This window comes from Candidatus Pseudothioglobus sp. uisw_070 (assembly GCF_059512545.2).
In genome coordinates this window covers 115,344-230,686 of the sequence record NZ_CM183456.2, presented here as the reverse complement: position 1 = coordinate 230,686, position 115,343 = coordinate 115,344, and the positions used below count along the sequence as shown (strand labels likewise).

General features: G+C 37.7%; 101 protein-coding genes, 2 tRNA genes, 3 rRNA genes and 1 pseudogene (2 of these 107 cut by a window edge). 24 read left to right on the top strand and 83 right to left on the bottom strand.

Annotation, left to right across the window (positions count from 1 at the left end):
* From AC5YGD_RS01070 to gshA, 8 genes are all read right to left on the bottom strand, one after another.
* On the bottom strand, window positions 1–657 hold the 5' portion of the coding sequence (locus tag AC5YGD_RS01070) for an MBL fold metallo-hydrolase (RefSeq protein ID WP_496141706.1). It extends 288 nt beyond the left edge of the window; the window shows 657 of its 945 coding nt (coding positions 1–657); its start codon is at window positions 655–657; the stop codon falls past the left edge of the window.
* Between the two features lie 107 nt (window positions 658–764).
* Window positions 765–880: ribosomal RNA gene (rrf, locus tag AC5YGD_RS01065) — 5S ribosomal RNA — on the bottom strand.
* Between the two features lie 149 nt (window positions 881–1,029).
* Window positions 1,030–3,919, bottom strand: a 23S ribosomal RNA gene (locus AC5YGD_RS01060).
* 303 nt (window positions 3,920–4,222) lie between these two features.
* Window positions 4,223–4,298: transfer RNA gene (locus AC5YGD_RS01055), tRNA-Ala, on the bottom strand.
* A 30-nt stretch (window positions 4,299–4,328) separates the two neighbouring features.
* Window positions 4,329–4,405: transfer RNA gene (locus AC5YGD_RS01050), tRNA-Ile, on the bottom strand.
* 90 nt (window positions 4,406–4,495) lie between these two features.
* Window positions 4,496–6,036 (bottom strand): 16S ribosomal RNA (locus tag AC5YGD_RS01045).
* The 16S, 23S and 5S rRNA genes sit together here with 2 tRNA genes alongside, the layout of an rRNA operon.
* A gap of 366 nt (window positions 6,037–6,402) precedes the next feature.
* Complete coding sequence (mnmE, locus tag AC5YGD_RS01040; protein ID WP_496141705.1) at window positions 6,403–7,746, bottom strand: tRNA uridine-5-carboxymethylaminomethyl(34) synthesis GTPase MnmE; 1,344 nt, start codon at window positions 7,744–7,746, stop codon at window positions 6,403–6,405.
* Window positions 7,736–9,265 carry a glutamate--cysteine ligase gene (gene gshA, locus AC5YGD_RS01035; protein ID WP_496142381.1) on the bottom strand — a complete coding sequence of 510 codons (1,530 nt, stop codon included), beginning with the start codon at window positions 9,263–9,265 and terminating at the stop codon, window positions 7,736–7,738. The genes mnmE and gshA overlap by 11 nt, the downstream gene beginning before the upstream one ends.
* A gap of 127 nt (window positions 9,266–9,392) precedes the next feature.
* On the opposite strand from gshA, the gene AC5YGD_RS01030 reads away from it, so the two are divergent.
* Window positions 9,393–10,322 (top strand): Nudix family hydrolase, encoded by a 930-nt coding sequence (locus tag AC5YGD_RS01030; RefSeq protein WP_496141704.1) that lies wholly within the window; start codon window positions 9,393–9,395, stop codon window positions 10,320–10,322.
* Here the strand turns inward: AC5YGD_RS01030 and AC5YGD_RS01025 are convergent.
* On the bottom strand, window positions 10,319–10,585 hold the full coding sequence (locus tag AC5YGD_RS01025) for a glutaredoxin family protein (RefSeq protein ID WP_271537209.1): 267 nt from the start codon (window positions 10,583–10,585) through the stop codon (window positions 10,319–10,321). The genes AC5YGD_RS01030 and AC5YGD_RS01025 overlap by 4 nt on opposite strands.
* Before the next feature lie 88 nt (window positions 10,586–10,673).
* Window positions 10,674–11,426, bottom strand: coding sequence for a peroxide stress protein YaaA (gene yaaA, locus AC5YGD_RS01020; RefSeq protein WP_416695737.1), 753 nt, complete (start codon window positions 11,424–11,426; stop codon window positions 10,674–10,676).
* 126 nt (window positions 11,427–11,552) lie between these two features.
* Here yaaA and gltB point away from each other — a divergent pair, with 126 nt between their 5' ends.
* Window positions 11,553–16,070, top strand: coding sequence for a glutamate synthase large subunit (gltB, locus tag AC5YGD_RS01015; protein ID WP_496141702.1), 4,518 nt, complete (start codon window positions 11,553–11,555; stop codon window positions 16,068–16,070).
* Here the strand turns inward: gltB and AC5YGD_RS01010 are convergent.
* Together AC5YGD_RS01010 and folA are read right to left on the bottom strand one after the other, a co-directional pair.
* Complete coding sequence (locus AC5YGD_RS01010) at window positions 16,067–16,249, bottom strand: DUF6726 family protein (protein ID WP_496141701.1); 183 nt, start codon at window positions 16,247–16,249, stop codon at window positions 16,067–16,069. The genes gltB and AC5YGD_RS01010 overlap by 4 nt on opposite strands.
* Window positions 16,246–16,734 carry a type 3 dihydrofolate reductase gene (gene folA, locus AC5YGD_RS01005; protein WP_496141700.1) on the bottom strand — a complete coding sequence of 163 codons (489 nt, stop codon included), beginning with the start codon at window positions 16,732–16,734 and terminating at the stop codon, window positions 16,246–16,248. Before folA ends, AC5YGD_RS01010 begins: the two co-directional genes overlap by 4 nt.
* A gap of 56 nt (window positions 16,735–16,790) precedes the next feature.
* On the opposite strand from folA, the gene AC5YGD_RS01000 reads away from it, so the two are divergent.
* Both AC5YGD_RS01000 and mfd read left to right on the top strand, forming a co-directional pair.
* Window positions 16,791–17,381, top strand: coding sequence for a Maf family nucleotide pyrophosphatase (locus tag AC5YGD_RS01000; RefSeq protein ID WP_496141698.1), 591 nt, complete (start codon window positions 16,791–16,793; stop codon window positions 17,379–17,381).
* Window positions 17,378–20,806 carry a transcription-repair coupling factor gene (mfd, locus tag AC5YGD_RS00995; RefSeq protein ID WP_496141697.1) on the top strand — a complete coding sequence of 1,143 codons (3,429 nt, stop codon included), beginning with the start codon at window positions 17,378–17,380 and terminating at the stop codon, window positions 20,804–20,806. Before AC5YGD_RS01000 ends, mfd begins: the two co-directional genes overlap by 4 nt.
* Window positions 20,807–20,834: 28 nt before the next feature.
* On the opposite strand, the gene AC5YGD_RS00990 is transcribed toward mfd, so the two are convergent.
* The 13 genes from AC5YGD_RS00990 to AC5YGD_RS00930 form a co-directional block, all read right to left on the bottom strand.
* Entirely contained in the window at window positions 20,835–21,416 is a 582-nt protein-coding gene (locus AC5YGD_RS00990) for a hypothetical protein (RefSeq protein ID WP_496141696.1), read from the bottom strand.
* 222 nt (window positions 21,417–21,638) lie between these two features.
* A complete protein-coding gene (locus AC5YGD_RS00985) occupies window positions 21,639–21,923 on the bottom strand; it encodes a hypothetical protein (RefSeq protein WP_496141695.1) in 285 nt (94 codons plus the stop codon).
* Between the two features lie 151 nt (window positions 21,924–22,074).
* Window positions 22,075–23,076, bottom strand: coding sequence for a PfkB family carbohydrate kinase (locus AC5YGD_RS00980; RefSeq protein ID WP_496141694.1), 1,002 nt, complete (start codon window positions 23,074–23,076; stop codon window positions 22,075–22,077).
* Window positions 23,077–23,117: 41 nt separating this feature from the next.
* On the bottom strand, window positions 23,118–24,047 hold the full coding sequence (ispH, locus tag AC5YGD_RS00975) for a 4-hydroxy-3-methylbut-2-enyl diphosphate reductase (protein ID WP_496141693.1): 930 nt from the start codon (window positions 24,045–24,047) through the stop codon (window positions 23,118–23,120).
* A 37-nt stretch (window positions 24,048–24,084) separates the two neighbouring features.
* Window positions 24,085–24,936 (bottom strand): acetyl-CoA carboxylase, carboxyltransferase subunit beta, encoded by an 852-nt coding sequence (accD, locus tag AC5YGD_RS00970; RefSeq protein WP_496141692.1) that lies wholly within the window; start codon window positions 24,934–24,936, stop codon window positions 24,085–24,087.
* Between the two features lie 12 nt (window positions 24,937–24,948).
* Window positions 24,949–25,749 (bottom strand): tryptophan synthase subunit alpha, encoded by an 801-nt coding sequence (gene trpA / locus AC5YGD_RS00965; RefSeq protein WP_496141691.1) that lies wholly within the window; start codon window positions 25,747–25,749, stop codon window positions 24,949–24,951.
* A gap of 76 nt (window positions 25,750–25,825) precedes the next feature.
* On the bottom strand, window positions 25,826–26,875 hold the full coding sequence (gene hemE / locus AC5YGD_RS00960) for a uroporphyrinogen decarboxylase (protein WP_496141690.1): 1,050 nt from the start codon (window positions 26,873–26,875) through the stop codon (window positions 25,826–25,828).
* A gap of 110 nt (window positions 26,876–26,985) precedes the next feature.
* Window positions 26,986–27,198: a 50S ribosomal protein L31 gene (gene rpmE, locus AC5YGD_RS00955; RefSeq protein WP_271537236.1), complete on the bottom strand. Its 213-nt coding sequence runs from the start codon at window positions 27,196–27,198 to the stop codon at window positions 26,986–26,988.
* A 40-nt stretch (window positions 27,199–27,238) separates the two neighbouring features.
* Window positions 27,239–27,466, bottom strand: coding sequence for a BolA family protein (locus tag AC5YGD_RS00950; protein ID WP_416678278.1), 228 nt, complete (start codon window positions 27,464–27,466; stop codon window positions 27,239–27,241).
* Window positions 27,467–27,520: 54 nt separating this feature from the next.
* Window positions 27,521–28,804, bottom strand: coding sequence for an inorganic phosphate transporter (locus AC5YGD_RS00945; protein WP_496141689.1), 1,284 nt, complete (start codon window positions 28,802–28,804; stop codon window positions 27,521–27,523).
* A 12-nt stretch (window positions 28,805–28,816) separates the two neighbouring features.
* Window positions 28,817–29,497, bottom strand: a complete 681-nt coding sequence (locus AC5YGD_RS00940) for a TIGR00153 family protein (protein ID WP_271537243.1) — start codon at window positions 29,495–29,497, stop codon at window positions 28,817–28,819.
* A 91-nt stretch (window positions 29,498–29,588) separates the two neighbouring features.
* A complete protein-coding gene (locus tag AC5YGD_RS00935) occupies window positions 29,589–29,993 on the bottom strand; it encodes an arsenate reductase/protein-tyrosine-phosphatase family protein (protein ID WP_496142380.1) in 405 nt (134 codons plus the stop codon).
* 6 nt (window positions 29,994–29,999) lie between these two features.
* A complete protein-coding gene (locus tag AC5YGD_RS00930; RefSeq protein ID WP_496141688.1) occupies window positions 30,000–30,668 on the bottom strand; it encodes an MIP family channel protein in 669 nt (222 codons plus the stop codon).
* Window positions 30,669–30,739: 71 nt separating this feature from the next.
* Here AC5YGD_RS00930 and glmU point away from each other — a divergent pair, with 71 nt between their 5' ends.
* Genes glmU through AC5YGD_RS00915 form a run of 3 tightly spaced genes read left to right on the top strand, consistent with a single transcriptional unit; the run spans window position 30,740 to window position 34,200 of the window.
* Window positions 30,740–32,119 carry a bifunctional UDP-N-acetylglucosamine diphosphorylase/glucosamine-1-phosphate N-acetyltransferase GlmU gene (glmU, locus tag AC5YGD_RS00925; protein WP_496141687.1) on the top strand — a complete coding sequence of 460 codons (1,380 nt, stop codon included), beginning with the start codon at window positions 30,740–30,742 and terminating at the stop codon, window positions 32,117–32,119.
* 30 nt (window positions 32,120–32,149) lie between these two features.
* A complete protein-coding gene (locus AC5YGD_RS00920) occupies window positions 32,150–33,316 on the top strand; it encodes an MFS transporter (protein ID WP_496141686.1) in 1,167 nt (388 codons plus the stop codon).
* Between the two features lie 50 nt (window positions 33,317–33,366).
* Complete coding sequence (locus AC5YGD_RS00915; RefSeq protein ID WP_502319133.1) at window positions 33,367–34,200, top strand: TauD/TfdA dioxygenase family protein; 834 nt, start codon at window positions 33,367–33,369, stop codon at window positions 34,198–34,200.
* A 3-nt stretch (window positions 34,201–34,203) separates the two neighbouring features.
* On the opposite strand, the gene metC is transcribed toward AC5YGD_RS00915, so the two are convergent.
* The 4 genes from metC to polA all read right to left on the bottom strand — a co-directional run bounded on the left by metC (window position 34,204) and on the right by polA (window position 43,196).
* Window positions 34,204–35,370 (bottom strand): cystathionine beta-lyase, encoded by a 1,167-nt coding sequence (gene metC, locus AC5YGD_RS00910; RefSeq protein WP_496141684.1) that lies wholly within the window; start codon window positions 35,368–35,370, stop codon window positions 34,204–34,206.
* Window positions 35,371–35,451: 81 nt separating this feature from the next.
* Window positions 35,452–38,628 (bottom strand): UvrD-helicase domain-containing protein, encoded by a 3,177-nt coding sequence (locus AC5YGD_RS00905; RefSeq protein WP_496141683.1) that lies wholly within the window; start codon window positions 38,626–38,628, stop codon window positions 35,452–35,454.
* A complete protein-coding gene (gene argS, locus AC5YGD_RS00900; protein WP_496141682.1) occupies window positions 38,625–40,373 on the bottom strand; it encodes an arginine--tRNA ligase in 1,749 nt (582 codons plus the stop codon). Before argS ends, AC5YGD_RS00905 begins: the two co-directional genes overlap by 4 nt.
* A gap of 90 nt (window positions 40,374–40,463) precedes the next feature.
* Window positions 40,464–43,196: a DNA polymerase I gene (gene polA / locus AC5YGD_RS00895; protein WP_496141681.1), complete on the bottom strand. Its 2,733-nt coding sequence runs from the start codon at window positions 43,194–43,196 to the stop codon at window positions 40,464–40,466.
* 112 nt (window positions 43,197–43,308) lie between these two features.
* Here polA and AC5YGD_RS00890 point away from each other — a divergent pair, with 112 nt between their 5' ends.
* Window positions 43,309–44,028 carry an ATP-binding cassette domain-containing protein gene (locus tag AC5YGD_RS00890; RefSeq protein ID WP_496141680.1) on the top strand — a complete coding sequence of 240 codons (720 nt, stop codon included), beginning with the start codon at window positions 43,309–43,311 and terminating at the stop codon, window positions 44,026–44,028.
* A 55-nt stretch (window positions 44,029–44,083) separates the two neighbouring features.
* Complete coding sequence (gene dapD / locus AC5YGD_RS00885) at window positions 44,084–44,899, top strand: 2,3,4,5-tetrahydropyridine-2,6-dicarboxylate N-succinyltransferase (RefSeq protein ID WP_496142378.1); 816 nt, start codon at window positions 44,084–44,086, stop codon at window positions 44,897–44,899.
* A gap of 64 nt (window positions 44,900–44,963) precedes the next feature.
* Here dapD and AC5YGD_RS00880 read toward each other — a convergent pair whose 3' ends face one another.
* The 12 genes from AC5YGD_RS00880 to tkt form a co-directional block, all read right to left on the bottom strand.
* Window positions 44,964–45,182 (bottom strand): hypothetical protein, encoded by a 219-nt coding sequence (locus tag AC5YGD_RS00880; protein ID WP_271537260.1) that lies wholly within the window; start codon window positions 45,180–45,182, stop codon window positions 44,964–44,966.
* Between the two features lie 205 nt (window positions 45,183–45,387).
* A complete protein-coding gene (locus AC5YGD_RS00875; protein WP_271537261.1) occupies window positions 45,388–45,606 on the bottom strand; it encodes a hypothetical protein in 219 nt (72 codons plus the stop codon).
* Between the two features lie 161 nt (window positions 45,607–45,767).
* Entirely contained in the window at window positions 45,768–46,616 is an 849-nt protein-coding gene (gene ubiA / locus AC5YGD_RS00870) for a 4-hydroxybenzoate octaprenyltransferase (protein ID WP_496141678.1), read from the bottom strand.
* Complete coding sequence (locus AC5YGD_RS00865; protein WP_496141677.1) at window positions 46,613–47,536, bottom strand: RluA family pseudouridine synthase; 924 nt, start codon at window positions 47,534–47,536, stop codon at window positions 46,613–46,615. Before AC5YGD_RS00865 ends, ubiA begins: the two co-directional genes overlap by 4 nt.
* Before the next feature lie 4 nt (window positions 47,537–47,540).
* A complete protein-coding gene (locus AC5YGD_RS00860) occupies window positions 47,541–48,311 on the bottom strand; it encodes a YchF/TatD family DNA exonuclease (protein WP_496141676.1) in 771 nt (256 codons plus the stop codon).
* 9 nt (window positions 48,312–48,320) lie between these two features.
* Complete coding sequence (rsmG, locus tag AC5YGD_RS00855) at window positions 48,321–48,932, bottom strand: 16S rRNA (guanine(527)-N(7))-methyltransferase RsmG (RefSeq protein WP_416678236.1); 612 nt, start codon at window positions 48,930–48,932, stop codon at window positions 48,321–48,323.
* Window positions 48,929–50,800, bottom strand: a complete 1,872-nt coding sequence (mnmG, locus tag AC5YGD_RS00850) for a tRNA uridine-5-carboxymethylaminomethyl(34) synthesis enzyme MnmG (protein ID WP_496141675.1) — start codon at window positions 50,798–50,800, stop codon at window positions 48,929–48,931. The genes rsmG and mnmG overlap by 4 nt, the downstream gene beginning before the upstream one ends.
* A gap of 107 nt (window positions 50,801–50,907) precedes the next feature.
* Window positions 50,908–51,969 carry a class I fructose-bisphosphate aldolase gene (locus AC5YGD_RS00845; RefSeq protein ID WP_496141674.1) on the bottom strand — a complete coding sequence of 354 codons (1,062 nt, stop codon included), beginning with the start codon at window positions 51,967–51,969 and terminating at the stop codon, window positions 50,908–50,910.
* 25 nt (window positions 51,970–51,994) lie between these two features.
* On the bottom strand, window positions 51,995–53,443 hold the full coding sequence (pyk, locus tag AC5YGD_RS00840; RefSeq protein WP_496142377.1) for a pyruvate kinase: 1,449 nt from the start codon (window positions 53,441–53,443) through the stop codon (window positions 51,995–51,997).
* On the bottom strand, window positions 53,433–54,608 hold the full coding sequence (locus tag AC5YGD_RS00835) for a phosphoglycerate kinase (RefSeq protein ID WP_496141673.1): 1,176 nt from the start codon (window positions 54,606–54,608) through the stop codon (window positions 53,433–53,435). Before AC5YGD_RS00835 ends, pyk begins: the two co-directional genes overlap by 11 nt.
* A gap of 24 nt (window positions 54,609–54,632) precedes the next feature.
* Entirely contained in the window at window positions 54,633–55,631 is a 999-nt protein-coding gene (gene gap, locus AC5YGD_RS00830) for a type I glyceraldehyde-3-phosphate dehydrogenase (RefSeq protein ID WP_496141672.1), read from the bottom strand.
* Between the two features lie 21 nt (window positions 55,632–55,652).
* Complete coding sequence (gene tkt, locus AC5YGD_RS00825) at window positions 55,653–57,641, bottom strand: transketolase (protein WP_496141671.1); 1,989 nt, start codon at window positions 57,639–57,641, stop codon at window positions 55,653–55,655.
* Window positions 57,642–57,919: 278 nt separating this feature from the next.
* Between tkt and ppsA the strand changes: the two genes are divergently transcribed.
* Complete coding sequence (ppsA, locus tag AC5YGD_RS00820) at window positions 57,920–60,283, top strand: phosphoenolpyruvate synthase (RefSeq protein ID WP_496141670.1); 2,364 nt, start codon at window positions 57,920–57,922, stop codon at window positions 60,281–60,283.
* 9 nt (window positions 60,284–60,292) lie between these two features.
* On the top strand, window positions 60,293–61,105 hold the full coding sequence (gene ppsR / locus AC5YGD_RS00815; RefSeq protein ID WP_496141669.1) for a posphoenolpyruvate synthetase regulatory kinase/phosphorylase PpsR: 813 nt from the start codon (window positions 60,293–60,295) through the stop codon (window positions 61,103–61,105).
* A 44-nt stretch (window positions 61,106–61,149) separates the two neighbouring features.
* Here ppsR and fdhF read toward each other — a convergent pair whose 3' ends face one another.
* The 12 genes from fdhF to AC5YGD_RS00755 all read right to left on the bottom strand — a co-directional run bounded on the left by fdhF (window position 61,150) and on the right by AC5YGD_RS00755 (window position 76,371).
* Window positions 61,150–63,864: a formate dehydrogenase subunit alpha gene (fdhF, locus tag AC5YGD_RS00810; RefSeq protein ID WP_496141668.1), complete on the bottom strand. Its 2,715-nt coding sequence runs from the start codon at window positions 63,862–63,864 to the stop codon at window positions 61,150–61,152.
* A 1-nt stretch (window position 63,865) separates the two neighbouring features.
* On the bottom strand, window positions 63,866–65,506 hold the full coding sequence (locus AC5YGD_RS00805) for an NADH-ubiquinone oxidoreductase-F iron-sulfur binding region domain-containing protein (protein WP_496141667.1): 1,641 nt from the start codon (window positions 65,504–65,506) through the stop codon (window positions 63,866–63,868).
* Between the two features lie 17 nt (window positions 65,507–65,523).
* Window positions 65,524–66,369 carry a formate dehydrogenase accessory sulfurtransferase FdhD gene (gene fdhD, locus AC5YGD_RS00800; RefSeq protein ID WP_496141666.1) on the bottom strand — a complete coding sequence of 282 codons (846 nt, stop codon included), beginning with the start codon at window positions 66,367–66,369 and terminating at the stop codon, window positions 65,524–65,526.
* Between the two features lie 3 nt (window positions 66,370–66,372).
* A complete protein-coding gene (locus AC5YGD_RS00795; RefSeq protein ID WP_496141665.1) occupies window positions 66,373–68,052 on the bottom strand; it encodes a formate--tetrahydrofolate ligase in 1,680 nt (559 codons plus the stop codon).
* A 183-nt stretch (window positions 68,053–68,235) separates the two neighbouring features.
* Window positions 68,236–69,780: a trimethylamine methyltransferase family protein gene (locus AC5YGD_RS00790; RefSeq protein ID WP_496141664.1), complete on the bottom strand. Its 1,545-nt coding sequence runs from the start codon at window positions 69,778–69,780 to the stop codon at window positions 68,236–68,238.
* A gap of 22 nt (window positions 69,781–69,802) precedes the next feature.
* Window positions 69,803–71,776 (bottom strand): ASKHA domain-containing protein, encoded by a 1,974-nt coding sequence (locus AC5YGD_RS00785; RefSeq protein ID WP_496141663.1) that lies wholly within the window; start codon window positions 71,774–71,776, stop codon window positions 69,803–69,805.
* The gene (locus AC5YGD_RS00780; protein WP_496141662.1) at window positions 71,748–72,158 is read right to left on the bottom strand and encodes a GFA family protein; all 411 of its coding nucleotides are present in this window, start codon (window positions 72,156–72,158) and stop codon (window positions 71,748–71,750) included. The genes AC5YGD_RS00785 and AC5YGD_RS00780 overlap by 29 nt, the downstream gene beginning before the upstream one ends.
* A gap of 8 nt (window positions 72,159–72,166) precedes the next feature.
* Complete coding sequence (locus AC5YGD_RS00775; RefSeq protein ID WP_416678211.1) at window positions 72,167–73,063, bottom strand: dihydropteroate synthase; 897 nt, start codon at window positions 73,061–73,063, stop codon at window positions 72,167–72,169.
* Window positions 73,064–73,077: 14 nt separating this feature from the next.
* Window positions 73,078–73,983: a methylenetetrahydrofolate reductase gene (locus tag AC5YGD_RS00770; protein ID WP_496141661.1), complete on the bottom strand. Its 906-nt coding sequence runs from the start codon at window positions 73,981–73,983 to the stop codon at window positions 73,078–73,080.
* Between the two features lie 66 nt (window positions 73,984–74,049).
* Window positions 74,050–74,694: a DUF1638 domain-containing protein gene (locus AC5YGD_RS00765; protein ID WP_496141660.1), complete on the bottom strand. Its 645-nt coding sequence runs from the start codon at window positions 74,692–74,694 to the stop codon at window positions 74,050–74,052.
* Window positions 74,681–75,385 carry a cobalamin-dependent protein gene (locus AC5YGD_RS00760; protein ID WP_496141659.1) on the bottom strand — a complete coding sequence of 235 codons (705 nt, stop codon included), beginning with the start codon at window positions 75,383–75,385 and terminating at the stop codon, window positions 74,681–74,683. The genes AC5YGD_RS00765 and AC5YGD_RS00760 overlap by 14 nt, the downstream gene beginning before the upstream one ends.
* Before the next feature lie 272 nt (window positions 75,386–75,657).
* Window positions 75,658–76,371 (bottom strand): glutamine amidotransferase-related protein, encoded by a 714-nt coding sequence (locus tag AC5YGD_RS00755; RefSeq protein ID WP_496141658.1) that lies wholly within the window; start codon window positions 76,369–76,371, stop codon window positions 75,658–75,660.
* Window positions 76,372–76,482: 111 nt separating this feature from the next.
* Between AC5YGD_RS00755 and AC5YGD_RS00750 the strand changes: the two genes are divergently transcribed.
* Entirely contained in the window at window positions 76,483–77,703 is a 1,221-nt protein-coding gene (locus tag AC5YGD_RS00750) for an MFS transporter (RefSeq protein WP_496142376.1), read from the top strand.
* 5 nt (window positions 77,704–77,708) lie between these two features.
* Here AC5YGD_RS00750 and modC read toward each other — a convergent pair whose 3' ends face one another.
* The 3 genes from modC to modA are packed head-to-tail and all read right to left on the bottom strand — an operon-like array spanning window position 77,709 to window position 80,199.
* The gene (gene modC, locus AC5YGD_RS00745) at window positions 77,709–78,770 is read right to left on the bottom strand and encodes a molybdenum ABC transporter ATP-binding protein (protein WP_496141657.1); all 1,062 of its coding nucleotides are present in this window, start codon (window positions 78,768–78,770) and stop codon (window positions 77,709–77,711) included.
* A complete protein-coding gene (gene modB, locus AC5YGD_RS00740; protein ID WP_496141656.1) occupies window positions 78,767–79,453 on the bottom strand; it encodes a molybdate ABC transporter permease subunit in 687 nt (228 codons plus the stop codon). The genes modC and modB overlap by 4 nt, the downstream gene beginning before the upstream one ends.
* Entirely contained in the window at window positions 79,453–80,199 is a 747-nt protein-coding gene (modA, locus tag AC5YGD_RS00735; protein ID WP_496141655.1) for a molybdate ABC transporter substrate-binding protein, read from the bottom strand. Before modA ends, modB begins: the two co-directional genes overlap by 1 nt.
* A 192-nt stretch (window positions 80,200–80,391) precedes the next feature.
* Between modA and AC5YGD_RS00730 the strand changes: the two genes are divergently transcribed.
* A complete protein-coding gene (locus tag AC5YGD_RS00730) occupies window positions 80,392–80,928 on the top strand; it encodes a tetratricopeptide repeat protein (RefSeq protein ID WP_496141653.1) in 537 nt (178 codons plus the stop codon).
* Between the two features lie 34 nt (window positions 80,929–80,962).
* On the opposite strand, the gene AC5YGD_RS00725 is transcribed toward AC5YGD_RS00730, so the two are convergent.
* The 8 genes from AC5YGD_RS00725 to AC5YGD_RS00690 all read right to left on the bottom strand — a co-directional run bounded on the left by AC5YGD_RS00725 (window position 80,963) and on the right by AC5YGD_RS00690 (window position 90,399).
* Complete coding sequence (locus tag AC5YGD_RS00725) at window positions 80,963–82,000, bottom strand: Gfo/Idh/MocA family oxidoreductase (RefSeq protein WP_496141652.1); 1,038 nt, start codon at window positions 81,998–82,000, stop codon at window positions 80,963–80,965.
* 11 nt (window positions 82,001–82,011) lie between these two features.
* Complete coding sequence (locus AC5YGD_RS00720; protein ID WP_496141651.1) at window positions 82,012–82,866, bottom strand: TIM barrel protein; 855 nt, start codon at window positions 82,864–82,866, stop codon at window positions 82,012–82,014.
* Between the two features lie 12 nt (window positions 82,867–82,878).
* Window positions 82,879–84,033, bottom strand: coding sequence for a Gfo/Idh/MocA family oxidoreductase (locus AC5YGD_RS00715; protein ID WP_496141650.1), 1,155 nt, complete (start codon window positions 84,031–84,033; stop codon window positions 82,879–82,881).
* A 10-nt stretch (window positions 84,034–84,043) separates the two neighbouring features.
* Entirely contained in the window at window positions 84,044–85,138 is a 1,095-nt protein-coding gene (locus AC5YGD_RS00710) for a sn-glycerol-3-phosphate ABC transporter ATP-binding protein UgpC (protein WP_496141649.1), read from the bottom strand.
* 170 nt (window positions 85,139–85,308) lie between these two features.
* Window positions 85,309–86,514, bottom strand: a complete 1,206-nt coding sequence (locus AC5YGD_RS00705; protein WP_416652234.1) for an ABC transporter substrate-binding protein — start codon at window positions 86,512–86,514, stop codon at window positions 85,309–85,311.
* 78 nt (window positions 86,515–86,592) lie between these two features.
* Window positions 86,593–87,477 (bottom strand): carbohydrate ABC transporter permease, encoded by an 885-nt coding sequence (locus tag AC5YGD_RS00700; RefSeq protein WP_271556329.1) that lies wholly within the window; start codon window positions 87,475–87,477, stop codon window positions 86,593–86,595.
* On the bottom strand, window positions 87,474–88,397 hold the full coding sequence (locus AC5YGD_RS00695) for a carbohydrate ABC transporter permease (protein WP_271556330.1): 924 nt from the start codon (window positions 88,395–88,397) through the stop codon (window positions 87,474–87,476). The genes AC5YGD_RS00700 and AC5YGD_RS00695 overlap by 4 nt, the downstream gene beginning before the upstream one ends.
* Window positions 88,398–88,407: 10 nt before the next feature.
* Window positions 88,408–90,399 carry a family 20 glycosylhydrolase gene (locus AC5YGD_RS00690; protein ID WP_496141648.1) on the bottom strand — a complete coding sequence of 664 codons (1,992 nt, stop codon included), beginning with the start codon at window positions 90,397–90,399 and terminating at the stop codon, window positions 88,408–88,410.
* A 337-nt stretch (window positions 90,400–90,736) separates the two neighbouring features.
* Here AC5YGD_RS00690 and AC5YGD_RS00685 point away from each other — a divergent pair, with 337 nt between their 5' ends.
* From AC5YGD_RS00685 to AC5YGD_RS00670, 4 genes are read left to right on the top strand one after another with little or no spacing between them, the layout of a single operon-like run.
* A complete protein-coding gene (locus AC5YGD_RS00685) occupies window positions 90,737–91,489 on the top strand; it encodes a UTRA domain-containing protein (protein WP_496141646.1) in 753 nt (250 codons plus the stop codon).
* Window positions 91,486–92,634 carry an N-acetylglucosamine-6-phosphate deacetylase gene (gene nagA, locus AC5YGD_RS00680; protein WP_416652231.1) on the top strand — a complete coding sequence of 383 codons (1,149 nt, stop codon included), beginning with the start codon at window positions 91,486–91,488 and terminating at the stop codon, window positions 92,632–92,634. Before AC5YGD_RS00685 ends, nagA begins: the two co-directional genes overlap by 4 nt.
* Window positions 92,631–93,410 (top strand): glucosamine-6-phosphate deaminase, encoded by a 780-nt coding sequence (nagB, locus tag AC5YGD_RS00675; RefSeq protein ID WP_496141645.1) that lies wholly within the window; start codon window positions 92,631–92,633, stop codon window positions 93,408–93,410. Before nagA ends, nagB begins: the two co-directional genes overlap by 4 nt.
* Before the next feature lie 50 nt (window positions 93,411–93,460).
* Window positions 93,461–94,171 (top strand): MBL fold metallo-hydrolase, encoded by a 711-nt coding sequence (locus AC5YGD_RS00670; protein ID WP_496141644.1) that lies wholly within the window; start codon window positions 93,461–93,463, stop codon window positions 94,169–94,171.
* A gap of 120 nt (window positions 94,172–94,291) precedes the next feature.
* Here the strand turns inward: AC5YGD_RS00670 and AC5YGD_RS00665 are convergent, their stop codons facing one another.
* From AC5YGD_RS00665 to AC5YGD_RS00655, 3 genes are read right to left on the bottom strand one after another with little or no spacing between them, the layout of a single operon-like run.
* Window positions 94,292–94,453, bottom strand: coding sequence for a hypothetical protein (locus AC5YGD_RS00665; protein ID WP_496141643.1), 162 nt, complete (start codon window positions 94,451–94,453; stop codon window positions 94,292–94,294).
* Window positions 94,450–94,623, bottom strand: coding sequence for a hypothetical protein (locus AC5YGD_RS00660; protein WP_496141642.1), 174 nt, complete (start codon window positions 94,621–94,623; stop codon window positions 94,450–94,452). Before AC5YGD_RS00660 ends, AC5YGD_RS00665 begins: the two co-directional genes overlap by 4 nt.
* Before the next feature lie 25 nt (window positions 94,624–94,648).
* Complete coding sequence (locus AC5YGD_RS00655) at window positions 94,649–95,125, bottom strand: Lrp/AsnC ligand binding domain-containing protein (protein ID WP_496141641.1); 477 nt, start codon at window positions 95,123–95,125, stop codon at window positions 94,649–94,651.
* A gap of 150 nt (window positions 95,126–95,275) precedes the next feature.
* Here AC5YGD_RS00655 and AC5YGD_RS00650 point away from each other — a divergent pair.
* The 3 genes and pseudogenes from AC5YGD_RS00650 to AC5YGD_RS00640 form a co-directional block, all read left to right on the top strand.
* Window positions 95,276–96,436, top strand: a pseudogene (locus AC5YGD_RS00650) (PrnB family protein); the annotation flags it as partial.
* Complete coding sequence (locus tag AC5YGD_RS00645) at window positions 96,434–97,579, top strand: aminotransferase class V-fold PLP-dependent enzyme (protein WP_496142375.1); 1,146 nt, start codon at window positions 96,434–96,436, stop codon at window positions 97,577–97,579. The pseudogene AC5YGD_RS00650 and the gene AC5YGD_RS00645, both read left to right, overlap by 3 nt.
* Window positions 97,580–97,643: 64 nt before the next feature.
* The gene (locus AC5YGD_RS00640) at window positions 97,644–98,030 is read left to right on the top strand and encodes a DUF2721 domain-containing protein (protein WP_416687184.1); all 387 of its coding nucleotides are present in this window, start codon (window positions 97,644–97,646) and stop codon (window positions 98,028–98,030) included.
* On the opposite strand, the gene AC5YGD_RS00635 is transcribed toward AC5YGD_RS00640, so the two are convergent.
* The 3 genes from AC5YGD_RS00635 to AC5YGD_RS00625 are packed head-to-tail and all read right to left on the bottom strand — an operon-like array spanning window position 98,027 to window position 99,950.
* Entirely contained in the window at window positions 98,027–98,335 is a 309-nt protein-coding gene (locus AC5YGD_RS00635; protein ID WP_496141640.1) for a Dabb family protein, read from the bottom strand. The two genes, AC5YGD_RS00640 and AC5YGD_RS00635, sit on opposite strands and share 4 nt — an antisense overlap.
* 18 nt (window positions 98,336–98,353) lie before the next feature.
* Complete coding sequence (locus AC5YGD_RS00630) at window positions 98,354–99,352, bottom strand: arginase family protein (protein ID WP_496141639.1); 999 nt, start codon at window positions 99,350–99,352, stop codon at window positions 98,354–98,356.
* Window positions 99,353–99,380: 28 nt separating this feature from the next.
* Complete coding sequence (locus tag AC5YGD_RS00625; protein ID WP_496141638.1) at window positions 99,381–99,950, bottom strand: hypothetical protein; 570 nt, start codon at window positions 99,948–99,950, stop codon at window positions 99,381–99,383.
* A 126-nt stretch (window positions 99,951–100,076) separates the two neighbouring features.
* Between AC5YGD_RS00625 and AC5YGD_RS00620 the strand changes: the two genes are divergently transcribed.
* Window positions 100,077–100,793, top strand: coding sequence for an SDR family oxidoreductase (locus tag AC5YGD_RS00620; protein ID WP_496141637.1), 717 nt, complete (start codon window positions 100,077–100,079; stop codon window positions 100,791–100,793).
* 19 nt (window positions 100,794–100,812) lie between these two features.
* Here AC5YGD_RS00620 and AC5YGD_RS00615 read toward each other — a convergent pair whose 3' ends face one another.
* The 4 genes from AC5YGD_RS00615 to AC5YGD_RS00600 all read right to left on the bottom strand — a co-directional run bounded on the left by AC5YGD_RS00615 (window position 100,813) and on the right by AC5YGD_RS00600 (window position 103,839).
* Complete coding sequence (locus AC5YGD_RS00615; protein WP_496141636.1) at window positions 100,813–101,538, bottom strand: hypothetical protein; 726 nt, start codon at window positions 101,536–101,538, stop codon at window positions 100,813–100,815.
* A 9-nt stretch (window positions 101,539–101,547) separates the two neighbouring features.
* Complete coding sequence (locus tag AC5YGD_RS00610; RefSeq protein ID WP_496141635.1) at window positions 101,548–101,778, bottom strand: hypothetical protein; 231 nt, start codon at window positions 101,776–101,778, stop codon at window positions 101,548–101,550.
* Between the two features lie 19 nt (window positions 101,779–101,797).
* Window positions 101,798–102,721, bottom strand: a complete 924-nt coding sequence (locus tag AC5YGD_RS00605) for an inverse autotransporter beta domain-containing protein (RefSeq protein ID WP_496141634.1) — start codon at window positions 102,719–102,721, stop codon at window positions 101,798–101,800.
* A gap of 107 nt (window positions 102,722–102,828) precedes the next feature.
* Complete coding sequence (locus tag AC5YGD_RS00600) at window positions 102,829–103,839, bottom strand: Ldh family oxidoreductase (protein ID WP_496141633.1); 1,011 nt, start codon at window positions 103,837–103,839, stop codon at window positions 102,829–102,831.
* Between the two features lie 309 nt (window positions 103,840–104,148).
* Between AC5YGD_RS00600 and AC5YGD_RS00595 the strand changes: the two genes are divergently transcribed.
* On the top strand, window positions 104,149–104,922 hold the full coding sequence (locus AC5YGD_RS00595; protein WP_496141632.1) for a nitrilase-related carbon-nitrogen hydrolase: 774 nt from the start codon (window positions 104,149–104,151) through the stop codon (window positions 104,920–104,922).
* Window positions 104,923–104,928: 6 nt separating this feature from the next.
* Here the strand turns inward: AC5YGD_RS00595 and AC5YGD_RS00590 are convergent, their stop codons facing one another.
* From AC5YGD_RS00590 to AC5YGD_RS00555, 8 genes are all read right to left on the bottom strand, one after another.
* Window positions 104,929–105,621, bottom strand: coding sequence for a glutathione S-transferase family protein (locus AC5YGD_RS00590; protein ID WP_496141631.1), 693 nt, complete (start codon window positions 105,619–105,621; stop codon window positions 104,929–104,931).
* A gap of 28 nt (window positions 105,622–105,649) precedes the next feature.
* Complete coding sequence (locus AC5YGD_RS00585; RefSeq protein WP_496141630.1) at window positions 105,650–106,282, bottom strand: MORN repeat-containing protein; 633 nt, start codon at window positions 106,280–106,282, stop codon at window positions 105,650–105,652.
* On the bottom strand, window positions 106,275–106,469 hold the full coding sequence (locus AC5YGD_RS00580) for a hypothetical protein (protein ID WP_496141629.1): 195 nt from the start codon (window positions 106,467–106,469) through the stop codon (window positions 106,275–106,277). Before AC5YGD_RS00580 ends, AC5YGD_RS00585 begins: the two co-directional genes overlap by 8 nt.
* A gap of 8 nt (window positions 106,470–106,477) precedes the next feature.
* Window positions 106,478–107,569, bottom strand: coding sequence for an oxidoreductase (locus tag AC5YGD_RS00575; RefSeq protein ID WP_496141628.1), 1,092 nt, complete (start codon window positions 107,567–107,569; stop codon window positions 106,478–106,480).
* A gap of 93 nt (window positions 107,570–107,662) precedes the next feature.
* Window positions 107,663–108,790: an alpha/beta hydrolase gene (locus tag AC5YGD_RS00570; RefSeq protein WP_496141627.1), complete on the bottom strand. Its 1,128-nt coding sequence runs from the start codon at window positions 108,788–108,790 to the stop codon at window positions 107,663–107,665.
* Between the two features lie 23 nt (window positions 108,791–108,813).
* Window positions 108,814–109,593: a co-chaperone DjlA gene (gene djlA, locus AC5YGD_RS00565; protein WP_496141626.1), complete on the bottom strand. Its 780-nt coding sequence runs from the start codon at window positions 109,591–109,593 to the stop codon at window positions 108,814–108,816.
* 13 nt (window positions 109,594–109,606) lie between these two features.
* The gene (locus AC5YGD_RS00560; protein ID WP_496141625.1) at window positions 109,607–109,915 is read right to left on the bottom strand and encodes a hypothetical protein; all 309 of its coding nucleotides are present in this window, start codon (window positions 109,913–109,915) and stop codon (window positions 109,607–109,609) included.
* 92 nt (window positions 109,916–110,007) lie between these two features.
* Window positions 110,008–111,417 carry a tetratricopeptide repeat protein gene (locus AC5YGD_RS00555; protein WP_496141624.1) on the bottom strand — a complete coding sequence of 470 codons (1,410 nt, stop codon included), beginning with the start codon at window positions 111,415–111,417 and terminating at the stop codon, window positions 110,008–110,010.
* A gap of 222 nt (window positions 111,418–111,639) precedes the next feature.
* Here AC5YGD_RS00555 and AC5YGD_RS00550 point away from each other — a divergent pair, with 222 nt between their 5' ends.
* Together AC5YGD_RS00550 and AC5YGD_RS00545 are read left to right on the top strand one after the other, a co-directional pair.
* Window positions 111,640–113,430 (top strand): ATP-binding cassette domain-containing protein, encoded by a 1,791-nt coding sequence (locus AC5YGD_RS00550; protein ID WP_496141623.1) that lies wholly within the window; start codon window positions 111,640–111,642, stop codon window positions 113,428–113,430.
* Window positions 113,431–113,434: 4 nt separating this feature from the next.
* On the top strand, window positions 113,435–113,656 hold the full coding sequence (locus tag AC5YGD_RS00545) for a hypothetical protein (protein WP_271541667.1): 222 nt from the start codon (window positions 113,435–113,437) through the stop codon (window positions 113,654–113,656).
* A 277-nt stretch (window positions 113,657–113,933) separates the two neighbouring features.
* Here the strand turns inward: AC5YGD_RS00545 and AC5YGD_RS00540 are convergent, their stop codons facing one another.
* Window positions 113,934–115,343 carry the 3' portion of a hypothetical protein gene (locus tag AC5YGD_RS00540; RefSeq protein WP_496141622.1) on the bottom strand. It continues 837 nt past the right edge of the window, so 1,410 of the gene's 2,247 nt are visible here — the last part of the coding sequence; its start codon lies off the right edge, out of view — the gene reads right to left on this strand; it ends in the stop codon at window positions 113,934–113,936.

The following is a 115,343-nucleotide window of genomic DNA, read 5'->3' as shown; positions in this document are numbered from 1 at the left end:
TATTTTATGTATGCTTTTAATTAATTCCTCTGGATCAAACTGAACTGGGCTTGTGCTTGGGAAAATATATACTTCATCATTATGATCTAAATCACGATAAGAGATGCCAAACGTATCACCAGTAAACATCGATTCTGTTTGCCTATCCCAAATGCAAAAATGATGTCTTGCATGTCCTGGGGTATCAATAAACTTTAACTCTCTTCCATTAAAATCTAAAATAAAATTGTCATCAGCCTCAATAACTCTGCTTGCCTCAATTGGAATAATTTCACCGTACAACTTCTTAAATTTTTGCTCGCCATACACAGCCATAGCTCCAGCTATTAGCTTGGTAGGATCAATCAAGTGTCTCGCCCCGTGAGGATGAACTATTAGAGTCGCATTTGGACATTGCTTCATAAGTCCACCTGCCCCACCTGCATGATCAAGATGGACATGAGTAGGAATTATATAAGCTACATCTACAAAACTTAGGTGGATTTTCTCAAGTGCTTTTTGAACATTAGAAACACTAAAGCTAGTTCCAGTTTCAATGATTGCAACCTTATTATTTTCCTTAATAAGATATATAGCTGCAAAATCGTTACTAAAATAGCCAGAATCAATCACGCTGATTCCACTAGCAATGGTTTTTACTTTAAAGTTATCAGTCATGGGTTACTTGCATAAATCTAGTAATAATGATAGTTTTATTTTACGTGATTAAGAATCAGATAAAAAAATACCCCGCCTTGAAAAGGGTCGGGGTATTTTGAATAAAAGCCTAGCAATGTCCTACTCTCACATGGGGAGACCCCACACTACCATCGGCGCTAAGTGGTTTCACTACTGAGTTCGGGATGGGATCAGGTGGGTCACACTTGCTATTGTCACTAAGCAAACTGCTTACTTGAATTAAGTCTGAACTTATTTCAAGTGAATTAAAAAGTTTTTATACCAAAAAGGTATAACAAAATGGATTAAGTAAAGTTTATAAGGCATATTGCCTGTTGACACAACAACATCTCCAAATATCTTGGGTGTTATATGGTCAAGCCTCACGATCAATTAGTACTAGTTAGCTCAATACATTGCTGCACTTTCACACCTAGCCTATCAACCTCGTAGTCTTCGAGGGATCTTTAGGATTATTAAATAATCAGGGAGACCTAATCTTGGGAGGGGCTTCCCGCTTAGATGCTTTCAGCGGTTATCCTTTCCACACATAGCTACTCGGCAATGCCACTGGCGTGACAACCGAAACACCAGAGGTGTGTCCATTCCGGTCCTCTCGTACTAAGAACAGCTTCCCTCAAGTCTCCAACGCCCACGGTAGATAGGGACCGAACTGTCTCACGACGTTCTAAACCCAGCTCGCGTACCACTTTAAATGGCGAACAGCCATACCCTTGGGACCTGCTTCAGCCCCAGGATGTGATGAGCCGACATCGAGGTGCCAAACACCCCCGTCGATGTGAACTCTTGGGGGGTATCAGCCTGTTATCCCCGGCGTACCTTTTATCCGTTGAGCGATGGTCCTTCCACTCAGAACCACCGGATCACTAAGACCTAGTTTCCTACCTGCTCGACGTGTCAGTCTCGCAGTCAAGCATCCTTTTACCTTTGCGCTCATTGCACGATGTCCGACCGTGCTGAGGATACCTTTGCGCTCCTCCGTTACTCTTTAGGAGGAGACCGCCCCAGTCAAACTACCCACCATGCATTGTCCCCGATCCGGATTACGGACCAAGGTTAGAACCCCAACCATACCAGGGTGGTATTTCAAGGGTGGCTCCACTCTAACTAGCGTTAAAGCTTCAAAGCCTCCCACCTATCCTACACAAGTAGGATCAGAGTTCAATGCAAAGCTGTAGTAAAGGTGCACGGGGTCTTTCCGTCTGGCCGCGGGTATACTGCATCTTAACAGCAATTTCAATTTCACTGAGTCTCGGGTGGAGACAGTGTGGCCGTCGTTACTCCATTCGTGCAGGTCGGAACTTACCCGACAAGGAATTTCGCTACCTTAGGACCGTTATAGTTACGGCCGCCGTTTACTTGGGCTTCGATCAAAAGCTTCGCGCAAGCGCTAACCTCATCAATTAACCTTCAAGCACCGGGCAGGAGTCACACCCTATACGTCCACTTACGTGTTTGCAGAGTGCTGTGTTTTTAATAAACAGTCGCAGCCACCTAGTTTTTTCAGCTCTTCTTTGCTCAATCAGCAAGTGATATCACATAACAAGAGCACACCTTCTCCCGAAGTTACGGTGTCATTTTGCCTAGTTCCTTCACCCGAGTTCTCTCAAGCGCCTTAGAATTCTCATCTCGTCCACCTGTGTCGGTTTGGGGTACGGTTTCATATAACCTGAAGCTTAGAGGATTTTCCTGGAAGCATGGTCTCACTCACTTCGCCCAAAAGAGGGCTCGTTATCACGCCTTGAAATAGAGGTTCCCGGATTTTCCTAAGAACCATTTCTACACGCTTGAACAAGGACAACCATCGCCTTGCTGAGCTAACCTACTCCGTCTTCCCATCGCAGTTATATGAAGTACGGGAATATTAACCCGTTTCCCATCGACTACGCATTTCTGCCTCGCCTTAGGGGCCGACTAACCCTACGCCGATTAACGTTGCGTAGGAAACCTTGGACTTCTGGCGAGGGGGTTTTTCACCCCCTTTATCGTTACTCATGTCAGCATTCGCACTTCTGATACCTCCAGCAAACCTCACAGTTCACCTTCAACGGCTTACAGAACGCTCTCCTACCATCGCAATAAATTGCGATCCGCAGCTTCGGTATATAGTTTAGCCCCGTTAAATCTTCCGCGCAAACCGACTCGACCAGTGAGCTATTACGCACTCTTTAAAGGAATGGCTGCTTCTAAGCCAACCTCCTGGCTGTCTGGGCCTTTTCACATCGTTTCCCACTTAACTATAATTTTGGGACCTTAGCTGACGGTCTGGGTTGTTTCCCTTTCCACTACGGACGTTAGCACCCGCAGTGTGTCTGCCGCGCTCATACTTTCTGGTATTCGGAGTTTGCAATGGTTTACTAAGCCTTGACGACCCGCTAGCCATAACAGTGCTCTACCCCCAGAAGTAATACGCGACGCTCTACCTAAATAGATTTCGGAGAGAACCAGCTATCTCCGGGTTTGTTTGGCCTTTCACCCCTATCCACAGTTCATCCCCTCATTTTTCAACATAAGTGGGTTCGCGCCTCCAGTTAGTTTTACCTAACCTTCACACTGACCATGGATAGATCACCCGGTTTCGGGTCTACTCCCAGCAACTAAACGCCCATTTAAGACTCGGTTTCCCTACGGCTCCCCTAATGGTTAACCTTGCTACTGAGAAGTAAGTCGCTGACCCATTATACAAAAGGTACGCAGTCACAGAACAAGTCTGCTCCCACTGCTTGTATGCATACGATTTCAGGTTCTATTTCACTCCCCTCCCGGGGTTCTTTTCGCCTTTCCCTCACGGTACTTGTTCACTATCGGTCAGTAGAGAGTATTTAGCCTTGGAGGGTGGTCCCCCCATATTCAAACAGCGTTTCACGTGCGCCGCCTTACTCGATTTCACAATTAAAAGATTTTCGTATACGGGACTATCACCCTGTGTCGTTGAACTTTCCAGAACATTCTACTAATCTCAAAATTGCTTAAGGGCTGGTCCCCGTTCGCTCGCCGCTACTAAGGGAATCTCGGTTGATTTCTTTTCCTCTAGGTACTTAGATGTTTCAGTTCCCTAGGTTTGCCTCCTTAACCTATGTATTCAGTTAAGGATAATGATCTTATGATCACTGGGTTTTCCCATTCGGAGATCTCCGGGTTAAAGCTTATTATCAGCTAACCGAAGCTTATCGCAGATTATCACGTCCTTCATCGCCTTCTACTGCCAAGGCATCCGTCGTATGCACTTATTCACTTGACCATATAACCCCAAAGTATCTGGGTTAATGGTTCTTTTTACACCGAGAAGTCACTAACTGCATCTTACGATACAATCGGTGAATTCTATTTTTTCAATGATAGATAAATCTATCAATGAGAATCCATATTTTTTGAAATTGTTGTGTCAATGCAATACACCTTTTACGTTGTATTGTATTTAACAAACTTTACTTCATATCCAAATTGTTAAAGAGCTCCGAACCAAGGAATAAACCAAGGCTTGGTATAAAAACTTAAATAAGACATATAAATAAATCTTATTTAAGTTTTCATTTGAGAAAAATGGTGGAGCTAAGCAGGATCGAACTGCTGACCTCCTGGATGCAAACCAGGCGCTCTCCCAGCTGAGCTATAGCCCCAATAGAAAAACTAATAACCCAGAAAAAATATGGTGGGTCTGGGTGGATTTGAACCACCGACCTCACCCTTATCAGGGGTGCGCTCTAACCAACTGAGCTACAGACCCTTAATATCAATTAAATTGAATTTGGGTTATTGGTCTTTTTCTCTTTCTTTAATATTATCAAACAACTTGTGTGAACACTCGTACATTTCTTAAGGAGGTGATCCAGCCCCACCTTCCGGTAGGGCTACCTTGTTACGACTTTACCCCAGTCATGAATCACACCGTGGTGACCGTCCTCAATAAAGTTAGACTAGCCACTTCTGGTGCAACCCACTCCCATGGTATGACGGGCGGTGTGTACAAGACCCGGGAACGTATTCACCGTAGCATTCTGATCTACGATTACTAGCGATTCCGACTTCATGGAGTCGAGTTGCAGACTCCAATCCGGACTACGAAAAGGTTTCTGAGATTAGCTACACCTCGCGGCTTCGCGGCTCTTTGTCCTTCCCATTGTAGCACGTGTGTAGCCCTGGTCGTAAGGGCCATGATGACTTGACGTCGTCCCCGCCTTCCTCCGGTTTATCACCGGCAGTCTCCTTATAGTTCCCACCATGATGTGCTGGCAAATAAGGATAGGGGTTGCGCTCGTTACGGGACTTAACCCAACATCTCACGACACGAGCTGACGACAGCCATGCAGCACCTGTCACTGAGTTCCCGAAGGCACCAATCTATTTCTAGAAAGTTCTCAGGATGTCAAGACCAGGTAAGGTTCTTCGCGTTGCATCGAATTAAACCACATGCTCCACCGCTTGTGCGGGTCCCCGTCAATTCCTTTGAGTTTTAACCTTGCGGCCGTACTCCCCAGGCGGATAACTTAACGCGTTAGCTTCGCCACTAAGGGGTAAATCCCCCCAACGGCTAGTTATCATCGTTTACGGCGTGGACTACCAGGGTATCTAATCCTGTTTGCTACCCACGCTTTCGTACCTCAGCGTCAGTATTGGTCCAGAAAGTTGCCTTCGCCATTGATGTTCCTTCTGATATCTACGCATTTCACCGCTACACCAGAAATTCCACTTTCCTCTACCATACTCTAGTTGACCAGTTTCAAATGCAGTTCCCAGGTTAAGCCCGGGGCTTTCACATCTGACTTAATAAACCGCCTACGCACGCTTTACGCCCAGTAATTCCGATTAACGCTTGCACCCTCCGTATTACCGCGGCTGCTGGCACGGAGTTAGCCGGTGCTTCTTCTAAAGTTAACGTCAAGGCTAATGGCTATTAACCACTAGCTTTTCTTCACAATTGAAAGTGCTTTACAACCCTCAGGCCTTCTTCACACACGCGGTATTGCTGGATCAGGGTTGCCCCCATTGTCCAATATTCCCCACTGCTGCCTCCCGTAGGAGTTCGGGCCGTGTCTCAGTCCCGATGTGGCTGATCATCCTCTCAGACCAGCTAAAGATCGTCGCCTTGGTAGGCTTTTACCCTACCAACTAGCTAATCTTACGCAGGCTCATCTGATAGCGTGAGGCTCGAAAGTCCCCCACTTTACTACGAATAGATTATGCGGTATTAATCCGAATTTCTTCGGGCTATCCCCCACTATCAGGTAGATTCCTACGCGTTACTCACCCGTCCGCCACTCGACGCCTACTAGCAAGCTAGTATCGTTTCCGTTCGACTTGCATGTGTTAAGCATACCGCCAGCGTTCAATCTGAGCCAGGATCAAACTCTTCAGTTTAATCTTTGACTTTTTAGAACACTTGGCATTTTATAACCAATAGTTCAATTTTTTAAAAAGCTTATCTGCTTTTGTTTTTTATGTGCACTGCACAATTTCTTGCACGAGTGCCCACACAAGTTGCTTGATAAATTTTTAAAGAGCTACCAACTAAAAAAGTTCTTTTTGGCCGGTGAAAGCGGGAAATTATACATGCTCAAATAGTATCGTCAAGTGATATTACGAATATTTATCAAATAAACTTTAATGGGTCTAAATTGATAGGTTAAATCACCTATAAATAGCCATTAAAATCAATAATTTAGAGACTTATTTTGAACTTTCTAACTTCCTTTATTTTTTCTTTCGAAAAGAAATAATTGTACGCTATTTGCCAATACAAAATGAAGAGAAGATTTCACCCAATAGATCATCCGATGAAAACTCTCCAGTAATTTGCCCAAGAGACATACCTGCCTGACGCAAATCCTCTGCTACTAACTCACTCGCCCCTCCCTCTAATTGCTCAAGAGCACTACTTATATATATTAGCGTTTGATCAATCGAGTCAATATGTCTTTTTCGAGCAAGAAAAACTCCTTCACCATCGGAGTTTAAACCGGCAAATTCAACTAGTGTCTTTCTTAGCAAGTCAACTCCATCACCATTCTTGGCTGAAAGACTAACCTCCAATTGGTTGCCTAGCTTTCTAACTTCAGATCTAGTATTTGACAGATCAATCTTATTTCTTATACATATAACTGGTTTATTTTTAACCAAATCAGGCAGTATTGAGAAATCAGGTGAATTGTCTTTTGTATCAAATACTAGTAACACTACATCTGCGTTATTAATTTCAGTATATGCCCTTTTAATACCCTCTTGCTCAATGATATCATCACTGTTATGAAGTCCAGCTGTATCAATAATATGCAGCGGCATTCCATCAATATGAATTGTTTCTTTTAGAACATCTCTAGTAGTTCCAGCAATATCTGTAACAATTGCACTCGGCTGTTTTGTGAGCGCATTAAGCAAGCTTGACTTTCCAGCATTAGGTTTTCCAGCAATTGCAACGTGAAGTCCATCCCTTAAAATTGCCCCTTGATTGGCACTCTCGAGTATATTTTTAAGTAAAACTTTTAAATTTTTAAGTTTAGTTGAGACTTGGTGAGACTCAAGAAAATCTATTTCCTCATCAGAAAAATCAATAGTTGCCTCGACAAAAACTCTTAATGAAGTTAGCTCTGCAAGTAAATGATTAATCTTTTCTGAGAATTCACCCGTTAATGATCTTACAGCGCTCAGGGCAGACTCTTCTGAACTCGATTGAATCAAGTCTTGAACTGCTTCAGCCTGAACCAAGTCAATCTTGCCATTTAGAAAGGCCCTTTTACTAAACTCTCCAGGCTCAGAAAGTCTTGCCCCTAAAAATAAAGCAATTTCTAGAAGCTTTCTCATAACACTCATGCCGCCATGACCCTGGAATTCTACAACATCCTCACCACTATATGAGTTAGGTCCAGGGAAGTATATTGCTACTCCTTTATCAATAGTATTGCCTTCATTGTCATAAAAAGCCCCATAAAAAGCGTGCCTTGGCTTTAACTCCGTTTGTAGTATTTTTTTAGAGATAACTTTAGAAAGTGGGCCTGACACTCTTACAACTCCAATTCCGCTTTGGCCAATGGCAGTTGCTAATGCGCATATAGTATCTATCTTAAGCGTCATCTTCAAAATACTTTTCTAAAAATTGATCAAAATTTATAACATCTTTAGATTCAACTTCTTGTTGCTCTTTTATAGATCTAATTGAATGCTCATCTAATCTAAGGAAATAGTCTTTATCAAAAGCTTTCTCCTGATTTTGTGTTTTATATTTATGACTATATTGGTCAGTGAATTCGAAAAAACCTTTCTCCTGGCGCTGCATTTCATTAAGCATTATTGCTGATGGCGTTAAATCAGGATTTTTAATTCGAATTGAAATACTTTCTACCGATTCTTGATGCGCATCACTTAATAGCTTTGAGCATTGCTTTATTTTCTCAAAAAGACTCTCGCCCCAATCAGTAAGAGTTACTTTCTCACCAACATGCTCAAGAATTAAGTTGGGCTGTCTACCTTGGTGAGCAACCAAGAGAGCATTTGAGTCAATTTCTACTAATTCGGATGATGAAATCGCTGGCGAGTCCTCCAAAAGGCAGAATAATAAGAAGGCTTCTAAAAACTCAATTTGCTCTTTATCAATTCCTACTTCAAGCAAAGGATTAATGTCCAGTGATCGTATTTCAATATAACCTATACCATTATTATTTAGAGCTCTGAGAGGCCTATCATTTCCATATAAAATAGGCTTTGGACGAACAGAAGAGTAGTACTCATTTGCGATTTGAAGGATATTTGTATTAAGCTGCTGGTACTCTCCATTTTTCTTTAAACCAATCTTTTCAAAATCCTCACAGCTAGTTTTCATTGCCGCACGAAGACTGTATATATAATGACATAAGCTATTATAGTTGGCCTTAACTCCTTTCTCATCCTCCTGAGAATTCTGATAACCAATATCGCCCATTCTTAGGGAAGTTGCATAGGGTAAATATAAAGTGTTGTCATCAAATTCTTCTAGGTTATGCTCATGATAGTCATGCATAAATGACTTGCACACTGTTGCAGAAGCTCCAAATAAGTAGGGAATTAGCCAGCCATATCTCAAAACATTCCTAGTGAGTCCCATGTAGTGCACATCCATGAAGCCCTTGGAGTCAGTATCATTTGGTGATATTAATTCACGATAAGACTGCCAAAACTCTAATGAAAATGAATAGTTAAAATGAATTCCAGCAATCGCCTGCATTACGCTGCCATATCGATTAGAGAGGCCGCGCCTATAAACTGTTTTCATCATTCCTAAATTTGAACTACCATAATTCGCAATAGGTATATTGGTTTGACCTCTTAATATACAGGGCATACTGGCAGGCCAAAATCGCTCATTTTCTGGCAAGTGTTGATAAATATAATTGTGGATTGTCGTGAGCTCATCTAGAACTTGATCAGCCCCCTTTAAAGGCTGAGTAACTAATTCAAGTAAAGCCTCACTAAAGTCTGTAGTAATTGCAGGATTTTTTAGAGCAGAGCCTAATCCTTCTGGGTGCGGCGTTTGAGCAATACTTCCATCATCTGAGACGCGTAAACCCTCTTTCTCAATTCCTATAAGGTTGGCTTTAAGGCTATCCTTAAAGGGCATAAGTGATTGGACTTTTTTATCAAGTTTCACTATATAATTTCAAATATTAAAGTCGTTATTTTACCTCGGACTTGTGTTAACGGTGATAATAGAAAATGCATCCATCAAATACCTTAAATTTAAAATCGTGCTTTATAAAAATACCATTATTGAAGTAGTTGTCGGGATAATACACAATAGTAATAATGAGGTATTTATTGCTAAGCGTCAAAAAAATCAATTTATGGCGGGCTATTGGGAGCTTCCTGGCGGAAAAGTAGAGCCAGGAGAAGATCACCTCAGCGCAATCAAAAGAGAACTTTTTGAAGAAACAGGAATTACCGTTAAAGACTGTAAGTTAGTTCAAAAGATTCAGCATATCTATCCTGAAAAAACCATCAATTTATCGGTTTATAGTGTTGATAATTATCTTAGTGAACCATTAGGGTCTGAAGGACAAGAAATTACTTGGAGTAGTGCAGATAAATTCAAAAATTTCAAATTACTTCCAACTATGTGGAGAATTATTCATAAATTTTCACTTCCAAAATTTTATTGGATTACGCCTGATAATCATCAATCTGATATAGTCATTAACGAATGTAAAAAACAGTTAACTAATGGGGTTAAATTTATACAACTAAGAAGTAAGACTCATCTTGATCATACTTACATAAAAAAAATAAACAGGCTCTGTAAAAAAAATCAGGCAAAACTTATCCTAAATGCACCAAACAAAACCTTTAATGAACCTTGTGATGGCTGGCACCTAACGAGTTTGGAGCTAATGTCATTAAAAGAAAGGCCAGTTATTGAAGAAAAACTAATTGGCGCATCAACCCATAACATTGATGAGGCCCTGCACGCAGAGAATATTTCTGCTGATTACATCAGCTTGTCACCAATAGAAAAGACACTGACTCATCCTGACTCTATACCTTTAGGATGGGAAGATGCCTCTGGCATTATTGAAAAGTGTAATTTGCCAGTTTTTTTACTTGGCGGGATGAAGAAAAATCTAGTTGAAAAAGCTTTAAGTATAGGCGCCCAAGGCGTCGCTGGAATTAGAGATATTTAAATGCGTGAACCAGTAATCTCAAAAACTTTATTATGAATATCTTCTTTGCTCATTTGTGCTAATCCATCAGACCCGCCCTTACATAAGAGCTTATCATTTACAAAAATTTGAGGGACAGTTCTAAAGCCAGATTTAACAAAAAAGTCTCGCGCATCTTTGTCTTCTTGAATGTTGAGCGTTTCATATTCAATATCAAGATTATCGAGATAGTTTTTTGCCCTTGTGCAGTAAAAGCAAGAGTGCGAAGTATATACTTTAATCATTAGTAGTTTTTACACAGTAAAAGACTGGAAATAATACCAGTCAAAGGAATCAGAGGCACTTTAAATAGTTTTACAAATATTGTGGGCTTTAGTCTCTGAGATAAACCCAAGAAGAGTCACTAGAAAGTTCTTTATCGAATCTATAACCTTCATCGACAAAATCTTTTAGTCCCTCTGGACTCTTCAATCGATTTCGTATAATGTAATTCACCATCAAGCCTCTTGCGCGCTTTGCATAAATACCTATAACTTTGTATACTTCCCCTTTTTTTTCCTTAAACACAATATCCAAAACATTCGCATTTAGTGTTTTTTTATCTACAGCTTTGAAGTATTCATTGGATGAAAGATTTACTATAAGTTCAGACTCATCCTCATTGAGGACATCACTAATCTCTGTTCCCCAATACTCATAAAGATCCTTGCCTTTAGAGTTAGAAAGCTTAGTTCCCATCTCTAAACGATAAGGTTGTATTAGGTCAAGTGGCCTTATAACGCCATAAAGGCCAGAAAGCATTCGAACACTGTCTTGCGCAAAATTAAGATCATCAGTTGACAAAGCTGGGGCATCAATTCCGTTGTAAACGTCTCCTTTAAAAGCAAGTATTGCTTGCTTTGCATTTTCTCGATTGAACGGCAGTTTAAACTTTTGAAAGCGATCAAAATTCAACTTAGATAATTTCTCACTTAATGACATCAGTTTAGAAATTTGAGATTGGCTTTTCTTTTTTAAAATGCTAACCAGCTCACTGGAGTTATCTAAGTTACGAGTTTGAGAATAAAAATCAACATCACATTGAGAAAAATCTTGCGTTTTTGAAGGTGAAATAATTGCTAACATATTAGTAATAAAATAAAAATATTCTACCTTAATATCCCCACTATAACAATATAAGTAGGCAAATTTGAAGTTTAAAAATCAGCTAAAATAAGGTATTATATATTTTCATTTTTACATTCAGTTTCCATGAAAAATAAACAATTACACCTCCCAAAGGCTCGAGGACTTTACCATCCTAATAATGAGAAGGAGAATTGTGGTGTTGGTTTTATTGCCAACGTCAAGAGTCATTCTTCTCATAAAATTACGAAAGATGCATTAGAAATGCTCTCTCGTATGGACCATCGTGGTGCGTGTGGCTGTGAGGCAAATACTGGTGATGGTGCTGGAATCTTAACCAATATACCTCACGAATTTTTTTCTGAGGAAATTAAAACGCTATTTGGCATTGAAGTGAATGCTGGAAGTTATGGTGTTGGTAATGTTTTTCTACCTCAAGATAATAAAGAAAGTAAACATTGTATTTCAGTCATTGAAAAAGTTATAAAGGACGAAGGGCAAACTTTAATTGGTTGGCGTGATGTTCCTGTTGACTCTGATAAAGCAAATGTAGGAGATACAGCTCGTAACTCACAGCCAGTAATGAAACAACTTATTATTGGTAACTCAGAGAATATCAGTTCAGAGGCTTTTGAAGCGGTTCTTTATATTATTCGAAAAAATGTCTCGAAGATTATTCGGACCGATGAGTCACTTTCTCAAGCATTGCTTTTTTATATTTGTAGTCTTTCTACTAGGGTAATTATTTATAAAGGCATGCTAATGGGCTCGCAGCTATTAGACTTTTATCCAGATCTAAATGATAAGAAATTCAGCACCTATTTAGCAATGGTTCACTCACGCTTCTCAACCAACACATTCCCTTCATGGGATCGTGCACAGCCTTGCAGGTTTATGGCCCATAATGGTGAAATTAATACTCGTCAAGGTAACTTCAACTGGATGAGGGCTCGTGAAGGAGTCTTAGAAAGTGAGATTTTTGGAGATAATTTATCAAAAACGTTACCCATAATTGAAACTGAAGTTTCTGACTCTGGTAGCTTTGATAATGTTCTAGAATTTCTATTAATGAATGGAAGATCTCTTCAGGAAGCGGTATTAATGATGGTTCCAGAAGCTTGGCAAAATGACACAGAAATGAGTCAAGAGAAAAAAGCTTTTTATGAGTATTTCTCAAATGTAATGGAGCCTTGGGATGGTCCAGCGTCTATTGCCTTTACAGATGGAAGGTATATTGGAGCTGTTCTTGATAGAAATGGTCTTCGACCGTCACGTTATTATCTAACGCATGATGATCGTGTGATTATGGCATCTGAAGTAGGTGTTGTAGATGTTGCAACTAATAATGTTAAAACAAAGGGCCGCCTCAGACCTGGAAAAATGTTTCTTGTTGATTTTGAAAAAGGCAGGTTAGTTGATGATGATGAGATTAAAAATAGCTTTGCATCTAAAAACCCTTATGGTGATTGGCTAAAAGAGCAACAAATATCTCTATCTGATTTAAAAACCAATACTAGTGAAAAAGGTTTTTTTCCAGATACACTTATCAACCGCTTACAAGCCTTTGGTTATAGCACTGAAACTCTTAAGTTTATGCTACTGCCTCTTGTAACTGAGCTGAGAGACCCAGTTGGATCAATGGGCAATGACTCGGCACTTGCGTGCCTTTCAGATCAGTCAAGAATAATTTATGACTACTTTAAACAGCTTTTTGCTCAGGTTACTAATCCAGCTATTGACTCAATTCGTGAAGAAGTTGTGATGTCCTTAAGCTGCTCAATTGGCCCTGAAGGAAATTTACTTACTAATAAAGCTGAAAATGCAAACCGATTAATCATTGATCACCCAATTCTAACAAATGAAGAAATATCCTCACTCAAAGAGTGCAATCATCGAGGATGGACAAGTAAAACAATTGATATCACCTATGACATAAACGAAGGCCAGAGCCTAAGTAAAATGCTTGACTCAATTTGCGTACAAAGCACCCAAGCTATTAATGATGGTCATAGCCTTGTCGTATTATCTGATAGAAAAATTGACTCTCAGCGAAATGCTGTAAGCGCACTCCTAGCATCTTCTGCAGTTCACCGGCATTTAGTGGCCACCCATAAGCGAACTCAAGTTGGAATAATTGTTGAAACTGGTGAGGCTAGAGAAGTTCATCACTTCTGCCTATTGACGGGCTTTGGTGCAGATGCTATTAATCCTTACCTAGCTTTTGAAGCCTTATGGCAGGCAAGAAGAGATAACTTAGTAAATCTAGAAAATGATGAGGCTATAGTCAGTGCATATCGTAAGGCAATAGCAAAGGGAATGCTCAAAGTGATGGCTAAAATGGGCATTTCAACACTTGCTTCCTATAAGGGCGCTCAAATCTTTGAGGCTGTTGGTTTATCTGATGAGGTCATGCATAAATGCTTTTTCGAAACGGCGAGTCGCATTAGTGGTGTTGGATTTGACGTCATTCAAACTGAATCTGAACAGCAACATAAAAAAGCATTTCTCTCTAACTCTCTCAATAATCTTGGTCATTATGCTTGGCGAAGTGGTGGTGAAAAACATATGTGGGAGCCAGAAACTATTACAAGCTTGCAGCAGGCTGCTAGAAGTAATGATCAACATGCTTACTGGGAATTTGCTAAAAAATCTAATGAAGAGGGCACTAGAAATTGCACTCTTAGAGGGCTCATGTCATTTAAATCAGGCACCTCAATTGATATTGATAAAGTTGAATCAGCAAAAGAGATTGTCAAAAGATTTGTTACAGGAGCAATGAGCTTGGGCTCAATATCTCCAGAATCCCATGAATCTCTTGCAATTGCTATGAATCAAATAGGTGGTAAATCAAATACTGGTGAGGGTGGAGAAGACCCAAATCGCTGGACTCCAGATGCCAATGGAGACTCTAGGCGAAGCGCGATCAAGCAAGTGGCCTCTGGTCGATTTGGTGTTACCATTGACTACCTAAATAATGCTGATGAACTCCAAATTAAGGTTTCACAGGGCGCCAAACCTGGTGAAGGTGGGGAACTTCCTGGTGGTAAGGTGGATGATTTTATTGCCAAAATACGCTGCTCAACTGCGGGTGTTGGCCTAATTAGCCCACCACCGCATCATGATATTTATTCTATTGAAGATTTATCACAACTTATTTTTGATCTTAAAAGATCTAATCCTGCAGCTCGAATTAGTGTCAAGCTAGTTTCTGAAGTTGGTGTAGGAACTGTTGCTGCAGGAGTAACTAAAGCAAAATCAGATCATATTGTTATTGCTGGACATGATGGTGGAACTGGCGCATCTCCGTTAACCTCAATTAAACATGCAGGACTTCCTTGGGAGCTAGGCGTTGCTGAAACTCACCAAACACTGGTAATGAATGATTTGCGCTCAAGAGTAGTTATTCAAACTGATGGGCAACTAAAGACAGGTAGAGATGTTGCAATAGCTGCATTATTAGGGGCTGAAGAGTTTGGTTTTTCTACAGCACCACTTATAACATTAGGCTGCATTATGATGCGGAAATGCCATCTCAATACTTGTCCAGTTGGCATTGCAACTCAAGACAAAGTCTTACGTAAAAAGTTTACTGGTAAGCCAGAACATGTCGTTAATTACTTGTTTATGGTGGCAGAGGATTTACGGATTATTATGGCGGAACTTGGGTTTAAAAAACTAACTGACATGGTTGGCCGAGTTGATGTGCTTGAGATGAACAAAGCAATAAATCACTGGAAGCAAGACTCAATTGATCTTAGTAAGATATTAACACCTGCTGATAATCAATATAGGAATGCGGGCACCTATCAAACTATAAAACAAGACCATCAACTCAATGAACAACTGGATCATGATTTAATTGCTAAATCAAAAAAGGCTATTGAAGGTAATGGTAAAGTTAAATTTAAATCAAACATTTCTAATGTTGACAGAGCTGTTGGCGCTATGCTTTCCTCACATATTGTCAAAACTAGAAATGGTAATAATCTAAAAGATGGCTCAATAGATATTGATTTTAAAGGCTCTGCTGGTCAGTCTTTTGGTGCCTTTCTTGCAAATGGAGTAACTCTATCAATTGAGGGTGATGCTAACGATTATGTTGGTAAGGGCCTGTCTGGTGGTCGGATTGTTATTTATCCACCAAAAGATTCCACCTACTTAGCGCATAATGAAATTATTGCTGGAAATGTGTGTGGATATGGTGCTACTGGAGGTGAAATGTATTTATCAGGTCAGGTTTCAGAGCGTTTCTGTGTCAGAAACTCTGGACTGATTGCTGTTGTTGAAGGAATTGGCGACCATGGTTGTGAATATATGACAGGTGGGCGCGCAGTAATACTGGGCGAAGTTGGTCGTAACTTTGGCGCCGGGATGAGCGGCGGAATAGCCTTTGTATATAATCCTAACCTAACTCTTAAGGGGAGGTCTAATGAATCTACGATAGACTTTGATCCAATGGATAAAGAATCCACTTCAGAGTTATTTGAATTTATAACCAATCATTTCGAATTGACTGGCTCAAAAATAGCTGAAAAAATACTCAGCAATTGGAATGAAGAAATAACTCATTTTGTCAAAGTAATGCCAAAAGCTTTAAAAGAAGTTCTAGCGGCCAAAAGTAAGCAGTTACTTCAAGCAAGTTAAATAGGTATTGCGTCGATTACATCAGCGCTTGCGCCCAAGACACTATTTACTCCATCGCCAACTATTGGTATTACAGATACAACTGCTCCAGTAACCCTCATAGGAACAGTAACAACTTTAGTAAAAACGCAGCCTGATAGGTACAAAGCTATTAAACCAAATAAAATAATATTTTTCATGATTGCCTCTCTAAGACGAGAAAGTGATAAGCATGCTGATTCGATGCATCAGGAAGATGGGACTCACAGCTAACCTGGTGCCAATCGAACTCATCATATTCTGGAAAATAGATATCCCCATCAAATTTACCTTCAATCTTTGTAATATAAAGTCTACTAACTTGGGGCAATAATTGCTCGCAAAGACTTGCACCCCCAATGATCATTACCTCATCTTCATCTTCAGTGATTGTGAGGACATCATCAATGCTAGATAAAACTTCACAGCCTGTGATTAAAGTTTTTAAATTTCGAGAAATTACAATATTACGACGATTTGGTAAAGGCCTACCAATAGAGTCATATGTTTTTCGACCCATTACAATTGACTTTCCCGTAGTAATTTTTTTAAAATAAGCAAGATCTGCAGGAAGATGCCATGGCAACTTATTGTCTTTACCAATCAGACGATTTTCATCCATTGCGACTACTATTGATAAGCTCATAAATTCTGCCTGATTGAAGTAAAATATTAGAATATTTTACAATTTTTAAACTTCTAGTGTCACTCATTCTAGCCTCATCATCGCCATTTAGAAAAGCTATTTTAGAGAAGCTTCGTATTGACTTTAAAACAGCAGCGCCAAACATTAATGAAAGAAGAAAAAATGGAGAATCTCCTTTTAATTTAGTTAATCGCTTATCTAAAGAAAAGGCTCTAGAGGTAGCCAAATCTCATTCAGGTTTGATTATTGCATCAGATCAGGTAGCTACCCTTGGTAATGGAAATAATGAAGATGATGAAATTTTTACAAAGCCAGGTAGTCATGAGAATGCTTTTTTGCAGCTAAAGAAAAGCTCTGGAAAAACTATTACATTTCTTACTGGATTGGTTCTCTTAAATACTGAAACCTTAAAAATTCAAACTCATGTTGAGCTTTTCAAAGTTACCTTTAAACAACTTTCTGATAATCAAATTTTGTCCTACCTAAATAAAGAAGATGTTCTTAATTGTGCTGGTAGTTTCAAGTCTGAAGGACTAGGAATTGCATTATTTAGTAGTATGGAGGGCAATGACCCTAACAGCCTAATTGGACTGCCAACAATCCAACTTATTAAAATGCTAGCTAAGGAAAATGTTCATATCTTATGAGCATTTTATATTCAGAAGAATTTAAGCCTTTCTCATCTGGCTTAAAAAATTATTGGGGATCTCTCTATGGCTCCTCTGAAGCACTAGCGCTTATTGAATTTGCTGAATCTCAAAAGCAAGTAGTGCTCTATATTGCAAAAGATATTACTCATTATGATGAGGTTAGAAAAGCACTCAATTTTTTTAACACCTCTTTAGAAATATTAGAATTTTCAAGTTGGGAGGTTTTGGCTTTTGACCATTTTTCGCCACATCCAGATATTGTCTCATCGAGGTTAGAGACACTTTCAAAACTGCCCTCCCTTAAGTCTGGCATCGTAATAACAACACTTGAGACGTTATCTCAAAGATTATGTCCAAAAAATTATATTGAAATATATAGCCTTCACCTAAAAACTAATCAAAATCTTGAGATTAAGTCATTTTCTGAAAGTCTTATAAAAATAGGATATCGCAGAGTTACAACTGTAATGGAGCAAGGTGAGTTTTGCATTAAGGGCGCCCTAATTGATTTGTACCCAATGGGAACTAAAAATCCATATCGAATTGACCTATTTGATAATGAGATAGATTCAATCAGATCTTTTGATACATCTTCGCAGAGGTCAATTGAAATTATTAAAGAAATCAAATTACTGCCTGCTCGAGAATTTGCAACAGATAGTGACAGTATTTCAATCTTTAAAGATAACTATTTATCTGAATTTGGAAATACTGATGGATTCATTTATAGCGAAGTTAGTGAAGGACGTTATCCAGGTGGAATAGAATTTTATTTACCTTTATTTTTTAAAAAAACTGAAACTCTATTTGATTATATTTTGGGTGAGCCTGTAATCTTTTATCAAAAAGGACTTAACGAAGCGATGGAGCTTCAAGCTAAAGAATTATTAGAGCGTTTTGAATATTGTAAAGGTTCACTAGAAAGACTCCCTCTAGAAATTAATAAAGTATTTTTAAATACTGAAAGATTTTTCAAAAAACTTTCAGATAAAAAACAAATACAAATACAAAGCTCAAAAATAGAAAAAGAAGAAGGCTATAACTTCTCATCTTCTATCCTACCCCCACTTAAAATAGAAGCTCAAACAAAAAAGCCACTTAATAAGTTAATTAACTTCATTGAAAATTTTGATGGGCAAGTATTAATCGTTTGTGAATCAGAAGGCAGGCAAAGTGTTCTCACTGATCTACTTTCCACTCATCAACTTAAAGTAAACGACTGCTCTCATTGGAGTGACTTTCATAGTCAAAATAATGGGCTCTGCATTACTAATGCAAGCCTGAGTGAAGGCGTTCTTTTTGAGAAGATTGCAATTATTACTGAAAATAATTTGTTTGGAAAAGATGCTGTAAAACAGCGGAGAAGACGAAGAGCAAAACATAAAGATTTTGATGAGGCAATTAAAAGTCTTGTTGAGATCCAATTAGGCGATCCTGTGGTTCATGAGCATTATGGTGTTGGCCGATATTTAGGACTTAAAAGTCGAAGTTTTGATGGTAATCAACAAGATTTTCTGTCACTTGAGTATGCAAATGGCTCAGTACTAATGGTTCCCATTGCAGCGCTTAACCTTATCTCTAGATACTCTGGTGCAAGTTCAGATAATGCCCCCCTTCATAAGCTAGGAAGTCAGCAGTGGACCAAAGCAAAAAGAAAGGCAGCAGAAGCACTTTATGATGTTGCCGCTGAACTATTAGAAATTTATGCAAAGCGTCAATCTCAAAAAGGATTTGCTTATCCAGCGCCAAATGACTCTTATAGCTCTTTTGTATCCAGTTTCCCATTTGAGGAAACACCAGATCAACTAAAAACAATGGATGATGTTCTTTTAGATATGCAATCTGAAAGACCAATGGATAGACTAGTCTGCGGAGATGTTGGGTTTGGTAAAACTGAAATTGCAATGAGAGCTGCTTTTATAGCTGTTGAATCTGGCAAGCAAGTTGCAATTCTTGTTCCTACGACACTTTTAGCTAACCAACATGAACAAACTTTTAATGACCGCTTCTCCAAATTTCCAATTGTAATTAAATCTCTTTCAAGATTTCAAAACACAAAAGAACAAAATGAAATTAAATCTCATCTTAATGATGGAAAGATTGACATTATTATTGGGACTCATAAACTGATCCAAGGAACTATTAAATATCATAACTTAGGTTTGATTATTATTGACGAAGAACATCGATTTGGAGTAAAGCAAAAAGAAGCACTTAAAAAAATCCGCGGTCAAAGTGATATATTGACCATGACTGCAACACCTATTCCTAGATCACTAAACATGGCGTTAGGCTCACTTCGAGAAATGTCAATTATTGCTACTCCTCCAGCTAAAAGAACAGCAATACAGACCTTTGTTGATGAATGGGATAAAGATACTATCAAAGAAGCATGCTCTCGTGAGTTGCATCGAGGTGGGCAAATTTTTGTTGTTCATAACGATATTGATACAATTGATAATATGGCAGAATCTTTGAGCAACCTGATGCCAAATCTAAAAGTTCGAATTGCGCACGGCCAAATGCCAAGCAAAGAGCTTGAGCAAATAATGGCCGATTTTTATCATCAGCGCTTTCAGCTTTTAGTTTGCACTACAATTATTGAAACTGGAATTGATATTCCAAGCGCTAATACAATTATTATCAATAATGCACAAAACTTTGGGCTTGCCCAGCTCCATCAACTTCGAGGCAGGGTTGGCAGATCTCATCATAAGGCATACGCTTATCTTATAATCAAGTCTCACCAGTCAATTACAGCAAATGCAAAAAAACGACTAGATGCCATAGCTTCACTAGAAGAGCTTGGAGCCGGATTTATGCTAGCAAATCATGACCTTGAGATTAGGGGCGCTGGAGATCTTTTGGGAGAAAATCAAAGCGGTAAAATATCAGAAATTGGGTTTAATTTATATCATGACTTATTAAAGCGCACCATTCAAGCAATAAAAAACAATACCAAATTTGATATTAAAGATGCATTAGTTGAAGAAGTTGAAATTAATTCAGGAATTGCTTGCATCATTCCTGATACTTATCTACCAGACGTCCATGAGAGATTAATTCTCTACAAACGAATTGCAAGTGCTGGAAATGATGACGAATTAAAAGATCTAAAAATAGAAATGATTGATCGCTTTGGCCTCCTCCCAGATCAAACTAATAACTTATTTGAATCGACCTCATTAAAAATACAATCGATGGAAATAGGCATTCTTAAGATTAATATCTATGATGAGAAGCTAGAAATTACTTTAAATGAAAAAAATAGCATCGACACATCAAAAATTATTAATTTAATTCAAACGAAACCACAGCAGTTTCAATTAAAAAATCAAAACACTCTAATTTCTAATGAAACTATGGAAGCTGACTTTTCTCGAATTAGAAGCGCAAGTATATTAATAGACAGGCTAGTTTAATGTTTTGTTATTGGTAAAAAATTACAATCTACCGCAATTTATCTTCCTTGGGTATAAGGTGAGGCGCCAAGTATCGTATCCCTGGAACAACCACTAAGGCCGCAAAAAATAAAACAATTAGAGAACCTAAAATATCGCCAATCAAATAATTTTTTATGAAATGAACAGCGTTAATTGACAATTCATCTTTATCATTTAAAGAGATATATGTATAAATAAAAAATTTCATAAGTGTGTTGTAAAGAGCAGTTAATATTGCTAAAAAAAGTAAGTGTTGAAAAACCAACCTGTCGCCATCAAAAAAATTTGATAATTTAAAAAATTTCATACTAGAAATTGCTAATAGAGGTGAGAATGTCCCCACAAGATGCAACCAATTAATGCCATTAATTTCAGAGCTATGAAACCAAATAGATGAAAGTGTTATAGCCAAAAAAGTCGCAATAAAAACTCTAAATCCAAATAAAAGATAGCATAAAGTTACTGCTCCTATGGGGAGCCAAACAATATTGCCAATAATGTGGGCCTGACCATTAATAAATGTTGCTAAAACAATTATTAAAAAAGTAATAGAATTTTGAGATAGAAACTCTGTTAATTTGCTTTGCACTAGATTAATGTCTTATTAACAATAATAGAATTTTCAAGAAAATATTTGTCACTAAGCTCTTTCATAGTTTTATCCAAGTTTAGAGTCTGTAAAAAACTTACATCAGACTTATAAAATCAACCTATGTAATCAAATCAGAATATGATTACTTTGTTAAGCCAACAAAATTATCAAGGGTCGAAGGAAGCCTCTTACTTAGTCTCTTAGAGAGGACTGTGTAATTTAGTTTGCAAATATTAATATCATCTCACGCTTATCAGATGAAGATTGATTTGCACTAACTACACCGTTAGAAGTTAGAAATAAAACTGCGCGTTTTATAGTTGATAATGAATACTTAGAGAAGTATGGATCATTTTTTATTGCAGTAATTGTTACATTAGAATTAGAAGTGATGAAAGAAAAAACCGCTCTTTCGACATCTGAAAACTCACCTAATCCAAATTCTTTTTCACATTCATCTAACGCTTTTCTTAACTGAAATAACCTACTGACTGCTTTTTTCATTTTATGTTCCTCAAGTAACTTAGCCCCTTGACGAAAATTATAGATTAAAATGAGTTATAAGTTACCACTTAATAGAACCAATAACCTAACATCTAATAGTCCAGAATTAAAGCTTCATTTTTTAACTCTAAACCCTTACCTTACTATTTTATTATTGAATATTAAATTGTTGCTTAAGGCTAATATATTCAATCACCCTTATTCTTGGTCCAAATTGACTAACTACCCTCGACGAAGCAGCATTAGCAAACTCAGCAGCCCAAGAAAAGTCCTTACCAAGACCTAGTGCATATAAAAAAGAACCAGCAAACATATCACCAGCACCATTCGTATCAACTGCACTTGCAAGAACACCTGGAGTATGAATCATATTAGTTCCATCAAAAACTAATGACCCGCCTGCACCTCTTGTAATAGCAAAGGTTTTAGCATGTTTCTTTAATTCTTCAGCAGCCGCTTCTACTGTATGCGTTCCAGTAAAACTCCTAGCTTCATCACCATTACAAAAAATTAAATCCACACCGTCGTCACCAATAATTGTTCTTATGTTGTCCGAAAAAACCTCAACAACAAATGGATCAGAAAGACTCAATGAAGTTTTAACCCCGCTCTTCTTAGCATAAATCATAGCATCTCTTGCAACATCTGTTCTTTCATCATCAGTCACAACATAGCCTTCAATATATAGCCATTCTGAAGATGCTAAAGCCCCTTCATCAACTTCGCGATATGAAAGCTCTAGGCTAGCGCCTAAATAAGTATTCATGGTTCGCTCTGCATCCGGACTAATCATTACCAAACATTTACCAGTAACTCCACTAGAAGGATCAACTTGATGAAAATCCACGCCCGCACGATTTAAATCTTTAACAAAAAAAATACCCTCATCATCATTTGCAACTTTGCCAGAAAAGAAAGCTGAGGATCCAAATCTACTTGCCGCTACAACTGAATTGCATGCAGACCCTCCACAGCTCCTTTTAACAGCCACGCTTTGACTAGTCAGCTCATCCATTAAGTATTTTTGTCGTTTTTCGTCAACAAGAGTCATCAATCCTTTGCCAATATCATTTTCACTTAAAAATGAGTCACTGACAATAACTTCAGTATCAACTATTGCAGCGCCAATTCCATAAATACCATATTTTTTCATAAGTTCAAATTCCTACATTTCTATTAATTTAATTAATACTTTTAGACTCTAAGTGCCTCAGGAACTGGAAAATTTACAGACTCCCTAGCACCACTTACTTCAATAATTTCACTACCACCATTCATCATCAGATAAGACACCACTGCCTGAACTAGAACTTCTGGAGCTGATGCGCCAGCTGTAACTCCAATAGAAGTAATACCATTCAGCCAATCATTTTGAATATCAGTTGCTCCATCAATTAAATAAGCAGGCTTCCCTTCATTTTCTGCAATCTCTTTAAGTCGGTTCGAGTTAGAAGAGTTTTTTGAACCAATAACAAGGAGCATTTCTGAATTTTTAATCATAGACTTGACTGAGTCCTGACGATTTTGAGTTGCATAACAAATATCACTTTTTTTAGGTGCTTGAATTTTTGGAAATTTAGCTTTAAGAGAGTCAACAATCTCTTGGGTATCGTCAACCGATAAAGTGGTCTGTGTTGTATAGGAAATGTCCAAATCTTTAGACAACTCTAGATCTTTAATGTCTTTAATTGACTCTACTAAAGTAATGCGGCTAGATGCATTTGACTGTCCTAAGGTTCCCTCAACCTCTGGATGACCGGCATGGCCAATCAAAATAACTTGATGATTTTGTTTTTGCCGCCTGGTGATTTCTTTATGAACTTTCGTTACTAGCGGACAAGTTGCATCATAAATAATATCTGAAATCTCAGCAGCATTTTTTCTTACGGCTTGTGATACTCCGTGCGCACTAAAAATTACAACACTTCCCTTTGGAACTTCATTAATCTCATCAACAAAAATTGCGCCTTTCTTTTTTAGATTACTTACAACAAATTTATTATGAACGACCTCATGACGGACATAAATCGGTGAACCATGTTTTTCAATTGCGCGCTCGACTATCTCGATAGCACGATCAACGCCAGCACAAAAGCCTCGTGGATTAGCCAAAAATATCTTCAAAATTTATCCGATTGATTCATTTAAAAAAATATTAATATTATTTTTTGTAATTGAGGTGAAGTGCGGAGAGGATCTGAAAAACTTTTTGACGTAAGTCTGACCTATGCACTATCATATCAATAGCACCCTTCTCAAGTAAAAATTCACTTCTTTGAAATCCTTCTGGTAACTCTTCTCGAACCGTTTGTTCAACAACTCTAGCTCCTGCAAAACCTATTCTTGCATTGGGCTCAGCAATCTGAATATCGCCTAGCATTGCTAAGCTAGCTGAAACACCCCCCATAGTTGGATCAGTTAAGACTGAGATAAATGGGATTTTATTATCAGCTAATAATTTAACAGCAAGCGAAGTTTTTGACATTTGCATTAGAGAAAAAAGGCCTTCTTGCATTCTAGCGCCGCCACTTGCAGAAAAACAAACAAAAGGATGTCGGTTTTCAATAGCAATATTCGCAGCTCTTACAAATTTTTCACCAACAACTGACCCCATTGATCCGCCCATAAAACTAAAATCAAAAGCTGCAACAACAATTGGCATCCCTTTTAACACTCCAGTTTTAACAACTAACGCATCTTTTTCCTTGGTCTTTTTTTGGGCATCATGATAACGATCTTTGTATTTTTTTTGATCTTTAAACTTAAGTGGATCTACAGACTCAATATTAGCAGCAATCTCAAGTTGCTGCTCAATATCCAGAAATCCCTCTATACGTTTTCTTGCAGATATTCTTAAATGATGGTCACACTTTGGACAAACATAGTGAAGACGCTCAAGTTCCTCTTGATAAAGAACTCGCCTACACTCTGGGCACTTACTCCAAATTCCTTCTGGAATATTTTTTTTGATATTTATGCCAATAGATGGCATAATTTTTTCTAACCAACTCATAGTATTTGTAAATTAATTAATAGCATTTGAGATTTCCTTTGCCAGATTCCCAACCTTAGTAATCATTGTATCTTTGTCACTGGACAATTCTTCAATAATTGAAACTAGCGCACTGCCAACAATTACTGCGTCAGCATTCTCGCCAACTTGTTTCGCAACTTCAGCATTACTTATTCCAAAGCCAACTCCCAGTGGTAATTTAAAATAATTTCTCATTCTTTCTAAGTGATGATTAACCGATGCAACATCGAGATTTCCTGCGCCTGTTACGCCCTTCAATGATACAAAGTATATGTAGCCAGTAGCCATTTCTGCAATATATTGTAAGCGTTCATCTGTCGTTGTTGGAGCGACTAAAAAGATAAGATCAATATCAAGCTTATCGAGCTCTTCCTTAAGATCATGGACCTCTTCTGGAGGCATATCAACAACCAAAATTCCATCTACTCCAGCTTCATGAGCTCTAAGCGCAAATTCTTTATAGCCAAAAACCTCAATTGGATTTGTATAACCCATTAAGACGATGCCAGTTGACTGGTTATGCTCTCTAAACCTCTCAACTATTGCAAAAACATCATGCAAGTTGACGCCGTCTGCAACCGCCCTCTCATGTGATTTTGCAATTACTGGCCCATCAGCCATTGGATCTGAAAAGGGCATTCCTAACTCAATAATATCTGCACCATTATCTGCCAAAGTAAAAACCAATGCCTCTGAGTTATCCAGGCCACTATCACCAGCAGTGATAAATGGAATAAAGGCAGTCTTGTTCTTAGCTTCGAGTTGTTTGAAAATATTTAAGATTCGTGACATGATTATTAATCCTATTTTTTAATTAAATTTTAACATAGACAAAGTTAAACTCAATTTAATGTCCATGTGATTTGGATTATTTAGTTTTGGTAGGGTATGAGTGAACTGCATCCACTAAAACTTTCATACTTTCTGGGTTAACATCAGGAGTAATCCCATGCCCAAGATTAAAAACATGCCCAGTTTTCCCTTTGAATTGGTCAAGAACTTTGAAAGCTTCAGCCTTGATTACATCAGGTGATGCATAAAGCACTGATGGATCAAGATTACCCTGTAATGCTACTTTTGAGCCCACTCTCCTTTCCGCCTCACCAAGCTCAATTGTCCAATCAATACCCACTGCATCGCATCCAGTTGCAGCAATTTGCTCGAGCCATGCAGCGCCGCCTTTAGTGAAAAGTGTCACTGGAATCGTTCTACCTTCATAGCTACGGTGAATCCCATCCACAATTTTTGACATGTATCTTAATGAAAAATTTTCATAACTACCCTTACTTAGAAGCCCACCCCAAGTGTCAAAAATCATTACTGAATCCGCACCAGCTTCAATTTGAGAATTTAGATAGTCTATTACAGTATCAGCCAGAACATCAAGTAGTTGGTGCATGTGCCTTGGGTTTTCATACATCAAGCCCTTTACCTTTGAAAAAGATTTACTAGTTCCGCCCTCAACCATATATGTTGCTAATGTCCATGGACTTCCCGTAAAGCCTATTAATGGAACTCTGCCTTTAAGGTTTTTCTTGATTACAGAAACTGCTTCACTAACGTAATTAAGCTCAGTTCCAACATCTGGCTTGGTTAAGTGTTCAATGCTGCTGAGCGTGTGAAGAGGATTAGTAAATTTTGGCCCCTCTCCCTCAACAAAATGAAGCCCCAACCCCATAGCGTCAGGAATAGTTAATATGTCAGAAAAAAGAATTGCCGCATCAAGATCAAAACGCTCAAGGGGCTGAAGGGTAACTTCACACGCCAGATCACTTGACTTACATAAAGTTAAAAAATCACCAGCTATTTTTCTTGTGGCACGGTACTCTGGCAAGTATCTGCCTGCTTGCCTCATCACCCAAATTGGAGTACGCGATACTTCTTTTTTTAGTAACGCATTAATGTAGTCAAATGCCATTATTTTTTCCCAGTAAAAGGTTGATTATAATCATTGTAGAGATTTATTTTGCTTTGCTTCTGACACAAAAAAAGCCACATTTGTGGCCTTTAGAGTGAATCAATTAATATTTAACGCTTGAATGCGCCGTAACGTGACTTAAATTTCTCAACACGTCCAGCAGTATCCATAATTTTTTGCTTACCTGTATAAAAAGGGTGACAACTTGAACAAACATCAAGATGAAGTTCGTCTTTACCCGAAGTTGAGCGTGTTTCAAATGAATTACCACAACTGCACACAACTTTAATAGTATCGTAAGAAGGATGAATGTCTGTTTGCATAACTTTATATCTTCAAATTTAAAAGAACGTGAATTATATACTATCTCTCTGCAGGGGTAAATGTTTTAACACTTAATGCATGAAGCTCACCGCTCTTTATCTCTTCTTTAACAACCGCTAAAACTGCTCTCTGCCTTTGCAATAAAGATAGCCCTTCAAAAATAGGTGAAACAATTACAGCAGAGCAATTACAACCATCACCCTCCATAGTGACTTCAGATTGCTCTATTCCTAGTTCAAGTTTTTTCTGGACCTCTTCTAAAGTCATAATTAATCTCTACTTATAGTTTTATTATTAAACATTTTACTAAACTTCATTAGATTATGACGAGCCAAAAATACCTTTTAACATAAAGAAAAATAAAATCGACATTATGGCGCCAGCTGGAAGTGTGATAATCCAAGAAAGAAAAATTCGGTTAATAACCCTCAAGTTAAGTGAAGCAAGGCCTCTTGCTATACCCACACCAAGTACAGCTCCCACCAATACCTGCGTAGTAGAGACTGGAAGGCCAGTATAGGAGGCAAAAACAACAGTTGTTGCTGCAGCAAGTTCAGCAGCAAAACCACGACTAGGCGTAAGCTCCGTAATGCTTTTTCCAATTGTCTTCATTACCCTGTAACCAAAAGTTGTCAGACCAAAGACAATGCCTCCTCCTCCTACTAGTAATATCCATGAAGGTAAGACACTCTTAGAGACGATCTGCCCTCCTGATTCAACAATACTATAGACTGCGGCTAAAGGGCCAATTGCGTTTGCAACATCATTTGATCCATGCGCAAATGCCATTGCACACGCAGTTATAATCATTAGTCCACCAAATAATTTCTCCATATTAGCATATGAAAAGTCACTGTCATCTTCGGGATTGATCTTAATACGCCTAATAATAATAGCTGCAAGAATAGCTGCCAATATTCCCACTGCAGTTGCAATCATCATACTGGTAGGTAGATCTTTGCCAAGGTGTTTTAAGGATTCAACATGTTTAAGTCCTTTAAGTAGTGTCACTAAAGAGATAATGAAACCAACAAAAAACACATAAAAAGGGAGGTATTTTTTAGCATTCTCAAGAGGCTTTTCAGTATCGATAATATTACTCTGCAAGCTCTTAAAAATTACAATCGCCAACGTTCCAGCAATAATTGGAGAGATGACCCAACTCGCTATAATTGCATAGACCTTGCCCCAAGCTACAGCATCAACACCAACACCTACAGCACCAAATCCCACAATCGCCCCTACAATAGAGTGCGTTGTCGAAACCGGCCAACCAAGAGAAGATGCAATCAATAGCCAGGTAGCTGCAGCTAAAAGTGAAGCAAGCATTCCGTACACCAGTAATTCTGGGTTAGATACAAATGATCCAGAATCAAGGATGCCCTTTCGAACCGTTGCCGTAACCTCACCACCTGCAAGAACTGCTCCAGCGAACTCAAATATAATTGCAATTACCACTGCTTGTTTAAATGTAATTGCACCAGAACCTACCGATGTTCCCATTGCATTTGCAACATCATTAGCACCAATACCCCAAGCCATAAACAAACCAAAACCAATAGCCAGCATGATAAGAATATCACTATTTTGTACAATAATTTCCATGAAGAGCTCCGGTTATTTAGTTAACATTACTTCAAAACGTGATCCTACCTTTTGGGCAGCATCAGCGGTCTCGCCTAACCACTCAATAGCTCGGTAATAAAACATGACATCTACAGGGGGTAATTCAGATTCGAGCAAAAATAATTTATTACGAATATCATTCTGAGCTACATCAGTATCATGCTCAAGGACATTAATTTTTTTGACCATCTCTGCAACAATTTTACGTTCACGAGAACTAAACGCTGTTTCTAACAACTCATCAAGTTCATTAATCGCTACAAGTGCAGAAGCTGAAGTCTTAATACAAAGATCAGCAAGCTTTATAAAGTCCTCTGCAAACTCTTTAGGAAAAACCATATGACGAGTCATCATCAAGCCCGCAAGGTCTTTAGTAATGTTGGCAATAGAGTCTTGGATTAAGAGAACATCAAGCAAATCTCTTCGTGAGAAAGGCATCATAAAGGTACTAGGCAAGTTCATTCTTAATTTTTTCTTAAGCTTATCAGCCTTTTGCTCTTTATTTCCAATAGAAACTCGAGCTTCTTGCGCCTTGTCCCAGTCCTCAGATTGAGCGGCTTTAGCAAAAACTCCAAACTCTTTGATACAGGAATGAACCTGCTTCATGTGTTTTTGTAAAGGGCTTATTGGCGACTTTCCAAATAAACTAGTAATATTTCCTGATTTAGTCATAACTATTTATCTCCATAAAAAGAATTATTTAGTACCACTTATCACTACCTCTAAAAAAACGAATTTTATATAAAAATTTAAAAAAAAGTAACTAATTTAAAAAATATTTTACCAGTGGAATTAGTTTCTCTTTGACCTGCTTATAACACGTCTCAAATTCTTCAAAACCCATACCATCTGGGTCATCAAAGCCTAAATGAACTATCTCTGTTTTTCCTGGAAATATAGGACAAGTTTGACTTGCATTATCACAAACTGTAATGACCAGGTCAAAATCAATATGCAAGAGTGTCTCCAATCTTTTAGAGTGGTACTCCTCCTTCCATATATTCTTAACTTCTAATATTTTTTTTGCATTCGGATTTACTAAGCCGCTGGCAGATACGCCACTCGAATAAGCTTCAATTCGCTCACCAAGCTCACTATTGATTAGCGCTTCCGCAATAATACTTCTACAGCTATTTCCAGTACACAAAACCAATACTTTTTTCATAATCACTAATTAAGAGTCAGATTGAAAAAGCTTTAAAAATACTTGCGCAGCAATTACAGCACCAATGATAGTCGCTACTATATATATCCATAAGTGCGCATAATTACCGCTCATCACTGCTGGCCCAATACTTCGAGCTGGATTCATACTGCCGCCCGTTATAGGTCCTGCAAACATTGCCTCAAGACCAACCGTTAAGCCAATAGCAAGTCCCGCAAAATCTTTTGTGGCTTTGCCATGAACCGCAGAAGAGCAAATAACAATCATTAATATAAAAGTCAAAATCAATTCAAATCCAAAGGCTTGAGTTACTGAGCCATTGGGAAGAGTCGCGCCAAGATAGCTCACCTCGGACATGGTGACAAAGTTCTCATTAAGTAAAAAATATAGGCTTGCACTGGCAGCTATCGCACCAAAAAGCTGGGCACCAATATATGGAATAACCTTCTTACTGTCAAATTCCCCTATTGACCAAAAAGCTATCGTCACAGCAGGATTAAAATGAGCTCCCGATAAATGGGCAAAGCTATAAATTAGTGCCACTACTACAAAGCCAAATGTGAGCGCTATACCAACATGACCAAGAGATCCAGTAATATCATTAATCATCACAGCGCCAGTTCCAGCGAAGACCAGGATGTAAGCTCCAATTAACTCAGCAAGTAATTTTTTACGCATTTTCACTTAGCTTAATTTCTAAAGTGTAACATTATACAAACTATTTTTTTCTATCTAACACTATACTTTTAATGCTAAACCAATCAACTAATAATGACGTTAATATAATCATTTTAGCTGCCGGCCAAGGCACAAGAATGAACTCAAGTATATCTAAAGTGCTTCATGAAGTAGGTAATAAGACTTTAATTCAGCATGTCATTGATGCGGCGATGCCTTTGGCAAGTTCGATTAACGTAATCATTGGCCATAGCTCAGAATCAGTAAAAAAATCAGTATCAAACAACCTGATTACATGGGTATTACAAAAAGATCAACTTGGAACTGGGCATGCGGTAATGCAGGCAATCCCAAATATTCAAGAAAACTCAATGTGTCTTATTCTATATGGTGATGTCCCTCTAATTCGAACCCAAACATTATTAAAGTTGCTTGAAAAAGCAAATAAAACTGGTTTTTCTCTTTTAACAGTAATTCAGAATGACCCTACAGGTTATGGCCGAATCATAAGAGACTCTTCAAAATCGATTCAATCCATTGTTGAGCAAAATGATGCCAATGATGAAGAACTTGAAATTGATGAAATTAATACGGGCATTATGGCTATTACTGGAGCCTTGTTAATAAAGTACTTAAGCCAGCTTGAGCCAAATAATTCGCAGGGCGAACTATATCTTACTGATATTGTTGAAAAAGCAGCCAAAGATAATGTTACTATTGCTTCATTTATTTGTGAAAATTCAGCAGAAGTAATGGGTATAAATGATAAAAATAACTTAGCCGAGGCTGAAAGGGCTCACCAGTTAAAAAGTGCTGAAGAGCTAATGATCAATGGCCTCACTATTAAAGACCCTAGTCGTTTTGATTGTCGGGGTAATTTAACTTTTGGAAATGACTGTATTATCGATGTAAATGTTGTTTTTGAAGGTGAAGTTAGGTTAGGAAAAAATGTTCTAATTTCGCCAAACTGCATTATAAAAAACTCTAAAATCGGTGATAATGCGCTCATCATGCCAAATTCAATGATTGAAGGCTCTGTTATTGGAAGTCACACTAGTATTGGGCCTTTTGCCCGCATTCGTCCTGAAACTCAAATAGGTAGTCATGCAAAGATTGGCAATTTTGTTGAAGTAAAAAAATCAACAATTGATGACAACTCAAAGGTATCCCATTTAAGTTACATCGGGGATAGTAAAATTGGAAAGGGCGTCAATATTGGTGCTGGCGTAATAACGTGCAATTATGATGGTGTAAATAAAAGTCAAATAACAATTGGAGATGGAGCATTTATAGGCTCAAATAGTCAATTAATTGCCCCAGTATCGATCGGAAAAAATGCAACCATTGGAGCGGGCTCAACTATCACTCAAGATGCACCCGATGATAAGCTTACCTTGAGTCGCAATAAACAATCAACGATGAGCAAATGGAAGCGGCCTCAGAAGAAATAAATTTTTTCTACCTCACAGGATAACTGCTCAATGTTAAATCTTCCTAAAAATGTCTGGATATTAACTGCCTGTTTAGCCCTCTTTATGTCTCTTAGTGTTTTTATGCTATTTGTCGCGGGCATTATTGGAAGCGTTCTTGCACCCTTAAAAAGTTTATCTACCTTGCCAGTTGCAACTATTGTAGTAGGCACTGCTGTAAGTATTATTCCAGCCATACGGCTGATGTCAATTTTTGGTCGCAAGAAAGTTTTTTTGAGCTCTTGCATTTACACAATATTTCTAATCGGCCTGTGTATATTCTCAATCATCAATAAATCATTTTATTTATTTTGTTTTGCATCTTTCTGTTTAGGTGGAACAGTTGCCGTTATGCAGCAATTTAGGTTTGCAGCAATTGAAAGCGTGGAGCCTGAACAAAGACCAAAAGCAACTGCAGTTGTTCTTCTAGGTGGGCTAATTTCTGCTTTTCTTGGCACGGAAATTGCAACTTTGGGCAAAAATTATTTTGATACCGACTTTGTTGGCTCATTCGCCATCCTTTCCCTTTTATTTATTGTTGCGTTTATATTGATGTGCTTCTTTAAACCAGCTGAAAAGTTTAAGCAGCAAATTGATAATTCTAAAAGGTCATTGCTTAAAATTATTAAGCAAGGCTCTTTTATAGTTGCAGTTTGCGCGGCGACAACAGGCTATGTTGTTATGAGCTTTGTAATGACAGCCACGCCGGTCAGTATGCATATAATGGATGGCTATTCACTTCACCACACAAAATCAGTTCTTCAAGCTCACGTTATCGCAATGTTTCTTCCGTCACTATTTACAGCTTATATTGTTAAATATCTAGGGCTTACTCGGATGATGCTCCTTGGCGTTATATTTTTCTTTGCTTCTGTCTTCATTGCATACAGTAGCCATGCTCTTAGCAGTTACTGGTGGTCTTTAGTTTTTCTTGGTCTTGGATGGAACTTCCTATTTATAGGAGGAACAAACCTACTCCCAAGATCCTATAGTGAAAATGAAAAGTTTAAAGTTCAATCAATCAATGATTTTTTAGTTTTTGGCCTTCAGGCTTTTGCAGCACTTTCAGCAGGCTGGTTTGTTTTTAATTTTAGCTGGGAAGTGGTTCTTTTATCAGTCATTCCATTACTATTTTTTCAATTATTTATTCTGTTATGGTGGTTAAAAAATAATAATTAATATTTATTGATTGTTTTGTAATAAAATTCTTTAAAAGTCTATCGGATCGAATGATGTTGAAAGTCACCCCGCTAACTCCTTCAATTGGAGCATTAATCTCAAAAGTTTCACTTAATAAGGATTTAAATAGTGGGACCATTGAGCAAATATACAGCGCACTCATAAAGCATCAAGTTATTTTTTTTAGAGACCAGAACATTTCCCCAGAATCCCATCTGAAATTAGCAGAGAGTCTTGGCGAAATTGATCCAGGTCACCCTGTTTACCCGCATATTGAGGGGCATCAAAGTATTGTATTACTGAAAAATGATGAAAATAATAGGCCAGATACAAATGATTGGCATAAAGATCTTACTTTTAAACCAAACCCTCCTTTTGCAAGTATATTACATGGCGTTAAGGTTCCTAAAGTTGGTGGTGACACGCTATGGGCGAGTATGAGTGCAGCATATGATCAGCTTCCAAATGGATGGAAAGCTCACCTAGAAGAACTTGAAGCAATTCATGATATGGGTACATTTAGAAATGACTTTTACAAAGAAGGTGGTATCGATTCAGTTAATAATGCTCTAAAGAAAGTTGGCTCAGCGGTTCATAAAGTTATTGAGACTCACCCCATTTCAGGCCTCAAATATTTAAATGTAAATCAATCCTTTACTCGCAATATTGTCAATGAAAGTCAAGGTCCAAGTGATCATATACTGCAATTCTTATTTCAGCATATTTCAAAACCTGAATTCCAAGTTAGATTTCACTGGGAAGATAATTCCATTGCTATTTGGGATAATCGAATTACTCAACATTATGCAGTTTTTGACTACTTACCAGAGTTCAGACATATGCAGCGAGTTACAGTTATAAATGATAAGAGGGATAAGTCTTAAATACTATTCAAGTATGCTAAAGCCTTGCTCAAGATCGTCAATTAACTCACTTGAGTCCTCAAGCCCTATACTTAATCGTACTAAATGTTTTCCATCATGCACCCATTCTCCATCTCTCTTATAAGGCCTAGCAGTTAAGAGGCTTTTATAGCCACCCCAACTAAAACCAAGGGCAAATGCTTCAAGTGAATTAGCAAATAATGCAATTTTTTCTGCTGAATATGACTTTTTGAATGTGAAAGCAAACAATCCTGATGCGCCGCTAAAATCTCTCTTCCATAAGTCATGCTGAGGGTGTGACTCAAGACCTGGATGAATTACAGTTTCAACAATATCATTACTCTCAAGCCATCTTGCAACTTCAAAGGCTGTTTTTTGGTGCGCCTCTAGACGTACCTTTAGTGATCTTAGCCCCCTTAAAGCTTGGTAACAATCCTGAGGGTTGGCGTAGTTTTCAACAGTTTCAAAATATTTAGAAAACTCATCCGCATATTTTTGATTTACTGTTACGCAGCCCAATAAGATATCAGAGTGGCCACAAATATACTTGGTAACAGATTGAATCGTGATGTCAATACCGAGATCCAAAGGCTTTAAAAAAAGAGGTGTAGCCCATGAATTATCTAAAATTGATAGTACATTTGCTTTTTTTGCCTCTTTAACAATTGCAGAAATATCTTGTATTTCAAATGTATTAGAGCCAGGAGACTCCAAAAAAATTAATTTTGTTTTATCGTTGATATAGTGCCTGATTTCAGCACCTATATTGGACTCTATATGCGTTATCTTTACATTATATTTTTCAAGAATATTATGGCAAAAGCTTGCAGTAGGACTATAAACATTGTCACACAATAAAACCTCATCCCCACTTTTAGTAAAGGCCATTAGTGTATTTGTAATAGCGCTGATACCAGAGGGAAATGCATAAGAAATATGACCATTTTCAAGCTTACACATCGCTTCTTCAAAGGCTTTTTGAGTAGATAGCCCATGAGTTCCATAGTCAACACCAGGATAATTATGATCCATTGCTAACTGCATATCTTCAAAATGATTAAACAGAACTGTTGAGCCACTCTGCACATCAGGATTAATGGTTCTTATTTTTCTATCACCATATTTCTGAGTGTAATCAATCCATCCAACGATATCATTTTTCTTAGTCATATATTTATAGGTTTAACAAATTGGAAATCATCATAAGTACAATTAAGGAATTTGTCCAGCAATTTTTCAATACAAAAACAATTAAATTATTATTAACTGACTTGCAGCTGGGCAGTAAAGAGCAACCTTTGAAGGGAGTTTAAAAAAATCATCAAGAACCTCTTGATATATTTTGATTTGTTTTTGGTGTGACTGTTTTTGCCGCCCAATAAATGAGCTCATAGATTCACCATCGTTAAGCGATGCCGTCTTGAAATCTATAATCCATAAAGTGTCATCTTCAATAAACAATCGATCAATTATTACTGTTTTACTTGAATTACTATATTCGGCTTCTACTTCAGTAGAGTCTCGATATTTAAATAGCCATTCAAAATCTTTATCACACTTTGTATTGAGAAGTAAAAGAGAGGCAGCTTTAGTATATGACTGAATTAGTTTTGTCGGCAATCCAAACTCCTTAAATCTTGCCTCAATGCTTTCAAATGATGGCTCAAATAAATAATGCTCTAGAAAGTAATGCACTATTGAGCCCAATGCACTTTGATAAATTAGATCAATATTACTGGGCATATTTTTGGATTGCTTAATGTCATTAATGACTCTACTAGAAAGAGTTGAGAGCATCTTATTACGCTGAAGTTTGGGTAAAGAAGTCTCTACTGGAATTGTTACATCTTGAACTGGAATGTCATCGATAGATTGTTGAAAATAATTACTTAAAAATGACAGCAATGAGCCACTGACAGCTCTTCCAGTTTTTGAAACGCTACCTAATAAATGAATCTTATCTTTTGCTCGGCTCATCCCAACATACAGCACTCTCATTAATTCAAAGTGTGCCTGTTGTTTTTGTAAGTACTGCAAATAAAGGTAAGTTTTACTCTCAGAGTCTTCATAAGAAGATTTTAAAGGTGCCAGCAAAATATTATTATTTGAAAACTCTTGAATTTGTATTAAGGGTAGTGAGTCATTTTTTCCTTTTTTACCAAGGCCAGGAATAATTACAGTATCGAACTCTAAGCCTTTAGCCTGATGAATTGTCATTAACTTAACAGAGGCAGACTGGGAGGGTGCATATAAATCTTTAACCATCAATTCAATTGTCTTGATATCTAAACTTTGACTTAGTTCGCAATGATTCAGTAATGAAAGAAATTGAGACCTAATACTTTTTTCTTGCTCATTAAGTTCAATCTCATTACATAGCTGACTTAAGGCATAAGAAAAACGCTCTACAAAAGAGAACTTACCTTCACTATAAATAGCCTCTTCAGTCGCTAGGAATAAATGCCTAGAGCGTAAAATACCATCATCACTCAAATCTTTAACGATATCATCATCTATTAACTGACTAAAAATTGTCTTATCTATTGAATCACTAAAAACTAATAAATCTTCTAACTTTAAGCCGCACCATGGAGCTCTGAGAATAGAAAGCCAAGCTAAACGATCCGCCAAACTAAGCAATGCTCTAGCTAAACTTAGCAAGTCTCTGGTAAAAAGATTAGACCTTAATGGCTCAGTTTTTAAGGCTTCAAAATTAACCCTGCTTTCCTGAAGCAATAATGTAATGGCATTTAAATGAGATCTAGATCTTACAAGGACTGCAATCTCTTGACGTGGATTATTTAAAATAGATTTTTTAATAATACTAACCACCATCTGCGCTTCTTCAGAATCTTGATCTACACTAAACGGGTAAAAAGTGAGCGCATCATTTTGCTCAATATTTGAAGCAGAGCTTGATTCGGAATAATGAATAGCGCCCAACAATAAATTATCTTGGTTTGGAAATATTTGAGAAAAAATCTTATTATTTTGCTCAACAATACTTTTATTTGACCTAAAGTTAGCCCTTAATACTAGAGGCTTAATTTTAAGACTACCTATACCACCTTTCATGACTTCAAGGAAAATTCCAACTTGAGATTCACGAAATTTATAAATTGATTGCATTGGATCGCCCACAAAAAAGATTGACTTTCCATCTCCCTCTTGCCAGCTATCAACAAGCTTTTCAATTAAGCTTAATTGTGAATATGAAGTGTCTTGAAACTCATCAACTAGTAGATGCTTAATTTGATAGTCTAACAATAGCGCAATATCACTTACCTCTTCACGACTATCAAGCACATTAATAGCTTGCATACCAACTTCTGAAAAATCTTGCAAACCTTTTTCTTTAAAAATTACCTTCAACTCTGCAACACTTAACTTTAAGACTAGTGCAATATCATTGATACTTTTACTCGTTGATTCTGGAAAATACGCACTTGGTAAGTTAGATAAACTATTAAGTATTTTTTTGAATTCAACTTCAGAATCAAAACTCTCTAATATTTCTTTAAATATCAGTTTTTCTTCCTTAAGTTCAGCTGGAAATCCAATATTAGCATCAATTTTCTTTCTCCAGTTCCCAGTACTTTTCGTTAAAAGTAACTCAGAAATAGTTTGCCAATCTCTCAAATCTTCGATAGTTGAGCCTGGTAACTTTTTAATCTTAGAAACATCATGCCTGGTACTAACTTCTAATAAATTAAAAAAAGATTTATCAAGTAAACCAGATGCTGCACCTCTCAAGGTTCCAAGATATTCAACAATTAATTCTTGCGCTAGAATTTCTAATAAATTAATATCAAGAGCACCCTCAATATATAGTTTTGGTAGCCACTGCTCTCGCTTTGAGAGCATCTGAACTATGAGCCGATAGAACCTATCAACATGGTTATCAAGGTACAACAAAACAGATGAGATGCTAGCTTGATACTCACTCTCCTCAATTAGTAGAAGGGTATTTTCTGCTGCCTCTTGATAAATTTGCTCATACTCATAAGTATTAATCATTGTTTGAGGTGGGATTAATTGATCAATAGATGGGTACCTTGAGACAATTAAACTTGACAGCGAATCAATAGTAATTATTTTTATTCGAGAGGGGTGATTCAGTAAATTCCAATCTTTCAGACTTGATTGCTCTAACACTTTATTGGCAAGATCAAAGGTTTTGAGCTTGTGTGGCTCTTCAGGTGGGTGCAATCTTGCTCGATTAAGCGAGCTAATTATTCTATGCTTTAACTCATCCACCGCTCTGTTGGTAAATGTCATAACTAAAATATTTTCTGGCACATCTGCAGAGCTAAGTAATTTTAAATAACGTTGAGTTATAAGTTCAGTTTTTCCTGAGCCAGCAGGAGCTTGAACAATGAAAGAATCACCTATATTTAGTGCTTGATCTCTTTGCCTCTGATCATTCACATTGACTCTGGCGAACTAACCCCTAGAATAGTTAGCCCATTAAAGAGAACTTGTTTCGTTGCGTGAATCACTGTCAACCTAGCCTGGGTAAGATCTTGATCATCCAGTATAAAAGGACAGGCATTGTAGTAACTATGAAATTGAGAAGCCAATTCACGTAAATAGTAAGCAAGTTGGTGAGGTTCATACTGCACCGCAGCAGACTCTATGACACCTTTATAACGACTTAGCTCTCTTAAAATTGATTTTTCACTTTCTTCTGATAATAATCCTAAATCAGCATCTTGATAATTAAACACTATGCCCTTTTCTTGCGCTTGCTTAAAAACAGAGTTAATTCGAGCATAGGCATATTGAATATAGAAAACTGGGTTCTCGTTTGTCTTTGATTTGGCAAGGTCTAAATCAAAATCCATATGCTGCTCTGACTTTCTAAGGATATAAAAGAAACGTGCGGCATCATTTCCTACCTCACTTCTTAAATCCTCTAGGGTCACAAAAGACCCGCTTCTAGTTGACATTTGTACTTTTTTTCCGCCTCTATAAAGGTTTGCAAATTGAACCAAAAGGATTTCTAATTTTTTAGGGTTATGATTAAATGCAGCTACAGAAGCCTTAACTCTAGCAATATAACCATGATGGTCAGCTCCCCAAACATTAATTACTTTATCATAGCCTCGCTCAAATTTTTCAAGGTGGTAGGCAATATCTGAAGCAAAATAAGTATGATTTCCATTATCACGGACTACTACACGATCTTTTTCATCTCCATAATCCGTTGTTTTAAACCATAGGGCGCCGTCCTTTTTATAAACATGCTTACTGTCATGAAGTTTTTTAATGCTAGCCTCAGAAAGGCCGTTATCAATCAAAGATTGCTCTGAAAACCACTTTTCAAAGACCACTCCAAAATCAGCTAGATCTTTTTTGATGCCACTTAGAATACTTTCAATACCTACTTTAAAAATAGATTTAAAGCCTTCACCCAATAACTCTTTTGACCTTGAAATTAACTCATCAATATGAGACTCTTTGTTTCCTCCTTCAAGCTCATCTTTGCAGATACCTTCAAAAACTAATGCGGATTCTTTGTGAAAAGCGTCACTATAAGTCTGCATAATATTACTGGCGATATCATTAATGTACTTTCCTTGATAGCCATTATCAGGAAACCTTATTGTTTCTCCGCAGAGCGCTAAATATCGCAAGAAAATGCTTACAGATAAGATGTCCATCTGCCTACCTGCATCATTTACATAGTACTCATTATCAACTTTATAACCAACAGATCTTAGAAGGTTAGAAACAGTTGCCCCATAAGCGGCCCCTCTTCCGTGTCCAACATGAAGAGGTCCTGTTGGATTCGCTGAAACGTACTCCAAAAGAATACTTTGGCCTGCTCCTATATTAGATGTTCCATACCCATCACCACTTTCAATAATTTCATTTATTACGGCAGTACTCGACTTGTCTGACAGAAAGAAGTTAATGAACCCTGGGCCGGCTATTTCTGTTTTTTCAATAAAATCAGCGCCATCTAATTGGTCGATAATAGCTTGCGCCAGCTTCAGTGGGCTGGTTTTAGCCTGCTTTGCCAGCATTAAGGCTATATTTGTTGCATAATCACCATGACTTTTATCTTTGGTGTGATCTAGCCGAACTTTTGATGGCATCTCACTAAGTAATCCTTGATCAATTAAATCATGGATGCATTTAGTAAGTAGGTTTTGCAGTTGCTCTTTCATATAATTAACTCATTATTACTTTTTTGGTTATTAGAGCCTATTTTAATTTAACACATCAATAAGTTGATACTCAAATTCTATACTTAAGGTTTAGTGAGCCTCTTGCCAGTTTGTTCCAATTCCCACATCAACCTCTAATGGAATACTTAACTTCAAAGTATCTGACATCATAGACCTGACAATTTCACCATACTCTTTAGCTTTATCAGCTCGAAGTTCAAATACAAGCTCATCATGAACTTGCATGATCATTTTTACTCCATTATTTTCTCTATCAATCCAGGACTGGATATCGAGCATAGCTTTTTTTATAATATCTGCAGAGGAGCCTTGCATAGGAGCATTAATTGCAGTTCTTAGTGCGTGTTGCTGCAGCATTTTATTTTTCGAATTAATTTGAGGCAAATATAGCCTCCTACCTAAAATTGTTTCTACAAATCCCTGCTCTTTAGCCCTTTCTTTAGTTTCGTCCATAAACCTTAAGACACCAGGATAATTCTCAAAATAACCATCAATATATTGCTTAGCTTCAGTTCTAGAGACATCTATTTGTTTAGCCAAACCAAACGCACTCATACCATAAATTAAGCCAAAGTTTATCGCCTTAGCCTTTCGGCGCTGATCTTTAGTAACATTTGAAAGCTCAGTATCAAAAACTTGAGAGGCTGTTGCACTATGAACATCAACATTATTATTAAAAGCCTCAATTAAGCTCTTATCCTGTGAAATATGCGCCATTATTCTAAGCTCAATTTGAGAATAATCAGCAGCAAGGATTGCATTATCTTTATTTGCAATGAATGCTGATCTAATCTGAGCGCCCCTCTCTGTTCTAATTGGAATATTTTGAAAATTAGGTTTTGAAGAAGAAAGCCTACCAGTTGCAGTTACTGCTTGATGATATGAAGTATGAAGCCTTCCAGTCTTTCTGTTAATTTGTTTTGGTAAGGCCTCTAAATAAGTAGAATTTAGTTTTGTTAAAGTACGATAAGCCATTATTAAATCAACTAACGGGTGATCAAGTAATTTTAGAGCTTCTTCATTTGTTGAAGGCTGGCCCTTTGCTGTTTTCTTTTTTGGCTCTAGGCCAAAACCCTCTTCACTAAATAAAATTTGCTGAATTTGTTTTGGAGACTCAAGATTAAATTCATCGCCAGCAACCTCATATGCTTCAGTCTGAATTTTCATCATTTCAGCTTTAACCTCAATCTGTTGGTTAAAGAGTGAAGTTTCATCAACAAACGCACCATTTCTTTCTAATTTCAACATAATTTTTATTAATGGAATCTCTATGCTTTTATAAAGCAGCATCACTTTAGGATAATCTTGAAGCCTTGATTCCAAGACATTATTTAGCTCATTTGTTACAATGACATCTTCACACGCATAAGGCATTGCTTCACTAATATCAACCTGGTTAAAGGTTAGTTGTTTTTTTCCGCTGCCAGCAACATCTGCATAATGAATTGTTTTGTGCCCCAAATAATGTAACGCTAAATCATCCATATTATGGCGGCTTGCAACTGAATTCAAACAATAAGATTTCAACATAGTGTCGTCAATAATGCCATTTAGACTAATATCAATATTAGCAAGAATATGGGCATCATATTTTAAGTTTTGACCAACTTTGCCAATAGCTTTATTCTCGAGCAAGGGCTTTAAAGATGCCATTACCTTATGTCTAGCCAACTGAACTGGCGCATCTAAGTAGTCATGTGCAACTGGTAAATAATAACTATCTTTCTCAATAAGAAAAACAAGGCCAACAATCTCAGCCTCCATATAGTTAAGACTATTCGTCTCTAAATCAAATACAAAAGATTCACTATTGGACAGCTTAGTAAGCAATCCAGAAAAGTCTTCATCTGTAAGTATTAGATTTTGAGAATATTCTTTAAGAGCAATACTAGAAACAGGGCTGGGAGTTTCATCAGTAACCTGCGCATCATTTTGAGCAATTTTAGGTACAGGCTTTTCACCTAATTGCTTAAGCCACATTGAAAAACCATACTCTCTAAAAAGATCTAGTAACTCCTCTTTGTTTTCTCCGGGCTCATCCAATAAGATATTTAAAGGAAGCTTGACATCAAACTTTAGCTGAACTAATTTATAAGAAAGATCCAATATCTCAAAAGATTCCCTTAGTTTTTCACCAACCTTACCGCCAATCTTTTCTGCATTAGCCTTAACGCCTTCAATGTTTTCATAAAGCTCAAGCCACTTTGACGCAGTTTTTGGTCCAACACTAGGCACTCCAGGTATGTTGTCAGCGGAGTCCCCCGTTAATGCCAGTAAATCTAATATTTGGTTTGGATTAACTCCCATTTTCTCTTTAATTTCTTCCTCACCATAGAGCTTACCTTTCATGTCAAGTTGCTTAATATTGCCTCCGACTAATTGGAAAAGGTCTTTGTCCCCACTAGCAATAATTGTTTCAATGCCTTCTTCACGAGCAAGCTTAGATAACGTCGCAATGACATCATCTGCTTCGACACCCGGCTCGCATAAAAAATGAAAGCCCATTGCCCTAACTATTTTATAAAGGGGTTCAATCTGAACAACTAAATCATCCTCTGCTGGGCTTCTATTGGCTTTGTAGTCAGGAAACATTTCGTGACGAAAATTTGAACCTTTTGCATCAAAAATCATAATAATCTTTGCGTCCTGATACTTCCTTTGTAGATGTTTTATGGCATTTACAACACCAAACATAGCTCCAGTAGGAAAGCCACTTTCATTTGTCAAGTTTTGAGATAGCGTTGAGAAATAGGAGCGAAATAAAAACGCCGAGCCATCTACTAAAATGAGTTGCTGATTCATTCTCAAATTTTACCTCTAAACCAAGTTTTTTTATTGGAAACTACTTGATGAATTTAAACTTTCAAACTTTATATTTTGAGCTCATGCATGAAATGTTAGATAAAATATACTAATGTCAGATGCTCTCATAACTCTAAACAATATTAGCCTTAGTCATAATGGCAAAAATATCCTTGATGATGTCAGCTTTAAACTTCATCCTGGTGAGTTTATTACATTAATAGGTCCTAATGGCGCTGGAAAAAGCTCATTAATTAAGATTCTTTTAGGTGTTATTAAACAAGATTCTGGAGAAATAATACATAGCGATAATTTAAAATTTGGTTATACGCCTCAATCATTTACAGCAAATCCATACATACCTATATCTGTTATTGATTTTTTGACATTAAATCAAAAATTTGATCGTGAGTTCACGCGTCAAACTTGTGAACTTACTGGTATTGAAGATTTACTTAAAATGCCGCTCAAAAATCTTTCAGGTGGTGAATTGCAAAAAGCCTTACTAACTAGAGCGCTTCTAAATAAGCCTAATGTGTTGATTTTAGATGAACCAGCACAAAACCTTGATGTTGATGGACAAATGCAGCTTTATAAATTAATTCAGGATATTCATCAAAAGCAAAACTGTGCTGTACTTATGGTGTCACATGATCTTCATAGAGTAATGAAAGAATCAACTCAAGTTCTGTGCCTTTATCATCATATCTGCTGTGAGGGACTCCCCGAATCCATATTGAAAGATGCTCAATTTAATGACTTGTTTGCTGATCAAATCCATGACTTGATGGCAACTTATGAGCATCATCATAACCACCAGCACGATCATTAGAGAAGTCCAAATGGACTCTAAATGATATAATTAACTTTTTTTTATTATGACAATTATGAAAGATATTATTGAAGCCGCATTTGAAGATCGAGCGCATATCACCCCTGACTCTGCAAGCAATGAAATTAAACAAGCTGTTGATGAGGCAATTCACCTCCTAGACTCAGGAAAAGCTAGAGTTGCAGAGCAAAAAAGTATCGGCAACTGGGAGGTTAATGAATGGCTAAAGAAAGCTGTTTTGCTTTCATTTAGGCTTGCAGATAATGTCCCTATGCAATCTGGCTATACGCAGTACTATGACAAAGTGCCATCCAAGTATGCGAATACCACAGCTGAAGAGTTTCAAGCGTCGGGTGTTAGAGTAGTTCCTCCAGCCACTGCAAGGAGAGGATCATATATAGCCTCAAATACGGTTTTAATGCCATCTTATGTAAATATTGGTGCATATGTTGATTCTGGAACAATGGTCGATACATGGGCAACTGTAGGTTCTTGTGCACAAATTGGCAAAAATGTTCACCTTTCAGGCGGCGTAGGTATTGGTGGGGTGCTTGAACCTTTACAAGCGAGTCCAACAATCATAGAGGATAACTGCTTTATTGGAGCAAGATCAGAAGTAGTTGAAGGTGTTATCGTTGAAGAAGGTGCTGTTATATCAATGGGCGTTTATATTGGCCAATCAACTAAAATCTTTAATAGAATGACGGGTGAAGTATCATATGGACGAATACCTGCAGGATCAGTTGTAGTTTCTGGCAACCTTCCATCAGCAGATGGAAGCTATTCACTTTATTGCGCCGTTATAGTTAAACAGGTTGACGCTAAAACAAGGTCTAAGGTTGGAATTAATGAGCTTCTTCGAGGGATTTAACTCAATCTTTTCCAAATAATAAAAAACCCGCTTAGTGGCGGGTTTTCTATTGAGTTAATATGTATTACTTAGTAAAGATTTTGTACAGCAAACCAACGGCAATTAAACCAACCAAGTTTGCAGCTCCAAGTCCAACAATAATATCCGTAAGTCTAGCGATAATATCGCCAGGTAAGAATGCAGCTTGACTTCCAAAAATTATTTGAACAACAACTGCAAGTGCAATAAAACTTACACCTACTTCAGTTAATTTTTTTACCCATCCAATTACATTATCTAACATACTCTCTCTCCATTTGTTTTAAGACAACCAGATTTCCAGCTGATTGATAAACTTTTTATAGTATCAAAATCACTATGTCAAGTTTTCTAGGTGCGTGATGACTAAAAAATTAGCTTTAGCACAATAAAATTAAGTACTTAATAAAATTTCATTCAAATAATAAAAAACCCGCCTTATGGCGGGTTTTCTATTGAGTTAATACGTATTACTTAGAAAAGATCGTGTACAACAATCCTGCTGTAATTAAACCAACTAAGCCAGCACCACCAAGTGCGCCGATCATATCAGTAAGCCTAGCGACAACATCGCCAGGTAGGAATGAAGCACTTGAACCAAATATTACTTGAACAACAACTGCTAGTGCTACAAGACCCACACCAGCTTCAGTTAATTTTTTTATCCAACCAGTTACATTACTTAACATATTTTCTCTCCATTTGTTTTTAAAATAATCAACATTCTTGCTGATTGATGGACTTTTTATAGTAACAAAAACAGAGTGTCAAGTTTTCTTGATGAAAAAAAGCAAAAAAATAGGCCAAAATGACGTAATTTTGCTCAAATGTTGCAAAAAAACAACAAAACTTATGACTTGATGACTACCGAAAGAAAAATCCCTAAAAATGCAGTCATACCAATGAAATTATTATTAAGAAATGCCTTAAAATATTCTTCTTTTTGGCGTTTTTTCAGTAGAAATTGATGATAAATCATAAAAAATGAAATAATCACCAAAGAAAAGTCATAAATTAATCCTAAATCGAAAACATTGCCAATTAATATAAGCACAATAATTAATAAAATTTGCAACAAAGTGATAATAATTTGATCGTATTTTGCAAAAAGAATTGCTGTTGACTTTACTCCAATCTTTAAATCTTCATCGCGATCAGCCATCGCATAAAAAGTGTCATAAATTAAAGTCCAAACTAGGGTTGCAATAAAAACTAGCCAAGCAGTTAAAGGAACCACTCCAGTTTGAGCGCTAAAAGCCATAGGTACGCTCATTCCAAATGCAGCACCTAAAACTAGTTGCGGTAAATTAGTCCAGCGCTTTGTAAAAGGATATAAAGTTGCCAGAAGAACGGCAATTAAAGACAATTTAATAGTTAAGATATTAGTTTGAAGAACTAAGCCTAATGCAAGGAGTAATAATAGGCCAAACAATACTAGCGCGGAGTTAGATGAAATTTCTCCAGTAGCAAGAGGCCTTTGCTGAGTTCTTACGATGTGCTTATCAATTTTTCGATCTGCAAAATCATTTATAACGCACCCAGCAGTTCTCATTATAAAAACTCCTGAAGTGAAAATGAACAATATATCTAAATCCGGCCATCCATCTGCACTTAGAAATAAAGCCCAATATGTGGGCCATAAAAGTAGTAATGACCCAATAGGCCTATCAAGCCTCATTAAGCGAATATACGCATTCATAGTTTATTTAAAAATTCTTCAAGATCATTTGGTAATGGGGCCGTTACCTTTTGTATCTCATTAGAAATAGGGTTTGTAAAAACAATTGATTTAGCATGCAAAAAAAGTCGACTCAACCCTTTCTTTTTCATCAATTGATCAAAACTATTATCGCCATACTTATCATCTTGGGCAACTGGATGCCCAGCATGCTTTGCATGGACCCTGATTTGATGAGTCCTTCCAGTTTCTATAACAACTTCAACTAACGAGGCACTTTCATCATCCATAAGAAAATTTTTAATAGGGTGGAAATGACTTACTGAGTCTTTTCCTTTCGAATCAATAACACTATTCCTTGAGTTTTGATAAATTGGCGCATCAATGGTATGCTTTTTCTTACTCCAGCTATTTTTAACAAGTGCAATATAACGCTTTTCCACTTGATGATGAACTAGCTGCTCATGAAATGATTTTAAGACTGACCGTTTTTTTGCAAGAATCAAACACCCTGATGTTCCTCTATCAAGCCGATGGACAAGTTCAATCGGTTCTTTGTATTGACTTTTAAGTGCTTCAATAATTCCAATAGTAACACCACTTCCCCCATGAACTGCCATTCCATGTGTCTTATTTAGTACTAATAAGCCTTTATCCTCATAAAGAATTGAGGAATTAAGCAACTTAAGTAGTCCATCAGATGGCTTAATATCCTTTTCAGTAGAGGTTCTAATAGGTGGAATTCGAATAATATCTTCAGAAACAAGCTTATAGTCTGCTTTCTTTCTGCCTTTATTAACGCGGACTTCACCTTTTCTGATAATGCGATAAATGCGAGACTTTGGGACACCTTTAAGCTGCTTAATTAGATAATTATCAAGTCGCTGTCCAATTGAAAACTCATCTACAGTTATATATCTTGGGGCATCATGAGTAGTCATAAAGTCACGAAAAAAATAGCCGATTAAAGTTATCAGTAGTAACTTTAGCAATCTCAGAAATACTCGTATTACGAATTTCTGCAAGTTTTTCTGCTACATAGTATGTATAGGCTGGGCTGTTAGGCCTTCCTCTATTTGGAACAGGGGTTAAATATGGTGAGTCTGTTTCAACCAAAAGACGCTCAGCAGGTATTTTTTTTGCAACATCACGCAAAGATTGAGCACTTTTAAAAGTCAAAATACCCGAAAAAGAAATATAATAACCAAGATCTAATGCCGCCTTGGCAGTTTCCCAATCCTCAGAAAAGCAATGCATAACAGCTGACTCAGCCTTCTCTTCAGAGAGAATTTTAATAGTATCAGATTTAGCTTCTCTAGTATGAATAATCAGAGGCTTGCCTGAAATATTGGACGCCTTAATATGCCTACGGAAGCGATCTCTTTGCCAGTCAGCCTGATCCTCCTTGACATGAAAATAATCCAAACCAGTCTCACCAATTGCAATGATTCTGTCACTTGTTGCATATTCAAGTAACTCTTCTGTAGTTGGGTCTTTACAATTAGTTTCTGTTGGATGCACGCCAACTGATGAATATATATTAGAGTGCGCTAATGCAAGATCGTGAACTTGATCAAAATGCTCCAAATCAATACAGACGCATAGAAATTTCTTTACAGAGAGCTCACTGGCATGCTTGAGCATTGACTCAATACTTCCTCCAAAAGCATCTAAGTCAACGCGGTCTATGTGGCAATGAGAGTCTATTATTTCCATAAATAAAAATTATAGCTGAATTTCTAAAAGTGAACGATTATCTGAAACAAATGGAACTTTTAAAATATGCACTTTTGCCTTCATTTTTTGAATAGTTTCTTCATCAATATTGTCACCCTTCATCATTAAGTAGCGACCATCATCCGCTATTAAATGTTTCACTTTTTCAATAGTACTCGCAACATCTGAAAATGCTCGGGATGTTATTTGAGGAAAAGACTCATGATAACTAAATGACTCAACTCTACTATTAACTACTGTCAGATTGGTCAAAGACAGTTCTGTTTTTACAGTTTGCATAAATCGACATTTTTTGCCAACACTATCGATGACAAAAACACTAGTTTTAGGCATCATAATTGCAATGATAATCCCAGGTAAACCAGCACCAGAGCCGACATCTAGTAATAATCCAGGCTTTATGAAACATACTATTGAAAGGCTATCCAAAAAGTGTTTTTTAATTGACTCTAGAGGGTCGCGTATGGCACTTAAATTGTATACCTTATTCCATTTAATAATTAATGCATGAAACCTAAGGAGCTGCTGCACTTGAAACTCTGAAAGATCAACATTCATTAACTCCGCCCCTTCGCAGAGCAGCCTTTCGTTTTCATTCATGACAGGGCTTTGTAAGTTTTCAAAAAAACCAATAGAATAGAAATTGATGCTGGGGTTACACCTTGAATCCTACTAGCTTGACCAATTGTCTCAGGCTTGTATTCATTAAGCTTTTGCCTAACCTCATTGGATAAGGCTTTAATCTCACTGTAATCAATATCTGATGAAAGCTTAGTGTTCTCATTTTTACGATATTTTTCAATTTCATCTAATTGTCGTTTTATATAGCCCTCATATTTAATTTGATTTTCTACTTGCTCGATAATCATCCTATCTTCCAGAAAGGGTTTTGCATTTTCGATCTTACTGAGCAGCTTATAGTCAATATTTGGTCTTTTTAACAGAGCCTCTAAACTATATTCATGACTAAGCTTTATTCCCAAAACTTTTTCTGCTTGGGCGTCTCCTGACTGAACCCAAAAAGACTTTAAACGTTTTTTCTCATTCGCTACTTGCTCATATTTTCCATTAAAAGAAAGCCAACGTAAATCATCAACTAGTCCCATTTTTCTAGCTTGTGGAGTTAATCTCTCATCAGCATTATCTTCTCGAAGTAAAAGACGATATTCAGCTCGAGAGGTAAACATCCGATAAGGCTCTGATGCTCCCTTGGTCGTCAAATCATCAACCATAACGCCAATATAAGACTCGTCCCGTTTAGGGGTCCAAGGGTCTTTCTCTTGAATCTGTAATGCAGCATTAATTCCAGCAAGCAAACCTTGTGCAGCGGCTTCTTCATAACCAGTAGTGCCATTAATCTGTCCTGCAAAGAAAAGACCTGATATTTTCTTAACTTCTAGTGTTTGTTTTAACCCTCTTGGATCAAAAAAATCATATTCAATGGCGTAGCCTGGACGAATGATCTTTGCATCTTCAAAACCTTTAATAGAGTTAACAAAATCCTCTTGAACTTCAAATGCTAGCGATGTTGAAATGCCATTTGGATAAACTTCATGAGTGGTAAGGCCTTCTGGTTCAACAAATATTTGATGTGAGTCTCTTTCTGCAAATCTAACAACCTTATCCTCAATTGAAGGGCAATATCGAGGGCCAACGCCCTCTATTTTTCCACTGTAGAGTGGCGAGTCTTTTAGGCCATTGGCAATATATTCATGAGTTTTTGCATTCGTATGTGTAATAAAACATGGAATTTGTTCTGGGTGATCAGTTGATCTCCCCATAAATGAAAAGGTTGGTAGTGGAGTATCACCCTCTTGTTTTTGTAAGACGTTATAGTTAATTGTTCTTCCATCAAGGCGAGGTGGAGTTCCTGTTTTGAGCCTCCCTACGCCTAAATCATAAGAGCGTAGTCGTTCAGATAAGACATTAGCTGGTGCATCACCAGCCCTTCCCCCTTGATAATTCTGTTTGCCAATATGAATAATTCCACCTAAAAAAGTCCCTGAAGTTAAGATAACTTTATCTGCAAAGAACTCCAAGCCCATTTGCGTTATAACGCCTTTAACTCTGTTATTTTCAATAATTAGATCGTCAACTGGCTGCTGAAATAAACTTAGATTTTCTTGATTTTCAATCTTGCTTCTTATAGCTGCTTTATACAATATTCTGTCTGCTTGAGCCCTGGTAGCCCTAACAGCGGGTCCTTTAGATGCGTTAAGCGTTCTAAACTGAATACCTGACAAATCAATAGCTTTTGCCATTATGCCGCCCATTGCATCAATCTCTTTAACAAGATGACCCTTACCAATACCGCCAATCGCAGGATTACAACTCATCTGCCCAAGTGTCTCCACATTATGAGTTATTAGCAATGTATCGGCACCCATTCTAGCTGATGCAAGAGCTGCCTCAGTTCCAGCATGACCTCCACCAACAACAATTACTGGGTAATATTTACTTTTATTCATTCATTTTTGTTTTAACAATAAAAAGGCCCGACATAATTCGGGCCTTTTATTATACGCTTTAAGCTTTAGACTAAATTCTTAAGTCCAAATCTGATAAAAAGCAAAGATTAATACTTATAACCAGCTTCGAATAATGTGTCTTGAGATGAAGGCTGAGAACCAGCAACATAATCACCAGTAGAGGACTCTGAGTTAGCTTGGCATCTTGCCATTAAGGCTTTTTGGCCTGCTTCAATGTCACTTCCTTTCCAGGCTTGTAAACATGATTGCTGTAAAGCCCTTCCATAAGAAAACGTCAAACTTGTAGCGCTCTTATGCTCAATACTATTCATAGTATTAAGATAAACAGAAGCATCTTCTTCAGTTAGCCCGCCCGAAAGAAACATAATTCCTGGAACTGCAGCTGGTACACATCGATTCATTGTGCGAACTGTCATCTTAGCAACCTCTTCTGAGCTAGCTTTATTGGAATTATCAGCACCAGAAACTGTCATTGAAGGTTTTAATAATGTTCCCTCTAAGAAAACGTTATTTTCTGAGCAAGCTTTGTAGACTTCAACCAGGACCTTCTCTTGAACTTCTGCTGTCTTCTCAATAGTGTGATCCCCATCCATTAAAATTTCAGGCTCAATAATGGGAACAAGTCCTGACTCCTGACAAATTTTTGCATATCTTGCAAGGCCCCAAGCATTCTCCCTTATTGCAAGATCTGTAGGGCATCCGTCAGCAGTAATTTGCAATACAGCGCGCCATTTTGCGAAACGTGCTCCTTGTTTATAGTACTCAGCAGTTCTCTCAGCAAGACCTTCCAGACCCTTACACCACGTCTCTACTTCATGCCCCCCAGCTAATGGACTTAAGCCTTTATCTACCTTAATGCCTGGAATTATTCCCAGCTTATTAATTTTAGAAACCATAGTTTCACCATCAAGATGGTTTTGATAAAGTGTCTCTTCAAAAAGGATGACTCCACTAATATATTTACCAATTCCTTCTGCAGTAAAGAGCATTCCACGATAGGCTTGACGATTTTCTTCTGTGTTTTCTACGTTGATACCAGCAAGTCGTTTTCCTATAGTCGGAGTAGACTCATCAACTGCAAGAAGTCCTTTGCCTCTAGCAGCCAATAGATTTGCAGTTTGTCTTAATTCTTCTTGATTATTTATCATAATTTTTCACCCTTATAATTTACTTTTAATAATTTCCATCGCCTACACGCAAAATTTTCATCAGGTTTGTGCCGCCTGATTTATCCTTATGCATCCCCTTTGTAACAATAACAATATCTCCTTTCTCAACTTGGGATTTATCCTCCAGACTTTCTATAACATGGCTATTGACATCATTCCAATCATCCGCACTTGTTTTATCTATATAACAAGGATAGACTCCTCTATAAATAGTAACTTTTTTTAAAGTTTTATAATTATCTGACATTGCAAAAATTGCAATATTAGAACTAATTCTCGACATCCAAAGCGCTGTTTTTCCAGTTTGAGTGAGAGTTGCCACTACCTTAGCACCCAAATGGTTAGCAGCATACATTGAGCTCATAGCAATTGTTTCATCAATACCCTCAAAATGCTCATGAAGTCTGTGATGAGATACTTTTGCTGTTGGGCTTTTTTCTGTTTCCAAACAGACATCACTCATTGTTTTGACTGCCTCTACAGGATGAGCACCTACCGCAGTTTCTGCAGAAAGCATCACTGCATCAGTTCCATCTAAAACTGCATTTGCTACATCAAAAACCTCTGCTCTAGTTGGTATAGGGCTAGTAATCATTGATTCCAACATTTGAGTTGCTGTTATAACAAATCTATCATTTGCCCTTGCCAATAAGATTAGGCGTTTTTGTTGCGCAGGAAGCTGGGGATCTCCAATTTCAACACCTAAATCACCACGTGCGACCATAATTCCAGCTGATTCTTGAATAATCTCATTAATCACATCTTCCTGCAATGCTTCAGCTCGCTCAATTTTTGCAATAACACTAGCATTCGATCCAGCCTCCATAAGAAGCCTCTTGGTCTCACGAATATCATCTGCATGAATAGGAAAAGAAATAGCAACATAATCAGCATCCGCCTTAGCCGCAGTATGAATATCTTGCTTATCTTTTTCAGTTAAAGCGCTTGCGCTTAGGCCGCCACCACGTAAATTTATTCCCTTATTGTTAGATAAAATTCCGCCCTGTAAAACTTCAGTTAAAATTTTTGGCCCATCTATCTGCAAAACTTTGAGAATTATTTTTCCATCATCTAACAGTAAAGTATTTCCAACGCTTAAATCATTTGGGAGTTGTTTATAAGCTATCCCAACTGCACTCTGAGTCCCTTCAGATTTTGGTAGCTCCGCATCAAGAGTAAATTGATCTCCCCTGCTAAGTAATACCTTATTATCTATAAAAGAAGAAATTCTAATTTTTGGGCCTTGCAGATCCATCAATACACCAATAAAGGTATCATTTTCTTTTTCGTACTTTCTGACTTGAGCAATACGCTTTAAGTGTTCTTTTTCATTATTATGCGAAAAATTAATTCGAATAACGTTTACGCCAGCATCTAAAATTCCTTTTAAAACCTCAGGGTCATCGGTTGATGGTCCAAGAGTGGCTAAAATTTTTGTTCTTCTATTGATTATTTTGCTCCTGCATTCTTTTCTCTAACACTTCAACAACTGGGAGTTTCTTTCCTTCTAGAAATTCTAAAAATGCACCTCCACCAGTTGAGATGTAGGATATTTTATCTTCGATATTAAATTTACTTACTGCTGCCAAGGTATCGCCGCCACCAGCAATCGAAAAGGCATCTGAATCTGCAATTGCATGCGCTATTTTCTCAGTACCATTTGCAAACTGCTCAAATTCAAATACGCCTACAGGCCCATTCCAAACTATTGTTCCTGCATTTTTCATAATCTCACATAACTCTTCAATAGAATTAGGGCCAATATCAAAAATCATGTCGTCAGAAGCAACACTGCTTGAATTTTTACTTTCTGCAGTTGCAAACTCAGAGAATTCTTTACCGCATACTACATCACCTGGGATAGGGATTTGACAATGTTCCATTAATGCTTGGGCTGTAGGAATAAGATCATGCTCACAAAGAGACTGACCAACACTATAGCCTTGAGCCGCAATGAATGTATTAGCAATACCTCCACCAACCACTAACTGATCAACAATTTTAGAAAGTGCATCTAGAACAGTTAGTTTAGTTGAAACTTTTGATCCTCCAACAATAGCAACCATTGGTCTTTTTGGGTTTTCAAGTGCTTTACCAAGAGCCTCAAGCTCACCAACCAAAAGGGGTCCCGCGCAGGCAATTGGTGCGAACTCAGCAACGCCATAGGTTGAGGCATGGGCTCTATGTGCAGTCCCAAAAGCATCTTGCACACAAACATCGCATAAAGATGCCATTTGTCTTGACAAGGCCTCATCGTTTTCTTTTTCACCTACATTAAATCTGACATTTTCACAAAGAACAACTTCACCAAAATTCATCTCTACGCCATCAAGCCAGTTTGATTCAAGAATGACTTGCTGGCCTAGTAAATCAGAAAGATGTTTAGCTACTGGTTTAAGTGAATATTTTTCATCAAACTCACCAGCATCTGGTCTTCCAAGGTGTGACATTATCATAACCTTAGCGCCAGCTTTAAGTACGTGAGTAATAGTAGGCAATGAGGCTAAAATACGCTTATCACTGGTTACCTCACCATTTTTTATTGGGACATTTAAATCTTGCCTAATTAAAACTCTCTTTCCGCTTAAATCAAGATCAGTCATCTTAAGTAAATTCATCAAACCCCCCAAGTCAAATTAAAACTATTGTGAAACGTGTCCAGCTAAACGCAACAAGTTGCATGTATAACTATACTCATTATCATACCAAGAGACTATTTTAACAAATGTAGAGTCCATTGACATGCCTGCCTCTGCATCAAATATTGAGGCAAAAGTACTTCCAACAAAGTCTGTCGAAACAACTTTTTCATCTGTATAGCCTAGAACACCTTTCATTGGGCCCTGAGAAGCTGACTTCATTGCCGCGCAAATTGCCTCATAATCAGACTCATCATTCAACTCAGCAGTTAAGTCAACAACTGAAACATCAGAAGTGGGCACTCTAAAAGCCATTCCAGTTAATTTACCATTAAGTTCAGGCAGAACTTTACCAACCGCTTTTGCTGCTCCTGTTGATGATGGAATAATATTTTCTAATATACCTCGGCCACCACGCCAGTCTTTCAAAGAAGGGCTATCAACAGCTTTTTGAGTCGCTGTTGCTGCATGAACTGTAGTCATCAAGCCACGCTTAATGCCCCATTCATCATTAAGCACTTTAGCAATTGGAGCTAAGCAATTTGTAGTACATGAAGCAGCTGATATTATCGACTGACCATCATAGGAGTCGTGATTAACACCATATACAAACATTGGTGTGTGATCTTTAGAAGGGGCTGACTGTATTACTTTTTTAGCACCTGCATCTATATGCGCCTGGCAGCCCTCTTCTGTTAAGAAAAAACCGGTACAGTCAATAACTAAATCTGCATCAACATCTCCCCACTTTAAATCTGCAGGATTACGCTCAGCAGTTAAACGAATCTTTTTTCCATCAATGACAAAATTATTTCCTTCTACTGTGACATCTTTACCAAACCTTCCATGTACTGAATCATATTTCAGCATATAAGATAGATAATCATTATCTAATAAGTCATTAATTCCAACTACTTCTAAATTATCAAAATCCTTATCGATTGCACGAAAAACCATTCTACCAATTCGGCCAAAACCATTAATTCCAACTTTTATTGTCATCTTAAACTCCTATTAAAAAAATTAACTTAAAACTTTGTTAACAGTGGAAATTACGTTATCCACTGTAAACCCAAAATGTTTAAATAGTTCTCCAGCGGGGGCTGATTCACCATATGTGGTCATTGACACTATCCCTCCCTCAAGACCTACATACTTATACCATGACTCCGCGACACCGGCTTCTATAGCAACGCGCTTAACTCCAGGCGATAATACTGAATCCCTGTATCCTTGATCTTGCTCATCAAACGCATTTGTGGATGGCATTGATACAACACGAACCCTCTTATCGCTCATCATTGTTGCAGCATCAACTGCCAATGAAACTTCTGAGCCAGTAGCAATTAAAATTATGTCAGCATCGCCACTACAATCTTTAAGCACATATCCACCTTTCTCAATATTACTCACTTGCTCAATGGTTCGCTCCATTGGGGTCAAGTTTTGTCTAGAGAAAATTAATGCAGTAGGTGCATCACCTCTTAACATAGCTATTTTCCATGATACTGCGGACTCAATGGCATCACATGCTCGCCACGTTTGAAAGTTAGGTATGACTCTCATAGTAGCTATCTGCTCAACAGCCTGATGAGTTGGACCATCTTCACCAAGACCAATTGAATCATGGGTATATACAAAAATTGTTCCAATCTTCATCATTGCAGACATTCGAAGAGCATTTCTCATATATTCCATGAACATAAGAAATGTTGCACCATAAACCTTAAAGCCACCATGCAAAACCATGCCATTCATCATTGCAGCCATACCAAACTCACGAACTCCCCAGGAGATATAGTTTCCATCTGCATTTTCAGAGTTAACTACAACGCTTCCAGACCAATTTGTCAAATTTGAACCAGTTAAATCTGCAGATCCACCAAATAATTCAGGAACTATGGGGCCCATTGCTTCGATTGTATTTTGGGAGGCTTTACGTGATGCTATATTGGGCATATCTTGCTGCGTCTTAGCAATAAAGTCGTCCATTTTAGAGTCAAAATTATCTGGCAAGCTTCCAGAAATTCGGCGCAGAAATTCAGCAGCTTCACTTGGAAAGCTAACACTATAAGCTTTAAATTTTTCATTCCATTCATCTTCTACTTCAGCGCCTTCAATCTTATGATCCCAGCCCTCATAAATCTCTTCAGGAATTTCGAATGGCCCATAATTCCAACCAAGTTTTTCTCGTGTTTTTGCAATTTCCTCATCACCTAAGGGTGCGCCATGACAGTTATGAGAGCCTGCTAGGTTAGGAGAGCCAAAACCAATCACTGTTCGAGTGCATATTAAGGTTGGCCTATCATTCATTGCTTTAGCTTCAACTATAGCAGCATTGATAGCTTCAGGATCATGGCCATCAACATCAGATATAACATGCCAATTGTAAGATTTGAAGCGACCAGAGACACCTTTTTCCATCCAATCACCAATATGTCCATCGATTGAAATATCATTGTCATCCCAGAACGCTATTAGTTTTCCCAGGCCAAGAGTCCCAGCCATTGCGCAAGATTCATGCGACAGCCCCTCCATAAGACAACCATCGCCCATAAAAGCATACGTATGATGATCTACAATAGAATGGCCTGGCTTATTAAACTGTGCAGCAAGAGTTCGCTCCGCAATTGCCATGCCTACTGCATTACAAATACCTTGACCTAATGGGCCTGTCGTTGTCTCAACTCCATCAGCATAACCATATTCTGGATGTCCAGGTGTTTTAGAATGAAGTTGACGAAAATCTTTTAGATCATTGATACTTAAATCGAACCCAGTCAAATGCAGTAAAGAATAGATAAGCATTGATCCATGGCCATTTGATAGAACAAATCGATCTCTGTTTGACCAACTTGAGTTCGATGGATTAAACTTTAAATGTTTATTCCATAAAACTTCTGCAATATCAGCCATTCCCATTGGGGCGCCAGGGTGCCCAGAGTTTGCTTTTTGCACAGCATCCATGCTCAAGGCTCGGATAGCATTTGCTAATTCAATTTGTGTCGCCATTATTTAAACCCCTGAAAATATTGTGAACCATAAATTATACATTTTTTTTGTACTTTTCTATCGTCAAAAAGCCCATATAAAAGCAAATAGTAGGAATAATATTCAATTGCAATATAGTATCATTATCAAATTATGAAATACTTTACAATCTATAATTCACTTCATTTTTAATGTATTAAAATTATACTTTTGATGAAAAACTCTTGTATTACATTTTGTGTCAAAATGAATGCTACTTCATCAAATCTTGAGTTAATAAATAATATAAAAGGACCTTAATGTTTGAAAATATAGTCTGGCTTGATGATGTTGGCATGTCTGATGTTGAAAAGGTTGGAGGTAAAAATGCTTCTTTAGGTGAAATGATTAGTGGGCTGAGTTCTCAAGGTGTTCGAGTTCCTGGGGGCTTTGCAACAACAGCTGAGGCATTTGAATCTTTCTTAAGTCATTCACATTTAAAAACTCAAATCAATGAACTTCTAGTTTCGCTAGATATTACTGACATTAAAGAGCTCACCAAAACTGGAGCATTAATTCGTCAGTGGGTTGAAGACGCGCCATTTCCCGATGACCTTCATAAATCTATTGTTGAAAGTTACCAAAAATTAACTGAAAAATATGGTCCATCTGTAACCTTTGCAGTTCGTTCATCAGCAACTGCAGAGGACTTACCTGAAGCATCTTTTGCTGGTCAACAAGAAACTTATCTGAATGTTAGCGGTATTGATGATATTTTGAGTTCTATTAAAAGAGTATTTGCATCACTCTATAACGATAGAGCCATTTCCTATAGAGTTCATCAGGGTTTTGAACATGAAATGGTATCTCTTTCTGCTGGAGTCCAACAAATGGTTAGAAGTGATATTGGAGCAAGTGGAGTAATGTTTACTCTAGACACTGAGTCTGGATTTGACGAAGTTGTTTTTATTACCTCTGCTTATGGTCTAGGCGAAACTGTCGTTCAGGGCTCTGTAAACCCAGATGAATTTTATGTTCATAAACCAACACTAAAATCAGGGAAGCCAGCAATTTTGTCTAGAAGTCTTGGCTCTAAGTCAATAAAAATGATTTATTCAGATGCAAAATCAAGCTCACCAGTCACAACCACTGAAGTTGAAGCTCAAGAGCGCCTAAGATTTAGTTTAAATGATGCTCAAATTGAAGAACTTGCTGAATATGCAATGAAAATTGAGGCGCATTATGGAAGAGCAATGGATATTGAGTGGGCTCTTGATGGATCTGATGGCAAAATCTATATTGTTCAAGCAAGGCCTGAAACTGTTAAAAGTCGACAAAGTTCTCAGAAAATTGAGCGCTATAAGCTTCTTGAAACCTCTGAAATTCTTATAGAAGGTCGCGCGATTGGTCAAAAAATTGGAACCGGTCAAATCAGAACAATTAACAGCTTATCAGAAATGGATTTGGTGAGTAAGGGTGATGTTCTAGTAACTGATATGACGGACCCAGACTGGGAGCCTGTTATGAAACTAGCATCTGCAATTATTACAAACCGCGGCGGCAGAACATGTCATGCAGCAATTATAGCTAGAGAGCTTGGGGTGCCGGCAATTGTTGGTACAGGGAATGCAACTGAAATACTTAAAGACTCTGAGGTAATTACTGCATCTTGCGCTGAAGGGGATACAGGAAAAGTTTATCAAGGGACTTTAAAATTTGAGCATACATTTTCTGAAGTAAGCAACCTGCCTGAAATTCCTGTCAAAATTATGATGAATGTGGGAAACCCCTCTAGGGCATATGATTTTTCAAGTATTCCAAATGCTGGAGTGGGCCTTGCTAGACTCGAATTTATTATAAATAATACAATTGGTATTCATCCTAAAGCTTTACTTGAATTTGATAGCCTTCCAAAAGATCTTAAAGATGAAATTCAAAAAAGAACCTCTTGCTATAAGTCTCCTATAGATTTTTATATTCAAAAATTAACGGAAGGAATTTCAACAATTGCTGCAAGCTTTTCCAAATCGCCAGTAATCATTAGAATGTCTGATTTTAAATCTAATGAATATTCAAATTTATTTGCAGGTGAGCTATATGAGCCACATGAAGAAAACCCAATGATTGGCTTTCGTGGTGCATCAAGATATATCTCTGAAGATTTTAGAGAATGCTTTGAATTAGAATGTCTTGCAATTAAAAATGTTAGAAATGAGATGGGTTTTAAAAATGTTGAAATAATGATTCCTTTCGTTCGAACGACCTCTGAAGCTTCAAAAGTAATTGAACTCTTAAAAGAGAATGGGTTAGAGCGAGGAAAAGATGGTTTAAGAATAATCATGATGTGTGAACTTCCATCAAACGCCATTATCGCTGAAGATTTTTTACAATATTTTGATGGCTTCTCTATTGGTTCAAATGATTTAACACAATTAACACTTGGGATGGATAGAGACTCCGGCCTAATAGCTGAAGGATTTGATGAAAGAAATGATGCAGTTAAAAAATTGATTACCATTGCCGTTGAGGCGTGTCATCGTCAGGGCAAATATATTGGCATATGTGGTCAAGGACCTTCAGATCATATTGATTTTGCAGAGTGGCTACTAAAACAAGAGATAACTAGCATCTCACTAAACCCTGATACTGTTGTTGAAACTTGGAATAAGCTTGGCAAGCTTTAAAACATTAATATGAGAACTGTATTTTTTATTTCAGATAGAACGGGTATTACAGCTGAAGCACTTGGTAACAGTCTTCTTACACAATTCCCTGAAATAAACTTTAAAAGGGTTAATCTAGCATTTATAGATACGCAAAAAAAAGCTCAGACAGCTGCCTTATTAATTAAAGAAGCCTCAGAAGATGATGGTGAGCCTGCCCTTATTTTCAGTACCCAAGTATCAGCTGAATATGCTCATCTACTTGAAAATAGTGGGGGGATTATTTTTGATTTTTTTGAAACTTTTATTTCAAAAATGGAAGATACTCTAGAGACTAAATCATCTCATGAAATGGGACTTTCTCATGGAGTAGGAAATAAAAATACATACTCGGGTCGAATTGATAGTATAAATTTTGCACTCAATAACGATGATGGGTTATCTACTAAAAATTATGATCATGCAGATATAATTCTTACTGGAGTATCAAGATCAGGTAAGACGCCCACATGTCTTTTTTTAGCGCTTCAATATGGAATATATGCTGCTAATTATCCATTAATAGATGAGGACTTAGATTCAGTTAAACTTCCAAGTGTTTTAAAACCATTTAAAAACAAGCTTTATGGGTTAAGTATCAATCCAGTTCGACTTCAGAATATAAGGGGTGAAAGGAGGTCTAATAGTGGCTATGCATCAATTGAACAGTGTCAAAAGGAAGTTAGAAGAGCGGAAGATATGTATGTTCAAAATAATGTACCCTTTATAGATACAAGCCACATCTCGATTGAAGAAATCGCAGGGCGGATATTACAAAAAAGTAAGCTAGAAAGACGCTATTAATTTTTTTTAAAGTGAGCCCATAAAGACTCACTTTATTTAACCTACTAAGAAGCTTTTAAAACGTCTACAGCTACAATCTTGTATTCTGGACACTTAGTCTCTTCATCAGTAACTGCACTTGTTACCTCATTAATTAACACTTCAGGAAAATGAAAAGTAGTTCTTATGACTCCTTTTTTCACACGATCAGTAACCTCAACATCAAGAGTAATTTCACCTCTATCAGACTTCAAAGTTGCGCGATCACCAGTTATAAGATCTTTCGCCCTTGCGTCTTTTGGGTTTAGCATAATTACATCTTTCGTCAAGATTTTTACGTTTGATGTTCGCCTTGTCATAGTTGCGCAGTTGTAATGTTGAAGTTCACGACTAGTAGTAAGAATAAATGGATACTCATTCTTGTGCTTAGTAAGTTCTTCACTTTCCTTCCAATCATGATAGTGAAACTTACCCTTGCCTCGCTTAAATTCACCAATATGGAGTATTTGAGTGTCTTCGCCTTTTTTATTAACAGGCCACTGTAAGCCCATTGGGCTTGCGCGCAAACCCTCCCAAGTTACGCCCTCAAAAAATGAAACCACACTGGCTATTTCTTTCAAAACAAGCTCAGCATTGAAATCAGGCTGTTCAAAGCCCAATTTACGCATCATTTCTACAATAATCTGGCCATCTGTTTTTGTTCCAGGAAGTGGCTTAACTGCAGCATTTACTTGCTGAATTCGTCTTTCAGTATTTGTAAATGTACCACTCTTTTCAAGAAAAGTTGTTCCTGGTAGAACTACGTCAGCCATTTTGGCAGTTTCACTCATAAAGATTTCTTGCACAACAAGCAAGTCAAGGCCTTGCATAGCCTTAACAACATGATGTGTATTTGGGTCTGTTTGAACAACATCTTCAGCAAAAATCCATAGCGCTTTAAGGGATCCATCTACTGCACCATCAAACATTTCTGGAATCTTTCTACCTTGAGTTGTTGGCGAAGGAAGTCCTAACTTATCTTCATAGAAATCTTGAACTTCTTTTTGATCCATCCATAAGTATCCTGGACCATGATGAGGTTGGCAGCCCATATCTGCAGCACCTTGAACGTTATTCTGGCCACGAAGTGGGTTAACACCCACACCAGGACGACCAAGATTACCTGTCATCATTGCCAGATTTGAAATTAACATAACTGTTTTTGTACCCTGAGAATGCTCAGTTACACCTAGGCCATGAAACTCCATAGCATTTTTTGCAGAGGCATATGCAATCGCTGCTGCTTTAACATCATCTTTATCAAGACCACTAATTTCAGCCATTGTGTCCACATCAAGATTTTTAATTTGTTCAATAAACTCTTCACCGCCCTCACATCGTTCTTTAATAAATTCTTGGTCTAGAAGATCAGCCTCTACAATGAAATGCTGAAACATATTTAATACCGCAACATTTGTTCCAGGTTTAAGCTGTAAGTGGTGATCAGCCATCCTAGCCAATTCAGTACGAATTGGGTCAATAACAATAAGTGTTGCTCCAGACATGGCTTGCTGCTTAATTTTTGCGCCAGTTACAGGATGCGCAGAAGTTGGATTTGCACCAATAACCATCATGCAATCGGCTAAAGGAATATCAGCAGTTGAATTAGTACCAGCACCTGTTCCAAAACTTTGTTGCATTCCCCAGGCAGTAGGTGAATGGCAAACACGGGCACAACAGTCAATATTATTAGTGCCAACTATTTGACGAATCATTTTTTGAAACATATAGTTTTCTTCATTAGTACAGCGTGCAGAAGAAATACCAGCTATTGCATCTGGACCATGATTCTCTTTGATTGATTCAAATTTGTCTTTAATAAAATCTAAAGCTTCATCCCAAGAACAAGGAGCCAACTCTCCATTTTTTCTAATAAGTGGTGATGTTAGCCTATCTTCGTGGTTATAAAATTTAAATGCATAACGCCCCTTTAAGCAGGTATGTCCTGCATTAACAGCATCTTGAGGTGCTCGGATTGATAACACTTCATCATTTTTTACAGCAACTTCTAGATTACAACCTACTCCACAGTATGAGCATGTCGTTCTAACTGTTTTGTCAGCTTCAACTGATTTTGACTGAAATACATCAGATATTGCTGATGTTGGACAAGTTTGTGCACAGGCGCCACAAGAGACGCATGAAGAGTCTCCAAAGAGCATATCATTATCTGTTGTAATACGAGACTCAAAACCTCTTCCTGTCATCGTCAACGTAAATTGACCTTGAACTTCATCACAAGCACGCACACATCTTGAACAGTTAATACATTTCGACAGATCCATTCTCATATAAGCATGAGACAAGTCTTTTTCACGATCACAATGGTTTTCACCTTTTGCATAACGTATTTGTCGAACACCTACACTTGCCGCTACGTCTTGTAATTCACAATTACCATTGACTTCACAAGTCAGACAATCAGGCGGATGATCACTTAAAACTAGCTCAACAATATTCTTACGCAGTTTTTTAATACTAGTAGAATTTGTATGAATTCGCATACCTGGAACAATCGGCGTATGACATGATGCTACTGTTCTCTTTGGCCCATCTTCTGATTGCTGAACCTCAACAGAACAAACCCTGCAAGCTCCATAAGGTTGAAGATTGTCATCATTACAAAGGGTTGGAATAATCTTATCTCCAAGAGCCTTATCAGTAAAAGCTAAAATAGATGATGAGTCATCAAACGGGAACTCAACATCATCAATAAATACACCTTGCGGGTTTTCTGACATACTACTTCTCCATCATAGGTTGAAACTCGTCACCGCAGTGCTCGAGTAAATTTTTAATTGCAAGAGGAAGACCGCCGCCTAATGCGCATAACGACCCTACTTCCATTGTCTCTAATAAATCATAAATCAATTCTTCAGAAAATTTTTGTTTACCTTCAATAGCTGATTCTAGCATTTCTTTGCCGCGAACAGAGCCTAATCTACAAGGAAAGCATTTGCCGCATGACTCATGCGCAGTAAAAGCAAACAAGTGTTTCGCATACTCAACTGCCGAAAATGACTTAGGAATACATACAAAACTAGCATGTCCAAGTAAAAATCCACCCTCAGAGAAAGCTTCAAAATCTAATGTTAGTGTTTTTAAAATATCAACTGGAACAATCCCGCCTAAAGGACCGCCAATCTGCAGAGCTTTGATATCATCATTGAAACCACCACCAATCTCATCAATAATAAAACTAATTGAGGTTCCCAAATCAACCTCATAGAGACCTGGATTATTGAAATAACCATCTAAAGAAATTAATTTAGTCCCTAATGATCTGCCGTTTCCAATACTTTTGTAAGCCTCACTTCCAAGTTTAAATATTGCAGCAACCGCAGCTAGGCTTTCAACATTATTAACTACAGTTGGTTTTTTGTATAAACCCTCTACAACTGGAAAAGGAGGTCGTACATCAACTTCTGCACGTCGCCCTTCAATAGATGCTATTAATGCAGTTTCTTCACCACAAATATAAGCGCCTTGACCCTCAATAACATTCATATCAAAGTCAAAACCAGTGCCTAAAATATTATCCCCAAGGAGCCCTAGTTCACGAAGCTTTGCTAATGAGTCATTCGTAATAGTAATGGACTCAGGATACTCACCCCGAATGTACAAAAAACCTTGTTTTGAACCAATGATATAAGCGCAAATTACCATACCAAACAAAACTTTAAGTGGCTGCTCTTCCATCAAATATCTATCAGAAAATGCTCCAGGATCGCCTTCATCAGCATTACACACAACATACTTCGTTGAAACTTCTTGATCTTTACAAAACTCCCATTTCATTCCAGTTGGAAATCCTGCTCCTCCTCGCCCGCGAAGTCCCGAATCTTTTAAAGACGCTATTAAATCGTCTTTATCAGTTGCAAAACAGACTTCAAGTAAATCTTTAAAATCATCATAAGTAGAGAAAACACTCTCTTCTACTAAGAATGGAGTATTTGAAAATGATTTCATTGTGTAAGCAGGGCTAGTATGCTTTCCAGCAATGATTTGATCTAATTTATTGATGTCATCGCCTGAATAGTTTTCACCGTTATAGTTAAATGCACTATTTTCATAACACCTTCCAAGACAAATCATCTCACCAACATTCTCTTCTCCAAATTTTTGATTCAGCTTATCAGAAACAACATCTTGGGTGCCCCTACAAAGACAAGCACTTCCAGAACATACATAGGCTTTTTTACTTTTAAAGTCTTCATTAAGAAAGTCATAGAAGCTCTTAGTACTGTGCACCGTAGAGACACCTAAATTATATTCAGCTGCAAGCTCCGAATCACTAGCATCTGTTGGACTGACCGAAATCTTTCCGAACAAACTATTTTTGTCATCTTTTTTTCCTGACAATAAACTGATATTTCTAGACATTTAATCTCCTAAGATCTTTAACTAATGCGCCAAGCGCCAGTATATATATTATATTTATTTTTTTTGATGAAACCTATCAAAGTAATATCAAATTTTTTCGCTAAATCAAGTGCTAATGAAGTTGGAGCTCCGATACCAACGATCATTCCTATTCTAGACATTACTGCTTTTTGTATGATGTCAAATCCTAGTCGACCAGAACACATAACAAATTGCTCAATCGGTCTCAGCATATCATTGCACCTTACGTGGCCTATCAATTTATCGAGCGCATTATGTCTACCCACATCCTCTGCTAAATGGAGTACTTTTCCGCCCTCAGTCAATAGTGCACTGGCATGAACTCCTCCAGTATTAGCAAATTGTTCTTGTCTCGCTCTTAATATATTAGGCAGTTCTGTAATCAAATCAATACTTACAATTGGACCAGCTTTATCAATATTTGGCTCATAGGCAATTTCAATGGCATTCAAAGTACCTTTCCCACAAACTCCACAACTAGAATTAACCATAAAGTGACGCTGTAAGTTTTTCAAATCTAACTGATTGCCTTTTGATAAAGTGACAATTAGTGAGTTATCAACATCATATTTTCCCTTATTTTCACCATTTACATCAATCGTATCAATAGCATCCTTATCTTGAATAATGCCCTCAGAAAACAGCAGTCCACTAACCAAAGCTTCATCATCCCCTGGCGTTCTCATGGTTACCATAAGTGGGTCTACAATCCATTCATTATTCTTGAAATAACGAATAGCAATCTCTAGTGGCTCTTCAATAGCAATGCAGTCACTAGACTCTTCAAGGGTCGAATTTTCAACCCTATGAATGTCATAATCAACTGTATCACTAATAGTCATAGCTTAAAAAAGGCCTTGGACTAGTCCATGTTCATCCAACTTAATCTTATCTGCTGCAGGAACTCTTGGCAATCCTGGCATAGTCATAATTGCACCACAAACCACTACAACAAACTCAGCGCCTGCTGAAAGCCTAACTTCTCGAATCGACATTGAGTGTCCAGTTGGAGCGCCTAATAATTGAGGGTCGGTAGAAAAACTATACTGTGTTTTAGCGATACAAACTGGTAAATGACCAAAACCGTTATCTTGATACCTAGTAAGTTCAGCCCTAATAACTTTATCCGCTAAAACCTCATCTGCACCATAGAGTTTTTTGGCAATAGTTTCTACTTTCTCCAATAGGGATAGCTCATCATCATACAATGTTTTGAATTGCGCAGTGCCCGAGTCAGCTAGTTTAACTACCTTTTCTGCTAGGTCAATTGCACCTTCACCGCCATGTTCCCAGTGACTTGTAACACTCACTTCAACATTAAACTGCTCACAATAATCTCTGATTACTTGAAATTCAGCCTCAGTATCCGATACAAATTTATTAATGCCAACGACAAGTGGGACTCCAAACTGACTCAGGTTACGAATATGTCTTCCAAGATTCACGCAACCTTGACCAAGCGCGGTGGTATTTTCATTATTTAAATCTGCTTTAGCGACGCCGCCTTGATGCTTTAAAGCCCTAATTGTTGCAACTAAAACAACAGCATCTGGTGCAAGTCCTGCTTTGCGGCATTTAATATCAAAGAATTTTTCTGCACCTAAATCAGCTCCAAATCCAGCTTCTGTTACAACATAATCTGATAATTTAAGCGCTGTCTTTGTAGCAATAACTGAATTACAGCCATGAGCTATATTTGCAAACGGACCACCATGAATCAGCGCAGGATTGCCCTCTAAAGTTTGAACTAAATTTGGTCTAAATGCATCCTTTAGTAGAACTGTCATTGCATGATGAGCATTAATTTGTTTTGCCCTTACTGGCGTTAAATCACGAGTATAGGCGATTATGATATTTCCCAATTTTTCTTCAAGCTCTGTCAAGTTTTGTGACAGACAAAAAATAGCCATGACTTCAGAAGCAACAGTAATATCAAAACCATCTTCACGCGGATAACCATTTGTAGAACCGCCCAAAGAAGAGGTAATTGTTCTTAGAGAGCGATCATTCATGTCAACAACACGACGAAATACTACTTTTCTGCTATCTATATTTGTTGAATTTCCCCAGTAAATATGATTATCAATCATTGCAGAAAGTAAGCTATGCGCTGAAGTAATTGCATGAAAGTCACCCGTAAAATGAAGATTAATATCTTCCATTGGAATTACTTGAGCATAACCACCACCAGCGGCTCCACCTTTCATACCAAAACATGGTCCTAAACTTGGCTCACGTAGGCAAACTGTTGTTTGTTTACCAATCTTATTAAGGCCATCTGTGAGACCAACAGAAGTAGTTGTCTTACCCTCGCCAGCTGGCGTAGGCGTTACAGCAGTAACCAGAATGAGTTTGCCATTTTTATTCTTTTGGACCGCGTCTATAGCGCTCCATGAAATCTTAGCCTTGTCATGCCCAAAAGGCACCAAGTCAGCTTGATCAATATTGAGTTTTGCACCAATGTCATTAATGTGTTCACCGGTCACTTCTCTAGCAATATCAATATCTGTTTTATACTCGCTCATTTTTTCTCCTAAATACTCACGAAAGTAAAAAATAAAGAACAATGACACCTGTAATTTTCAAGTGCAAATAGCTCTTTAGTTTTATATATATAATAGTTGGAACATTATCTTACAAAATCAATCACACTTTAATAATTAAATTCATAACTGCTTGAATTATAATAAATATGAAAATTAAAATTATTAAATATTTGAATCTTCAAAACTATCCTTACGATCTTTCATATATTTTAATAAAGCTTCATCTATAGCTGCATCAAGCGGGGGCAATTCATACTCAGATAACATTTTTTTGTATATACCATTTGCAATCATTGCTGTGTCTCTTGAGCCATCTTGAGCCCACTGCTCAAAACTATTATCATCAAGAACATCTGACATATAAAAAGCGCTCTTGAAATTCTTTTTAGTGTGCTCACACCCTAGAAAATGCTTGGGCACATCATCTGACATAGCTCCAATTTCACGAATTGCATCCATTGCTTGACCATTTTCGCTCATATCAATCCCCTCTGCTGATACTCTCATCATGCCTGCTTGATCAGCATCCATTATGAATTTCTCATAGCTCATACATAATCCACCTTCCAGCCAGCCAGCAGTGTGTAAATTAAAATTGACACTTGCATTTAGAGTAGCTTGCATTGTATTAGCAGCCTCATAGCCTGCTTGAGCATCAGGCATCTTGGCGCCATTAAAGCCACCGCCACTCCTAAATGGAACGCCAAGTCTTCTGGCTAAAGCACCGGAAATATTCATCATATGCGCAGCCTCAGGAGTTCCAAAAGTTGGAGCGCCAGATTTCATAGACATTGCAGTTACAAAATTACCATAAATAACAGGTGTGCCGGGCCTGATGAGTTGAGCAAATGCCATGCCTGCTAGCCCTTCAGCAAGACTTTGAGCTGCAACACCTACTGCAGTTGTTGGAGCCATCGCTCCAGCAACAATAAACGGGGTTACAATTGTTGCCTGATTATTTTTTGCATAGACTTTAAGTGCTCCAAGCATAGTGGCATCAAACGACATTGGTGAGCTTGCATTAATTAAACTTATAAGTACACAATTTTTATCAACAAAATCATCACCAAATAATATTTTAACCATATCAACGGTGTCCTGAGCTCTCTCAGCTGAAGTAACAGAGCCCATAAAGGCTTTGTCTGAGTACTTCATATGACTATAAACCATATCAAAGTGACGCTTATTAACTGGCAAGTCTACTGGCTCACAAATAGTTCCGCCAGAGTGGTGAATATTATCTGACATATACGCAAGCTTTATAAAGTTCCTAAAATCTTCTATTGTTGCATAGCGTCGACCCTCATCAAGATCATGAACAAATGGAGGGCCATAAGCAGGAACTAAAACCATATTATCACCGCCAATTTCAACATTTCTCTCAGGATTACGAGCGAATTGAGTAAACTGCTTTGGAGCATTATCTTGTATTAATTTGCGGCACATTCCTTTTGGAAATCTAACTCTTTCACCATCAACACTAGCACCAGCTTTTTCAAGTATATCAAGTGCCTCTTGGTCTTCAGAAAATACGATTCCAATCTCTTCTAAGATAGTATCGGCATTGTCTTCAATAATACTAAGGTCATCATCACTAAGAATACTGTAGTGGGGAATTTTTCTTTTTATATACGCAGGCGCTTTAACTGCATCTTGTGCATCAGAATCATCTGCACCTCCTCTACGTCTTCTTCTTTCTCTAGCCATTACAATTTCTCCTAATTTATAACTAAGGCGCTCTTTTGCGGCGTCTAACTTTTTTGGTTTGCTGTTGTTTTACTGGTGATACAGTGAACTTCATTGCATCAACAAAATACTCTTGGAATTTTGGCTCAGTAGCAGTTTCAATTTTAACAACTTTGTCTACTGCATCAATAATTATTTTTCGCTTTTTAACGTCTAATAATGCCGCGCTAGCACCAACACCAGCTGCATTACCTACTGAAATAATCTTTTCTGCAGTTGAGGTTGGAATGATATCCAAAAGAGCAACATATCTGGCATCTAAGTGAGCGCCAAAAGCCCCTGCTAACAATACTTTATCAAACTCAGTGCACTCAAGATAATCCATCAGTATAGAAACGCCAGCAGATAATGCGGCCTTAGCCAATTGAATTGAGCGAATATCAACTTGTTCTACATAAATCGATTTATCTCCTTGCTCAACTAATAAAAAACGAGATGTATTTCCTTTCTTTGAGAAAAGCTCAGGCGCAATTGATTCAACAAAAAGTCCACTTTGATCAATAATACCTGCCTCAGCAAGCGCTACAATAGCTTCAATAATTCCACTTCCACATATGCCAACGGCCTGCATTTTAAGCATTTCATAGTCTGGCTCATCTGACCAAGCATCACATCCAATTACTTTAAATCGAACCTTCAGAGTATCTTTATCTATCCTAACTCTTTCGATTGCCCCGTAGGTCGCCCTCACTCCAGAGCTAATTTCAGCGCCCTCAAACGCAGGACCAGTTGGAGAAGATGTAGCATATACCCGCCCATCTTTAGCAAGCATAATTTCTGCATTGGTTCCAATATCAACCAGCAAGGTAGTTTCAGAGTGCATTGTGTCCATTTGACTAAGATAAGCTGCAGCAGTATCAGCTCCAACATGACCCGCAATTAACGGTAAAAATGATAGTCGTGTTTTAGGATGCAAATCAAAACCCAAGTCTTTTGCGTCAACATCAAGCCAACTTCTTATTGATAATGTAAATGGAGCCTGACCAAGTTCTACAGGCGAAATTCCAAAAAATATGTGGTGCATAATTGGGTTACCAACTAGCACAACCTCCAATAATTTATCCCACTCAATCTCTAGATTTTCACAAGCCTCATGCAGCATCTCTGTAATCTTATTTCTTACTGCAGCAGTCAATTTCTCATCACCACCCTTATTCATCATTACATATGAAACCCTACTCATCAAGTCTTCGCCAAATCGAATCTGTGGGTTCATTGCAGAAGACTCAAAAACCAACTTACCGTCTTTCAAATCATAAACATAAAGTGCTAAAGTAGTGGAACCAATATCGATTGCACCTCCAAATACTTGATGAATCCCTTGGGGATATGCTGCAACAATTTGATTTTTATCCCTAACTGCAACAGTAAGATTTCCCTTAGTTTCATGAATTAAAGGCTGCAAACCTCTTAATAGGTTGAAGTCAATACTTGCCTGGACACCTTGCTTTTCAAGTTGCGCCAATAGGTTTTCTGAGGCGGAGGGATTTTCATCCAATGTTGACTCTTCAAGCGTGCAATCTAAAAGAGTAATTGAACTTGAAATAGAATAATTTTGTTTAGCATTTTTTTTACTTATATAGGCCTTATGTTCTTGGCTATCTTCAGGAACATCTATTACTAAGTCACCTTGGATACAAGTTTGACATGCGAGTCGCTTACCTTTGTAACTTGGATTATCGATGATTAATTGTTTTTCTAGACTGGTAATTCTACTAACATTTTCAGGCTTACAATCAACACCAAATTTAGGATGTGAACCCTCTGAAACCTCAATCCAGCACTGATGGCACTGGCCATAACCACCACATAATGAGCGTATAGCTACCCCTGCATCTTGAGCAACTTGCAACAAAGTATCTCCAGCCTCACCCTTGAATTGGCGACCTGACGGGGTAAAGCAAACTTGCTGGACATCTTCCAAAATACTACTCCTTGCTATTATGGCTTTTACCATAGCCCTCAATTTGGGTCTCGTTGGGGCTAATTGTGTAATAACACCCTTTCTCTTCAGTAAAAATATTATGTTTCACAGTCAAATTTTTTGCATCTTCTAAACTACCGGCAGTTACGCTTATAGTTGACAAACTGTCGTTTTGCCAAAACATATGTGCTCCACAATTATCACAAAAACCATGCCTTGAGTCCTCATGAGTATAAAACCATTTAATTTTTCCAATAATTTTAATTTTATCTCTTTTGGCTTGGCATGCAGCCATATAGTGACCCGTCATTTTTCGGCACTGCACGCAGTGACAATAGGATACGTCAGCCAAATCAAAGGCACTATAGCTTGTTTGACCGCAAACGCAAGATCCTCTATATTCAATACTGGTCATTATTATTGTTACGCACGTTTTCTGCGGCGTCTCCCATCCCTAACATCACTTCCATCAGCTGTTGGTTCTCTATAGGCTTTAATCCAACTTCCACAACCATCATCAACACCCGTTAAAACATCTCCAGCTCTAATTGCCTGAACTAACTCTGGGTGTAATGGGTTTACAATTGCAGAAGTCATTCCTGCTGCAATTAACATAGGAAGGAAAGCATTATTAATACCGTTTCGTTGTGGCAAACCAAAACTAACATTTGATGCCCCGCAAGTTGTATTAACTTTTAACTCACTGCGAAGTTTCCTAACTAACTCAAAAACTTGATTGCCTGCTTGAGAAATCGCGCCAATTGGCATAACTAATGGGTCAACAACAACATCTTCTGGCTTAATTCCATAGTCTGCAGCGTGTTCAACAATCTTTTTAGCGACCTTAAAGCGCTCGTTTGGATCTTCACTAATACCAGTTTCATCATTAGAGATCGCTACAACTGCTGCGCCATACTTTTTAACTAGTGGAAGCACTCGCTCCAAATTTTCAGTTTCACCCGTGACAGAATTTACTAGTGCTCTTCCCTGATATGCTTCTAGGCCAGATGCAAGGGCTTCAATAATTGATGAGTCAATTGAAATAGGAACGTCCACAACGGCTTGAACTTGTCTTATTGCTTCAGCAAGAATTGCTGGCTCATCTGCAAGAGGGATGCCTGCATTTATATCTAACATTTGTGCGCCTGCAGCAACCTGCGCAATAGCATCCGCAACTACACGTGAGTAATCACCAACCTTCATTTCTGCAGCTAGAATTTTTCTGCCAGTTGGATTTATTCTTTCACCAATCATTACAAATGGATGGCCAAAGCCAATAGTTACCTCTTTTGATAATGAGGATAGTGTTGTTGTTGTCAATTTACTTACTCCTTCTATGAATTATTAATTGCATTTTTAATCCATGAAGCATTTGTATTTATACCGCCTAGAGGGAAAAAATGAATATGACTGATATTAAATTTTGGATTTTCTTTTTTATGTTTAGCTAAAGTCTCTAAAAAGTCATTTGGATCAAATGGAAGTAATAGTTTCTTCACATCTTTTGCTCTTTTTTGCAGTACCTTTAATGAAGGACCAACTCCACAAGCAATTGAAAACTTAATTAAAGTTTGAAGTTTTGCGGGTCCAGCTACTCCAATATGAATTGGTATATTTATTCCATTATTAGTCAATGAGTTTGCCCATTCAATTACTGGCTCTGCTTCAAAACAAAACTGGGTTGTTATTGCGATATCAATATCTGAGCGCTCATTAAATTTTTGCTTCCATTGCAGCGCGTCATCGACATTTTTATTTGAGCCATCATTGTCAATATCTTTATTGCCTTCAGGGTGGCCTGCAAAGTGTAAGTTTTTAAAATTATATTTTTCAAATAGCTCTGTTTCTACCAGCTGCATTGAATCTTCAAACACACCATGTGGCTTGTCCACACCCCCAGCTAAAAGCAGCGCTTGATTAATGCCCGCCTCACCTTGATAAATATTTATCCACTCTTCTAAGGCACTCTTGTTTTTAATAATCCGAGCTGGAAAGTGAGGCATAACATTGAAGCCTTCGCGGCTTACCCGTTTAGCTGTCTGCACCATCTCTTCAATAGGAACACCTTCAATATGAGCAATATAAACCCTTGTATTTTTTGGAAGTATCTCTTCAAAACTTTCAATTTTTGCCGCAGTGCGAGGCATAACTTCAATCGAAAAATCAGTTAAAAACTCCTTAAGGTGATCACTTACTTTTGGGTTTTCTTCTTTAGAAGAAAAGAGATTTAATAATGACATTATTTACCCAGCCTAGATTTCCAGCGATTTTTTATAATTACTTCTTTAAACATTTTGCATACTCCATTAATCTTTTATTTCCAATGGCTGGATATCAATTTCTTCAAAAACAACATCAAGGCTTCCGGTTCCTACAAGTCGATATTCATATTCAAAACCAAAATCTTTTGCATACTGTTGAGCATCTTTTTGCCACTGATTATTTTCAGTTTGAGCCAAATATACTAATTTTTTATAATGCTTAAAATAAACCTCAAAAAGCTCAGGATGCTTATCAAGCCCCAAACCCTTAATCATGATTCTATTAAAATTTTTAACCAGATAATCTGTCAAATAAAAAGTACCTAATTCATCTTCTGATAACTGCTCAAAAACATCTGTTCCAGCGAAAAACTCATAGCAGTGTGCACCCTCTATACGTTTTGCATCAAACTTTTCTAAAACTCTGTCAAGCGCACCTCCAGTTCCGCAGTCTGCATACGCAATATATATTTCCTCATAAAGATGAGCATTTTCAGACAAATATTCTTCAACGCCAGGAGCAATTAATTGAGGGCTGTTATGCCAGCTGGCCGGCAAACACTGCAAATTTACTTTATCTGAGAGTGATGGATTTTGTTTGATTAACCTTAGTAGATCGTATACTAATGCGCCGCAGCCTAAAACTAATCTTTTTTTAGTCTTATTATTATTTTTCTTATCGATGATCACGCTTTTTACGCAAACTAAGAACATGCTCCTCAGCCATTTCAGCGCTTCTAGCAGCGTCACGGCCATATGCAGGCACACCAATTGCATCAGCAAATTCTTGATTCAGCGGCGCACCACCACACATTATATGAGTATCTTTACGCATCCCTCTTTTTTCCATCTCTTCAACAACAACACCCATATAAGGCATAGTTGTTGTAAGTAAGGCAGACATACCAACAATTACTGGCTCATGCTCATCAATAGCTTCAAGATAATTTTCTACAGGATTATTGATACCTAAATTAATAACCTCAAACCCAGCACCTTCACACATCATAGCAACTAAGTTTTTACCAATGTCGTGAATATCGCCTTTAACGGTTCCAATAACAAACTTGCCTAATGAAGTGTCTTCTGCAGACTCTGCAAGAATAGGCCTGAGTATTCCCATTCCGCCCTTCATAGCTCCAGCACACTTAAGAACCTCAGGTACAAATAAAATACCATCCCTAAAGTCTACTCCTACAATTTTCATGCCCCCAACCAAAGCTTCACCTAATACATCGTTAGCGTCCCAGCCCCGAGCAAGCAAAATTTCAGTGCCTTCAGTGACCTCTGCGTCAAGGCCGTCATAAAGATCATCTTGAATCTGCTCGACTAATTCCTTATCATCTAAGTCATTTAGGTCAAAATCATCTTCATCACTCATTAGTTTCCCCTTAGCTAGGATGTAAAATAAAACACTTAAAAAACGGAAAGATACCTTGAATTAAATTCGGTGTCAATCATTAAATTTACATTTTATTTTATTTAAATAATTCGTATGATAATTTAGAACGAATTTACCTTTAAGATGTTGTTATATATGATTATTTTACTTATCTATAGATGTGAAATAATTCACAAAAAAACTTGAATTTAACTAAACTTTTAATTCCATAAAATTTTTATAGATTTGTTATGTAAAAAACTTGAATTTAACTAAACCATTACTTGCATAAAGTTTTTATAAATTTGTTTTGCGCAACTCAAACATTGACTCATATTTTCATCAGTATTTTTTTTAAGATCTGACAATGCGCCCTGGCCAAGTGTATTTATTAAAGCTTCTGCATAAGCAGGGATAGCGCCCCAGTTTTTGACAGTATCTGACTCTATTTCAACATGATATTGCATTGACCATGCGTTTACTCCTATCCGCATTGCTTGAATAGAGCAGGCATCTGACTTAGCTAAAATAACAGCACCTTCTGGAGCTTGTGCCACCCTGACAGAGTGCCATTGAAGGCATTGCTGATGATGAGCTGTACCTTTGAAAAGTGGATCTGACTTTCCCTCATCAGTTAGTTCAACTTCAAGAACGCCAATTTCAGGTATTTTTTGAGGGCCGCAGGTTCCTCCAAGCGCATCTGCAAGCAACTGATGGCCTAAACATAGTCCTAAATATGGTTTACCTAAGACTCGGACCCAATGCCTAATTGCTTCTTTTTCATCAACCAACCAGGGATTTTCCTCTATATCCCAGACATCCATTGGGCCGCCCATTACCCAAAGCGCGTCATAATTATCAAAGCTTGGGATTTTATCACCTCGATGCAAATAAACTGCATCCCACTCAATTCCATCCTCAGCTAAAAACTGTCTTAAAGATCCAGGATGTTCACAGTCGACATGTTGAAAAACCAGTATGCGCATATAGCTCCCTAATTAAAATTAATTAAAACAAGTGTGGGCTATATTAATACTTATATAAAGGCTCGTCAAATAATTATGGTTATACTATCGCAACGTTAAAAGAATATTGATCTGATGCAAAATAAAAAAATATTAAGTCTAGCAATTGCATTAGCGTGCATCCTTTTGGCTATTAATTTTGGCTTTAGATCATCACTAGGACTTTTTCTTAAGCCAGTTTCTGAAACCTTTGGCTATGGTCGTGAAGTCTTTGCTTTCTCGTTAGCCCTGCAAAATCTTTTTTGGGGCTTAACTCAACCTCTTGCAGGCGCATTTGCTGATAAGTTTGGAACTGCAAGAGTAGTTATAGTTGGGACCATTCTTTATTCTTTAGGTCTATATGTGACGGCCACTGCAGATAGCTTTGTTAGTCTTCATATAGGTGCTGGAATACTTATAGGAATGGGAATTGCTGGAACGGGTCTGGGCGTTATTCTTCCAGCTATGGCGAGAATGGTTAGTCCAGAAAAAAGAGCACTTGCCTTAGGTGTTGGAACTGCTGCAGGCTCTGCTGGACAATTCCTTTTTATTCCTGTTGCGCGAGAATTTCTAGTTGCTTATGGATGGCAAACAGCACTAATAATAATGGCAATAGGCGCACTGTCGATGATTCTTTTCGCGCCAGTATTTAAAGGCGATGAAAAAACGAACAGCAATGTTGATAATGAGCCCTCTCAAAACCTCAGAGAGGCCCTTAATGAGGCGTCAGGACATATTCATTATTGGCTTTTAATTGCAGGTTTTTTTGTTTGTGGCTTTCAGCTAGCATTTATTACAGTTCATATGCCTTCTTATCTTGCGGATAAGGGTTTTGACAGCTCAATTGCTGCAGCAAGCCTAGCAATTATTGGCCTTAGTAATATTTTTGGCTCTTTAGTTTCGGGTCACCTTTCAGGTATTTATTCAAAAAAATGGATACTAGCTTTTATATATGGCGCAAGGTCTATTGTGATTGTTTTATTTCTTGTAATTCCAATTTCAACTTTTACAATCTACGCATTCTCCTTTGCAACCGGGTTGCTTTGGCTAGCTACAGTCCCCCCTACTTCGGGCCTAGTCGCGCAGATGTTTGGATTAAGATTTATGGGCACCTTATATGGTATTGTTTTTTTGAATCACCAAATTGGCTCATTCACAGGCGTATGGCTAGGCGGATACCTTTTTGATACAACAGGATCATACAACCAGGTGTGGTGGTGGGCTGCAATTATTGCAGCAATTACAGCGCTTATTCATGTCTTCATTGACGAAAGGCCAATTAAAAGATTAAGGGCCGCCGAAAGAACTAGCTAAAGTTGTTACGAAAGTATTGCTGCACTTTTAACTTGCGCAAAAACCTTTGATCCTTTTTTTAGATTTAAGATCTTAGCGGACTTTTTTGTTATCAGCGTGAGTAAAGTGATTTCTGTTATTTTAAGCCGAACCATAATTTGAGCCTTTCCTTCAGGTGACATTTCATCAACTATTGCTGGAAAGATATTTAAGATACTGGTGTCAGTCTGCTTTTCTCTTGTAAGACTTACGTCACGCGCTGAAACCCTCAAACGAACATTACTGCCAATTGGCAAGTTATTATCTGGAACTAAAAATTTACCTCCTGGAAAATCTAGATGCATTAGATTATATTCTTTTTCACGGCTGATTACTTTAGCTTCAACCAATGAAGTGGCTTCCCTGCCGTGGGACATTGGAAGGTCAAACCTAGTAAGCATATTGTTTATTGGTCCAGACCCGATGACTTTTCCATGATCAAGAAGTAGTAAATAATCAGCCAATCTTGAGGCCTCATCAGGAGAATGGGTTACATAGATAATTGGAATATCTAAGTCGTTATGAAGCGCATCGAGGTAGGGCAAAATTTCTTGTTTACGTTTAATATCAAGCGCTGATAATGGCTCATCCATTAATAAAATTTTAGGCTTAATGAGTAGAGCTCTAGCAATTGCAACTCGTTGCTTTTCACCCCCTGAGAGTTGTACTGTAGATCGATTAAGTAATTTTTTTATATCTAATAAATTAAGGATAGAGTCTATAAATTCTTTTTCTATATTTGACGATCTTTTAATCCCATAATCGAGGTTACCCTGAACATTAAGGTGTTCAAATAAAGTAGTATCTTGGAACACATAGCCAATTTGACGCTTATGAGTTAAAACAAAATTTTCACTATCCTGCCAAATTGAATCGCCTATTTTTAGAAATCCCTTACGGGTCTTTTCTAGGCCCGCCAATGCTCTTAATAAACTTGTTTTGCCAGATCCTGAAGGACCAAAAATAACAGTTACACCTTTATCAGGAATACTAAAATTAGCATCAAGAATGAAGCTGTCTAAATCAATTTTTATCTTACATTCAATCACTTATCACTCCTCATAATAGAAAATCGGCGATTAAATATATACACAACAAGGAGCATGACAAAAGATAAGACAAGTAAGCCCCCAGCTAAAACATGGGCCTGGCCATATTCCATTGCCTCAACATGATCATAAATGGCTATTGATAAAACTCCTGTCTCACCTGGAATGTTGCCTCCTATCATCAGGACAACGCCAAACTCTCCTACTGTGTGGGCGAACCCTAAAACACTTGCAGTGATAAAACCAGAGCGAGCCAAAGGGACTGCTACAGTAAAAAAGCGATCTAGTTTTGATGCGCCCAAGGTTGCTGCAACCTCCATGGGCTGCTTACCAATAGATCCAAAAGAATTCTGTAGTGGCTGAACTACAAAAGGAAGTGAATAAATAACCGACCCAACAACGAGTCCAGTAAATGTGAAAGCGATTGAACTTCCACCTAGTGACTCCAAAAAATTTCCTATTGGACCATTAGTGCCCAAAGTCATAAGCAAATAAAAACCCAGCACCGTAGGAGGAAGAATTAGTGGTAGAGCAATGATCGCTTCAATTACTGCCTTAAATTTAAAACGAGTTTGTGAAAGCCACCATGCAATTGGGGTGCCAACTAAAATGAGAATAACTGTCGTTATCGAAGCTAACTTTATTGTAACTAGAAGGGCTGAAAGATCGTATTCATTTAACATTATGGTAAGTCATATCCATATTTTGAGATGATATTTAAAGACTCATCTGATTCAATAAATGACAAAAAGTCTTTTGCAAGCGAACTTTTCTTCAACAGCACTACTTGCTGCTCTATTGGCGTATAGAGTATTTGGGGCACTTCCCAAAATGAACCAACCACAGGGTAACTAGGATTCATAAGTTGTGAGTAAGAAATGAATCCTAGTTTAGCATTGCCACTATTAACAAATTGAAATGTCTGTGCAATATTTTCACCTCTTACTAGCTTACTTTGCAAATCTTCCCATAGATTCATTGATATCAACACCTCTCTAGCTGCCACTCCATACGGCGCAATTTTAGGATTAGCTATCGCTAAAAACCTTAAATTATTATTATAAAGCCGCTCGTCTCTCTCTATAAAACCATCTGTAGAACTCCAAAGAATAAGCTTACCTAGTGCGTAGGTGAATCTTGATCCAGTCTCAGATATTCCTTTTTTTTCTAATAGAATTGGCCTTGCCTTATCAGCTGAGAAGAATATATCAAAAGGAGCGCCATTCAAAATTTGCGCGTAGTGTTTGCCCGAAGAGCCTGAAATAAGATTTATCTTATGATTCTCAGAAGATTGATATTTTTTTAACTCATACTGTAATACAACTTCTTTCATTGCTGGATAAAAATTACTTGCAACTGCAACTTTAATTTCATCTGCAGCAATTTGAGTGAAACTTAGCCCAATAGAGATTAATAAAAAATTAATCATCTTAAACTTAGCGTTAAACATATTATTTTTAATGGTCTATTACAAAAAATTAATCAATATATTCTATAGTGAATTGCCTAATTAATTAATACAATTAGAGTCATTCAAAGCTGCAAATTATTATGCAAATATGGTAATATATCGCACATTAGGCCTACCACTTAAGCACTACTTAAACTTTCAGGGAAAAATATGTCAAAAAATAAGATTCTTGTAACTTTTCTATTCTCAATTACCATACTCAATAGTGCCTTTGCTGATTACATAGATGGACAAAGAGAATATGCCAGTGGTAACTATGAAGCTGCTGTGCTTGAATGGACTCAAGTTGCTGAAGATGGACACGAAAGAGCTCAATATAACCTCGCCTGGATGCATGCGAATGGAAGGGGGACACCGCAAGATTTTGCAGTAGCAATTGAGTGGTATAAAAAATCTGCTGAACAAGGCAATGTTAACGCACAATATAATTTAGCAAACCTATATCTTAGAGGTCAGGGTGCTGTCCAAGATGATAAACTTGCTTTTAGTTGGTTTATGAAAGCAGCTGAACAGGGAGATGCTCCATCTCAATATAACATTGGAAGAATGTATTTACTTGATAAGGGTGCTGATATAAATTTCTTAGAGTCAAGATTTTGGATTAAACAAGCTCTAGAGAATGATGATGCATACATTGGTGCACTTGCACAACAACTTTGGGATGACTACAAACTTGGAACTTACTAGCTAAAATATTACTATCAAAAGCCTAAATATTAAGTTAGACTTTTACAGCTTCAATCGAGCATGTTTCAATACTTATTTTCTCAGCCTCGATAATCGCAATTGTCTCTGCTGCTTGAAGCAATAAATCAAAGTTTGTCTTATTACCAGATAAAATCTCATCGACAAAAGCTCGAATTTCATGCTCGTAACCCATCCCTTCTTTTAACTTTATAGATTTAGGCTCAAACCCAGCTCTGAATAGTTTTAATGTTTCATCTTCATCTAAAAGATAGCTGAGAGTGCCATTTTCAAAATTAGCAGTATATGACATATTAAAACCATAGCCTTCCTGCATGGTCCATGTTCCCTCAGAACTGACTAGGGGAGAAACGTTAGTCTTACTATAAATATAGTTTGTAACAACATGGTCTACACCTCCACTTGGCCCTTTGTATCCTTGGCTAAAGACTCCATCTGGCAATCCTAAACAGTAATTAATAAAGTCAGTATCATGCACATGAAGATCTAAAAGGGCACCACCGCACTGATTGTCATCGGAATAAAAAGTACCACCTGGAAAACTTGTCTGCCTCTTAAAGTTGAGTGATAAGCATTCTCCATAAGTGTTATTTTCAATTGCTTCCTTTAGAACAACCCATGCTGGCCAGTATCTTAGACACATAGCCGACATGACATGACATGAAGATTTTTTTTTGGCTAACTGGATAATTTTTTTTGCTTCATCGTAAGTTCTAGCTAATGGCTTTTCAACTAACACGTGTTTATTCTTAGCTAGTGCAGCTTCAACAAAAATAAAATGCAGATCAGTCCCAACGCATATATCAACTATATCAATGTCTGGATTATTTATAAGATCCATACCGTCAAGATATTTTTGAACACTAAGACCTAGAACTCCACCTTCAGCCTGGCCACTAATATTACCCTCTGCTTTGCTTGACCCATCGAGTCTACTCTGAATTGAATCCGCAATAGCGATGACTTCAATATCATTTATTTTTGAATAAATATCCAAATGGGTTGAGCCCATACTTCCAAGGCCAATTACGCCAACTTTAAGTTTATTAGTCATAGGTTTTAAATTTAAGAAATAGAGTTGAAATCGAATAATTGATCCATTGCAGCTGATGTACGAGACAAAATTGTTTCATCCCAAGGAAGCATTTCAGCGATTATCGTATTTTGATAATTAATTGCCTTAAGTGCGTCTATTGTTTCCTTCCAAGGCACATCACCAGCCCCAAGATCACAAAAACTAAAACTACCAGTCCAGTCAAAATTTTCTTGAAAATCCTTTATTTGAACTCTTTTTATTCTTAAGTTAAGTAACTCAATCCAGTGAGGTGGATGTTGCTGGTAACCAATAAGATTGCCTATATCTAGATAAACACCTAATTTATTTGAATCAAAAGAATCAATAAAATCCCTAAGCTCAATTGGCGAATAAAAGAAGCCATTCCATACGTTTTCAAGGCATAAGTCAACATCAAGATCTTCCGCAATTGGCAGCATCTGATTGACCGCATCCCTTAACCGATCTAAAGCTCTATCATAACGAACAATATCCGAAGAGATTGGGCTTTTAACTACGCCAGGGACTATTAATAATGCCTTACATCCAAGATTGCCAGCAACCTTTAGCGCATCTTGATGAAGACTAATTGATTTTTTACGGGTATCCTCATCATTACTAGTTGGGCTTACTCCCCAACTTATTCCAGTAGCCAAACTATCTACAAAAACCCCTGAATCATTAATTATTTGTCGTATCTTTAAACATTCAGCCTTAGTAGTGTTAGTTGTTAAAACGCCTTCTGTTGATATACCAAGCTCTAGCGCGTCAAAGCCAAAAGTTTTTGTTTGGGCTAATGCAGATTCTATTGACTCAGTATTTGTCAGTCCATTTTCAAAAGAAAGATAACTTATGCCTTTAATCAAAACCCAACTCCTTTAATATAATGAGTCCAATTCTTTCCAAGTCTCAGCCATATCAACAACTTGTCCTGAAACCATACTTTCATCAATTGCCAGAGCAACCAAACCTGCAGTAATCGCCTCTTTTGGCCCAACAGGCAGGAATTTTAAATCACCTCTAAGAAAGCTTGCAATATCCTCACACATCAACTTATCTGCGCCGTAATGTGCTGGGTAATTTACTGCATCAGGGGCACTTGAAACACTAAAATCATGATCCTCTAAGCACTCACCAGTTCGCGCATCTGTAATCTTAAGTCCACCTCGACCAAAGTCACCTTCAGCCATACCTCGACTTCCAATAATACAAAAACGCCGCTGCTCATCAGGAACATTAATACTGGTATGAAAAGAGAAACTTACATTATTTGGATATTCTATTAATGAATTCTGATGATCAATAATATCCGCGTTACTCGTAAATGGATCATCAGCACTTTCCCAATAAGATTTTTTTATTTGGTAAACATCATCATGCTCATTTCCATTAGGGGCCTCTGAAGGAATAAAATTATTTCGACCTCCAAAACTAATAACTCTAGATGGTCTATCACCAACAATACTGTTATATAAATCAATATCATGGCAGCACTTTTCTAACATAAAGCCACCTGAATATTTTTCAAGTCGGCGCCAATCTCTCATAAAGAATGATCCATGAAATGGGGCTATATGTTCATTAGCTTCAAGTGAAGTGATATTTCCTAAAGTTCCAGCATCAAGAACTCTCCTCAGTTCTCGCATGTGCACTGAATATCGCAAAACAAGTCCAACAATTAATTGGTCTTCACCATATTTTTTTATTAATTTAGCGAGACTAAAGCTATCCTCTTTTGTCGTAACAATAGGTTTCTCTGAGAAAACTTTTAAGCCGGCCTCAAGACCAACTTTAATATGGTCGAGATGCAGATGATTTGGGGAAGCAACCCATAGAAGATCAAGACTACATTTTTCAATCATCTCATCAAGGCTTTCAAATCTAATTAAATTATGGGGGACTTCATCAAGTATAGATAATCCACATGGATCAGGATCAACATAACCAACTAAATCTAACTCTGGTAAATCCTCTACAAGCATTTTAAGAACATTTGCAGCTCTTAAACCTAGGCCAACAATTCCAGTTTTCATGATTATTCTCTTATTTCTTTTTATTCGTTTTCTTAAGTGCCTGTCCTGATGAGTCGAAAGTATGGCACTTAGAAGCATCAAAAACCAGGTTGACAGTTTCACCTGGTTTAATAATTGAGTCACTTGGCACTACAGCACAGAAATTACTATTGCCTAAAACAGAGCCATGTAAGATAACTGTTGCTCCAATATGTTCAACAACTTCAACACTCATTGGAACCCCACCTTTTGATGAAGAAACGACTAGATCTTCTGGTCTTACTCCAACATCTATTTCATCACCTGCTTTTGTGCTAGAGACGTCAACAGCCAAGTCCAAATTCAAGTCACCAATATTTGCAACTAGTTTTTTACTTTTAATTTCTGTATCAGTTGTTTTAAGGAAGTTCATATTTGGTTGGCCGATAAAGCCTGCCACAAACTTTGTTTTAGGATTATGATATAAATCCATTGGTGATCCTACCTGCTCTATAACGCCATCACGCAATACAACAATCTTATCAGCCATTGTCATCGCTTCAATCTGATCATGAGTAACATAAATCATTGTTGTCTTTAAATTTTGATGGAGCTTTGCTAGCTCAACACGCATATCTCCACGAAGAGCTGCATCAAGATTGGATAAAGGCTCATCAAAAAGGAATACTTTTGGATCTCTAACAATAGAGCGGCCAATGGCGACCCTTTGGCGCTGGCCTCCTGATAGTTGGCCTGGTTTGAAATCTAAACGATCTCTTAACTGCAAGATATCCGCAGCTTTAAATACTTTTTCTTCGAGTTCCTTTTCATTAACTTTTGCCACCCGAAGTGGGAACGCTATATTTTCAAAAACTGACAGATGAGGATAGAGGGCATAAGATTGAAAAACCATTGCGATACCTCTTTCAACTGGAGGTGCATTGGAAACATCTTTATCATCAATAATTACACTGCCCGCAGTAGCTTCCTCTAAGCCTGAAATGATTCTTAATAACGTTGTTTTTCCACAACCAGAGGGTCCAACAAAAACAACGAATTCCTTATCCTTTATTTCTAAATTAATATCAAATAAAACTTCTGTTTCATCAAAACTTTTATAAATATTTTCAAGTTTTACTGTTGCCATTCTTTCTTCCTTAAAAAGAGCGCATACTCAGTGCGCAATTAAATTATCTATTACTTATGTTTAAAGCAAGCTTCAAAAGGGTGCTTTTAAATTAACCTCTTTTTGAAGTAAGCCTTTAAAAAAATTCAGGGGCAACTAATAGTTACCCCTGAAATAGTCAATTAATTGACTTAATTGCCTTCTGCTAAAATTTCAGCAGCTTCTGCAACTAGATCAGCAGCAGAACCTTCGCCCAAGATCATACCTTGGATAGCACCATTGATACCAGCTTGCAATGCTTTAAAGTCTTCAAACATTGGCTCTGGACCACCACCACCAATTGGCGCAACAAATGTCTGCCAGTAGTCAGTAGTATAGTAGACATCATCCATCATCTTCTCATACTGCATGATTGGTGTTAAGCCCCAGCTCTTATCTAGGTCATACTGTGCTTCACCAGATGAAAGCATAGAAGCTAACTCCATTGCTAGATCTTCATTAGCAGAACCTTTAAATACTGCAATTGAGTCAGTAATTAATAATGTTCCACTTGAACCACTAGGACCAGCAGGAATAGGGACAACTATTTCAGCAATATTATCATTGTGCTGACCTGCACCCCATGGACCGTTAATATACATTCCAATCTGACCATCGTTATACAACTGAGTCAATTGTCCACGCTCATAACCCATTGGGCCTTCCTGAGCAACACCAGCTAACTTACCATAAAACTCAAGAGTTTCGATAGTCTCAGGACTATTAAAAGTTATCTCACCAGTATCTGCATCATTTACAGAGCCGCCATTACTATATAAGTAATTTAAGAATTGGTGCATAGTGTTATCAAAGTCCTTTCCAGTTATGCCAATACCTGCAGCTGAAGTATTATCATTGATAGCTTTAGCCATCGCATACATACCTGTCCATGTCTTAGGAGCAACACAAGCCATGCCTGCTTCTTCAACTAAACCACAGTTGATAAATAGGGCTTTAGTAGAGAAAGCGTGAGGGAAGCCCCAAGTTTTTCCACCACTAGATACTGTATTAAGAATACCTGGCTGATACATTTCCTTCTGATCATCAGCAATATCTACTGGAACAATCAGACCGCTTAGAGCTAGTTGCTTCAGAGTACGTGAACCCATATAAGCCAAACCAACAGGATCACCAGCTGCTGCTAGTGTCATTGCTTTGTCCTGGCATGTTCCCCAAGGAACCGCTTCAGCATTCACTGTAACGCCTGAGTATTTTGCTTCAAAAGTAGAAATTACTACTTTATCAGCTTCACGGATTTCACCACCGCACATTATCATATGCACTTCTTCAGCTTGCACTGGAGCCATTAAACCTGCACCCAATACAGCTAAGAAGAGCGCTTTTTTTATATTTTTCATTTACTTCTCCTTTTCTATTTACTTCAAGTTACTAGAATTAAATTATCCTAATAACACTTTATGTGAGACTTTTGAATCTCACTCCTTTACCGCCCCTGAAGTTAAACCTGATATGAGATGTTTCTGCATAAACAGGAAAATTAACAACACGGGCAGAACTCCAACAAGACTTGCTGCCATCATTTCATTCCAGAGCACTGTCTGGTATCCAATAAACTCAAAAATACCAGCTGGTAGTGGCATGTAATCTCTATTTTGATTAAAAGTAATTGCAAATAAAAATTGTTGCGCATAAGCGCCAATAAACATTGCAACACCAACCACAATTAAACCAGGAACTGCTAGAGGCAGGATAACACGTCTAAGGGTATAAAGGCGCGATGCACCATCAACAAATGCAGCCTCCTCTAACTCATAGGGTATCTTCTCTAAAAAAGACTTAAGCAGCCATATTCCTGTTGGTATAAGAAACGCCACACCAGGAATAATCATAGCCCAATAGGTATTTAATAAACCATAAGAGCGTAATAATTTATACAAAGGGATTAAAAGAACCGCTCCTGAAAACATGTTTACAGCCAAAAAGAGGGTAAGACTAGTGGTTTTTCCTCGAAAGTTAAAACGTGCATAGGCATAGGCAGCTGGAACAATAAAGCACATTGATAAAAGAGTAACAGCTGATGCTATGAATACGCTATTAAATATATAACGCGGTAATTGAGGTACGGTAACCCACATATCCCTGTATGCCTGAAAACTCATAGTATCTGACCAAAACCTGCTCATAAAATCAAAAAAACTCATCGTCTCGCCCATTGGAACATCTGGCCTAGTAAATAAATGAGTGATTGGCCTGAGAGAAGCTACAAACATTTCAACAAAAGGAAGCAACATAAATAATATGAATATTGCGAGAGAGACATAAATTCCAATCTTATGAAGTAATGAGTACTTATCCATCATTTCTGAACCCCGCCATAGCCATATTTTTTACTCAATCTTCCTAGTACCGTTAGGTAAATTACTGAAAACACACCTAATATTAATACAACAAGAACCGCTCTTGTCGCGCCAGCACCAAACTTATAATTAAAGATCGCTGTTTTAAAGGTATCAATAATTAATGTAGTGGTTGCCCCACGAGGACCGCCCTCTGTCAAGATCCAAATAATTTCAAATGAATTAAAAGTCCAGATTGCTGACAGTAAAGCCATAGAGACAATGGTAGGCATAATTTGTGGCAAAGTAATCCTTCTAAATCGATACCACCTCGATGCACCATCAACATAAGCAGCCTCATATAAGTCTTTTGGAACACCTTGCATTGCCGCCAAAAAGAATAGAGTTACCATTGGCGTTCCAATCCAAACATCGGTCACAACTGCTGAGTAAAAAGCGCTCTGCTTATAAGCTAAGAAACTAAAGGGACCATCCGTGATACCGACCATCTCTATAAAATTTGAGAGCAGGCCAAAATGCCCATTATAAAGCCACACCCAACCAAAGCAGCCAATTGCTATAGGCACAATCCATGGCGGCATAACTAAAGCACGCATAAGTCCGCGCCCTCTTATATTACTCGCTAAAAGTGTTGCGCCGATTAAACCTAAAATCATCTTGAAACCAACAGATAAAAACATCCAGTAGAAAGTTCGAGTTACTATCGCAGGAAACTTTCGGCCTCCAATGGCTTTTTCATAATTTTCCCAGCCAATAAAATCAGCACCTCCCATTAGGGTTCCAAGGTTCGAATTAGTAAAAGACAGGCGGAAGGTTTCATACAAAGGCCAAAGTACAATCCAAAACATAACCATTGCAGCAGGCGCAATTAATGCCCAAGCAAACATTGTGGTTGTTTGTGATTTGGTTTTGGGTTTAAGCATTTGTATCAAACTACTCACTGGCCAAAGCCTCCTTATTCGTTAATGGATCGGACATGATATCAAAATTCTCAGCTTTATAGTGGTCCCATTCAATTTTATCAAATAATTCTCGATAGCTAGTTACAGCTAAATCACCCAACTCAGAGCCTTTTCTTCTGTTTGATTCACTCGACCAGGCGCTTTCTGCTAGTCCAAGAATTCGTGGGCATAGCATTGATTCCATTTCGCTATCCTTAAGAATCGTTTCACACCAAAGATGTCCTTGAATTCCCTGGATATTAGCTTCAAGTTCTGGCTCATTGTTAGGAATAATAGGCCAGTCAACTACTTTCTCAAAAGGTATGACTGCTGCCCAATTTGCTCCACGATCAGCATAATTTCTGCTCTGAGCCATATCAAAATAAATGTACTCAGCAGGGCACAAGACGACTTTATAACCTTCTCTTGCTAAATTAAAACCAGACTCCAGATCCTGCCAAGAAAATAGTAATTTTTCTGACTTATCATCATGGTGCTGACCATCTTCAGCTTCCTGCCAGGAAGCTGTTTTTTTATTATTAAACTCTACTCTCTTAGAAAGCTTATTAATAAACCAAGAAGCAACATCTTTACCATTATTAAGCCTATGCTTTACCTTCAACACATCAATTGCAGGTGATTTTGTCCAAGACTCTGGTGCAATCTCATCACCACCTAAATGAATATATTCACCTGGGAACGTGTCACATAAATCATCAATTAAAGACTCAACAAGCGAAAATGTTTCTGGCATTGCTGGGTTCAGAGTGTTTTCTGAGTAACCTTGAACTGAGACCTCACAACTTTGGTCCTTAGGATCACGCAAACCTGGGAAGAGGTTAATTAGTGCCATGTTATGGCCAGGTAAATCAAACTCTGGCATTACTTCAATAAAGTTAGCTGATGCCCTATTGATAACTTTATGCATATCTTCTCTATCATAACAACCGCCAGTTGCATCTGGTCCAGAGCCAAAAACAGGCGGCACTAGCAAACCATTTCCTCTTTTAGAAGTTGCAGTTGCAACTTCAGGATTTCTATCAAATTTGAAGCGAAAGGCCTCATCATCAACCCCATGCCAATGAAACTTATTAAGTTTAAAGAGGCTCATTAAATCGAGTAATTTTAATAAACTGTCTACTGAATAAAAATGCCTAACAGTATCCAAATGCTGGCCTCTCCAACTAAATCGTGGCTTATCAATGATTGACCCACATGGAATTAACTGATGATATGTTTGATTTAATTGCATCAAAGAAATAAAACCATAATAAAAACCTGGCTCATCTCCAGCAGTAATTTCAACATCATCACTGGTAATAGTAATTTGATATGAAGAGTCACTTAAATGATTTTGAAGTTTAAGTTTTACAGTGGATGATGCCTTCTCATTAATTTCATTCACGGGGCCAGAAAAAAGATTAAGATTTAATCGACTAGCTAAATCAGAGGCTGACTTGTAAGCATTGCTTATCATGTCACTGTCATTGAATAGTATGTTGATAGGAGCACATAAATTACATACGCCAGCACTAGCCTCCCATGAATAAGGATGTGGCACCAATCTTAGTGATTCATGATTTAATTTATCACTTGAATACTTAGGAGTTGGTGCCACGGAGGAGATTCTTTTAAGATCCAAATCAATCATTTCAAGATTAACTACTTCACCGTTATTATTTTTTAAAAAAACGCCCTGGGGAGCCCATCTGTGATTCATTGGCATATGTCTAGATTCTTTATAGGCGTATTTAAAATTCCATTCTTGTCCAGGTTTTAAAACGAAATTTTCAAGATGGGTTAGCTCTATATATCCACCAGCACTTTTAAAAATGTTGCAATTTTCAATAACCTTTACGGGTGCAAGTATGCTGAAACAGAACATGAAATTCTCAATCGACTCATTAGAATTATTAATAAGCGTTGAGCAAAAGTAATTATCTGAATTGATAGATGTTGTTAAAGAAAACTCTGTTGAAATCAATATTTCTCCTCACTGACTAGTATTGTTATAAAACAAAAAACCTTCCTAAGGCTTAGCAGGCATACTAATCTATATAAAAATTGGTAATAAAATGGTATTATATAACAGGTATTTATTAAAAAGTAAATAAGTTTAATTATTTTATAAATAATCATATATTAAAAGACCTATAATCCTTAGATATCTCATTATATAAAGGATTAAATTAGAAAAAATAGACAAATAATTTAGCTCCTTTCACTTAATATTGAATTTATTATAAAAAATTTACTTTTTAAATTAAGATAGAATATAATAGTACCAATTTAGTACCAATATTTTATTTTATTTATATCTAATGGATGATATCAACAATCTAGTTAATTTTTTAATGCCCTCTACTGACAGGCCAGAGTCGCTATATAAACAATTATCTAAATCACTTAATAGGGCAATTCAACAAGGTCTTTTAGCGCCTGGAGACGCTTTAATGCCAGAGAGAGAATTAGCAGCTAAGCTTAATATGTCTAGAATTACTGTTCGCAAAGCAATCGATCAGCTGGTAGAAATAGGGCTTCTCAATAAACGCCAGGGTGCTGGAACGATTGTTGCTGAAAGTGTTGATTTAGTTCTTCATAAGAATCTTTCATCGCTAAACAGCTTCACTGCGGATATGAAAAAGAGGGGTCTCGAATCTTACTCAAGAACCATCTTGCGTGAAGAAGGTAAAGCAAGCGCTAAGGAGGCCTTGATTTTAAATTTAGATGAGGATGAATATGTTCATCGCCTTAATAGAGTAAGGTACTTAGTTAATGAGCCATTACTTTATGAAATTGCTGTAATACCTGCAGCAATCATATCTATAACATCTGCAATTGATGACTCACTTTATGAGTTACTTGAATCCAAGAATATGAATCCAGTTACTGCAAAACAAAATATTCATGCCATCATAGCAGATGACAACCTAGCAGATAAACTTGAAATCAAGCCAGGTAGTGCAGTGTTGTTTGTGGAAAGAAGAGGCAAGGATTCTAACGGAAGAGTTGTTGAATATACTCAATCTTACTATCGTGGTGATCGCTATGACTATGTTGTGGAGCTTGGATGAAACAAGCAATCACCGGTGCTAAAATATTTTCTGGCAATGAATTCTTTGATCAAAAAGCACTCCTAATTGATGGTGAAAAAATTATTGATATTGTCAATGAGAATTCTATTCAAGATAACTTCAAAATTCAAAAATTAAATGGTGGCATCCTCTCTCCAGGATTTATTGATCTTCAAGTAAATGGTGGTGGTGGAAAACTGTTTAATAACTCGCCCGATAAAGAGAGCTTAGATGAAATAATAATGGCCCATCAACACTTTGGTACGACCAGCATAATGCCAACTGTTATTAGTGACTCATTGAATGTTCTTAAAAGATGTACTTCAACAATATCTAGTGAGATTAATAATAATAAATCCCTCCTAGGGCTTCATATTGAAGGCCCCTTCTTTAATGTTAAATATCGAGGGGTTCATCAAAAACAATATATCAATACGATAAACAATGATTACTTAAACTTATTTGAAAGCCTACAAGGCTTTCCAGTGATGCTTACATTAGCCCCAGAATGCATTTCTATCAAACAATTAAAGCACCTTAAATCACTTGGCTTTAAAATTCTAGCGGGCCATACTGATGCGAGCTATGATCAGCTAGAAGAAGCAATTAAATATGGACTTGATGGCTTTACGCATCTCTTTAATGCGATGGGGCAAATCTCAGCACGTGAACCTGGTGTTGTGGGTTCAGCATTAAATTTTGATAACACCTCAGCCAGTATTATTGCTGACCTACATCATGTCCATCCATCATTAATTGAGATGTCTTACAATCAAAAACCTAAAGGGAAACTATTTTTTGTTTCAGATTCTATGGCCACAATTAATCATGGTGAGCCTTCTTTTGAGCTTTATGATGAAGTAGTTAGTGAATCCAATGGCCGTCTTATTAATTCAGAAGGCAAATTAGCTGGCTCCTCAATAACACAAATTGATGCCATTAAAAATGCCTATCTTAGTTGCAATATCCCATTGAATGATGCTATCGCAATGGCAACACGTTATCCGGCAGAATACCTAGGTGTTGGAAATTATCTTGGCTCCTTGAAATCAGGTTATCGGGCTGACCTTGCCCACTTTGACCTTGACTTTAACATTCATAATGTTTGGGTTGCTGGCAAACATCTAAAACAAGAAGCGTCATGAGAGTCGTTATTCTTCCAAGTGAAAAAGAGGCGAGCAATTTTGCTGCAGGATTTATTGAAAATTTTATAGTCAATAAAGAAAATGCAGCTCTTGGTCTTGCGACTGGCAGCTCTGTTCTTTTAACTTATGAGAGCTTAATTAAAAAGCATAATTCTGATGGCTTAAGCTTCAAAGATATTACTACTTTTAATTTAGATGAGTACGTTGGTTTAAAGCCAGGACACACTCAAAGCTATCGTCATTATATGAACAATAAATTATTTAATCACATTGATATCGATAAGAAAAATACTTATATTCCTGAGTGTTTTAATAAGGATTATGAGCTTTGTTGTGAAAATTATGAGTCCAAGATTAAATCAATTGGGGGAGTAGATCTTCAATTATTAGGCTTAGGTACAAATGGGCATATTGGATTTAATGAGCCTACTTCTAGCCTCAGCTCAAGGACCAGAGTAAAGACGCTAACTGAAAATACGGTTGCAAACAATGCGCGCTTCTTTGATGATAAGGAGTTTCAGCCATCCATAGCAGTGACCATGGGTATTGGAACAATTATGAATGCTGACAATATTATTCTCATTGGCCTAGGTAAACACAAAAGTAAAGCAGTTGCAGATTTAGTTGAAGGCCCTATATCCTCTTTCTGTCCTGGAAGCGTCCTTCAAAATCATCAAAATGTTGTTATTGTTTTAGATAGTCTTGCAGCATCTGAATTAAAGTTGTATGATTACTATATACACACCGAAAAAATGTACCTTAAATTTATGTGTTGAGTGTTAATATTTATTTAATAATTTAATTCCAGTATATTGAGTCCAATAATATGAGTTTAATTTTCAAACAACTATTTGAAAGAGAAAGTTGTACTTACACCTATCTTATAGCAGACAGTGATTCTAAAGAAGCCGCAATTGTAGACGCGGTAGACATCATGATTGACAGAGATACAGCTTTGCTAAATGAGCTAGATCTAGACTTAAAATTTATTATTGAAACGCATATCCACGCTGACCATATAACCAGTGCGTGTCCTTTAAAAAAATTCTATCCTAAAGCTAAAATTGTTATAGGCATGGAGAATGTTGACGCTGAAGCATGTTCAGATATTATGGCGGGCGAAGGCCATATTCTTTCGATTGGTAATTATGATATTACCGCAATAGAAACCCCAGGGCACACATTAGGATGCATGTCTTATAAGATCGGTAATAAAATCCTTACTGGTGATGCATTATTTATACGAAGTACTGGAAGATGTGATTTTCAAGGAGGTTCAGCCATATCTCTTTATGAATCAATTCATAAGCTTTTTAAATTTCCTGATACTACTGAAGTATATCCAGCACATGATTACAACGGATTATCAGTTAGTACCATTGGTGAAGAGAAGAAGTTTAACTCAATGATTAGAGAATCCTTTGATCAACAAACATTTATTAAAAATGTAAACAATTTAAAGCTAAGCATGCCGAAAAAAATAAAAGTATCAGTTCCAGCAAATCAAAGCTGTGGATTAGTAACTGCTGTAAATTAGTATTAAGAAAAAACTATTGCTCCCTCATACTCACTAAAATTTGACTAGTAGATCAGAGCCAAAAAGATAACGCTAACTATTACGTTAAATAGAATCCAGAGAATGAAGTAAAAGTTATTTTTACTCACTCTCTTCATTTTTAAGAAGATCAAGCTCTTCACGAAGATCTTTATCACTGCGACTCTTAATACGCAGCTCCTCTAACTCTTGCTCTAAAGCTCTCTTTCTCTTGCGCCTATCATTTGGAGAGCCATTTTTCGTATTATATTTGGCAAGTGTCATAACCTCGTATCCTTAAATGTTTCATTAAAGATTGCATCTACTCTTCTTTTAAACTCCTCTTGAGAGTTATTCTCTATGAATATGCCTTGAACATACTCTTTAAATTTTTGAGCCTTTTCATATTCTTCTTGCATACTTTCTAATTGTGGTTCTAGTTGTTGGATTTCCATTTTATCTCCTCTCTTAGTTATTTCATTAGTTTATTATCTCTATTGGAACCTCGCCTCTAGCAAATGTCTGCTTTAATACTACCGTCGATTCAATACTGGCAATACACGTCAAACTACCAAGCGATTTTTTAACAAAACTTTCATAGCCAAGTAAATCATTTGCAATAATCTTTAAAAGATAATCATGTGAGCCAGTTATTACAGAGCACTCTAGCACTTCTGGTAATTTTTTCATTGCATTTTCAAATAAATCAGCGCTGATATTTGAATTCTCAGTCAGCCTTATAAAGACATAGACCATTGCATTAAAGCCCATCGCTTCAGGACTTACATTTGCACTATATCCACTAATGACTCCAGCCTCTTCAAGTTTTTTAACTCTTCTAAGGCAGGGCGTATCGGACATATTTAATTTTGCAGCCAGCTCTGAAATAGCTATTCTTCCCCTATTCTGAAGAATAGATAAAATGCTTAAATCCTTAGTATCGATATTAGTATTCATTCTTAATTTCCAATAAATTAGCGATATTCAATAATAATATACTTTAATTTATTGAATATCTTTATTATTATACTATTTATTAGTTAATTTTAGTGATTAAAACTCGATAAATAATGATATTATGACTTTTTTATATAAATAACCTTAGAAATGACTCCAAACTCGCAGACCTTTGATTACTGGATTAGAAATCGCTTTGTTGAATTAAATTCAGAGCTTGAAGTTCTGTACTCAAATCAAATTGAACGCACTAATATCAAGTCTGTTGGTGACGATTTAAAACAAGCTCTTGAGGACGAAGGCAGAGAGATAATTAAAACGCTTTTATCTGAAGGAAATACTGATGAAGGCTTTGATAATGCTTTCGATTTATTAGGCAATGTAGGCCTCTATATGGCGGCATGTCGAAGACATGAAATAACTGACCCTGCGAAACAATCCACTTCACCATTAAAAGAGGCATCAGGACTTGCTATGAATATAGGCGCCTCAATTGGTGTTACGCCTCGCTTTGCTACTGCGCACCTTTCAACACATAATAAGGCAGTTGATGGAGTATATAAAAGCTTTACAAACCTGCCTGCTGAAAAACTATTTCTTGATTACAACACTAAAGCAATTCTTGCCTATAAAAGAGCCGCTGACGCATTACTTAAATTGCATCCACTAGGCATTTCGCATCCGATGTGTCCTGAACTATTAGTAGTCGTTAAAAAGGCGCTTGAAGAAGTCATTGAATCTAATGCTGCATTATTTAATAAGCTTAGCGTTGATGACTTCTTTTACTGCGTTCGTCCCTACTATAAGCCCTATCATGTTGGATTTCAGGTCTATCGAGGAGCAAATGCAGGTGATTTTGCAGGAATAAATGTTATTGATATTTTGCTTGGACTTTGCTTTGCTAATGAGCCCGCATATTCACAAATGCTCGTTGATAAATTTCTATATATGGTCCCAGAAGATCAAAGCATTCTTAGAGACTGCATGAGAAGAACCAGCATTATGGATGATTTTCTAAGTGCTGACGTTTCTTCTAAAAAGTGGTACAAGGATAATCTCACCCTGTTCCTTAAAATTTGTCAGCTTCATGGTGACGCTGCAACTCAGCATCATAATCAGCTCGTTGAGAAATATATTGCGCAGCCCTCAACAGGCCTTAAAGAATCTCAACTTAGTACTATTACCGCGAGCGGTCCGCCATTAAAAGTTTTACTAGACTCACTTGAAAAATTAAGGGATCGAAGGGCAGCTGCTGATCGCAGCGATATACGAACGCGCTTTGCTGATATTGCGCTCCTCAAAAAACGTTTGCTACCTAATGGGAATGAAATAAAGCCTAACTTTAAAGAGGATTTTATTTTAACAAAAGCAAATTATCTCCTTAATCACTCTGTTGGAAGGCCGTTAAAAACATCTGAAAAAAACTTTTCAGAGCAGCTTTATACTCCTTGGAAAAATTCACTTAACGAGCCTTGGGAGAAATGGCTTGAAATTATTAATGATTTTACAGCCTCTTTAGCGAAACTCTTTAATGCAAAGCAATCTGAATTCTGCCCACAAATTAATTTATCAAGTGGACTAACTAAAATACTGATGTCTTTAGACCGAACTCAAAGTAAAAACTGCGTCATCTTGGTCAGTGAAATTGACTTTCCAGGAATGGGTTTTGCCTTACAAAAATCATTACCTGAAGACTGCGAGATTAGATTTATTCCCTCTAATATTGATATAACGAATACAAGCGTGTGGGACGAGTATCTGACTAAGGATGTTGATTTAGTGTTTGTCAGTCACGCTTACTCAAATACAGGTCAGCTGTCGCCAATCTCACAGGTGCTTTCAATGGCAAGATCTAGAAATATCATCTCTATTTTAGACATTGCCCAGTCTGTGGGCGTTGTGCCAATAGACCTAGAGGTATTAAATCCAGATTTTATGATTGGATCAAGTGTTAAGTGGTTATGTGGCGGTCCTGGGGCTGCTTATTTATGGGTTAACTCCGATCGCATGGCTTCTTGCAATCCAAAAGATGTAGGCTGGTTTAGCCATGAGAATCCATTTGAGTTTGATATTCATAATTTCCGTTATCATGATAGTGCACTTAAATTTTGGGGAGGCACTCCATCAATTGCGCCCTACGCCATAGCAACTCACAGCATAAATTACTTTACTAATATTGGTTTAAAACATATAAGAAAACACAACCAGCTCTTAATTGAAAAGACTGCAAATGCGCTTGATTTAGAATTCGTCTCTCCAAGGGAAGAGGCAATTAGAGGTGGCACGATGATATTAGACTTTGGTAGCAACCAACAGAAAATGTTAAAGAATTTTAAAGAGCATAATATTAGTGTTGATCTTAGAAGTCATGGAATCCGAATATCTCCCCATATCTATAATGATGAGGAAGATATCGATCAACTATTAAGCGTTATAAAGTCAACAAAACTTTAAAACTAGTCTTACTAAATTAGGATTTAAGTCCATTGCTGTTGATTACTAATTAAAATAGGGCGTTATGGATATGACAACACCCGCACTGCTTTTCCCCGCAATTTCTTTACTCTTTGTAGCCTATACAAATCGCCTTCATTCCCTAAGTGTCCTTATTAGGGCAATGACAACTGAGGGTAGTGATGAGTCCAAGACTAAACATACTGAGGAGCAGCTGGATATCCTCAAGAAACGCGTTACTTATATTAAAAGGATGCAGGTCTTTGGAATTGTAAGTTTTATTTTCAATCTAATGACAATTATTTGTTTTTACATCGAGCAAATTTCTCTTGCATATTATATTTTTGGCTTTGGTCTTTTAATGCTGTCAGCATCATTAATTTTTGCGCTGCTCGAAACATTAATTTCAACTAAGGCGCTAGATATTCACCTTGAAAATTACAAGGGTTAAGTTTGTATATCAAAAACAATAATCCCTTGACGCCCCTCTTTGCACATTGAAACTAGTTTACTTCCAAGAAGGACATGCTCTGGATGCTCGTTATATTCAAGCAACGCCTGATGACTCTCAAAGCTTGCTATAAAGCCAGAATTAAAGTCGGCTGATTTTTGCTCAAAATCTAGATTATTTCCATATTCAAACTCAACCAAACCTTCAATTTGATTCTTGAGATTTGAAAGGCCCTCAAAAACATCAAATTGCTCGGATTGACTTGTTTCAGATTTAAAATTAAGAAATACGCAGTGCTTTATCATAAGCTATACAAAAATAAGTTACGGTTTTTTGCCTATATTGTCAGCGATCAAACACACTATTTCAAACATGATTGCGTTGGCAACATGCGCTGTAATTTGGTTGGGTGAATCAACCGTTGGCATAAGACAAACGACGTCACCTCCAATGACGTTCTTACCCCGAAGACCTTGAAGCATTTGAAGTACATCAGGCATTTTAAAGCCTTCAATTGCCGGCTCTAAATTTGAAACACCTGGCGCCACAGTGACGTCCAAACAGTCCAAGTCAAAGGTAACATAAATAGGCGAGTCACCAACACGCTCCTGAATCATCTCAATACATTTTTCAACGCCGTACTCGTCATACTGATCTTTAGTGATAATCTCATAACCCAGCTCGTAACTGGAATTAAGCCAGTCTAGGGTTCGAGTATTTCCCCTTATTCCAACCTGAATACTTTTTGAAGCATCTACAAAGCCATCTCTAACTAAATAACTCGCCCAATGAGCAGCTGATTTAACCGCGCCCAAAAAATGATCGAGCTGATGAAACGCATCTGTGTGTGCATCAAAGTGAACAAGCACTGCCTTCTTACCGCCGGTTAGTTTGGACTTTGGACCTGCAATTGCCTGAAGGATTCCGCCAGTAATCGAGTGATCTCCCCCAATTGAAACTGGCCTAACGCCAGACTCAGCAATAATCTCATAAAACTCAGTTATGTGCTCAATGCACTTCTCATTGTTATTAGCCTCAGGCAGAGGAACATCACCAAAATCTCTAATTTCGCACATCTCCCAAGGGGAGATACCAAACTTAAGATGGCCGCGTCTGCCCTGAGCAGAAATATTTCTGACTGCCCTTGGGCCCAAATGCTGATCGCGCTGAGTAGTTCCGTTTCCAGTGCTATGAGGGACGCCAACAAGCGCAATGTCGCAGCCCTCAGTCTCAGGATTATGAGGACAACGAAAAAGCGTTGGCACGCCCCACCAATAGAGGCCATTCATCATCGCAGCGTTATCTCTAGTTTTCTTATCCATTCTTTTAGTACCTATAATTGGAAAAAATCTACTCGAACTTCTCACTTACTTTACTTAGAATAGCTTCTTTATAGGGCACCTTTAACTCCTGTGAAGCCCATGATGCAAAGCCTAAATCAACCTGCTGCCCCCATGTTTCAATAGGATTTTTAAAGGTTGTGACAGAGGACTCTGTCGGCGCAGATAAAAAGAGCGCCATCTCCGCAGCATCTGACTCTTCAGTTTGATTTTCTGGAGAAACATACTCACTGATATTAATAAAGTTGGCAATATCTGTCATCCAATAAATACAGTGACGGTACTCTACTGCAAGATTCGCACCCTTTATATACTCTTGAGAGAGCGTAGTTATGGCCTCTGTTTGAGCGGCAACAATTTGACCATTAGTCATCTCCATATCCGTTCCATCAATGGCGTGATAGGCATAAATTCTATTCATTATTTCTTCACCTGCAGTGAGTCCAGCCATCTCTGTTCTAGTAAGCTGAATATAAATAAGCGCTGAACATCTAATTGCATCTTCTGAAACTTTTGTGTCGGCATAAGATGGACTAATCAAGCCGATGGATAGAAATAAGATAGTAAATAGTTTTTTCATAAATAAAAGCAAATTAATTTGAAGAATTAATAAAGTATAAACAAAATAGTTATCCAAATAATATCTTTAGTGATTAATAGTTGCTAAAATAATGAGCTTCTCTTTTCACTCATTTAAAAAACTTATATGTCAAATAAATATCTAATTTTTGGGGCTACCGGATCTATTGGATCAAGCCTTGCCGAACAGCTTATAAACTCAGATCATGAAGTGCATTTAATTGCCAGAAATGAGGATGAATTAAAGCCATTATCAGAAAAACTTGGCTGCACTTATTCTGTTGCTGACGTGTTAGAGGAAAATTTTATAGACAAGGTTAAAGCAGATACCTCAGACTTTGATGTCAAGGGCGTTGCATACTGCGTTGGCTCGATTGACCTAAAGCCGCTTAAAAGAGTGAGCGAAAGTGACTTACATAACTGCATGAAATTAAACCTCTACTCGGCAATTGAGTCGATTAAGGGTTACCAAGAAGAGTTAAAGAAAAATAATGGGTCAATTGTTTTATTCTCATCCGTTGCCGCCCAAAAAGGCTTCACCAACCATACAATTATTGCAACTGCAAAAGCAGCGATTGAGGGTCTAACAGTAACGCTTGCCGCAGAGTTTGCGCCAAGTATTCGCGTTAACTGTATTGCTCCGAGCCTAACAGATTCAAAAATTTCTCAGTCAATGCTTAAGAGCCCAGTTGTTGCTGAAGCTCTAGCTAAGGCGCATCCACTTAAAAGACTTGGTGAAGGCAAAGACTCGGCATCAATTGCTAAATTTCTACTGAGCGACGAGAGTTCTTGGATGACGGGTCAAATAATTGCAGTTGATGGCGGAAGGTCTAGCTTGAGCTAGAAAACCCGCCATCAAAATTTTAGTCAGTAACTGTTAAGAAAAGCTGGACAGGGTCTGCACCGGCTTTGATGATATCTTTATTATTAGGGTCACTACTAAAATCTATAGAGATCGCATTAGTTGTTTTTACCAAAAGACCAAAACTTGAGTTTTCAGTGACTACATATGGTGTTGTAAGGTTTGTTGTCCATAGTATCTTATATACGTTGACACAACCTGTAGCAAACGCATCATTCGATTGAAGTAGGTTAATAACAGCAGTTCCATTTCCAACAGTTTCCACATTATTATCATCATCTACAACTGGCCATCTGTCACCATTTGCTACCCAAGTTGCAGCGCAGGTGTCTCCGTTAAGTTTATTTATTACCTCATGTGAGAAAACAGCTGTTCCAGCTGCAGCTCCACACTCAAGCATTTGCGTACTTCCATCTGTTGAATTACCATGTCCAGTTACGGATACTCCACTCTCAGAAGTGTAGCCGGTATAGCCTGCATTTGATGTCCAACAATATACTCCAGACCCTGTCGCTCCATCAATCGCATTGGACGTTTGAAAGCTGTGCTTGACCGCAAGCTTAGCGCTTATGAGAACAACCATGTAGGGGTAGGTTCCTGGATCAATTACAAATTCTGGTATGGCCATCGGGGTTTCAGCAGCCCCCGATATAGTATGCTCAATGCCCGCGGCACTATTAATAACATACTTGCAGCTGGAGAGATCGTTAAATGATGTGTCGGCCAAAGTCCTAACTTATAAAAATGTAAGCTTATATTCATCAGGTGTATCAACACATGCATCAGTAAAGGCTGTTTGCTCACCATTAGTAGCTTTTACTTGATTATCTGAATTCCCAGCAGCGGTTTCTATAACCCCATTAGCATCTTTAACACAAGAATTTGCTTGTGCACCAGTTGAAAAAGCAATCGAGATTAAAAACAGTCCAATTAATAGTGATAATTTATTTAAGTTTAATATTTTCATATTAATACCCACTCACTGTTTAATAACCACTCACCGTTAGAACGCCAGATTTTTTCTTGACAATACGATTTTCGCGCTTGACTAGGTCATAGCGCTGATCACCAAGCTTTTTAAGCTCGTAAGCCGAGCTTGCGAGTTCAAATAGTTTTGGTTTTGTATTCTCTACGCCAAAGCCCCACGTGTAGTTCAGGTTAATGCTGTTGCTGTCTTTCGTTGTAGCAGTTGTATAATCAGTGCGCACATAGCTTAGAGATAGATTATCAGAGAGGTTTCCACCTAAAGAGTATTTCCTACCCTTTTTATCCTTCATGCCATCAATACCTTTCCAAGAAAATGCATTCATTCCAAACATCATTCCAGGGAGATATGGAAGCGCTACCTTAAATCCCATATCTCTTCCATCAAGGGCTTTAGAGGGTGTGCCACTTTTGTCAACAACGTACCCAGTTATTCCGTTATATACATTTACTCTTGACTCTAGGACTGAACTAATAAGCTCAAAACCAACACCATTTCGCTTATGAAAGTCTGGAGATTCAAGATCATAAAAAGCGTTAACGCCACCCATCAATGTCTCGTCTGCATTCAGTCTTCGGTAACCAAGGCCAAGGTTTAAAGTGGTTCTATCATCAAAACGATTAAGGTTGATCTGGTTAAAGATGAATGAGTTTGGGTTGTCACCAAAAGCTCTAAGGACACCAATGTTAACCGATGAGTCACCCTCTTTTAGGTTGGTACTGACCTCAACGGTATTAAAGTTAGGGCTGAGTAGTGCGCCAATACCTGTTGAGATAAAAGAGCCAGTCGAACTGGTCATTCTGCTCATCAGCGAAGACTTGATCTGCTCTGAGTCGTCCGCGCTTACGCTCAGGGAAAAACCGAGTGACATTGTTAAGACAGCGCTCAGCGCTGTCTTGGTTAGATTTGAATTTGAAAAACTCATATCATGCTTCCTTATAATAATAAATTTATACGAAGTAGATTATATAGTTTAAGATGCATCTTGTCTATAATTCAAAAAGAGCTATAAAAACTCATAAGTCAATGAAACTACGCAGTTAATAACTCAATTTTTTCGTAAAGATCTTTGGAGATGGTGATCGTTTGTGACTTTTCTCGCACCTTCCTTTTTTCAATGCGCTTGTCACCCGGAAGCCTTGTTGATGGCTGCTCAAGGATTGCACCTACTAAGGTTTCAGTTCTCTCTGCAAAACTCTCTCCAGAGAAAAAACTAGGGTCAATTGCAATAATTAACTGACCAACACCTGGTGAATCACCCTCAGCGTTGAGAAAAGAACTCGCCTCAAAGCCAAAGTTAGAGCCAGTAAGTCCAGCTGCAAGCATCTCTACCATAAGTGCAAGCGCACTCCCCTTGGCATCTCCAATAGGAAGCATTGCCCCCTCAAGTGCTTTTTTTGCATCCGTTGTTGGCCTGCCTTCTTTATCTATAGCCCAGCCCTCTGGAATTTTTTCATTGAGTTGGTTGGCCACCATCACCTTGCCGCGCGCTACCTTACTTAAGCTCATATCAATGACTAATGGAGGAGCAGCTTCTCTTGGCGAAGCAAATGCAATCGGATTGGTTCCAAATAAGGGTTTTGATCCACCCCATGGCGGAATTGCTTTAGGCGTATTACCAAACATCAATCCAATAAGACCATCTTCAGCGAGTCTTTCAACATGCCTTCCAGCCTGGCCAAAATGATGCGAGCGAGAAATGCTTGCAGCGGCAATACCAAAGCTCTTGCAAGTCTTTGTTATTTCACTAAGGGCTAATGAGATCGCAGGAAATGCAAAGCCATGATTGGCATCAACTCGAATAACGCTCCCCTTTGAACTTAAGAGCGAGGGAGATACATTGCCAGCGACCTTACCAGACAATACCTGCTCAACATAAGAAGGTATTCGCGATAAGCCGTGCCCAGCCTGGCCATCAAACTCAGCGTTGATTAAGGCGTCAGCAACTTCCTTTGCATTCTCATCAGAAGTCTGGTTATTTATTAAAGCATTAAATGCCAAATCCCAGGCCTCTTTCTCGCTTATCTGCAATGTTTTTATCATCAAAAGTCCCTATAAAATTAGAAATTAAATTATAGTTATCTTCAGAGCCCTATAGTTGATTTTTTCTAATGATAAGTTTCTCCTTAAAAACACGAATTGCTTTTTATTTCAGTATTTTCTGGTTACTGTTTTCGTTTTTCATTGCGACAACCTACTCAAAGCTTAATGATCAAATAATTATTAGTTGGTTTGATCTTTACAATGTTTATTGGCATATATTCTATATCGTTGGTTCCCCCGTATGGATTTACTGGATTGTTATAAAGCCCTATAATTGGATCAAAAAGATTCGTAAAACGCGAGCAAAAAATGAAAATTAGTGCAGGCATATTTCAATACAAAATGCGCGATGAAAATCCTTTTAAAAGGATTCAAAGGCTAGAGGAAAAATTACAGCAAACTGATGGGCTAGATTTAATCGTTTGCCCTGAGCTATTTCTTTCAGGGTACGGGAGCTTTGAGAAAATCAAAGAGTTTTGTGAGCAGAGTGATGGTGAGTTCGCAAACAAAATAAGCCTACTTGCAAAAAAGTATTCAACTGCCATTCTTTATGGATATCCAGAAGTGTTCAAAAACAGTCTGTTTAACTCAGCTCAGTATTTTGATAGTAAGGGCCTGTCTCTTGCAAACCATCGCAAAAAAATGCTGCCGCCTACTGCCGATGAATCAAAGATATTTAAACCAGGCAGCAAGAGTTCGATCATTATGGTCAATGGGATAAAGTCTGCGATCGTCATTTGTTATGAGCTAGAGTTTCCAGAAATCATTCGTAAATTAGCTCTACAAGGCGTTGAATTGATTATCACTCCAACCGGCCAGTCATCCCTTTGGCCAGCTGCAGCTCTTTATAATTGCAGAACTAGGGCATTTGAGAACGGAATATATGTGATTTATGCCAACTCTACTGGAAGCTTAAATGGCATCAATTTTATGGGTGAGAGCAAAATTATTGGGCCAGATGGGCTTGATGTTGTAAACGCTGGAACAACTGAAAAAGTTATCACAGGAGAGATCAACACCGCTGAAATATCATCAGTGCGTAATAAACTCCCCTACCTTGATGACTCAAGAAAGCTCAATTAGCTCTCTTTATATGCTGTCTGGAACGCCAAAGCTATACTCATCATCTCGAACTTTATCATGGTCATAGGTCTTAATTTTCCAGGTTCTGACGCGTGGATTTTTATTGATCTGGTTGTATAGTCTGACCAAGCCATCAAATGGGCGAATAACCTCCGCTGAGATATCATCAATAACGCCCGAAGCGATCCATCCCAAAAGACTCCAAACTGCAAGGTCAGCAATAGTCATACTGTCTCCAACAAACCAACCTGAGTTATTGGCATCTAAAATATCTTGTAAATAACCAAAGTATGTTGGCAGCTCATTAGAGGTCAACTCTTTTCGCATTACCTTCTTTCTTAATGGATCACTTTCTTTCATAGACGGACTTAAAAGTGCATTAATATTTTCAACAGCAACAACGATTTGATCGACCTTGCCCGCCTCAATAATATCCTCCGGATACATTCCGCCAAGCTTGCCACATATTCTTGCAATTGCCATTGTTTGCGCAATGCTTTCACCATTTATAGATAGAACGGGCAGTTCACTGAATGGGATTTTTGTGCCATCCTTCATTTTCCCATTCTCTTTAGCATAATCCCAATCCTCATCACTAGGCCTGAAGTCGTCAAAGTCTATATTTGCGATGAACAGAGGTAGTCTTGATATTTCAGCACGCCAAAAAGGTAAATCAAAATATATAATTTTTATGTCCACTAGCTCATCTCCAAATTATCTTAAATCTCTAATTATAGTTAATAAAAACATTATCCTTAAACTCTCCTTTCAAGCGCCTACCATCATTTGAATAAATCATAATTCCCTGGCCATTTCGCTCGTCATCTAACCACTCTCCTTCATAGCTACTGCCCTCTGCATATTTCCCTCTATCTTGATAGGTCATGACACCAAAGCCATTGCGCATATTATTTTTGAAGCCGCCCTCATACCTTCGGCCATCTGGATAGGTCATTACGCCATAGCCATTGCGCATATTATTTTTGAAGCCGCCCTCATACCTCTGGCCATCTGAGTAGGTCATAATGCCTTTACCATGAATAGCCCCATCTTTAAAATTTCCCTCATAGGTTTGGCCGTCTAGATGTCTAAATAAACCATTACCATTGGGCTTATTATCCTTAAAACCTCCAAAATATTTTGAGCCATCTATGGAGTCATAAACCCCCATTCCAGACATACAAGTTACTTTAGTCAATTCAATTAAGCATTCATCAACTTGTCCTTTATAAATACTTCCATCCGAAAAATCAATCCTGACAACCCCCTCTAATCCCTCAAGGAATAAATCATTTTTGTCTGCATAGACTTGGCCTGCAAGAATAAAAATAATTAGAGGTAGTATATTTATCCTAGCCACAAGCCCCTCCAAAACGACTTCGAATGATAATTTCTTTAGCTACAGGTGAACTGACGTTAAATTTCCGAGCAAGATAATCAATGCTTTTATGTTGATAGGTATAAAGCATTACCATCATATAAATTTCATCATCGGTAACTGCTGGACCATTATTAGAATGCCTAAATGATTTTTGCCCTCTTGCCATGTGATTAGTTACTCTGCATTTTTGCTTAGCTCTGAGGTGAATCCCCATTTACTTATGTAGTTGATAAATTTATCTGAAAGCCCTTCCTGCAATAAGTAATCTCTGGTAACGGGAATCTCTACAGGTGAAAACCGTGGGTTATCTTCATATAATTTTGGAAAATCATGGTGCAACATTCCCGCCCTTCCAAGCATGATCCAGTCCACTCCCTCAGACATCACTCGCTCTGCATCTATAGGCGTTCTTATACTTCCAGCAACTCCAAGGCGTGTATTTCCTCTTTCAAGTTCGGTGAAGTAAGAGAGGAGACTCTTGCCTTTAAACTCTTCCTCTTCTGGCTCTTTAAAGACGTCCCAAAGAGACATATCTAGGAAATCAATCTTGCCCGAAGTCATAAGCTCTTGAGCAATAATAATAACCTCTGCTAATTTCATATCAAACCTTTCAGGTGAAAGCCTAACGCCAATCATAAAATTTTTGTTACACTCTTTTCTTATGCCATCAATGATTTCATAAAGCAGCCTGCAACGATTATTAAGGCCCTGTCCATAAGCATCCTCTCTTTGATTAATTTCTGGGCTTAAGAATTGCGCAAGGATATATCCATGTGCAGCATGAAGCTCCACTCCATCAAATCCAGCTGACTCTGAAAGAACTGCAGCCTTAATAAAATCATCTCTCAGAGTTTCAACTTCTGTGAGGCTAAGCGCTCTAGCTTTAAATTTTTTATTGTCAGAAGGACAAACGGGAATTTGCCCTATTAACTCTTTTGGTGACCTCATCCCAGCATGGTGCAATTGGCAAATAGCAGCGCTTCCATTCATTTTTATTGTTGACGCTAATCTTTTTAACCCTTCTAGGTGAACATCAGAAAAGACACCTAATTGACCTGGAAATCCCTTTCCTTGGGCCTGCACGTGAGCTGCGCACGTCATGGTTAAACCAAAGCCTCCTGCTGCTCTCATAGTAAGCCAATTGAACTCTTCATTTGAAAGTACCCCATCTTCATAGCTTTGAGTATTTGTTAAGGGTGCGAGCATAAAACGATTCTTAATGCTTAGCCCTCGTGGAAAAGTTAACGGCGTTAAGAGTTTATTCATATTTTTCTATTAAGCATTCCTATCAAAGAAACAATTCTATTTATACTAAGATTTTATTTCATTTTGTCATTACGAGAACTGTTATCCACTTATCTAAATTTTTGATTCATGATTTAGATGGTTATCAAAAAAGCCAACAATCTCATCCTCAAGTTTTTTAGCTAATTCATGAGCAGGAATTTCACCAGACAAGCCAAGTGTTTGCATATAAGGCGAAAAAAGAGGCGCATCCGAGTAATCAAAATGCTCTGTCCCTTTTAAAAATAAAGTTGATTGGCTTGAACTGCTATCAAGAAACTTATTAAGCTGCTGGTAGTTAAGTGGATCAGGCCATGACTCCCTGCCAATATAATAAAAAGGCTTATCAGAGCCGCTATCAATAATATCAAGTGGCACTGGTATCATCCACCCATCAAGTGCTATTGCGGCGTCAATACGCTCGTCTTGGATGCTGGCAATTAGACTTGTTGCTCCTCCATAAGAATGACCAAAAGCACCAATATGCTCCATATCAACAACAGACCAAACTTCGTCCCCCTTATGCTTTTTGATGCCGATAGTGTCAATCATAAAACGAATATCACTTACTCGAGTTTTGAGCTGTGGATTACGTAAAGCCCAAAACTCATCTTCACTTAATTCACCTTCATATCCAGACCTAAAATCTGCAATGGTTCCGTCCTTAAAAAGTGTAAGGCTTGCGTCATATGCATGGTCTACAGAAGCAACAATATAGCCCCTACTCGCTAGCGCCTCGAACTGCGCTGTATTTTGAAAACGCATACCCCAAATGCCGTGCGAAAAAAGAACCAAAGGGGCCTCTTCTATCTGTTTATTCACAGATGCGTCAAGGACTGAATGCGTAGCTATGTTTCGTAAATGATTAAAAAGAAATTGGGGGATCTCCAGAATACCACTTAAAGCTGGTAGCCACTTATCTGCTGACACCAAGTATGGAACTGGATCTGAATTTGTATCTTCGCTTGGGTACCAAACCTGAACAATCATGCGTCGTTTGTCATCTTTTTCTTCTGTAAACCACTCGTCACGTGAGTCATCGGTCCATTCAAATATTCTTGTTCCAACATCATAGATGCCTGATGGAGTGGGTAGGTCTGATAATGGTATTAACTTTGGAATAATTACTCTATGACCTAGTGCGGCGATTATTGTTAACGCAATAAATCCACCCACTAACAACTTGACTGATTTTTTTATCATTTAATACGAGTGGTGTAACTTAATTAGCGCATGCCACGGTGCTTTTTAATGAGCTCATAAGCACTAATGATTTCTTGAGTTTTATCATTTGCTAATTTTATCATTTCATCTGGTAAGCCTTTAGCAACTAGTTTATCAGGATGGTGCTGAGCTAATAGTCTCCGGTAGGCTCGCTTAAGCTCTTTATCAGCAAGGCTTTTATCAGCGCCTAATATTACGTATGCATCATCGATTGTTAGTTTGCTAGATTTGCCACTCGCAACAGAAAACTGCTGAATAAGTCGCTCTAGTTCATGAATAGGGAAGCGCAGTTTTTGAGCAATATATTTAAGAGCGTCATACTCTTTATCATCGAACACACCATCTGCATATGTCGCTTGAATTTGAATCTCTAAAAACATCCGGACTAGGTGTGTGCGCCTATGACATTCGGTGCGAAACTGCTCAAGCACTTCGTCTAGGTTAAAATCTTGTTGTTTGCCTTGGTTAAAGAGCTCTTTTGCAGCTTTTTGCATATCTTCAGATAACTGCATGTGCTGCATAACTTGCTGAGCTAGAAGAATTTCAGACTTTGATACCTTACCATCTACTTTGGCAATGTAACCCATAACTGAAAATACACTACTAAAAAATGCTGCTTGAACGCGCTGCTTGTCGCCAGGCATATAATCTGAAGCAGAACCACGGAAATTAGACTTGCCTTTTGAAAGGTTACCCGCGAATGCAACACCGAGCATCGCACCAAGTGGGCCGCCAATCATATAGCCTAGCGCCCCGCCTAAAACTGATGTCCACCAACTCATAGTCGAGGTTTCTTCATAAAGTTATCTTGTACGTGAATCTAAAACGCAAACCACTACCCGTATTTGCCTTTGCAGAAGGCTTAGGTGAGGGAAAAACAGTTCCGTGTTCACTAATATAGGTCGCTTGACTTGTTAACTCAATAACCTCAGAATCGTTAAAGCATACTATCTTTCTCGTATAAATCTCTTCTGAAATATGCTCAGGAATTATGTCTGCATCCATCCATCTACAGAGGTCCTCATTAGTCCAATCATCTAAATAGTTTGCATATGAAACACTTATTAGGCAACTTAAGAATACAAATAGATATTTTTTTATCATAATCACAATTATAAATAATAGGTGTAAAGGGTAAGTGAAGATTAGGAGTAGTTTTCTATATTTTTTTTAAATTTTCTACTTCGATAAAATTATTAGAGGGTAGTTAGGTCAAATGAATTAAGTCGTGCTCTAGCTCGATCATGAATCAACTGATAATGGATTTTATTTTGGTTTAATAACTCAGCACTTGGATCTCCAATACCCTTTGCATAATCTATCCACTTTCGAATAATTAGAATATCACTTAGATTCAAACCAGGAAGGCTTACTCTTAATTTATCGTTGTGGAAGAAAGGTTCATTTTTATCATGAGACTCTTCAATAACTTCCCACTCTTTTTTATAGTTCATTACTTGTGGCCCTGTATTGTTGATTTCTTTATAATCAGGATAAGAAATTGCATATTCTGAGCAGCCTCGTTTAACTGTTGAACACAATCCTAGGCCAATACTTTGTTTAATGGTTATATCAAGATACTCAGATATTTGATTAGCTTGCTTCAAGGAAGAGCAATATATAAGCCCCTTATAAAATCCAGAAATTTCAGGTCTCAACTCTATCATGCATTTTCGAGTATTATTTTCTTGAAGATCCAATTGATCAAAAATAATAAATAATTTTATTAATTCAATTATTGATCTAGGTTCGACTTGAACTTTGTAACAGCTAAAACAAAACTCAGGAATTACATCATGTTTATCAAATATTAGCAGGTGTCTTTCACAGTTTAAGTTAACTGAATTTCGTCGAAAAGCCTGAGATTTTTTAATTTTAATATCTAAGTCAAATGAGTTTATATAATCCTGAGACTTTGCAAATAAACTTACAACCTGGTCATCAGTAATAATTTTTGAAATATTATCTTTTATATCAATTTTTCTAATTTTTTCATTAAGTTCCACTATCAGATGTGAATTATCTTTTTGAGGGATATAACTAGTGAGTAATAAAATAAGATTTTCTCTAGCTTCAGCATAGTCAGGCTTAATCTCTAAAGCCTTTTTATAGCTATTTATAGCTTCTTCTAAATCACCTTTATCCTCAAGAGCAATACCAACATTATTATAAGCCTCGGCATAGTCAGGCTTAATCTCTAAAGCCTTTTTATAGCTATCGATAGCAGCTTCTAAATCCCCTGTATCCTTTAGGATATTACCTGTGTTAAAGTAAGCGCCAACATAATCAGGCTTAATCTCTAACGCTTTTTTGTAGCTGTCGATAGCGGCATCTAAATCGCCATTATCCTTCAGGGCAATACCCATATTGTAATAAGCCTCAGCATAGTCAGGGTTAATCTCTAAGGCTTTTTTATAGTATTTAAGAGCAGCATCAAATTGCTTTAATCCAGCACTCGAAGCCCCAGAAATATTGCACAGCACAATTGAGTTTGGGAATGTTTCCAGCATTTGGCTAGATTCAGATAAAGACTGTCTTAATTTCCCATTATTGAAAAGGGTGACAAGAGGCTTTAAAATATCTAAGGGAGGGTCTTGGTTTTTCATTTAGTAAGTATATATTAAACATACAATTATGGATTCATTCCTAATGGAAGTCGAATTGAATTCAGAGCGTCAGATAGAGTACAAGTAGTAGTTTTTTTCATACTAGGATTGTATATCATCTTGGACTAAAGTCCAAATTTCGTTTGATGTGTGAGGCAATAATATCTCCATCAACAATCAAATAAACATGATAATGTTGTTTTTTATGCTGTTCTATCTTCGATGAATTCAAGCAGTAACCAAACTAAGGCTTACGATTTTAAAACCAGAGATATTAAGGTTTTAAAAAAGCTCCTGCCGTATTTACTCAAAATGCGAGCTCGTGTTATTTGGTCTGTTAGTTTTTTAATGTTGGCGAAATTGGCTAATGTTGGAGTTCCCCTTGCGCTAAGGGAGATCGTTGATGGTCTTGATCAGACGAATTTAGTCTTAGTGTTGCCGCTTGGCATGCTACTAGCTTATGGCCTTTTACGACTGGCAAGTTCACTATTTAATGAGCTTCGTGACGCCATTTTTGCCAAAGTCCGCTATCACGCGATGAACTTGATTGCACTTGGCGTCTTTAGGCATTTACACACCTTGGACTTATCCTTTCATTTGGATCGTCGCATTGGCGGTATTACCCGTGATATTGACCGGGGAACTCTAAGTGTCTCCACCTTACTCTCCATTTTTGTCTTTAATATTCTGCCTTCATTATTTGAGATATGTTTAGTAATCGGTATTTTATGGCTAAATTATGACCTTCTTTTTGCTGGCGTCTCTTTATTAACTGTGTTCTTTTATGTTTCGTTAACGTTGGCCATTACCACTTGGCGGATGAAGTATCGCTATCAAATGAATGATATGCAATCTGAGGCCAATACCAATGCGGTCGATAGTTTGATTAATTATGAGACCGTAAAATACTTCAATCAAGAAAAATTTGAAGTCGATCGTTACGGTGATACGATGCAGCGCTGGGAAGATCTTGCCACCAAAAGCTTTACTTCCATGACAGCGCTTAATTTTGTCCAAGGCGCAGTGATAGCTATCGGTGTGACCATTGTTTTGATTATGGCAGCACAAGGTGTAGTTGATAAGAGCCTTAGCTTAGGCGATCTTATTATGATTCAAGCACTCCTCTTACAGCTCTTTATTCCGCTCGGTGGTTTGGGCATTATTTATCGTCAAATAAAACATAATTTCATTGACATGAACAATATGTTCAACCTATTAGATCGCTCCTCTAAAGTTACCGATATTGCCAATGCGTCAGAGCTCAAAGTCACCCAAGGCGAGGTTAAATTTAACAACGTCTCTTTTGCATACGCTGGCAAACAGCAGGTGCTAAGCAATATTAACTTTGTTCTTAAGCCAGGACAAAAAGTAGCGATTGTCGGTCCTTCTGGTGCGGGCAAATCAACACTTGCTAAGCTGCTCTTTCGTTTTTATGATATCTCTAGCGGTGAAATATGCATTGACCAGCAAGATATTAAACAATTCACCCAAGACTCAGTGCGCGGCGTGATGGGCGTCGTACCTCAAGATCCGGTGATGTTTAATGAAAGCATTTACTACAATATTGCTTACGGTCGGACGGGTGCAACCGAAGCCGAAGTTAAACAGGCAGCGAAGCTCAGTTTTATTGATAGCTTTATTGACTCCTTGCCGCAAGGCTATGACACACTGGTTGGCGAGAGAGGCTTAAAACTCTCAGGCGGAGAAAAGCAGCGCCTAGCGATTGCCCGAGTGCTGTTAAAAAATCCAACGATATTGATTTTTGATGAGGCCACTTCGGCGCTTGATTCATATTCGGAGAAAATGGTACAAAAGGCGTTAGCGAGTTTGGCGCATAAGCACACAACGCTGGTGATTGCTCATCGCCTTTCCACCATTGTCGATGCCGATCAAATTATTGTGCTTGGCAATGGTACTATTGTCGAGCAAGGCAAGCATCAACAGTTGCTAGATCTCAATGGACAATATGCGAGACTTTGGCAAATACAAGTCAATAAGCAAACCCAGGGGTAGCATAATGAAAAGTAAAGTTTTAGAATGGTTTGGAGTTGTAACAGCAATAATGTACTCAATGATGGTGGCATTGAATATTGGAGTCGAATTTACTGGCTTTCTTTTATTGTTAGTATCAGCATTTTCAATTGGATATTGGGCTTATCTAGGAAGACATAAAGGGATACTTTTTCTTCAGTTCTTTTACGCAACAGCAGGAATTATTGGAATGGTTAGATGGTATTAGATTATTTCTAACTTGAACTAAAGTCCAAACTTCGGTTTTTGTGTGAGGTAGATGTTGTGCAGTATTGAAGACTAAGAGGAGCAAAGACTTCACTGGAGAATTAATCATAAATTTTCCATTATAAGCCTCAATGTTAGTTCTTTATTCTTAGCTGGATGCCGCTCTTTGGCAGCTTCAGGAAACAATACTAGTAAATTATTGCTCTCGCCAACAATTAGTCCTTAAAAATGCACACCACTTTTAATAAAGCAATTAAAAGTGGTGCTTAGACAATCTCCTACTGGGCAATCCCATCAATAACCTTGTATCCACTTGGTAATCCCGATACATTTAACCGATCGGCCCAGGTCTTAGTTGTAGTGATAGTAATGGCAGGATTGGGTGTACTCAATGTTACATTATCCAAACTCAAGTCCCCACACTGCCCACTCGCTAAGACTGGATTTTTCTCAATACCAACGGCTTTAAGAACAAGCTCTCTCCCAGCAAGTTTTGCTTTGCCATTAAATATATCGCCATCCTTAAGACTAATCTCACGAATCCAATCACCGTCCACTTCATTGGAAGGAATTCCATGAAGGCCACCGTCATATTCTAAATAGTAGCCGATGTTGTTGTATGTTGAATCACCATTCAAATCATTGGCAGTTAGATGGGTGTAGTCAAAATTGATGGGATCTGAAAACTGATGGAACGCACTTGTAGAGCGTTTTTTAAAGTTGATCGACTTATTCCAATCTTTTGAACCACTGAACCATATGTAACTAACTGGCAGTTCATCCATATCCCACCAATCTGATACTGATGACCCAGAAGGGGCTAACCTCAATTCAAATCTAATATCATTCGAACTACTGACACTCGGATCTAATACGACAGCAGTATTATTGTATTCAAGCAGCATGTTACTTGAATCAAAAGTAAATGCCTTACCCGAGGTGGAAAAAGCACCTGATTCTTGATTATTAACAGCCGTTTCATCCCATGTATCAAGACCTGCCAAGGTTTGTGAGACCTCTCCCTGCGGACAAAATCCGTAACAAGTAAAAGATAAGTTGCCACCCGACAATTCACTACTCCAAGGCTTTATCCATTCCTCAGCCCAATAAATTACTGTACTACTACCGGTATACTTGACCTGTTGATTTAAACGCCTTGAGTGAGGCCATCTACTCTCTCCAGAGTCGTTCGCTGCGTTTAATTCAGCAAGAGCAGCTACGTATCCCGTTACAGAATCATCAGAAACAAAAGTAGACCCGTTCCATTTAACCTTATAATCTTTTTCAGTAGTTCGATACCAATAAACTAACTTTTCATCGGTTGCTAGCGTTCTAGTGCCTTTAGTTCTCTTTAATAACTTGCCTGCAGACCTGACAACATCGTATACATAGCCGTTACTATCATCTGAAGTTATAACAGTCGGGTTGTCAGCCTCAACATCAGTCCAAAGATTCCACTTATCAGCCCAGCCGCGCTTACCTGCAACGCCTCCCAAGGTGTACGTCACTGGAAAACCACCATTCATATTTAGCGATGCGCCAGTATCTTTGTAAAACATTTTATAATCCCAAACATTTTGCTTTTTGTTGTTTTGAGAAGAACACACTGCAGTTTCACCAGTTTTTTGCTCATGAATATAGTCAGCATTAAAATTAACTTTAGAAACCTTACGAACAATGTCAGCTGC

Excerpts from the sequence above, each read along its gene's own strand:
- mnmE (WP_496141705.1), bottom strand. The coding sequence starts at position 7,746 with ATGACGCTTAAGATAGATACTATATGCGCATTAGCAACTGCCATTGGC.
- gshA (WP_496142381.1), bottom strand. The coding sequence starts at position 9,265 with ATGCCCTTTAAGGATAGCCTTAAAGCCAACCTTATAGGAATTGAGAAA.
- AC5YGD_RS01025 (WP_271537209.1), bottom strand. The coding sequence starts at position 10,585 with ATGATTAAAGTATATACTTCGCACTCTTGCTTTTACTGCACAAGGGCA.
- yaaA (WP_416695737.1), bottom strand. The coding sequence starts at position 11,426 with ATGTTAGCAATTATTTCACCTTCAAAAACGCAAGATTTTTCTCAATGT.
- gltB (WP_496141702.1), top strand. The coding sequence starts at position 11,553 with ATGAAAAATAAACAATTACACCTCCCAAAGGCTCGAGGACTTTACCAT.
- AC5YGD_RS01010 (WP_496141701.1), bottom strand. The coding sequence starts at position 16,249 with ATGAAAAATATTATTTTATTTGGTTTAATAGCTTTGTACCTATCAGGC.
- folA (WP_496141700.1), bottom strand. The coding sequence starts at position 16,734 with ATGAGCTTATCAATAGTAGTCGCAATGGATGAAAATCGTCTGATTGGT.
- mfd (WP_496141697.1), top strand. The coding sequence starts at position 17,378 with ATGAGCATTTTATATTCAGAAGAATTTAAGCCTTTCTCATCTGGCTTA.
- AC5YGD_RS00985 (WP_496141695.1), bottom strand. The coding sequence starts at position 21,923 with ATGAAAAAAGCAGTCAGTAGGTTATTTCAGTTAAGAAAAGCGTTAGAT.
- AC5YGD_RS00980 (WP_496141694.1), bottom strand. The coding sequence starts at position 23,076 with ATGAAAAAATATGGTATTTATGGAATTGGCGCTGCAATAGTTGATACT.
- accD (WP_496141692.1), bottom strand. The coding sequence starts at position 24,936 with ATGAGTTGGTTAGAAAAAATTATGCCATCTATTGGCATAAATATCAAA.
- trpA (WP_496141691.1), bottom strand. The coding sequence starts at position 25,749 with ATGTCACGAATCTTAAATATTTTCAAACAACTCGAAGCTAAGAACAAG.
- hemE (WP_496141690.1), bottom strand. The coding sequence starts at position 26,875 with ATGGCATTTGACTACATTAATGCGTTACTAAAAAAAGAAGTATCGCGT.
- rpmE (WP_271537236.1), bottom strand. The coding sequence starts at position 27,198 with ATGCAAACAGACATTCATCCTTCTTACGATACTATTAAAGTTGTGTGC.
- AC5YGD_RS00950 (WP_416678278.1), bottom strand. The coding sequence starts at position 27,466 with ATGACTTTAGAAGAGGTCCAGAAAAAACTTGAACTAGGAATAGAGCAA.
- AC5YGD_RS00945 (WP_496141689.1), bottom strand. The coding sequence starts at position 28,804 with ATGGAAATTATTGTACAAAATAGTGATATTCTTATCATGCTGGCTATT.
- AC5YGD_RS00940 (WP_271537243.1), bottom strand. The coding sequence starts at position 29,497 with ATGACTAAATCAGGAAATATTACTAGTTTATTTGGAAAGTCGCCAATA.
- AC5YGD_RS00930 (WP_496141688.1), bottom strand. The coding sequence starts at position 30,668 with ATGCGTAAAAAATTACTTGCTGAGTTAATTGGAGCTTACATCCTGGTC.
- glmU (WP_496141687.1), top strand. The coding sequence starts at position 30,740 with ATGCTAAACCAATCAACTAATAATGACGTTAATATAATCATTTTAGCT.
- AC5YGD_RS00920 (WP_496141686.1), top strand. The coding sequence starts at position 32,150 with ATGTTAAATCTTCCTAAAAATGTCTGGATATTAACTGCCTGTTTAGCC.
- AC5YGD_RS00915 (WP_502319133.1), top strand. The coding sequence starts at position 33,367 with ATGATGTTGAAAGTCACCCCGCTAACTCCTTCAATTGGAGCATTAATC.
- metC (WP_496141684.1), bottom strand. The coding sequence starts at position 35,370 with ATGACTAAGAAAAATGATATCGTTGGATGGATTGATTACACTCAGAAA.
- argS (WP_496141682.1), bottom strand. The coding sequence starts at position 40,373 with ATGAAAGAGCAACTGCAAAACCTACTTACTAAATGCATCCATGATTTA.
- polA (WP_496141681.1), bottom strand. The coding sequence starts at position 43,196 with ATGAATCAGCAACTCATTTTAGTAGATGGCTCGGCGTTTTTATTTCGC.
- AC5YGD_RS00890 (WP_496141680.1), top strand. The coding sequence starts at position 43,309 with ATGTCAGATGCTCTCATAACTCTAAACAATATTAGCCTTAGTCATAAT.
- dapD (WP_496142378.1), top strand. The coding sequence starts at position 44,084 with ATGAAAGATATTATTGAAGCCGCATTTGAAGATCGAGCGCATATCACC.
- AC5YGD_RS00880 (WP_271537260.1), bottom strand. The coding sequence starts at position 45,182 with ATGTTAGATAATGTAATTGGATGGGTAAAAAAATTAACTGAAGTAGGT.
- AC5YGD_RS00875 (WP_271537261.1), bottom strand. The coding sequence starts at position 45,606 with ATGTTAAGTAATGTAACTGGTTGGATAAAAAAATTAACTGAAGCTGGT.
- ubiA (WP_496141678.1), bottom strand. The coding sequence starts at position 46,616 with ATGAATGCGTATATTCGCTTAATGAGGCTTGATAGGCCTATTGGGTCA.
- AC5YGD_RS00865 (WP_496141677.1), bottom strand. The coding sequence starts at position 47,536 with ATGACTACTCATGATGCCCCAAGATATATAACTGTAGATGAGTTTTCA.
- AC5YGD_RS00860 (WP_496141676.1), bottom strand. The coding sequence starts at position 48,311 with ATGGAAATAATAGACTCTCATTGCCACATAGACCGCGTTGACTTAGAT.
- rsmG (WP_416678236.1), bottom strand. The coding sequence starts at position 48,932 with ATGAATGAAAACGAAAGGCTGCTCTGCGAAGGGGCGGAGTTAATGAAT.
- mnmG (WP_496141675.1), bottom strand. The coding sequence starts at position 50,800 with ATGAATAAAAGTAAATATTACCCAGTAATTGTTGTTGGTGGAGGTCAT.
- AC5YGD_RS00845 (WP_496141674.1), bottom strand. The coding sequence starts at position 51,969 with ATGATAAATAATCAAGAAGAATTAAGACAAACTGCAAATCTATTGGCT.
- AC5YGD_RS00835 (WP_496141673.1), bottom strand. The coding sequence starts at position 54,608 with ATGAATTTACTTAAGATGACTGATCTTGATTTAAGCGGAAAGAGAGTT.
- gap (WP_496141672.1), bottom strand. The coding sequence starts at position 55,631 with ATGACAATAAAAGTTGGAATTAATGGTTTTGGCCGAATTGGTAGAATG.
- tkt (WP_496141671.1), bottom strand. The coding sequence starts at position 57,641 with ATGGCGACACAAATTGAATTAGCAAATGCTATCCGAGCCTTGAGCATG.
- ppsA (WP_496141670.1), top strand. The coding sequence starts at position 57,920 with ATGTTTGAAAATATAGTCTGGCTTGATGATGTTGGCATGTCTGATGTT.
- ppsR (WP_496141669.1), top strand. The coding sequence starts at position 60,293 with ATGAGAACTGTATTTTTTATTTCAGATAGAACGGGTATTACAGCTGAA.
- fdhF (WP_496141668.1), bottom strand. The coding sequence starts at position 63,864 with ATGTCAGAAAACCCGCAAGGTGTATTTATTGATGATGTTGAGTTCCCG.
- AC5YGD_RS00805 (WP_496141667.1), bottom strand. The coding sequence starts at position 65,506 with ATGTCTAGAAATATCAGTTTATTGTCAGGAAAAAAAGATGACAAAAAT.
- fdhD (WP_496141666.1), bottom strand. The coding sequence starts at position 66,369 with ATGACTATTAGTGATACAGTTGATTATGACATTCATAGGGTTGAAAAT.
- AC5YGD_RS00795 (WP_496141665.1), bottom strand. The coding sequence starts at position 68,052 with ATGAGCGAGTATAAAACAGATATTGATATTGCTAGAGAAGTGACCGGT.
- AC5YGD_RS00790 (WP_496141664.1), bottom strand. The coding sequence starts at position 69,780 with ATGGCTAGAGAAAGAAGAAGACGTAGAGGAGGTGCAGATGATTCTGAT.
- AC5YGD_RS00785 (WP_496141663.1), bottom strand. The coding sequence starts at position 71,776 with ATGGTAAAAGCCATAATAGCAAGGAGTAGTATTTTGGAAGATGTCCAG.
- AC5YGD_RS00780 (WP_496141662.1), bottom strand. The coding sequence starts at position 72,158 with ATGACCAGTATTGAATATAGAGGATCTTGCGTTTGCGGTCAAACAAGC.
- AC5YGD_RS00770 (WP_496141661.1), bottom strand. The coding sequence starts at position 73,983 with ATGTCATTATTAAATCTCTTTTCTTCTAAAGAAGAAAACCCAAAAGTA.
- AC5YGD_RS00760 (WP_496141659.1), bottom strand. The coding sequence starts at position 75,385 with ATGAGTGATGAAGATGATTTTGACCTAAATGACTTAGATGATAAGGAA.
- AC5YGD_RS00755 (WP_496141658.1), bottom strand. The coding sequence starts at position 76,371 with ATGCGCATACTGGTTTTTCAACATGTCGACTGTGAACATCCTGGATCT.
- modB (WP_496141656.1), bottom strand. The coding sequence starts at position 79,453 with ATGTTAAATGAATACGATCTTTCAGCCCTTCTAGTTACAATAAAGTTA.
- modA (WP_496141655.1), bottom strand. The coding sequence starts at position 80,199 with ATGATTAATTTTTTATTAATCTCTATTGGGCTAAGTTTCACTCAAATT.
- AC5YGD_RS00730 (WP_496141653.1), top strand. The coding sequence starts at position 80,392 with ATGTCAAAAAATAAGATTCTTGTAACTTTTCTATTCTCAATTACCATA.
- AC5YGD_RS00725 (WP_496141652.1), bottom strand. The coding sequence starts at position 82,000 with ATGACTAATAAACTTAAAGTTGGCGTAATTGGCCTTGGAAGTATGGGC.
- AC5YGD_RS00715 (WP_496141650.1), bottom strand. The coding sequence starts at position 84,033 with ATGAAAACTGGAATTGTTGGCCTAGGTTTAAGAGCTGCAAATGTTCTT.
- AC5YGD_RS00710 (WP_496141649.1), bottom strand. The coding sequence starts at position 85,138 with ATGGCAACAGTAAAACTTGAAAATATTTATAAAAGTTTTGATGAAACA.
- AC5YGD_RS00705 (WP_416652234.1), bottom strand. The coding sequence starts at position 86,514 with ATGAAAAATATAAAAAAAGCGCTCTTCTTAGCTGTATTGGGTGCAGGT.
- AC5YGD_RS00700 (WP_271556329.1), bottom strand. The coding sequence starts at position 87,477 with ATGATGGATAAGTACTCATTACTTCATAAGATTGGAATTTATGTCTCT.
- AC5YGD_RS00695 (WP_271556330.1), bottom strand. The coding sequence starts at position 88,397 with ATGCTTAAACCCAAAACCAAATCACAAACAACCACAATGTTTGCTTGG.
- AC5YGD_RS00685 (WP_496141646.1), top strand. The coding sequence starts at position 90,737 with ATGGATGATATCAACAATCTAGTTAATTTTTTAATGCCCTCTACTGAC.
- nagA (WP_416652231.1), top strand. The coding sequence starts at position 91,486 with ATGAAACAAGCAATCACCGGTGCTAAAATATTTTCTGGCAATGAATTC.
- nagB (WP_496141645.1), top strand. The coding sequence starts at position 92,631 with ATGAGAGTCGTTATTCTTCCAAGTGAAAAAGAGGCGAGCAATTTTGCT.
- AC5YGD_RS00670 (WP_496141644.1), top strand. The coding sequence starts at position 93,461 with ATGAGTTTAATTTTCAAACAACTATTTGAAAGAGAAAGTTGTACTTAC.
- AC5YGD_RS00665 (WP_496141643.1), bottom strand. The coding sequence starts at position 94,453 with ATGACACTTGCCAAATATAATACGAAAAATGGCTCTCCAAATGATAGG.
- AC5YGD_RS00660 (WP_496141642.1), bottom strand. The coding sequence starts at position 94,623 with ATGGAAATCCAACAACTAGAACCACAATTAGAAAGTATGCAAGAAGAA.
- AC5YGD_RS00655 (WP_496141641.1), bottom strand. The coding sequence starts at position 95,125 with ATGAATACTAATATCGATACTAAGGATTTAAGCATTTTATCTATTCTT.
- AC5YGD_RS00640 (WP_416687184.1), top strand. The coding sequence starts at position 97,644 with ATGGATATGACAACACCCGCACTGCTTTTCCCCGCAATTTCTTTACTC.
- AC5YGD_RS00635 (WP_496141640.1), bottom strand. The coding sequence starts at position 98,335 with ATGATAAAGCACTGCGTATTTCTTAATTTTAAATCTGAAACAAGTCAA.
- AC5YGD_RS00630 (WP_496141639.1), bottom strand. The coding sequence starts at position 99,352 with ATGGATAAGAAAACTAGAGATAACGCTGCGATGATGAATGGCCTCTAT.
- AC5YGD_RS00625 (WP_496141638.1), bottom strand. The coding sequence starts at position 99,950 with ATGAAAAAACTATTTACTATCTTATTTCTATCCATCGGCTTGATTAGT.
- AC5YGD_RS00620 (WP_496141637.1), top strand. The coding sequence starts at position 100,077 with ATGTCAAATAAATATCTAATTTTTGGGGCTACCGGATCTATTGGATCA.
- AC5YGD_RS00610 (WP_496141635.1), bottom strand. The coding sequence starts at position 101,778 with ATGAAAATATTAAACTTAAATAAATTATCACTATTAATTGGACTGTTT.
- AC5YGD_RS00605 (WP_496141634.1), bottom strand. The coding sequence starts at position 102,721 with ATGAGTTTTTCAAATTCAAATCTAACCAAGACAGCGCTGAGCGCTGTC.
- AC5YGD_RS00600 (WP_496141633.1), bottom strand. The coding sequence starts at position 103,839 with ATGATAAAAACATTGCAGATAAGCGAGAAAGAGGCCTGGGATTTGGCA.
- AC5YGD_RS00595 (WP_496141632.1), top strand. The coding sequence starts at position 104,149 with ATGAAAATTAGTGCAGGCATATTTCAATACAAAATGCGCGATGAAAAT.
- AC5YGD_RS00580 (WP_496141629.1), bottom strand. The coding sequence starts at position 106,469 with ATGGCAAGAGGGCAAAAATCATTTAGGCATTCTAATAATGGTCCAGCA.
- AC5YGD_RS00575 (WP_496141628.1), bottom strand. The coding sequence starts at position 107,569 with ATGAATAAACTCTTAACGCCGTTAACTTTTCCACGAGGGCTAAGCATT.
- AC5YGD_RS00570 (WP_496141627.1), bottom strand. The coding sequence starts at position 108,790 with ATGATAAAAAAATCAGTCAAGTTGTTAGTGGGTGGATTTATTGCGTTA.
- djlA (WP_496141626.1), bottom strand. The coding sequence starts at position 109,593 with ATGAGTTGGTGGACATCAGTTTTAGGCGGGGCGCTAGGCTATATGATT.
- AC5YGD_RS00560 (WP_496141625.1), bottom strand. The coding sequence starts at position 109,915 with ATGATAAAAAAATATCTATTTGTATTCTTAAGTTGCCTAATAAGTGTT.
- AC5YGD_RS00555 (WP_496141624.1), bottom strand. The coding sequence starts at position 111,417 with ATGAAAAACCAAGACCCTCCCTTAGATATTTTAAAGCCTCTTGTCACC.
- AC5YGD_RS00550 (WP_496141623.1), top strand. The coding sequence starts at position 111,640 with ATGAATTCAAGCAGTAACCAAACTAAGGCTTACGATTTTAAAACCAGA.
- AC5YGD_RS00545 (WP_271541667.1), top strand. The coding sequence starts at position 113,435 with ATGAAAAGTAAAGTTTTAGAATGGTTTGGAGTTGTAACAGCAATAATG.